We start from the raw sequence: 115,343 nt of genomic DNA, 5'->3' as shown, positions 1-115,343 counted from the left end.
GGCACGGTGCTAGAAGGTGAAGCGATGGTTCCTTATAAGGAATATGCGATAGCAGAAGGGAACGCATTTATCATTGCCGGCTGGTCCTTCACGTTCAGGAGCAGTTTGGATGGATCCGGTGGCTCTATGCACGTTTCTGCACGCTCTTTTAAATAAATTTCTTTTTTAATAAACTTTATAAGAGCCAGCACACCTTTTAAGGTGTGCTGGCTCTTTGTTAATTTTGAATCTAGCATCCGTGAATCTACACCCAAAATCCATTCTGAATGTAGACCTTCACTCACCTTCGGTAACGCTGCTAGGATTTATAATCTTTGATTTCTTCGTAATTATGGTAAAATACACCTATTCGTTTTTAAATAGGACCATCATGAGAGGAACGAGAATTTTGCACAGAAAAATTAAAACCAACCTATTCTACTTGGCTGCAGGAATATACATAGGCATTGCAATCGTATCCTTTATTCCGTGGATTGACATCGGCGTAAAAATTACTGCTTACACAAGTATCATCGCATTATTAATAACAATCTATGACTCTTCCAAGGTTGCCCTGGCGTTAGCTGCAGCAGAAGGGAATCCGCGAAAAGAAAAGGTCCGCTATGTTTTTATGTTAGCTATGAAGATCTTATTGGTCATTTCGCCATTTGCGCTGTTGTATTGGATTAATTATGAGGATGATGAGGCAGTTATAGCAAGAATAAGCAATTACGTTACATTTGCTGCCCTTGGAGTTGTATTCTTTACAAGAGGAATGGAATTAAAAAGCCAATCAAACGACAGGTCTAAGTGAAGTTAATCAAAGTCTTCAAGAAAAAGGGCCAACTTTGAATTTATTTCGGGTACACAACAATCTAAAAAGCGTGGGTGAATCGTTCGAGTATTATAAAATATTTGACATAATTGTTTCCTTCAACTCTTGAAGAATTGTGGTAGAGATTTTTGCTGAAACATCATTTTAAGCTACATTACTTTATAACGAAATAAATGACACATGTATACCGTATGGGAAACGTTTGTCGAGACCATTGAGATAACATAAATAGAACAAATGGCTATAAGAAGATTTAATTGAGAATAGAGTCTCATTTTAGCCCTAATTTAAACTTAGGGCTTCCCTTTCAACTAAAGTCTATAGCAAAAAAGTCCATGTTCCGTTGCATGCTTATCAACGAAACATGGACTTATTCACTTTTCTCAGAGCCCCTCAACCCACTAATACCATAGAGAGTGGTAGTGATGATAAACTATTATTCATTTATAGTAATCACTTTATTAAATCTATTCATATTAAACAACGCCACTATCTACCACTCCGCCGCTTCCGTTCCTATAGACTAGAACCCAAAAAACGATACTGTCCATCGATGGAGCCTACAGTTGACATGTACCCCGATGACCACATATTTGCTTGAACTGCTTGAACATAACCACCGGATGATCCTTGTCTTTGAGTTGGCCAACCAGAAAAATTAGCATAGATCGATGAAGCAATAAATAAACTAGTAGCTAAAATTGAAATCGTTAACAATAAAACAGGTTTTTCTTTTTTTCAATATTCAACTCTCCTTTCGGTGAAATTTGATAGACTGCTCAGGTTTAAGTCGACACCTAGTCAGCCCCATCATATTAGAAGCCCGTTCCGTGATATTCTGTTAGATAATCAGATTCGTCTTGCGTTCAATGATGAGTTTTGGTTAATTATAAAGGTACCTGGCAAAGAGTATTAACAATGAATCCTCAAAAATCAGATTAGTTATTTAAATTAATTTGTTTAGCGACTTCAAGTAAGTAATCTATACTTACTTCATCGAATACTGTAAGTACTGAATAGACGTAGTCATCTGATATTATGTGAATAACCTTTCTGTGTTGGCCCTCAACCAATATTGCTGGTAGTCCATTTATATTTGAGACATTTATACTTGCGTCTGAATAAATTCCCGAGTTGTAATAATCTATTGCTTCCTGTTGAGTAACATTTGATGCAGATTGAATTAAATCAACCGCAGCACCACTACTAAGATTATAGTTAGCTACTATTTCAAAGCCTATTCCATTATTTGTGGAATAGGCTCCTACCAAGTCCACAATTGGATTTTGGTTTACTTCACTGGATGATAATGTGGCTGTCTGTTTCGCTAAATTAAGAGGGATGTGAATTTCATCTTCTGGGATTGCACTAATATCCTGAAAGGTGATTTTGTTGTTAACTGTATCGTCAGGTGTTGTAGTCTCAACTATCTCACGTGCGTCTTCATTTTGAATATCATAACCAGTTTTTTCTGCAGCAAATGCAGTGTAAGTATAAGCTCCACCACCAACTAATAATACTGTAGACAGTAATATGCTTAGTTTTTTATTCATTGGAAATTTGCACTTCCTTCCATTTTTTTATTTCTAGTTACTATATACTAGACCTTCATTTACCACACCGCCTGAGCCTGATCTATAGACTAACACCTAATGACAATTTGTACCGCCTCCTCCGTTTGGAAAGAAAGAATAATTAGTTCTATAGGTTGTGCTCCCTGGATGTTGATAGTAAAAATTGGGGGAACTAGGGGATGGGTAAACAGTGTACCGCCCCATCTCATTCCAAGTGCTAGATCCAGTTACCCCATCTGATGTTAACCCTTGTCGGTGTCGTGTCTGAAATGACCTTACTGCGGAAACCGTGTTAGTTCCATAGACTCCATCAATATTACCTACTGTAGACATGTAATATATATAAACCCGAAAAAAATAAAAAAGTTACAAAAACTTGGGAAAAAATATTAAACATAACTTGCTGGATCAGACAGTAGCTAACCGTCAGCAGTTGGTTTAGATCGTAAGCCAACAATTTACTGGATTTCACGTCCCCAGTTGTAGTTCTTTTGTCTGCAAACCAGTCGCATTCGGCTGGGGAACTTCAACTCGTCTTTTATCCGCTCTCATATTTTGCAGATCCTAAAAAATAGGGCTGTTCCAAATGGTCAATATTTCATGACCTTTTGGAACAGCCCAGATTGCAGTTCTTCCAGCTTTCAGTATGATACTATCGTTAGAATTATAAGCAATCATTTATTAATGAGATGCTGATACGGTGTATAATCGATATTTTTCTTCTGGAGGAAATTCATCAAGAATTTGTAGTCGCGCTTCGGCGTGGCTACGATGTAGCCTTTAATGCAGTGGTCGCGGGTTACTTCGGTTGCCCCGGATTCGACGGCGATCTTGCCGATCTCGGCTGCAATCGAGTGCTTGGCGATATCGCGGAATGGACCGGGAACCGGTTGAACCAGCTCGTCCAAAAAAGCCTTGGATTCATCCGTCCACAGCGGGCGGCTCCGTTCCACCCAGTAATTTTGCCAATCCAGCTTGGATTTGCCGTCGGCCTTCGGCAGCACCTTCAGGAACTTGCGGAACATGAAAAATCCACCGATGCCCATCAGTCCGAGCATGACCCATCCCCAGAACGCGATGGTATTCATGAACCATGACGGCGGCGCGCTGGACGACAAATACCCCAAAACGGCCCCTGTGCTCTTCATCTTGTATATCACCTCGAACGATTTTTGTCACATGACAGTTTCATGAGAATTATAACGCATTTCTAGATTTATTTCGATATACAAGCTAAAATAGGTGTAATTGTGTGTCACAAAGGGGGAAATTTTATGTTGAAAATCGGGTCCCATGTGTCCTTTTCGGACAAGGGGTTGCTGACTGCAGCGACAGAGGCTAAATCTTACGGCTCCAGTTCGTTCATGATATATACCGGCGCTCCGCAAAATACACGGCGCAAGCCGATTGAATCGATGTTTATCGAGGAAGGCAAGCTGGCCATGCAGGAATGCGGCATTGAGGAGATTGTGGTGCATGCGCCTTATATTATCAATCTCGGTTCGTACAAGCCGAACACGTATGAGCTTGCGGTGAGCTTCCTTCAAGAGGAGATCCGGCGTACCCATGCCGTTGGCGTGAAGAACATCGTGCTTCATCCGGGAGCATACACCGATAAGGATGCGGAATACGGCATTGACCGGATCGCCGAAGGCCTGAACGAGGTTCTTGGCGGTACCGATGAGACGGAAGTGCATATCGCTTTGGAGACGATGGCCGGCAAAGGCACCGAGATGGGGCGCTCCTTCGAAGAGATTGCTTCAATTATCGATAAGGTAAAATATAACGACCGGCTGGCGATCTGCCTGGATACATGTCACATTCACGATGCAGGCTATGACATCGTCGACGATCTGGACGGTGTCCTGGAGAAGTTTGATCAAGTGATTGGCCTCGACCGGTTGACGGTGGTTCACATTAACGACAGCAAAAACCCGCGCGGCGCGGCCAAAGACCGCCACACCCCGATCGGAACAGGCTGGATCGGATACGATGCGATTCACCGGATCGTCCATCATGAGAAGCTCCAAGGACGTCCGTTCATCCTTGAAACGCCGTGGATCGGGAAGGATCCGAAGACGCAGCGTCCTATGTATGAGATCGAAATCGCGCTGCTGCGCGGTGATGTGGAGCAACGCTTTGGACAAGCATTCATTCAGCAGGTCGAACAGCTGCATGAATTTTTTGCGAAGGAAGGCATCGAATCCCGTTCGTTCGTACTGGATACATGGAATTTGTTGAAAAACGATGCTAAGGCCAAAAAAGCCGATCCTCGCGAGCCGATTGAACGCTTATACGATATGGTGATGTCCGCCGAGCTGTTCCCTGAGCTTTCGGAAGAGCAGGTCAACCAGCGGCTGATCGCATACTTGTCCGGTGTTTCCCTTACGGCTTAATCGCCTGAAATCGAATTTCAGCTAGAAGCTGTACGGCATCCAGTGCGGTCCGGGAACGCCCACACAGTGGATAACACGAATCCTCCACTGGAAGAGCTTCCTGGCCTTACGGGTGCATTAGCTATATAGAGATAATGAATGAGGAAAACATGATGCATTCCCCGTATGGCGAATGATGTGCATCTCCCAAAGTAAGAGATTGTATGAAGCGATGATGCATTCCTCGACAGATTGAGCTTGAATTAGCCGAGTGATGTTGCATTCCTCGTATAAATAAGCGAATGGGCATGGATAACCGACAGATGTGCATCCGCGGATGAATGAAGCTGTTATAACAAAAGATAATGTATTACCCTTATTTAGAATGATGTATTAGATATAGAGGAGGATCACCAAGACTTATGGAAATTCACATCAAGAAAGACCGGCCATCCCCTGCGGACCAATATCCTAACCGAGCCCGTATGCTCATCTCCTGCCCGGACGGACCAGGGATTGTAGCGGCGGTCTCCCAGTTTCTGTATCAGCATGGCGCGAACATCGTGCAGTCGGACCAGTACACCATGGATCCTGACGGCGGCATGTTCTTTATCCGCGTCGAATTTGACCTGGAGGATCTTACGTCCAAGCTGCCGCAGCTGGAGGAATCGTTCCGCTCGATTGCGGACCAATTCAGGATGGAATGGAAAATTTACCATGCCGCGCGCAAAAAGCGCCTTGCGATATTCGTTTCCAAAGAGGATCACTGTCTCGTAGAGCTTCTCTGGCAATGGCAGGCGGGAGATCTTGATGCCGATATCGCCCTGGTCGTGAGCAATCACCCGGACATGAGGGAGTACGTGGAATCCTTCGGCATTCCGTATCACCATATTCCGGTAACGCCGGAGACGAAGCAGGAGGCGGAGAAGCGGCAGCTGGAGACGATCGGCGACGATATCGACGTCATCATTTTGGCGCGCTATATGCAAATTATTTCGCCGACGTTCATCGAGCATTACCGCAACCGGATCATTAACATCCATCATTCCTTCCTGCCTGCATTTGTCGGCGGCAAGCCTTATGCACAAGCTTATAACCGGGGTGTCAAAATCATCGGTGCCACTGCTCACTACGTAACCGAAGAGCTTGACGGCGGTCCGATCATCGAACAGGACGTGCAGCGGGTGAGCCATCGCGACGACGTCAACGAGCTCAAGCGCATCGGCCGTACGATTGAACGCGTTGTGCTGGCAAGAGCCGTGAAATGGCATGTTGAGGATCGGATTTTGGTGCATAACAACAAGACGGTTGTATTTAACTAAACGTACAAAATAATCAGCTTAGCGAAGTCATCCATATAGTCTCGACACCGTACTACAATGGAGCAGCCTGACACTTTAACGCTGCAATGGATAGACTGAAGATCCCGCTCCTTTTTGGGGCGGGATTTTTTACATGCAGGGGATCATTTTATGGAATGGTTTGGATCGGAACGCGACTTTTTTGAACCGGTAACGGAAAAAAAGGTCAAACTTTTTCCAATATGGACTCGTCTTTATATTCGAACCGCGAGATCGGTTACAGATTGCTCCAGAATGCTGCTTATACGCAGATGGAAGTAAGGGGAACACCAGGGATTACATCATCAAAAAAACATTAAACATTGGGAGAGGGGAATCATCAGTTGTCGTTTTATACACGAAGAATGCGGATGATGCTGCCGCTTGCTGCGCTGCTGATCACAGCCATGCTGTCTTTGGCCCTGCCGGCGCAGCTGGTCTTTGCCGACGGGCCCGGCATTTCCATCAAGAGTGAAGTCGGTTATGAAGGTAAGGTAAAGTTTGATAAATGGAACCCGCTCAAGCTGACGCTTACGAGCGACCAGGACATCTCCGGCGATATCGTCTTACAGATACAGAGCCAGAACGGCGCAGGCTTTCATACCTCCTACGTGCAGCATGTCGAGCTGCCGAAGGATACACCGAAGGAAGTCGTCCTCGGGCTGCCGGGCACGATCCTGAATAAAGATAACAACCAGATTCTGTTCTATGAGGAATCTTATAAGAAGGGGAAGCCGATCCCGTTTGCATCCGGAAAAAATTACGTGCAGGCGAATCCGTATAACGGAGCCCTGATCGGCGTGCTGTCGGATGACCCGGACACCATGAATTTCATGAACGTGCTCAACGGCAAAGGCACGAGCGTCAACATTATACCGTTGAAGGCGGCGGGCATTCCGGTTGACGCCATGCTGCTAAGCGGGCTTGATGTGCTGGTTATCAACAATTTTGCATCCGATACGCTGTCGGAGCCGCAGCGTCAAGCGATTGTCGGCTGGGTGAACGGCGGAGGGACGCTCGTTCTCGCAGGCGGAGCAGGCTATGCCAAGACGGCGGCACCGTTTGCCGAGATTGCGCCGGTAACGGCTGACGGTACGACGGCAGTTACAGCGCTGCCGGAGCTGGAGAAGCTTGGCGGCAAGCCGCTGAAGCTGGACGGGGACTTTACCATCTCCACGGCCACTCCGGTAAAGGATGCGAAAACGGAGATTCAAGCTTCAAATGAACCGCTCGTTGCCGTCCACGACTATGGTCAGGGCAAGGTGCAGTATGCCGCATACGATCTGGCCATGGAGCCGGTCAGCTCATGGGCCGGTCATCCTGCTGTATGGACATCCGTCTTGCAAGGCAGTCTGCCGGTCGGGTCGCAAAATATGTACTACAACCCGCTGATCGACAATCTGAACTATGTGCTGGACTATTTCCCGTCCTTATCGATGCCTTCATTTACACCGCTGCTGTGGATGCTCATCATTTACGCCGTCGTCGTGGCGCCGGTGCTCTATTTTATCTTGAAAAAGTTCGACAAACGGGAATGGGCCTGGTTCCTGATCCCGATCATCGCCTTCATCGCCAGCGGCGCGGTGTATATGGCCGGTTCCGCAGACAAGACCAAGGAATTGGCGCATACGATCAATATCGTTGAGATGAACGGCCACGGCAGTGCTGTCAAAACGACGGCCACCGCGTTCTTTACCCCGCGCAGCGGCAATTATGAGCTGGAATTTCCGAGCGGCATGTATTTGAGAACGTCAGGTTCCCGTTCCTCTTTCGGCGGAGGAATGGACGAGAGCAAGAGCTTTGTCCGAAAGAACCCGGACTCGACGACGGTAGAACTGCGCGATATGTCCCAGTGGTCGCTCGCCAAGGTGTGGGCCGAATCCGGGAGCCCCGAGGAGCTCGGACGGATGGAGACGGATTTGAAGCTGGATGCCAAGGGGCAGCTGTCGGGAACGGTCATGAACGACACGACCGGCGATCTTACCGAAGTGGTGCTGGTAATCGGGGGCAAAGGCTATAAGCTTGGCGATATTCCGAAAGGAGGATCCGCTCCGATCCCTCAGGATCCGAAGCAGATTTTGAACTTCATGGGCGGGGATATCGCCGGAATGCTGTACCCGTACTCGCAGAACGATGACAAATATAGACAGCGGGACATTATATCCAACTACACCTTTTCGAAAGGAACGGTCAACACCGACAAAGCGTTTGTTCTCGGATGGAACACCGAACACTTGACGAATTATACACTCAAGAAGCAAGCGGTACGAAGCGACCAGTTGAATTTCTGGGTACAGCCGGTGGCCATGACATGGGGCACAAGCGGGAAGATTAACGTTCCTTACGGCTTCCTCGCACCGGAAATTTCACAGGTGAACGCACCGATATTCAATGCATATGGAAATGGCATCGAGCTTGGGCAAGGTTCCCTCATTGCGGAATTCCCGCTGATTTCCGACCAGGAGGTCGTCTATTCCGAATTTTCCATTAAAGGCATCAAGCCAAACAACAATGTCAAGATGGAAATCTGGAATGCGCAGAAGAATGAGTGGGAGCCGGTCAATGGATCCGGGAATGAGCTGAAGGTCACGGAGAACCCTGAACGGTATATCTTGAACAACCGCATCCGGTTCATGCTGAATGCTAACGATCAAACCAATTTCCAAATGCCGGAGCTGTCTGTAAAGGGGGAGGTTAAGCCATGATTGAGATTCGGAATCTGAGCAAACGATACGGAACATTCCATGCATTAAAGGATATCAGCCTCTACATTGAGAAGGGTACCGTATTCGGATTCGTCGGACCGAATGGGGCAGGCAAATCGACGACGATGTCGATTTTGGCTACGCTGATGCTGCCAACCTCCGGTGTCGCCAAGGTAGGCGGCTACGATGTTACCCGGCATCCGAAGGAAGTTCGCAAACGGATCGGCTATATGCCGGATTTCTTCGGCGTTTATGATCAGCTGAAAGCTACGGAGTATTTGCATTTTTATGGAGCGAGCTACGGGATTCCCCGCGCCGAGCGCGAGCAGCTCATTCCGCAGCTGCTGGAGCTGGTTAACCTGACCGATAAGGCGGATACGTATGTAGACAGCCTCTCGCGGGGGATGAAGCAGCGATTATGCCTTGCCCGCTGTCTTGTTCATGATCCGGAGGTCCTCATTCTGGATGAGCCGGCGTCGGGGCTCGATCCGCGGGCGCGGATCGAAATGCGCGAAATTCTGAAGGAATTGAAGCAGATGGGCAAGACGATTATCATCTCATCGCATATTTTGCCGGAGCTGGCGGAAATGGTGGATGAAATCGGCGTCATTGAGCACGGCGAAATGGTGGCGCAGGGCAAGGTATCCGATATCCAGAACCGTCTGCGGGTTACAAAAGTCATCCATATCCGCACGCTCGAGCGAGGTGAGGAGCTGGCCGAAAAGCTGCGGGATGAGCCGCTTGTGACGTCCGTCTTGACGGACAACACCGGGGTTCACGTTCATTACAGCGGCGACGATGTACAGCAGAGCGAGCTTCTGCGGAAGGTGATCTCCTGGGAAATTCCGATTGTCTCGTTCCAGGAAGCGCAGAGCAATCTGGAGGACGTATTTCTCGAAATTACGAAAGGAGGCCCCCGCGAATGAATTGGAGCAGAAGATTGATCAATCCGGTAATCGACAAGGAATTCCGGCTGCGGATGCGTTCGACCCGTTCGATGCTGTCGGTGTTGTTTTATATACTGGCGCTCGGCACGATTGCGATGGGTTTCATTTATTTGTTTCTGTACTTGGGCAACCGGGGACCGCAGCGATTCGATCCGCAGGTAAGCCAGATGATGTTCTATGTGCTGAGCTTTGCCCAGCTGGTGCTGATCGCCTTCATGGCCCCGGCATTGACGGCCGGCGTCATCAGCAGCGAGCGCGAGAAGCAGACGCTGAGCATGCTGCTGACGACCCAGCAAAGCTCGTCAACGATCGTGCTCAGCAAGCTGGTGTCCGCGCTCAGCTTCATGGCGCTGATCGTGCTGGCGACGCTGCCGGTGTACAGCATCGTGTTTCTGTATGGCGGCATATCGCCGAAGCAGCTGATATCGGTCTTTCTATTCTATCTGTTTGTGATGCTGCTTCTTGGAGCGCTCGGCGTCATGTTCTCGACGCTGTTCAAACGGACGATTGTGGCCATCATCGTGACATATGGCGTGGGACTTATCATTTTCTTGGTGACGGGTCTTCTCTATTTGTTTTTTATGGGCATCGAGCAGCGGAATATGTATGTGACAGGACAGCCTCCTGTCGCAGGCACCCACTCCTGGGTCGGCTATCTGCTGGGCTTGAATCCGGCCGGAGCGATGATGAGCCTGTTCGACTCTTCGTTCTCGAAGGAGGCCTTTCTGCTCTATGGCGGCAATCTGAACAGCAAAGCGCCGATTGAGCTGTGGCTCGAGTTTGTCATTGTGTACTCGGTCGTTATCGTGCTCGCGCTCTGGATTGCCATTCGGAACATCCGGCCTGTCGCTCGGCGAAGAAAGGGTGAGGAGCCTGCCGAACAGCTTCCGCAGGATCACAGTACGTCCGAAAATGGTGTGTAATGAAGGTTATGCAACGGATCTGACCTGAAAGCATTTAAAGGATCTGAAGGAGGAGAAATAAGTGGACAACATCATGCGCGCAATCGAGGCGGCACGCCGGCGGCTGCAGCGCTTCCGGGCCATCGCTTATGCGCTGTACGGACTCGCGGCAGGCTTTGCGGTTTCGCTGCTCCTGCTGATCATCGGGCGTTTCGTGCCGATATCGTGGATGAACATCGCGGCGGCTGCCATTCCGGCGGCCGGCCTCCTTGCGGGTCTTCTTTGGGGATGGCTTAGCCGGATTCCGGCGATGGACGCGGCGGCGGCAATGGATCAGGCATCCGGGGGCCCCGAGCGAAGCGATATGATGGTGACCGCCTTGTCCTTCCGGGAGGAAGATTCAGCGGCCGCCCGCTGGCAGCGGGAGCAGGCGGAAGCTTACGGCAAGCGATTCACGGAGCAATTGCCCGAGCGTCTTCCCTCCCCCCGCCGTAACCGTCAGCTGCTGATCTGCGCCGTTGGTCTGGTCGCCGTTGTGGTCCTGGCGCTGATCCCGAACCCGATGGATAAAAAGGTGGAGGCGGCAAAGGAGCAGAAGAAGTGGATTCAGGAGCAGGTCGCCAAAACGGAAAAGCTCGCCGAACAGCTGGAGAAGGAGACGCTGGACCCGGTCGATCGGCAAAAGCTGAAAGAGAAGCTGGACGAACTGAGACAAGCGCTGGCTAAAGAAAAGCAGCCCGAGCAGGCGCTGGAGAAGATTGAAAAGGCGATGGAGGAGCTGGAGAAGCTGGCGAAGCAGCAGGAGGAGAAGGCCAAGGCCTTATCCGAGATCGCCAAGCAAATGCAGCAGCAGAAGGCGCTGTCCGAAGCGGGTAAGAAGCTTGAAGAAGGAAAGTCCGAAGAGGTCAAGCAGGAGATGAAGAAGGTATCCGAGCAAGTCAAGAAAATGCCGCAGGAAGAGAAAGACCGTTTATCGGATGCCCTGAAAAAGCTTGCGGAGGAAGCGGCCAAGCAGCAGGGAAATGAAGAATTGGAAAAGGCGTTGTCCAAAGCGGCCGAGGCGCTAAAAGAAGGCAAGCTGCCGAAAGAACTCGAAGAGGAGCTGCAGAAGCTGGCTGAAGAGCTGGCCGAAACGGCGCTGGCAAAGGCTGCTTCGGAGAGCCAGTCGGAAGCGGCAGCGGCCTTGGCCTCATCCCTCGCATCACAGGGATTGGCCATGGCGGATCAGATGAAGGCAGGAGGTATGTCGGTGTCGGACGCTTGGGCAAACGGCGGAAGCGCGGAGGCGCTGGCGCAGGCTGGCCTTGGGGAAAGCTCGGGAGAGCAGAGTGAGAACGGCGGCTCCGGTTCCGGCGCGGGTTCGGACCAGCAGGGATCGGGGAGCGGCCAAGGCGCAGGCAGTGGCTCCGGTTCTGGCAGCGGCTCGGGTTCAGGGGCTGGGTCTGGCAGCGGCACCGGTTCGGGTTCCGGCAACGGGGTAGGAAGCGGCGCAGGGCTCGGCAGCGGAGGGCGCGAGCTTGTCACGATTCCTCGAAATTACAAGGGCGGCGGCAACGTCCAGAACGATTCGGGAGAGCTTAACGGCTCCGGCGGCGATATCCAGAAGGGCGGCATATCGCCGACCATTCCCGGCACGTCGCGTCCGTACGAGGAAGTGTACCGGGATTATGAGTCCAAAGCCAAAAACACGCTGGACCGCAATCAGCTGCCTGATCAAATGCAGGGGTTGGTGGAGGAATATTTCATCCAGATCAATCCGAATCCGTGAGGCTTTAGCGGCTAAATAACCGGCTGCAGCGAACGTTGAATTTATTTAGAAGACGGAGGTTTAATCCATGTCGGATATTGCAGTGAGACCCCAGGAATGGATGGAGAGCATTTCTGGACTGAGGGAACATATCGGCAAGGTCATTGTCGGACAGCAGGAGGTCGTGGAGCAAATGCTCTGGTGTATCTTTGCCGGAGGCCACGCCCTTCTGGAGGGGATACCGGGACTTGGAAAAACGATGCTCGTCCGCACCGTCTCCGATGCGCTGGACCTGTCGTTCTCCCGGATCCAATTCACGCCGGACTTAATGCCGAGCGACATTACGGGCACGAATATTTTGTCGTTCGGGCAGCATGGAAGCACGGGGATGACCTTTCAAAAGGGGCCGCTCTTCAGCAGCATCGTGCTGGCTGATGAGATTAACCGGGCTACGCCGAAAACTCAGTCGGCCCTGCTCGAGGCCATGCAGGAGAAGACGGTGACGGTAGGCGGGGAAACGCACCGTCTGCCTAACCCCTTCTTCGTATTGGCTACGCAAAACCCGCTCGAGAACGAGGGAACCTATCCCCTGCCGGAGGCGCAGCTGGACCGGTTCCTGCTGAAGATTGAAGTATCTTATCCAAGTGCCGACGAATTGAAGGAGATCGTAAAGCGGACAACGTCGTCGCATACGTTCCAGGTCGAGCGGCAAATGACGGGCGATGACCTGCTGGAGATCCAGCGGGGGGCGAAGGAAGTGCTGGTCGCGGATGAAATACTGGATTATGCGGTCCGACTGCTCATGATGACGCATCCTGAGGAGGCGTCCGCGCCGGAGGCGGTCAAAAAATACGTCCAATTCGGCTCCGGTCCCCGCGGCATTCAGTCCATCATCTCGGTCGGCAAGGTCCGGGCGTTGTGCAGCGGGCGGATGCATGTATCCACCGGGGATATCCGGGCGGTCGCGCTGCCAGCGCTGCGCCACAGGCTGTTCCTGAACTTTGAGGGGCAGGCGATCGGAATGACGACGGATCAGGTCATCCAAGAGGTGCTGCAGGCGCTGGAGGCCTCCGCGTGAGCGGCGCCGGTCATTTGCTTCCGCCGGAATGGCTTCCGCGGCTTGAGCGGCTCACGCTGTCCGCGAAGCGGCGGGTTGCGGGAACCCAGCAGGGGAAGCGGCGGTCCCGCCGCCTCGGCTCCTCGCTCGAATTCGCCGATTATCGCCTGTACACGCCCGGCGACGATGTGCGCAGGTTCGACTGGGGCGTGTATTCCCGTACCGGTAAAGCGTTTGTCCGCCAGTTCATGGACGAACAGGAGCTGACGGTCAGCATCTTCGTCGATTGCTCCGCATCGATGGGAGCGGTGATATCGTCTGCGGAAGGGGAACGTCCGGAGGGAGCGGCGGATCAGGCGGTCCACGGCAGCCCCAAATGGCGGCTTGCCCGCCAGCTGGCGGCAAGCGTCGGATACATGGCGCTCTCCTCATACGACCGGCTTCAGATTGCCTGCTACAGCCGCACCTTGTCCGCCCGCCTGCCCGTGATGCGGGGCAAAGGTTCGGCGCACCGGCTGTTCTCGTTCTTGCAGGGCGCGCAGACCGGCGGTGAAGGGAGCCTTGCCGCTGCGCTCGGACAGCCCGGCGCGCTGCCAAGGCATCCGGGCATGACCTGGGTGTTTTCGGATTTTTGGCTCGAAGGCGGCGAGGATGAGCTGCTCAGGGCGCTGTCCCTGCTGGCCGGCAGCGGGCAGGAGGTTGTGCTGGTCCATATTTTGTCCCGGGAGGAGCTCGACCCCAAGCTGACCGGCGATCTTCGCCTGATTGACAGCGAGACGCACAGCGGGAAGGAAGTAGCCTTGACGGGCAAGGTGCTGGAAGCGTACAAAGCCGAGCTGGAGCGTTACCGCCATATGCTGTCCGGCGTCTGTGCGGAGCGCGGGATGACCTACGTGCTCATTCCGGCCGACATGCCGCTGCGGGATGCCATGTTTGGCGTGCTGGCGGGTGCGGGAGTAGTCTCAAGCTAGCATCTGCTGCATCCAGCTAGGCTTCAACCCGTGGAGCCATAGCGGGCCGCTCGTTCTAAACTATGGACCGCCCGCACTTTCCCGGAAGGGCTTGCCGGGCTGCGGCAGTAGGGGCGATGGTAAGGTGGCAGCAGGCTTCGGGCAAGCCTCAAGAGCGATCCAAGTATGCCTCGAATTTATGCATCGTGCGCACAGGGAGAAACGCACAGTGTCCTAGGCAGGCTGCCACCAGGGAGCGAGTGCGAGCAGGTAAGTTCTGTGTGGACTGCCACCAGGAAGCGAGCGCGAGCAGGCAGGTTCTGTGTGGACTGCCAACAGGATGCGAGTCCGAGCAGGCAGGTTCTGTGTGGACTGCCAACAGGATGCGAGTGCGAGCAGGCAAGTTGTGCCGTGGACTGCCACAAGGGAGCGAGTGCGAGTTAGCAAGTTGTGCCCATGGCGTGCCGCCAGTGGCGAGTGCGAGCAAGGTGAGTGGTCCCGCGGGCCGCGCCGCGTGAACAAGATTGCGGTATGGGAGTAAGGAGGGAACGTGTTTGTGGGGATTCAATCATGGATGAGCCTATGGTTCGGTCTAACGCTGCCGGCCATCATGCTGATGTATATGTTCAAACGAAAATATGTGGATACAACGGTTCCCAGCCACCTGTTGTGGGAGCGAGTGCTTAAAAACCTGGAGGCCAACAGGCCGTGGCAGAAGCTGCAGAACCGGCTTCTGCTGTGGCTGCAGCTTCTGGCTGCCGCGTTGATGGTCTTCGCGCTGATGCAGCCCTTTATGCAGGTGTCCGGAGGCAGCGCCCATATCGTCATCGTTGCCGATACCTCGGGCAGCATGAGCGCGCAGATGCAGACTGAAGGCAGCGGGGAAGGAGAGGACTCCTCCCGATTGGAACAGATGAAGGAGCGCTTGAAGGCCTACGTTCGGGATCAGGGGAGACGGAGTAAGATCACGCTGTTGTCGACCGGATCCAGCCCTGTAACGCATGTATCCCATGAAAGCGACCGGGGCGCGATCGATGAAGCGATTGAAGCGCTGCATCCTTATTACGGTACGGCATCGTATCGGGAGACGCTCTCGCTTGCCGCGGCATTGACAAGGGAGGAACCCGATGCTGAGGTTGTCATATTTACGGACAGCCATTGGCGGCAGGATCCGGTCCCGATAGCCTTCCAGGTGCCGGTATCGGTGGAGACGATCCAGGGGGCGGCAAAACACAACGCATCGATCGAGCAGTTCGGCGTTTCTCCGAAGGGGGGGACAGGATCTTCGTACGAAGGCGTTGCGGTGGTCAGCTCGAACGCGGAGGGGGTTTCCTCCGTCGAGGTAAATCTGTACGGAGACAGCCAGCTGCTCGCGAGCAGAGTCGTTGAGCTCGAACCCAAGAAGAAGGCGACGGCATCCTTCTCCGATCTTCCGTTTGCGGAGGTCTACCGGCTCGAGCTGGCATCCGAAGATGGCTATGCGGCCGATAATGAATCGTTTGCCTTCGGAACCGGCCGCAGCTCCGCAAGGGTGCTGCTGTTAACCTCAGGCAATCTGTTTCTGGAGAAGGCGCTGCAGCTTAGCGGAGCGGAAGTGACCCGGATCGCCGTGAACGGATCGGCGGGCAATCAAGGCGATCAAGCTTCGGAAGGAAGCGGGGAAGGCGGTCGGAGCGAAGGAAGCAAGGATGACCGCACAGAACCGGATATTCCTCCCGTACCGGACGGCGAATTTGATCTGCTCGTCATGGACGGAAGCATTACTGCGGGCTTTACGCAGGGGAAATGGGCAGAGCTGGCCCGGCGAACGCCGCTATGGAGCATCGGCGGAGATGGACCGAAGGTCGGGAGCCAGGGCGGGCGGCCCGTGCTGGCCCAGCATCCGCTCACTTCTTATCTGACCATGTCGGGGGTTTATTTCGGCAAGCTGATCGATCAGCGCCCTGCATGGGGGGAACCGGTCATCCGGCTCGGGGACCAGCCGCTCGTATATGCCGGTGTGGCGGAAGGCCGCCCGAGATTGTCCTTCCAGTTCCTGCTGCAGGACAGCGATCTGCCTCTGTCGCCTGAATTCCCGGTATTGGTGAATAATGCACTCGATTGGATGACTTCCGGCTCAGGGACCGGGCTTGGGCGATTCCTGGCCGGGGCCCAGGCGGATATTCCTGTAGCGGCTGATGCGGTATCCGCCAAGTGGGTACCCAAGAGCGGGCTTGCTCTTGCGGACGGACCGGATACCGTCGAGGTGCAGCGGAGCGAGAGCGGCATTTCAACGGTGCAGACGGTACCGGACGTTCCGGGACTGTATGCGTTCGAACAACAGAACGAAGCGGGAGAGACGACGTCGTACTGGCTTGCGGTGACGGCTGATCCGTACGAAGCGGACCTGAGCACGACGCAAGGTCCGGCGGTGAGCCAGACCGGCTCTGGCGCAAAGTCCGGCGGAGGAGATCAAGGCAGCGGCGCTTCGGCTGCAGAGCAGCGCAGAGCGGCCAGCCAGGCCGGTTCGCTTATGCCTTGGCTTGCTGCACTGGCGCTGGCCGTGATCGCTGCAGAATGGGGGGTGTACCAGCGTGGGCGTTCAATTTAGTCATCCATGGTTGCTGCTGCTGCTGATCCCGGCAGGGATCTTTCTGTATTATGCATACCGGTCGGATTTCCGGTTAAGCGGCTTTCGGCGGAAGCTGGCGCTGGGTCTCAGAACCTTGGTCATTTTGCTGCTCATCTTCATGCTGTCGGGCCTGCATGGGTTCACCGTGCTGCGGGATAAACAGGTCGTCTTTTTGGCGGACCGATCGGACAGCATGGGAGACCCGTCACGGATCACAAGCTGGATCGGCGAGTCCATTGCAGCCAAAGGGGAAGAGGATACAACCGCCATCGTCTCAACGGGTCTTGAGGGCGCAGTGGAGCGGCGACTCTCGGCGGACGAGTCGGCCGGCGCGTCGCTGAATGCGCTGCTTGAAGGGCGGTTCACGGGACTGGAATCGGGTTTGCAGCTTGCCGGAAGCCTTCTGGACGGAAACGGCGATTCCCGAATCGTGCTGATCTCCGATGGGGAAGAGAATGTCGGAAGCATGACGGCCGCCGGAAGGCTGCTGAAGGATCGAGGCATCGCGGTGGATGTCCTCCCGGCTTCGAAGCAAGAGATCCGGGATGTCGCCGTCGAGGAGCTGAAGGTGCCGGAGAAGCTCTACCAAGCGGAATCCTTCTATGTGGAGGCGCTCATTCGCAGCACCTTCAAAACCGCCGGCGAGCTCCGCATTTATGAGGACAACCGGGAAATCGGACGGGAACGCGTGGAGGTATCGCCGGGGGAGAACCGTTTTGCGATCAAGGGACTTGCCAAGAACCCGGGTCTTCACAGGTACCGGGCTGAAATATTCATGGACGGGGATGAATCTGCGGCCAACAATGCCGCATTTGATTTTACCCGGGTCGACGGACCGCCGAGGGTGCTGATCGTTGAAGGCACCCCGGGGACCTCCGGCAACATTACGGCGGCTCTTGAGTCCGGCATGATCGGTACCGAGGTCATTCCGCCGGAGCTGCTGCCGCTCGATGCCGCGAAGTACGCCGCTTATGACAGCATCATATTCAACGATGTTTCGGGCAGCCGTGTCGGAGGCAAACAAATGGAGCTGATCGAACAGGCGGTCCGCAGCTTCGGCATCGGGTTCATGATGGCCGGCGGCGAAGACAGCTTCGGGATGGGCGGCTATTTCAAGACGCCGATCGAGAAGGCGCTGCCAGTGTCCATGGAACTGGAGGGCAAGCGGGAAATCCCATCGCTCGGGCTGATTCTGGTCATTGACCGCTCGGGAAGCATGAGCGGGGAAAAGATCGAGCTTGCGAAAGAATCCGCGATGCGCACGGTGGAGCTCCTCAGGCCGAAGGATACGGTCGGGGTGGTCGCTTTCGACGACGCGCCTTGGTGGGTGGTGCCCCCGCAGACGCTGGAAAATAAGGAAGAGATCATCAGCAGCATCCAGTCGATCCCGAGCAACGGCGGCACGAATATTTATCCGGCGGTTTCATCCGCCTTGGATGAGATGCTGAAGATTAAATCCCAGCGCAGGCATATCATTCTGATGACGGACGGCCAGTCGGCCTTCAATTCGGGATATCAGGATTTGACCGATACGATGGTAAAGAATAAAATCACGATGTCCTCGGTAGCGGTCGGCATGGATGCAGACGTCAACCTGCTGCAAACCTTGGCGGAAGCCGCCAAGGGACGCTTCTACTTCGTGGAGGACGAAACGACGCTGCCGGCGATTTTCAGCCGGGAGGCCGTCATGATGGCCAAGTCTTATATTGTCGATAAGCCGTTCGTCCCCGCGCTTCAGCAGGCGGGAGACTGGGCAAGCCTGTTTCAAGAGGGCGTCCCGGGGCTGTACGGTTATGTGGCGACAACGCCGAAGTCGACGGCTCAGACGGTGCTGGCCAGCCCGGAGCCGGATCCGGTGCTCGCCCGCTGGCAGTACGGCTCGGGCCGAAGCGTGGCATGGACGAGCGATTTAAGCGGGAAATGGTCGAAGGAATGGGTGTCCTGGAACGCCTTTGCGGATACGCTGACGGAGATCGTGAAATGGACGTTCCCGCAGTTTACCTCCTCACCCTATGAGGTTACGACGGAAACGGCCGGGAACCAGGTGAGGCTGCAGGTAACGACCAACGGGGAGAAGCCGCCCGAGAAGCTGAATGCGGTCATTGGAGATGACGAAGCCGGCGAGCAGAAGGTGGAGCTGGTTCAGGAGGCGCCGGGCCGTTATACAGGGCTTGTGAATGTGACGAAGCCGGGCGCTTTCCTCCTTTCGCTCGAGGATGCGAGTGGAGATGGATCGAGAGCGGCAGCGCCGGGAACGGGCTTTGTCGTCCCTTATTCGCCGGAATATCGGATCTCCTCCGGAGACGGCGAGGAAGGGCTGACCCGTCTTGCTGAGCTTACGGGCGGACGCGTGCTGTCCTGGGATAACCCCAAGGAGGTATTTGACGGGAAGGCGGCTTCCCGAACGCAGCTGCATGACTGGAGCTATCCGCTGTTAGTTGCGGCCCTTCTGCTGTGGGTCGCCGACATCGCCGTGCGGCGCCTGGCGCTGCCATGGGCCGCCCTCGGCGCCCGCCTGGCCGCCCTGCTCCGCAGGCGGCCGGCTCCCGCCGGCGAGGCCGGGCAGCGCACCGGCCTCGAGCGGCTGGCGGCGCGCAAAGCCCGCGCCGCCACCTTTTACGGCGGCGGCCAGACATCGCCGCCGGCCAAGGCGCCGCCCGCGCAGGAGCGCAGCGGCGCGGGCGCACTCGCCGGGGGCGGGAACCCCGCCCCGGCGCCCGGCGCGGCTCCGGCTGGGGGCCGCAAGGCCCAGCCGGAGGCACGCGCACCGCAGCGGGGGGCTGCCCCGCTGCGGGAAGAGCGGCCGGCGAAGGCGAAGCCGGCCGCAGGGGAGGGCGCGCGCCGCGGAAGCGCGCCGCCTCCGCCGCCCCCGCCGTCGAAGGCACCGGGGGGCGGAGAGCGCCGGCCCGAGGGAACCGGGCCGGCAGCGGGAGGAGGCTCCTCCATGGATCGCCTCCTCCAGGCCAAGAAGCGGGGAACCCGCCGATGAGCTTGAATGCCAATCCGAAGGCTCCGGCCAGACCATTTGTGTCTGGACCGGGGCTTTTTTTCGTACAAGGAAGCCAGCTTGGGAGAAGCCGGGGATGGACGGAGCCTAAAACGGCAGGCGTATTCCGGGAGTCTGGAACGTCCTGATGTTTTCCTGGGGAGTCGATTCCCGGGCCTTATTTCCAGCGGCTCGTTTAAGATTCGCTTCTCACGGTTATAACCCGTCTAATAAAGGAAATAATGCAGGAGGGACATTCGCGGCTTTTGTGTCAATTTGGAAAACAACGAAAATTACGTTATGGAAATGAATCACGTCTGGTGATACAATAAGAGTCAAAATGATATTCTCAACATTCCTAACTGCCCTCATTGCTACATAACAGGGCCGAAGGGGCGTAAGATGACTTCATATTCGAAGCTTACGACGGAGAAGATTTGAGGAGGACGAATCATGACAACTGAACATAATCAAACGATCGACAACCTGTCCATCGCGACGATTCGGACGCTGGCGATCGATGCGATCGAGAAGGCCAAATCCGGTCACCCGGGCATGCCGATGGGCTCTGCGCCAATGGGCTATCAATTGTTCGCGAAGACCATGGTCCATAACCCGGATCAGCCGAGCTGGATTAACCGCGACCGCTTTGTGCTGTCGGCAGGCCACGGTTCCATGCTGCTGTACAGCTTGCTTCACCTGAGCGGCTATGATCTCTCGCTGGAGGATCTGAAGCAGTTCCGTCAATGGGGCAGCAAGACGCCGGGCCATCCGGAATACGGTCATACGGCAGGCGTAGACGCCACGACAGGACCGCTTGGACAAGGCGTTGCGATGGCAGTCGGCATGGCGATGGCGGAAGCGCATCTGGGCGCGACTTACAACAAGGACGATTTCAAAGTTGTCGACCACTATACGTACGCGATCTGCGGCGACGGCGACCTGATGGAGGGCGTTGCTTCCGAAGCGGCTTCCCTGGCTGGCCATCTAAAGCTTGGCAAGCTGATCATGCTGTATGATTCCAACGATATCTCCCTGGACGGCGAGCTGAGCCTGGCCTTCTCCGAAAATGTAGCGAAGCGTTTTGAAGCTTACGGCTGGCAGGTGCTGCGCGTCGAAGACGGCAACGATCTGCCTGCCATTGAGAAAGCGATCGAGGAAGCGAAAGCCGAAACCGGTCGTCCGACGCTGATCGAAGTGAAGACGATCATCGGCTACGGAAGCCCGAACAAGCAAGGCAAGGGCGGACATGGCGGTACGCACGGCTCCCCGCTCGGAACCGAGGAAGCGAAGCTGACCAAGGAATTCTACAAGTGGGTATACGAAGAGGATTTCTATGTGCCTGAAGAAGTGCGCGAGCATTTCGGCAAAGTGAAGGAGCGCGGAATCGCCGCATACCAAGCTTGGGTCGATCAATTCGCGAAATATAAAGAAGCTTACCCTGAACTCGCAGCGCAGTTCGAGCGCGGCGAATCCGGCAAGCTTGCTGAGGGCTGGGATAAGGATCTTCCGAAATACAGCGCCGAGGACAAAGCCGTTTCCACCCGCGTTGCATCCGGTAAAGCGCTGAACGGCCTGACATCCGGCGTGCCTCATCTGCTTGGCGGCTCTGCGGATCTGGAGAGCTCCACAATGACGCATCTTAACGATCTGCCGTCCTTTACGCCTGAAAGCTATGAAGGCCGCAACGTCTACTACGGCGTTCGTGAATTTGCGATGGCCGGCGCGATGAACGGGATTGCGCTTCATGGCGGATTGAAAATCTTCGGCGGCACATTCTTCGTGTTTACGGATTATCTGCGTCCGGCTATTCGTCTGGCTGCGCTGATGAAGCTGCCGGTAACTTACGTGCTGACGCATGACAGCATCGCGGTTGGCGAAGACGGCCCAACCCACGAGCCGATTGAACAGCTCGCGTCCCTGCGCATTATCCCAGGCCTGACCGTGATCCGTCCGGCGGATGCCAACGAAACGTCGGCTGCATGGGCTTATGCGGTTGAAAATACGGACCGTCCGGTTGCTCTCGTGCTGACACGTCAGAACCTGCCGATTCTTGCAGGCACGGTAGACAACGCCCGCGAAGGCATCAAACGCGGCGCTTATGTCGTATCCGATGCCAAAGGCGGCAAGGTGCAGGCGCAAATCATCGCGACAGGCTCCGAGGTGCAGCTTGCGGTGAAAGCCCAAGAGGCGCTCGCTGAAGAGGGCATCCATGTCCGCGTCATCAGCATGCCAAGCTGGGATCTGTTCGACAGCCAGGATCAGGCTTACAAAGATTCCGTCCTGCTTCCGGACGTGAAAGCCCGCCTTGCCGTTGAAATGGCCCATCCGTTCGGCTGGGAGCGTTACGTCGGCGAAAAAGGCGACATTCTCGGCATCTCCATCTTCGGTGCTTCCGCACCTGGCGACCGTGTCATTGCGGAGTATGGCTTCACCGTTGAAAATGTCGTCAGCCGCGTCAAAGCGCTGCTGTAATTCATTTAGAACGAACTCCATAGGATCAACCGGCACCCGCTTCATGCGGGTGTCGTCATATATCTTGCTTTACATATTTTGGAGGGGAGCAGAACGATGTCGCAATTCAAGAATGCTACGATTACTAAGGCAGCCAACATTTATTATGAGGGGAACGTGACGAGCCGCACGGTGGTCTTGGAGGATGGCCAAAAGGTAACGCTGGGCATCATGCTGCCGGGCAGCTACGAATTTGGCACGGACGGCCCGGAAATTATGGAGATCTTGTCGGGCGATCTGCGGGTTCTTCTTCCGGGTGAGCAGGAATGGCGGGAGATTCAGGGGAGCGCCACCTTCGACGTGCCGGGCAACTCGAGCTTTAAGCTGGAGATCCGCACCGTTACCGATTACTGTTGCTCTTATCCGGCGTCCTGATCCAAGGCGCGAAGCTTCGACTGCCGCGCTCGGTAAATCAGCAGGGGATCACTGATTCTTGCTAGTGGGTCGATCACACAAAAAAAGACCCGTTCCCCGGTCCGCGTGTCATTGACGGATACTTAGGAAAACGAGCCGTTACGATGTGGATGCCAGCTATTACGTTTTATGTGAGCTTGCATCAATCTGACTTTGAGCTTGACTTAGCTTACTTAGAGCTTGTCTTAAAGCTTACTTAGAGCTTAGAGCTTAGAGCTTAGAGCTTGCTGATTGCATGACTTGAGGACTTAGAGCCCGGCTTTGATTTCGGCTTTGAGCTTATTGCAGCTCCTTGCCTCCGATTTTCTGGCCGATCCATGCCTCGTAGCATTTCACGACAGCGGACAGGTCCTCCTCGCCGTAGCCTTCGCTGGCTCCGGCCTGGAACAGGCTCTTCGCCAGATTCAGCATCGGGGACGGCATGCCGGCACTGTCGGTGAGCGAGGATGCCAGCTTCAAGTCCTTAAGCATAAGCGCCAAGGAGAATTGATTGCTGAAGTCGCCGTCGATAATTTTGCGGCCTTTCAGCTCCGCCGCTTTGCTGCCCGCCGAGCCGAGCTGAACCAGCTCGAGGAAGTTATCTGCCGGAATGCCGGATTTGGCGGCAATGGCGAACCCTTCGGCAAGCGCCAGATTATTGATGCCGACGATGGTATTATGCGCGAGCTTGGCCACCGCGCCGCTTCCGTTCGCGCCCATGTGGATAACCTTTTTGCCAAGCGTCTCGAATATGTCCGACTGAGCCGCTATGACCTCGGCATCGCCGCCGACCATGAAGACCAGCGTTCCGTCAATCGCGGCAGGCTTGCTGCCGGTTACGGGCGCGTCAAGGAAGGAAGCGCCAAGTCCGGAAACGGCGGACGCAATTTCTTTGACGAGGCTTGGGGAGATCGTGCTGCAGTCGATGACGGTCATGCCCTCCCTTAGCGAGCCCAGCAGACCGTTCTCGCCATAGAAGACGTCCCGGATGGAATCATCATTGCTAACCATCGTGATAACGATGTCTTGTCCTTCTGCGGCTTCGCGCGGGGTATCCGCAACGGAAGCGCCCTGTTCGGCGAGCGGACGGCATTTTTCACTGGTCCGGTTGAACACGGTAACGTCATAATTCTGTTTAAGCAGGTTGGCTGCCATGGGTGCGCCCATGGTGCCGAGCCCGATAAAGCCGATTTTCTTCATAGCTATCACCTTCGCTTATGGATTCCTGATCCATTCTATCTTAGCACGTGTTTCCGAACCGAAGCCAGTCTTCACCGGAGGAAGCGCCGGATTGCCGGATTCGAAGGAACGATGAAGAATGCATGACGGTTCGCCTGCGGACCTTGCGGTCCCTATCAAATTACAGTATCCTATTCCTAAATTCACAGGAGGTTTAGAGGCATGTCTAAAAAAATCAAATTTGATTATAGTAAAGCACTAACTTTCGTCAATCAACACGAGGTGGATTATTTCGCGGAGCCGATCCGCACCGCTCATGAGCAGCTACATAAAGGCACAGGCGCCGGCTCCGATTATTTGGGCTGGATCGACCTTCCAACGAATTATGATAAAGAAGAATTTGCGCGAATCCAGAAAGCGGCGGCTAAAATCCAGAGCGATTCCGACGTGCTGATCGTCATTGGCATCGGCGGCTCCTATCTCGGCGCCCGCGCTGCGATCGAGATGCTGTCCCATTCGTTCTATAATGAACTGCCGAAGGACAAGCGCAAGACGCCTGAAATATATTTTGCAGGCAACAACATCAGCTCCACTTATGTGAAGCATCTGCTTGATCTGATTGAGGGCAAGGACTTCTCCGTCAACGTAATCTCCAAATCGGGCACAACGACGGAGCCGGCCATCGCATTCCGGATCTTCCGTGCCGAGCTCGAGAAGAAATACGGCAAGGAGGAAGCGCGCAAGCGGATCTACGCGACAACGGACCAAGCGAAGGGCGCACTCAAGAAGCTTGCCAATGAGGAAGGCTACGAGTCCTTCGTGATCCCTGACGACGTAGGCGGACGCTACTCGGTACTGACGGCCGTGGGACTTCTTCCGATCGCAACCGCCGGCATCAACATCGAAGAGATGATGCAAGGCGCGGCTGATGCTGCGAAGGAATACAGCAGCCCGAACGTTGCCGAGAACGAAGCGTACCAGTATGCCGCTGTTCGGAACGCGTTGTATCGCAAAGGCAAGGCTATCGAGATTCTGGTTAACTACGAGCCTTCCCTGCACTTCGTATCCGAATGGTGGAAGCAGCTGTACGGCGAGAGCGAAGGCAAGGACTTCAAGGGCATTTATCCGGCATCGGTGGATTTCTCGACCGATCTGCACTCCATGGGCCAATTCATTCAGGAAGGCAGCCGCAATATCTTCGAAACCGTCATTCAGGTGGAGAACGTTTCCGAGCACATTACGATCGAATCGGATCCGGAAGATCTGGACGGCCTTAACTTCTTGACCGGAAAAACGCTGGATTTCGTCAACAAAAAAGCATTCCAGGGCACGATGCTGGCCCATACGGACGGACAAGTTCCGAACTTGATTGTGACAATTCCAGATTTCACTCCCTATTCGTTCGGATATCTGGTATACTTTTTCGAAAAGGCATGCGGTATCAGCGGCTACTTGTTGGGTGTGAACCCGTTTGACCAACCGGGCGTAGAGGCTTACAAGAAGAATATGTTCGCTCTGCTTGGCAAACCGGGATATGAGAAGGAAAAAGCCGAATTGGAAGCGAGACTTTCCGAATAAACCTGACACATCATGGAATTTTAACGCAAGACGCTGAAGAAAGCAGTTCGCCGGCATATTTTTTTGTGCCGGGAACTGCTTTCTTGGTAATTTGTTCGTTCTCGGGTTCACCCGCGGAAGCTTGCATCCATATGCGGGCATTGCTTGTTATGCCGCTTCGGGGTAGAGAGCCCGATAGTAAGGGGTGGTTATTCATTCATGTTGGATCGTTACAAGACGGTGCGTCAGGCAGGCTCCAAGGAAATCGTCATCAAGAAATCCCGATTCATCGGTCATGTGATGCCGGTTGCGACCGAGGAGGAAGCCATCGCATTTATTGAAGACATCAAGAAGAAGCATTGGAACGCGACGCATAACTGCTCCGCCTACATGATCGGCGAGCGGGACGAAATCCAGAAGCAGTCCGATGACGGGGAACCGAGCGGTACGGCCGGCAAGCCGATTCTGGAAGTGATCCGCAGCCAGGGGCGGAAAAATATAGCGATCGTCGTCACCCGGTATTTCGGCGGCATCATGCTGGGTGCGGGCGGACTTATTCGGGCTTATACGGACGGAGCGGTTGCCGCCATTGAGTCGGGGGATCCGATTACGAGAGTACTCCACCGGGAGGTTTTCGTGGAACTGGATTATACTTGGCTCGGAAAGGTAGAGAACGAGCTCCGCAACCGCGGTGTCCGCATGGGAGAGACGGGCTTTGCCGATACAGTGACATTGACCTGCTTGCCGCTGGACGGCGAGGCCGAGAGCTTTATCGCCTGGATGGTTGATTTGACGCAGGGGCAGTCCTTGATCACGGAGGGAGAGCGGCTTTATTTTATTGAAGGGGAATAAAATAATATGGCAAGAAGAGCAGTTGAACGCGAGTTGTCCAGGGAGCGGATATTGGAAGCAGCCAGGCATTTGTTTATAACAAAAGGCTACAGGGCCATTTCGATGCGCAGCATCGGGCAGCATCTGGGTTATAGCCACGGCTCCTTGTACTATCATTTTAAGGAAAAGGCGGAGCTATTCTACGCCATTGTCGTGAAGGATTTCAATGATCTGAATGATTTGCTGTTGGAAGTGTCGGGAAAGCCTCCCTGTGACGGAGTTTCGAAGCTGGAGCAGCTGATGCTGGAGTTCGTCCGTTTTGGTCTGGACAATCCGTACCAATACGAGATCATGTTCATGATCCGGGACGAGGAGCTGCTGTCCTACTGTCGCTCTGAGCAGGGGCGTTGTTTTGAAATGTTCGCTACGCTTGTCCGTCAATATTTGCTTGAGGAGAACTATAGCGAGGAGGAGCGGCGCACCGTTCCGCTGACTTTATTTTTGTCGCTGCATGGCTTTATATCGTATTACATTCAGGACCGGATCGGTTTTGAAGAGATCAAACCCGCCGCACTCACCCATATCAAGGTACTATGCCGAAGCTTGTACAGCCGGGTCTAGTCCCCGTTTTTGCCGTACCGTTTTCGCTTGATGCTTCAATGGATTACAACGATGTTGCGTTGAAACGTCAATCACCTGATGTAACATCAAGACAGACATCACGCTCTAGCATGATGCCTGTCTTTTTTCTGATGGCATACTCCGAAAGCTTAATTATCCCTCCATGATCTTCACATGGTACTGCCGCTGCCGCGGTCCGTCAAATTCGCAGAAATAAATGCCCTGCCAGCGTCCGAGCAGCAGATGTCCGTTATGAATAATGACGGTCTGGGAAGGGCCGCATGTGATGGATTTCAGATGGGAAGCCGTATTCCCTTCGGCATGACGGTATTTGGGGTGCTCCCACGGATACACCTCATCCAGCGACATCAGCACATCCCGTCTCACGTCCGGATCGGCATTCTCATTAATGGCAATGCCTGCCGTCGTATGAGGGCAGTAGATCAGCGCTGTCCCTTGCTGAACCCCGCTTTGCTTCACGAAGGAAGCAACCTCCCGGGTAATATCCCTCAACTCGTCCCGTCCCTGTGTACGTAATTCCCCTGTAAACAGCAAAATAAAAACCTCCTCAACTTTTTCCATATTTATTATTATTTTACCCTATAAACTGCAAAAGATGGATTGACGATCGGATTCCGCATTTGGTAAAGTATGTTTAAGCAAAAAAACCAAGTATACAAATAGGAAATATAAAGATGAATTCTGCGTACGAGTCGACCGGAAGTAAGTTCCGGAGGCGGGAGGGGTGCATTGTGACAACATGGATACGCCATAAGGGATGGACATGGGGATTTCGGAGCACGGTACTGCTTTATTTTTTTGCCCTGATCGTGCTGCCGATTTTTGGCGTATATGTACAGTCTTTTTCTGCCGGTTGGAGCCATTTCGCCGAGAGCATCGTGGAGCCGATCGCCTGGAAGGCCGTGCTTCTAACGATCAAGCTTGGCTTGATCTCTACCTTGATCAACGTGCTTATCGGAACGATGATCGCCTGGGTGCTGACAAAATACCGCTTTCCGGGAAGAACGCTGCTCAATAGTCTGGTGGATTTGCCCTTTGCCCTTCCTACCGCGGTCGGAGGGCTTATGATATTGCTCTTACTGGGACCTGGAAGTCTGATCGGCGAGGCAGCGGAGAAGCTGGGTTTCGAGATCGTGTTTCATCAGCCGGCCATCGTCATTGCCATGCTGTTCGTCACGTTTCCGTTCGTCATTCGGGCGGTTCAGCCGCTGCTGGAGGAGCTGGATCCGCTTGAGGAAGAGGCGGCCTATACGCTGGGAGCATCCAAGACAACAACCTTTTTCAAGGTCATTCTGCCTTCTATGCTGCCCGGCATCATCAGCGGAGGGATGCTGGCATTTTCCAGAGCGCTTGCCGAGTTCGGCGCAGTCGTATTGGTAGCCGGAAATATCCCTGGACGAACGTTGATTGCCTCCGTATTCATTTTCGGAGAAATCGAGAGTGACAACCCGGCAGGGGCCGCAGCCGTATCCGTTATGCTCCTTACGCTGTCGTTCCTCATCTTATGGATCATCAATACGGTTCAGCAGAGGGGGAGACGGATGTGAGAAGGCTGTGGATCGGATTAACCTATGCCGTATTTATATTTCTCCTCATCATTCCATTGTCCCGCATCGCCATTGGGGCATTTGAGAACGGGCTTGATGGATTTGCCGAGGGGCTCTTTCGCCCGGAGGCGCTGCATGCCTTGATGATGACAGGACTTATCGTAATCGTTGTTACTATACTTAATGCTTTGTTCGGCATTATGATGGCGCTCTATTTGGTCAGGGCGAATTGGCTGAGCCATAAAATCAAAAGCATCCTGAACAGCATCGTCGATCTTCCCTACGCCGTTTCCCCGGTCATCGGCGGCCTTATGATTGTATTGCTGCTGGGTCCCGACAGTATCATCGGCGGATTTTTTGAAGGAATCGGCTTTAAGGTAGTTTATGCCTTCCCGGGCATGGTCATTGCCACCCTTTTTGTGACGTTCCCGCTGATGGTGCGCGAGGTAATGCCGGTGCTGCAGGAGATCGGACATGATCAGGAGCAGGCTGCCGCTACGCTGGGAGCTTATAGCTGGACCACGTTCCGCAAGGTGACCTGGCCCTCCATTCGCTGGGCTGTCGTATACGGCCTCGTGCTTACGGTCGCCCGTTCCCTCGGGGAATTCGGTGCTGTGCTGGTGGTGTCGGGCAATATCATGAACAAGACGCAAACGGCGACAACGCTTGTTTATCAGGATGTCGAGAATTTTAACGTGGCTGCCGCCAACGGAGTGGCTCTCGTGCTCGCGGCTTTTTCCGTGGCGCTGCTGCTGATGATGGAGTGGGCCAAGAAAAGAAAGGAAGTGCATTGACATGCATGTTGAAGTTCGCGATCTGAATAAGCATTTCGGTACGTTTCACGCGGTAAAGGATGTCAGCTTCGAAATCGAGAAGGGGCATCTGATCGGGCTTCTCGGTCCGAGCGGCGGCGGCAAAACCTCGATTCTGCGCATGCTGGCAGGGCTTGAGACCCCGGACTCGGGCCAGATTTCCTTTCACGGCCAGGTGGTCAACGACCTGCCGCCTCAGGAGCGGGGGATTGGATTCGTTTTTCAAAATTATGCATTGTTCAAGCATATGACCGTATATGACAACATCGCATTCGGCTTGAAGATTAAGAAAGAGCCGAAAGCCAGAATCAAAGACAAGGTGACGGAACTGGTGGAGCTCACCGGGCTCAAAGGATTCGAGCACAGATACCCGCATCAATTGTCAGGCGGCCAGCGCCAGCGCGTCGCCTTCGCAAGGGCACTAGCTCCGGAGCCGCAGCTGCTGCTCCTGGATGAGCCGTTCGCGGCGATCGATGCGAAGATTCGCCAGGAGCTCCGCTCCTGGCTGCGGGAGCTGATCGAGCGGGTGGGCATTACGTCCATTTTCGTTACCCATGACCAGGATGAGGCGATCGAGGTTGCGGATGAAATCATGATCATTAATCAGGGGCGGGTCGAGCAGAAGGGAACGCCTTGGGATATTTATAAGGAGCCGAAGACGCCGTTTGTTGCGTCCTTTATCGGCGAGTCCACCGTCATTGCCAGCGCCGGCGAGCTGAAGGGCTTCGAAGCGGCCGTGAACAAGCACGCTACGCGCGCGCTCATTCGGCCGGAATATATCGAGCTCGGCAGCGAGCATGATTTCCCGGTGCTGTCCGCAACGGAGACCGGGATCGTTCGCCATCTGCATTTCCGCGGAAGCGAATGGCTCGTTGAGGTCGAGGTTAAGGGCCATAAATTAATCACGTATCGTTCCTTGGAGAAGGAGACGCTGCATCCGGGGCAGCAAGTCCGGGTGCTCGTACATCGGGCTTATCTGTTCAATGAGGAGCACAGCTGGATTGAAGAGAATCGACTAAAGGTCGATCCGATGCCGATCATGATCTGACCGTTCTAACTATACGGAGGGAAGTGGTATCATGCGAATCTTGAGAAATCACCCTGCCTCATTCCTGCTGATCGGCATGGCGCTTCTCTTCGGCTTCCTGATCGCCGGATGCGCTGAGAAGGAGCCATCCCAAGAGGTAACCGTCCGGCCTGGCGAAAGGACGCTTGTCCTTGGCGCATACAGTGTCGCCCGGGACGCCATGCACGAGATTATTCCGGCCTTCCAGGAGAAGTGGAAGGAGCAGACGGGTGAGACGATCCGTTTTCAGGAATCGTACGAGGCATCCGGAACCCAGGCACGCGCGATTACAGGCGGTTTCGAAGCGGATGTGACACTGCTCGCCATGGAGGGGGACGTCGACAAGCTGGTCAGGTCGGGCCTGGTGTCGAAGGAGTGGAAGAATCAAGCTTATGGCGGCATGGTGACGCGCTCGATCGTCGTGCTGGGCACAAGGGAAGGAAACCCGAAAGGGATTCGGGATTTTGACGACCTCACGAAACCGGGCGTGAAAGTTCTGTATCCGAACCCGAAGACGTCGGGAGGCGCCCAGTGGGATATCAACGCCATTTACGGCGCAGGGCTGAAGCAGTCGGAAGCGAAGGGACAACGGGATCCTGCGGCAGCGAAGGCGTTTCTTGAAGCGGTGCATCGGAACGTGGAGTCGCTCGACAAGAGCGGCAGGGCGTCCATGGCTGCCTTTGAGTACGGGGTCGGCGATGTCATTGTCACGTATGAGAACGAACTGCTGGCACGCATCGCGCAAGGGGTGCCTTATGATATCGTGGTGCCGGAACACACGATGCTGATCGAGAATCCAGCCGTTGTGGTCGAGAAGTATGCCGAGGAGCACGGGACATCCGATGTGGCTGAAGCCTTCGTTCAATACTTGTATTCACCGGATGCGCAGCGCATCTTCGTCAAGCATGGCTTCCGCCCGGTAGAGGAAACGGTTTACGCCGAGACGAAGGACCGCTTCCCGAACCCGCCGGGGCTGTTCGATATCGAATATTTGGGGGGCTGGGATACCGTCCGCGAGACGCTGTATTCCAAGCGCGGCGTCTGGTATCAGGTGCTGGCCGGCTTGTAACCTCTTATAACCAGGATGCCGCATACGGAACGAGCCGGCGGGGGAGATCCCCGACCGGCTCGTTTTCGGTGTGTCCGCGCTTTGAATGCACGCAGCATGTTATTTGACAGAGTGGCCGATGCAGCTCGGGTTGCTTGAAGCTTTGCGTTCCTCCCACTCTTCCCTCAGTACGCCCATGCGAATGGAATCATAGTAAACCCCATTATAATATCTGCATTTTCTCATGCGTCCTTCCAGGCGCATCCCGATCTTCTCTGCACAGCGCATCATCCGTGGATTTCCGGACCAGGTCGTAATGCCGACCCGGGCGATATCGAGATGACGAAACAGGCAATCCACCCACAGGGACAGCGCCTCGGTTCCATAGCCTCCGCTCCAATGCTGCGGGTCATAAATGGTAATGCCCGCTTCCAGCCACTTCGAGGGCTCATGCTCCCAGTAGAAGGTCACGAGCCCAATCGTTTGACCTTGGACTTCAATGAGCAGATCACTGGGAAAACGACCGGATTCGAAATCGGAGCTCCACTGTGTTTCAAATACCTCATAGGAGACATGCTTTAAGGGAAAGTAGGGGGCGTCGTATTGTTTCCACATCGGGTTGTCAGTACCGTATATAAGCTCGTAGAGAACAGGCGTATCCTCCGGACGACGGGTTCGAAGCGTTACTAGCTTGCCTTGAATCACGATATTTTGCATATGTAGATCATTCCTCCGCTTTTTTGAAAAGACCGCAAACCGGTGCTTGATTGCACATCCATTGTACCTCCGCCTGGGGGGAATTACCAATGCAAATGGATAATGGCGCCATTGTATGCAACATTAGGATACATTAAAGCGTCTCTATAGGTTAGTAGCGAACTATCCATAAAAAGGGGCGTTTACCATGCGGAAATGGACGGTTATTGCCTGTGCTTGCTTGCTCATATGGCTTACTGCCTGCGGTCAGGGGGACAAGATTCAAACCGCTGGCGGGAAAAAGGAGGAGCAGCAGAAAAAAATCAAGGTGTTGTCGGAAGCGGAACGGAAAAACGTATTGGCCAAGGTCGATCAAGACATGACGCAAGCCGGGCGTGATTTTGCGCTGCGGCTGCATCAATCGCTCGCAACGGAGCTGGAACAAGAGAACTTGATTCTATCGCCTTACAGCATTACCCAAGCGCTTGCGCTGGCATACAACGGCGCTGCAGGGGATACGGCGGCCGAGATGTCCGCCATGCTCGGCTGGAAGGACCAGCCCCTGGCAGACGTCAATGAAGGGAACCACCAGCTATCAACGCTTCTGGAGCGCGGAAACGGCGTAGTCCTGAATGTGGCCAATTCCGTCTGGTATCAGCAGGGAGTGGCTATGAAGAAGGACTATCTGAACACGCTTCAAGACAGCTATGGGGCAGTAGTCAAAGGGACCCATTTAGGGGAAGACAAGGCTATGAACCAGATCAACGACTGGGTGAACAAGAAGACGGAAGGGATGATCCCCTCCATCTTTAGCGAGCCTCCAGGCGGCGTTGCTGTATTGATCAATGCGATCTATTTCAACGGGGGCTGGAAGGATGAATTCGATCCGGCGAATACCGTGGACGAGTCGTTTACCTTGGCCAACGGCAACAGTAAGCAAATTCCGATGATGAAGCGGGAAGGTAAATACGAATATAAGGAAGGGGAGGATTGGCAGGCCATTCGCATCCCGTATGCGGAAGGGCAGATGCATATGCTGGTCATCCTGCCGAAGGCGTCCTCTTCGCTTGCCACACTGCATCAGGAGCTGTGGGAGGATGCGTCAGCCTGGGAGGAAGGCTTCTCCTACGAAACGGTTAAGCTGAGCCTGCCGCGATTTAAGGCGGAACAGTCCTTTGAGCTGCCGAAAACGCTGCAAGGGCTCGGCATGGTCAAGGCATTCGATCCGCTTGAAGCGGATTTTACCGCCATGGCCGAAGGAGGAGACGGCTTCTACATCGACGAAGTGAAGCATAAAGCGGTCGTTGACGTCAGCGAAACCGGGACGAAAGCCGCTGCCGTTACCTCGGTTGGGGTTGTAGCGAGCGCGGAGCCTCCTTCCGAGCCAATCGAGATGGACGTCAACCGCCCGTTTTTCTTTGCGATCGAAGATCGGGACACGGGTTCATGGGTATTCATTGGGTCTGTATTTGATCCCCGGGCATAATATACAATAACGATTCAGACCCTCCCATTATTTTTACCCAAAAATAGGCAACTTTGTTATAATGATCGAATAAGACTAAAATGTATAACAAAGGGAGACTCGGATTGCCTATGTCCATGCCGAAACCGAAATTATTCATCGGCTCCTCCAGAGAGTCCATCAAGTATGCCCGAGCGATCCACGAACAGCTCAAACGGACGGCACAGGTGACACCCTGGTATGGCGGTACGTTCGGGGCGAACATGTATACGATGGAGGCTTTGGAGAAGCAGCTTGCGTCCAGTGACTTTGGTGTGTTCGTATTTGCTCCAGACGATGTGGCGTTGATTCGAGGCAAGCATGTCTTTGTAACCCGCGACAATACACTGTTTGAAATGGGCCTGTTCTGGGGAAGGCTCGGAAGGCGAAGGGTGTTCTGCATCATTCCCGATCACGTGGAGCCGGATGAGGAGTCCGTGCAGGACGTGACGGTTAAGGAATATCATCTGCTCTCCGATCTGCAGGGCATTACGCTGCTGGAATACGAGCTGCGAAGCGACAACGATTATAAATCGGCGGTGGATGTCGCATGCGGGCATATTATGCATGCAATCGAAGCGGAAGGAGCTTATATCAGCCCGAACGACGTGATTGAGCAGAAGGAATTGGAGCTTAGGCGCAAGCAGAGCGTGCTGCATTTTTTCTGGGAATATAACCGGAATGTGCATGTAACGGATGAAGCCGAGAAGTATCATGCGCTGAGTGAAGCCGTACGCAATTCCCTGCTGCCGCCCGGCAAAGGCGATTACCGGGTAACGGGGGCAGCCTTCTGGGCACGAAAAGGAGATGAGGGAATCGGGCATATTGGGGGTAATGTAGGAAGAGGGAGATTTTTCCCGTTTGGCGAGAATCGTTCCCCGAGCAACCAGTCGATTTATGTGATGGATGTCTATAATAGTGGAAAATGGGCATTTTATCACGAAGAGGAAGTTGCGCAGGTGTATGTGTTCTGCTATCCTTTAGGGGAGAATCATGTGCTGTCGGTGCATTTTACAGGACATGACGTTCTTTCGGAGGACGAACTCGCGGAGATTGTGGAACAGAACCGTGAGCTGCTTCGTACCATCAGGCATTTAGTTGGAGGGGATTCGCCATGAGCAGGAATGAGAGGAAAAAAACAACTTCATCAAGTCAGCCGCAAGAGTCCGCCAATGGGAGCTGGGTGGTTCGGGGACCGGTGCCGATGCTGAGTACGCTGAAATCGCGTAATCGAAAGGTAAGGCGCCAGAGCAAGAATAGCGTATATGTCGGCCCTTCGGTTGAAGGTGTAGATAAGAAATATGTCAAGGTTATCAGCGGAGCCGTTGATGATAATAAGCCCTCATTTGCTTAGATCATAAGGTTGCTAAATGGATTGCTAAGGCTTGATAAGAATAAAAGACAGGAGACCGCTTGGCATGGGCCGGGGCGGTTTTTTGTTCATTTGAAGGGCTGCTTTCGCTTGCTTTTGGGCAAGGGAGGTTTGGAGCGACGCGATCCGTACCCGGGAACGAGATCCGCGGGACAAGCGTTCACCAAGAAACCAGGAACTCCTAGTTAGATAGATGCGGTTAGAACGGAGGAGATGCAGATGGAGGATCGGCTTACTTTTTTAGGCACGGGGGATGCGATGGGAGTCCCTCGGGTGTATTGTGATTGCCAGGTCTGTAGGGAGGCACGAGAGACGGGGATGAATCGCCGGCTTCGTTCCTCGGTGCTGGTGGAGGGCGGCGGAGAGGAATTCATCATCGATTGCGGACCGGATTGGCGCTTCATGATGGAGCGCCTCGGCAAGCGAAAGGTGAGGGACATGCTGATTACCCATGCCCATTTCGACCATATCGGCGGACTTCCGGAATGGAGCGATGCGTGCCGGTGGCTTGGGGAGAAAGGGCGGCTATACGCGCCGGCCGAGGTGGTGGAGCAGATTGTCCGGCAATACCCGTGGCTGCCGCGGCAGATGGAGATGACCGCTGTGGATGATGGAGTGACGCTATGCGGCTGGGCCATAACCTGCTGGAAAGTAAACCATGGCAAGAACGGCTTCAGTTACGCGTACCGATTCCGCAAGGGCGATTATCATTGGGTATACAACTCCGATTCCATTAACCTGAGCGCCGGGGAAAAGGAACCCCTGCACGGCCTCGATCTGCTTGTGCTGGGGACCAGCTTCGTGCATGAAACGGCACCTTTTGAGACGCGCTCCGTCTATGACATGAGGGAAGCCGCGGAGCTGCTGTCCGAGGTAAAGCCGCGCCAGACGATCTATACCCATATGTCCCATGATGTGGACCTGCGGAAGGCCCTCCCGCTGCCCGAAGGGGTTCGCGTGGCGAAGGCGGGCATGACGGTGGGCTTGCACAAGTAAAGGGTAGGAGCGCAGCAAATCCGTTGGGCTTCACCCCTATACAGATCGAAACCAGATGGCCGTGCCCGGATGTTGTCCGTGCGCGGCTATTTCTTGTTTAGGTGATTCGAAGGGAGCGGGGCAGGATCGGGCATCGAAGCAGCGGAGGGAACGAATCGATACACGGTATACCAACCACTATACAACATTGATGCAAGTGAGAAGATGGGTAGCTTGTGCCCCTTTCGATTCCGTGCTTTTATATTTTGGAACCTTATCAAAGAGCTTTAAGGTTGAATTTTAAGGTTTGCAAGAGCCTCGTGTTTCTGGTACAGTAGGTTCTCAATCGGAAGAGGGAGGGAAGCCGCATGCCTTTTTACAAGCCGAAGGAAATTGCCGATGAACTCGGGATCAGCACAAGCGCGTTAAGACATTATGAATCCTGGGGCGTCGTGCCTGCACCGGAACGGAGCGCGAACGGGTACCGTTTATATACGCAAGTGCATCTCGCTTATTTCCGCTGCCTTCGGGCCATGTTTCCCGGATTCGGATACGCAGTTACCTACGAGGTGCTTCGTCATGTACAAAATGGAGAGCTGGACGCAGCGTTATGGCTCGTGAATGCGGAGCAAGTCAAGCTTATGCAGGAGAAGAAAACCGCCGACGAAACGCTGGCCATGCTGGAAAATCCGGAGCTGCCCATTGAGAATCAGAAGAAGCTGAAGCCGGTCATGACCATCGGTGAGGTGGCCGAAGCAACGCATGTGGAACCCTCAGCCATCCGTCATTGGGAGAAGGAGGGGGTGCTGACACCCGATCGGAATCCCGAGAACGGATACCGGCTGTATACGCCGAAGCATGTTCGTCAAGTTCTGCTGATCCGATCGCTGCGAACGACCGTATTTTTTCTCGATAAAATCAAAGAGATTGTCCAGGTGGTGGAGAACCAGAGCATCGACCATGCCAGAAAGCTGCTGAAGCAAGCGCTGGCCGGCATTCATCAGCGGAATCGTCGGCAGTATATCGGGATTCAGAAATTGATGGAGTTGTGCATTGAGGTGGGGCTCATGGGGGCGGACGAGTCCGCGGAGCACAAGCCGATTCATACATTTGATCCGGAGCGGGACCGTTAGCTGAAGTCGGAGGGGTAGAGGAATTCGCTTGATACAGGTTCGTGAACATAGAACAAGCCCCCGTCAGAGACGGAGGCTTGTTGCAGCATTATATACATTAGCTCGGGTTGAGGATAAAGGTATCAATGACGTGCTTGACGCCGTCCTCGTTATTGCTCTTCGTCACAAAATCGGCGATTACTTTCAGCGGCTCAATGGCATTGCCCATCGCAACGCCAAGTCCTGCCGCTTCGAGCATTTCATGGTCATTCCAGGAGTCCCCGATCGCGATGGTTTCTTTCAGGTCGCAGCCGAAATGATTGGCCAGGAACGTAAGCGCATGGCCTTTCGTCCCCTCTTTATGCATGAACTCCAGAAAATGCGGCTTCGATTTCGTAATATGCACGTCTTCGCCCAGCAGCTCGCGGAAGATAGGGATGAGCTCGTCCAACACGTCCGGATCATCGATAATAAGCATTTTCGGGGTTGGCTGCTTCACCATCTTCATAAAGTCCGGCTCTATATAATAAGGGGTCCGGTTCAGTGCGCAGTAGTCGATCAGCTTTTGGTTTTCCTCACGGGCATAGAGCTTGTCGTCGATATAGGTCTGCAGATGAAGATTGTGCTCCACGCAGTATTCATAGAGCTTAACGGCGGCATCGATCGGGAAATAGCGCTCGTACAGCACCTTTTCGTCCAGCAGGTTTTTGATGAGGGCACCTTGATAGGTAATGATCGGAACGTTAAGTCCGGTTTGTCTGGCTATCGCTTGGGCTGATGCATAGGCACGCCCCGTAGCGAGCGTGACAACGACGCCCTTCGAAACGGCCTCTTCCAGTGCTTGCTGGACCCCGGGCGTAACCTCCTTGTCATCATTGATCAGCGTGTCGTCGATATCGATGGCCATCAGTTTGTAGGTTGTCATGGTCTTCTCTCCTTTGGTCGGTCTCTGGTCTCTATCTGTATCTGCCTTCTATTGTACCTCTAAACGGCCTCCGATTGTACCTTTGGCGGCACGGATTTCAATTCCGCAACCACCATCCCGGCCAAAATGCATACACAGCCGATACCGCCGATGAATGTAAGCCGCTCGCCCGCGAACAAAATGCCGGTCAGCGCGGCAAAAACAGGCTCTGTCGCGAAAATGATCGCGACCCTGGACGGCGTCGTATACTTCTGGCATACCGTCTGGATCCAGAAGGCAAAAGCGCTTGTGGGCCCGATCGATACGGCCAGTGCCCACAGCACATGGGGCCGGGTCAGCTGCTCAAAGAGGGCAGCGGGATCCGAAACAGGCTCCGTCAAGGCAGAAGCGGCGAGGCTAAGCAGTCCGACGACCGCCATTTGCAGCGCCGCGAGCGGCAGGGCAGGGTAGCGTCCGGCATAGATCCCCGTATAACCGATATGCAGCGCAAAACCGATTGCGCATACAAAGATGAGGAGGTCACCGCGGTTCAGGCTCATGCCCGATCCGGAGAAGGTCAACAAGTACAGCCCTGCCGCTGCAAGCAGCGCGCTGAACCAGGTATACTTGGAAATCGAATGCCGAAGCAGAGCAAAGGACAGGAAGGGCACCAGCACAACGGATAGTCCGGTGATGAACCCCGCGTTCGAGGTCGTTGTGTACAGCAATCCCGCGGTTTGAAAGGCATAGCCTATGAATAAAAAAAGGCCCAGCACGCACGAGTGCAGGAGCATTTTAAGGGTCATTTCCTTCCATTGGCTCCGATAGAAGACGGTAATGATGATGGCCAGCAGCAAGGCGGCGCCGAGAAAACGGACGCTGTTGAAAGCCATGGGCGGAAGCACGCGTACCGCATGCTGAACGATGAGAAACGTACATCCCCACATCATGGCGACCAGAAGGAGGCTGAGATCGGCAGCGCGAGATCGGTTCACGATGGTGTCATCCTTTCAAATTCGTATGTAAATGTTATCTAGCATAATGAAAAGCCCGGATGCGACCGGAGCGGGCTAGTCGTTAAAGCTGCTGCACCCCAAGCGCTCGGGATCAGACGTCATTTCTTGGCTGGGTCTGGCATCGCAGTGCAGGCAAGTGATCAAATTGTATCCCAAAATGAAGAATCGGACAACCGTTTCAAGGGGTCCTCAGATGGAAGGTCTGGACAAAAAGAGGATGATTTTGCTATACTATTAAACCGAACGTATATTCGCTTTCGGGTGATTGTGAAGCGGGTATACAGCGCTATTATAGGACTCCAAGACACATGGAAGAGCTGAGAAAGGAAGAATTGCATCATGATGGGAAGAGCACATTTAATTATCAGCACAGGGGTCACGTTATCGGTTATGGGCATGAGCGGGGTTCAGGTGACGCTGCCCGCCGCCGCGGTGGCCTTAGTCAGCTCGCTGCTTCCCGATATTGACGAGCCGAATTCCCTGCTGGTTCGCAAGGCCATTCCTGCCGAAATACTGCGCCTGCTGCAGCTGGCCATGATCGGGGCGGCTCTATTCGTATTGTTCTATGGCCGCGACTATGCGCCCTGGAATTTCGCCTTGGCCGGACTAATCGGGGTTGTATCCTTTCTGCCAAGCAGGACGCTTCGGCATGTCGTCATGTTTCTGATCGGGCTTGGCCTTATCGCCTTCGGACAAGGCTTCAGTCCATGGAACCTGATTGCAGGCAGCGTACTGATCGTGGCCTCGCTTGTCACCCATCGCGGGTTCACGCACACGATTTACGCCGCTTGCGGCTGGTGCGCGCTCCTGTATTTTGCCTCACAGGGCAAGGAGGGAGCGGAAAGCCTGTGGTTTGCCGGGGGCTTGTCGTATTCCATCCATTTGCTCTCCGATGCCTTGACGAATCGAGGCATTCGGCCGCTGCCGCCGCTGAAATGGCGAATCAAGCTGAAGATCATGAGCACGGGGAGCCGCTGGGGCCGCACGGTGGAGAATATTTGCATTCTGCTGACGCTGGTGCTGTTGTGGTACGTGTTCATGGCATCGGGCTAATCCCGTTCGGAGGAAGCCTTAAGGAACAACCTCGGTCCGTTAGATGTATGCGGATAAAACGGACAAAGAGAAGACCCGCCCACAGCAGCGAGCGATTGCGCTTTCGCTGAAGGGCGGGTCTGTTTGTGCCGCTTGGGGAGGATGCTATTCCTCGAGGAAGATGAGTCCTACCAGATCGTCCATTTCGAGGTTGCCGAAATAGTGCTTGACGTCAACGCCGGACAAGGCGGCGCGAACGGTTTGCTCCTCGTATTTTTTGCCGCGGAGGAGGTTTTCGATATCGGCGACATCGCCTACACCGAAGAAATCCCCGTAAATTTTAATTTCTCCGATATGCCCCTCACGGATATCCATCCGGATATCAATAATGCCGACCGGAAATTTCTTGGCATGCTTTACGTTGCTCTCCGGCGACAGGCCGTAGTTCCAATCCCAATTCTGATAACGCTCTTTGGAGATTTGATTGATGATCTCCCAATCCTTGTCCTGCAGCACATACTGCGGCACCTGATCCGGCTCCATGCCAAAAATGGAACGCAGCAGCTCTGCGCGGAACTCCTCGATCGTCATGTCGGTGCCGAGCAGCTCTTTGATGTTGGCTACGCGGCTGCGCACCGATTTCGTGCTCTTGGATTTGAATTTTTCCGGATTAGCGTTCAAGGAAGCTTGTACATCATCCAGGTTCAAATCGAACATGAGCGTTCCGTGGCTGAACATGCGCCCGCGGGTGGAGAATTGGGCATTGCCCGATATCTTCTTCTCGCCGACCTGAAGGTCATTGCGGCCGCTTAATTCTGCAGGCACGCCCATTTTTCGCAAAAAGTCGATGACAGGCTGCGTGAACTTCAGGAAATTGTGGAAGGATTGGCCGTCATCCTTCGTAATAAAGCTGAAATTGAGGTTGCCGAGGTCATGATACACCGCGCCTCCGCCGGACAGCCGGCGAACGACCTGGATGTTGTTGTTGCGGACGTACTCCTGATTGATTTCCTCAATCGTATTCTGATGCTTCCCGATAATGATGGAAGGCTTATTAATGTAAAAGAGAAGGTAGCTCTCGTCCATGGACAAGTGCTTCAAGGCGTATTCTTCAATCGCCAGATTGATGGCGGGATCGTGGATTCCCTGATTATCGATAAACAGCATAACATCCTCCGTCGTTACATGTATTTAGATTGGAATTGCTTCTTATTCACTTATTGTAAACCAATTGCAGTGCGAAAGACAAAGCATTCCGTATTGACGTTTGGGTGAAGGTACCCACATAATGATGGCATTGCGAGCAGCAAGTACAGGAGGCGTGAGAAATGACGGAAACCAAGCAGTCTTGGATCGAAGTATACGGTCACGGAGGCGATATCGAGACGGCCGCGGCGAGGTTTGGACAAAGGGCGGAGGCTATTCTCGACTACAGTGCCAACATTAATCCATTAGGCCCTCCGGTGGAAGTTATCGCAGCATTGCGGGATGGTCTGAGAGCGGTCATTCGTTACCCCGACCCGGGGCATCGCCGGTTCAAGGCGATGCTTGCCGAGCACGTGGGAGCCGGGACCGAAAATATTCTGGTCGGAAACGGTGCCGCCGAATGCATGGCCCTGCTCTTGCTGGCACTAAGGCCTGAGATTGTCGGCGTCGTGGATCCCTGTTTCTCGGAATACCGCGAATTGGCTCTTAAGTTCGGAGCGGATATACGCTCCGTAAGCGGCGAGATGGAAGGGGCATGGCGCGCGTCCAGCCGGCGGATCATGGAGCTGTTGTCCGGCTGTGACCTGGTGTTCCTGGGACAGCCGAACAACCCGAACGGCGTACAGTACAGCCTGGAAGACATCCGGGCAATCGCAGGGGAGGCGCAGCGGCTGGGTACGTGGCTCGTGCTGGATGAAGCGTTCATGGATTTCATTCCGCATGGAGAGAGGCAGACGCTGCTGCCGGAGCTGTCCTCTTATTCAAGGACCGTCATTATAAGATCGATGACCAAGTTCTATGCGATACCGGGACTGCGCCTCGGTTATGCGGTCGGCCATCCGGACGTCATCCAGTCCATGTCAGCCATGCAAGTGACATGGAGCGTCAACGGACTGGCCCTGCTGGCAGGGGAAGCCTGTCTAAGAAGCGGCAGCGAGTATGAGCGGCGAACCCTGGAGCTGATCCATGGCGAGCGTTTGAGGCTCACCGACGGGCTGCAGGCGCTCGGTGTGGACGTGACGCCAGGGGAAGTCAACTATTTGCTGGGAGAGCTGCCGACCGGTTGGACGGCAGCGGCATTTCAAACGGCAATGGGCATGCGCGGTGTCCTGATTCGCAGCTGCGCCATGTATCCCGGACTGGGAGAACGCCATTTCCGCCTGGCTGTAAAGGATGGGGAATCCAACAGCAGGCTGCTGCAAACCGCTGCGGAAGTGCTCCAGGGCTCGGCTCGGCCGGAGGCGTGAAGGGCGGCGACCTACGTTCCACAGTGTCGAGGCAGCAAGCCTAAGCTAGCGTTACCTGAGGGACAATCGGGTTCGAAGAACAGATATGCATCTCGAATTCACCAGTCTCCCTTGAATACTGCAGTGATGGCGAGGAACGAGCCAAGCGGGTGGGGAATATGGACAACCAGCCCTCCAAGCATGCCCCACCAAGCATCGTGCATACAGGGAGAAGTATGCACGATCTTTAAACTCCCCCGTCACTTCGCAGTGACTTTAACCGGGGAGCCATTTCAAATGTTTAGAGCAGGGAGAGATAGACGTGGCAGTACCTTTTTTGCACATGACGGAGCCGTGCAGATATTCGTCCGCCGTATGGCCCGGCCTGATCGTTTCATCCGAGGGCTACCCGGAGCACCCGCATATCCGCATATCGCTCCCGCAGCCGGCGGATGCCTTGGGCAGCGCGGTGTATGGCGGAGGCTATGCAAGACTGAATCATATCGTTAACCGGTATGTGGACCGGCGCTACGATTGCAGTGATCCCGTGAAGGACATGCACAGCTTCATTCGCGGCTGCGGATACCCGGAGGATGCGACGGCCGGGTTATTAACCGCCGTCCGGCTGAAATATACGTCAATCTGGGAGGAGGGCGGCTCCCAGGCTTCCATTCTGTGCTGCACAACGGCCGGAACAGGCAATGCTGCGCGGGCAGGCATCAACCGGACCACCTTCGCCGCCTATCAGCCTGGCACGATCAATATCATGCTGATGATCGACGGGAGGATGACGCCTGCCTGCATGGTGAACGCGATCCTGACCGCTACGGAAGCGAAAGCGGCAGCGCTCGGTGATTTGGGGATTGCGGATCACGAAACCGGGGCTGCTGCTACCGGGACGACGACCGATGCGATCGTGCTCGCCGTCAGCGGGAATGAAGCCTACGGGGTGGAGCACCGCTATGCCGGCACCGCAACCGATCTTGGCGGTATGATTGGACGCCTCGTGTATAACAGCGTTACCGAAAGCCTTCGGACAGAAAGAGATGAGCGGTCATGACCGCGGTCTGGATCCTATGGGCGGCCGTTGTAATCGACCTGCTGATCGGTGACCCCAGATGGCTTCCGCACCCGGTTATCGGCATGGGTAAAGCGATCCGCGCAGTGGAGAAGCTGATTCGCTCCCGTACCCAATCGCCGGCAGGCTTGAAGCGAGCCGGCATTCTGCTCCCGCTGATCGTTGCAGGCGGTTCATATGCAATCACGCTGCTGCTCCTGATGCTGTGTGCCTTTATTCATCCTTGGCTGGCCGCAGGTGCAGAGGCGGTGCTCATTGCGACAACCATCGCGGTAAAAGGGCTGCGCGATGCCGGCCTTGAGGTTTACGGCCACCTTCGTGCCGGCGATCTACCGGCTGCCCGCCGCTCGCTGGGCATGATCGTAGGAAGGGACACGGCCCATTTGGATGAGCCGGAAATCGTGCGGGGAACGGTGGAGACGGTGGCGGAAAATATCGTCGATGCGGTCATCTCCCCGCTGCTGTATGCCCTCATCGGCGGGGCGCCCTTGGCGATGGCTTACCGGGCGGTGAACACGCTTGATTCGATGGTCGGGTATAAGAATGAGAAATACGAGCATATTGGCTGGGCATCGGCCCGGCTGGATGATGTCGCGAACTGGATTCCCGCCCGGCTGACGGCGGGGCTGGTGGCCATCTCGGCCGCGATGTTCTCCTTGCCATGGCGCAAGTCCATCGCAATGGTCCGAAGAGATGCGAGGAAACACCCGAGCCCAAACAGCGGATTTCCGGAATCGGCGGTGGCCGGTGCGCTCGGCATTCGCCTTGGCGGGGAAAATTCTTATCAAGGGATCGTTTCGTTCCGGGCATATATGGGAGATCCGGAGCGGGCGCTGAATGCGGAGGACATCCGCATCACGACCCGGCTGCTCCTCGCGGCTTCGGTGATTTTTACCGTGATCGGCACCGCCGTATTGGCGATCGTTATCGCCGCAGGCGGGGGAGCATGGGTATGAGGGAGCCGAAGGATATCGTGAATGCAAACGATGAGGACGTAGGACTGGATGCAATACAAAGCAATAAGGCAATTGACGCAAACGCCGCATTGGAAGCGATCGATGGGGATCAGGCAAAAGCCTTGAACGAAGCGAACGACGTGAATGAGGCGATAGACGCGATTGATGCAAAAGACGCAAAAGACGCAAAAGACGCAAAAGACGCAAAGGACGCAAAGGATGCAAAGGACGTGAAAAATGCACATCCTGCACACTTTGCATACCATACGGAGGATAAGAGGGATATTCAACTACTTGAAAAAGATACGAGTCCGCTGCAGGTTGTCCTGCACCTGGTCCGGCACGGCGTTACGCGGTGGAATCAGGAGCGGCGATACCTTGGCCATGAGGATCAGGGCGTGATCTCCGCGGAGCTGGAACAGCTGGCCCCGCTGGCGCGGCGGCTCCAAGGCCTGCAATGGGCACGCGTATACTGCAGCGACCTGCTCAGATGCAAGCAGACCCTTCGCTATTTGCTGACTGGTGACGAGGTCCATAGCCCGGGTCTAATCGGGAATACGGAAGTTTTGCCAATTCCGGGAGCGGTGTATGACCGCAGGCTGCGCGAGCTTCATTTCGGGGAGTGGGAGGGGAAAACCTACGAGGATTTGAAGAATAACCCGTTATATCGCCGCTGGATTGAGAACCCTGCAGCTGTTACTCCGCCGGGCGGAGAGAGCTGGGAAGCCTTCGCGTCCCGGATTCAGCATTTTTTGGCGGGATTGCACCAAGATCTATGCCGCAGCTTTGAGAATGACGAGAACGGTGAAGCCAGGGGCCGGGATTCCAAAAGAATTCCCGACTTGCTGGTCGTCACGCATGGCGGCGTGATTCGCCAGATCGCGGCGGCTACGGTTCCGGATACCCCTTTTTGGAGCCTGCGCATCCTGCCGGGTGAGGAGCTGAGGCTGAAGCTGGCATGGAACGGACAGAGCTGGCAGGGTAAGATAATGGGCTGACAGCCCTGCCATACCAATGGGCAAGCAGCGTAGGCAATCCATAAGAGGACACATCAATGGAGCGCCAGATCGAGATGCAGTATATGCTGGATGCCTTGCACGCCCATAACCCGGTATCCCCGGTCCCGGTAGCCGGCTCGGATATAGACGTGACGGGCATGCTCGTTACGGGCATTCACCGCCAGGGCAACCTCGTTCACTCCCGGCAGGCGCGAGCGAATGAATTCGGGCAGCAGGCGCATGGCAGCTTGCCCATAGCCCCGCCCCTGCTCCTTGTGATCAACGGACAGGGCGCGAAGGAGCACGGCGCTTTGGTTCGGCGTATAACGCGCGATACGTTCCCCGCGATCCAGGATGAAGAAGGCGACGGGCTTATCCGCCGCGAGCAGAACGACCGGCAGCTTGTCTTCTGTAGGGGGATTGCCGAGCTTCTTCAACGCTTCGTCCGGAAGCGAAGTGAATCTTCGCTGGTGCTCCGGGAGGGAGAATTGGCCCAGCACCGGAAGATGCTCGGGTTCGAGGACGGTCAGACGGAGCCTCTCCGGCTTATGGTTTGAAGGAATATTCATCACGGATTCACTTCCCTTTTTCAAAAAGATGTGATTTCAGGCGAATAATGAACGATAACAAGAACTTTCAGTACCATTATACTCGAAGAATGGGTGAATCCTTTAGTTGTAAGGGCAGGGGTTATCCCCTATAATCTTGTTCAGAGAAATCCAGCTTGGCTATATAAGCATGATTCATATGATTTGCGAGGGTCCTGGACAGGCAGCCGGTATTGACGGCCTGCCTTTCGGGTTAATAGGGAAGCCGGTGCAAATCCGGCACGGTCCCGCCACTGTGAAGCAGGAGACTTCCCCTTATGCCACTGAGCGCTAATGCGCTTGGGAAGGCGGAGAAGTCGTTAGGCCTGTAAGTCAGGAGACCTGCCCTCGGCAATGAATGACGGTCCTTCGAGGAGAGGATTACGTTCACTTGGACCCGTTTTGATCGCGGGAGCGGCAGGAGCTGTCGAGGTACGGTTTTCCGGCAATAAGCTGCTTTGTTGATGATCAATGCTATATGTTTGCAGGTGTCCTGAAGCTGAAACGTAATCCCCGATTCCTTATTCGTCAAGGAGTCGGGGATTTTTGCTGGAGAACGAAGAGGCGATGCCGGCCACCTGATCCCGCTGCCGGGGCACACCGGTATTTTCGTCCTATCGGATGGCAGGGGTACCCGGAGGATTAGGTGCGGTGGAACCCGGCGAGTTCTCCTTATACATGCGAGGACAGTCGTTTTCATACCCGGTAAGGATCGGAATTGAAGTTGTGAAATATGCAGGCTAGGGTTCTCAATGATGACGTAGGGGGAAACAAGAAAATGAAAGCAATGTTGAAATCATGGTCCGTATTGATCGTGGCGATGCTGATGGCGCTGTCGCTGATCGCCTGCGGTAGCGCCGAGGATGCCGCGCCGAACAGTGCGCCTTCGGAAACGCCTGCCCAGCAGGAGAAGCCGGCTGAACAGCCTGCGGAGGAGCAGGGGGCGCTGAAGACGCAGTATCCGCTCACCGTCAAAGATGCGACCGGAACAGAGGTCACCTTCGAGAAGGCGCCGACCCGTATCGTATCCCTGGCCCCGTCCGAGACGGAAAAGCTGTTTGCCCTCGGACTGGATGAGGAGATCGTAGGCGTATCCGATTTGGATGATTATCCGGAAGCCGCGAAATCCAAGCCGAAAATGGGAGGCTTCCAGGTGAATGAAGAGGCTGTAATCGCAGCTGAGGCCGATGTCGTCTTCAGTGCGTCGATGAATGCGGAAAACGCGGAGAAGCTCCGCGGGATGGGCGTGAAATTGTTCGTTAACGATCCGTCCACGATTGAAGAAGTGATGTCTTCCATTACGCTGGTCGGACAAATTACCGACCGTCAGGAGGAAGCGCAGACTGTGGTCGAGCAAATGCGGCAGGAGCTGGCAAGTGTTACGGAAGCGGTGAAATCCGTGAAGGAAGAGGACAAGAAGAAAGTGTATGTCGAGTTCTCGCCGGGCTGGACCGTCGGCAAAGGCGAGTTCATGGATGAGATGATCACGCTGGCTGGCGGCGTCAACGCAGCCGGGGATACGGAGGGCTGGTTCGAGATCAGTGAGGAGAACATTATTGCGGCGAATCCGGATGTCATCCTGTATTCAAGCAATGTTGTCGACGAAGCCACCAAGAAAACGCTGGATCAGATGATTAAAGAGCGGGACGGTTGGGATCAGATCGAAGCGATCAAGAACGACCGGGTCATTGCGATGGACGATAATCTGCTCAGCCGTCCGGGACCGCGCGTTACGCAAGGCCTGATTGAAGTGGCCAAAGCCATTTATCCGGAATTGATGACACCATGAGACAAAAACTGGCGGGTTACGGATCGGCCGGCATTGTCCTGCTGCTGTTGACTTTGATCGTCAGCCTCGGAATCGGCTCGGTCCACCTGCCTGTTAGCGAGATCGGAGCGATGCTGCTGCATCGGCTGCCGTGGCTCGGCGATGCGATCGTCCCGGGCTGGGAGGTATCCTCCGAGCAGATTTTGATGAAGGTGAGGCTCCCGCGCATTCTGCTAGGAATGCTGGTCGGCGCCTCGCTTGCGGTGGCAGGAGCGGCGTTTCAAGGCGTGCTGCGCAATCCGCTGGCTGATCCGTTTACGCTGGGCGTGTCGTCCGGGGCCGCGCTCGGGGCGGCGTCCCTCATTTTTTTCGGAATGGAGTATTCCTTTGCCGGAGGTTATACATTGCCGCTGGTTGCGTTTCTGACCGGTGCGGGCACGCTGTGGGTCGTTCTGCTGCTGGCACGGGATCAGGGGAAGCTGCCGGTGCACGGACTTATCTTGTCCGGGGTCGTGATGCAATCCTTTCTCGGCGCTGTCGTATCCTTCCTGACGGTGATGTCCAAAGACACGGTGAACCAGATCCTGTTCTGGACGATGGGAAGCTTGAGCATGCGCGGATGGTCCTACGTGGCCATCCTTTTCCCGTATTTTGGGGTAGGGCTTATTTATTTGTGGAGCCGCTCGCGGGCTTTGAATCTGCTGTCGCTCGGCGAAAGGCAGGCTGCCCATATGGGGCTGAACGTGGACCGGCTGAAGACCAGCGTCTTGGTCGTAGCTACGCTTCTTGCAGCCGCGGCCGTTTCGGTCTCGGGCGTGATCGGTTTCGTTGGACTGGTGGTGCCGCATATGATCCGGCTCATGACGGGCTCGGATTACCGTGTCATTATTCCGATATCCGCGCTGGGAGGCGCTATTTTCATGGTGTGGTGCGATACGGCGGCGCGATCGGTGCTCGCTCCGACTGAAATTCCGCTCGGAGTGGTCACTGCGTTTATCGGCGCTCCCTTCTTCGCGTATTTGCTCTACCGGAACAAGAAGCGGCGCAGGGAGGGATTCTCATGATGCTCGTTGCCCAAGGGCTGTCGAAGGCCTATGGCCGCACGCAGGTATTGTCGGAGGTCGAGCTTCGGGTCGGAAAAGGCGAATGGTGGGGCATCATCGGGCCGAACGGCAGCGGCAAGTCTACGCTAATGCAGCTGCTGTCCGGAGTGGAGCGTCCTTCCAAGGGCAGTGTGCGCCTTTTGGACCGAGAAATCGGAAGCTACAGCCGCAAGGCGCTCGCCCGAATCGTAGCCGTGCTCCAGCAGGAGGGGCTGGACCCGACTGATTTTACGGTGCGGGAAGTGCTCGAGATGGGGCGCTATCCATTCCTGAACTGGCTTGGCCGGGAGGAGCAGGATGCGGCACCCCTGATTGACAGCATCATGGAGAAGCTGGAGCTTCGCGATATTCAGGAGCGGCGTCTTACGGAGCTGAGCGGCGGCCAGCGGCAGCGCGTTGCGCTCGGCAAGGTGATGGTGCAGGAACCGTCGCTCCTGATGCTGGATGAACCGACGACCTACCTCGATATTCATTATCAGCTTCAATTCATGGAGATGGTAGACGCTTGGAGACAGGCATCGGAAATTACCGTAATCAGTGTCCTGCACGATTTGAACCTGGCCGCTCAGTTTTGCGATAAGCTGCTCGTGCTTCATGAGGGGCGCGTTGCAGGAATGGGGTCACCGGAGGAAGTGCTGACCGAGGCGTATATCAGCCGGATTTTCCGGGTCATGCCTTCCGTCGTCAAGCACCCCGAGAACGGCGCGCCGCAGGTGCTGCTCACCGCGAACCGGACGAGAAAATAAGGAAAGGCAAGCCTTGTCCTTGCCCGGGACACGCGGATTCAGATAAAGTAAATGCAAGCGAGATAAGTAAAAAGGAGGCTTCGTGCATGAAGGAGCTCATGGACCGATTGACGCGATCGGTTGGAACAATCACCGCGCCCGATGCCCGGGCGCAGGCGGAAGCCGCCGCCTATTTGGACAAGCTGACGAAACCTCCCGGGAGCCTCGGCAAGCTGGAATCGCTGGCGATTCAGCTCGCGGGAATTACGGGGACGATCAAGCCCTCATTCAAGAAAAAGGCCGTTGTGGTCATGGCCGGCGACCATGGGGTGTGCGAGGAGGGCGTCAGCGCCTTCCCGTCGGAGGTAACGCCCCAGATGGTCATGAATTTCCTGAACGGCGGCGCTGCCGTCAACGTATTGGCCCGCCAAGCGGGCGCGGACGTGCTGTGCGTGGATATCGGCGTTGCGGCGGACCTGTCCCATGAACGTCTCCTTTCCCGTAAAATTAATAAGGGAACGAAAAATATTGCAAAAGGGCCTGCGATGACAAGGGCGGAGGCGGAACAGGCGATTATGACCGGCGCCGAGGTAGCCGCCGAGCTCTACTCCCATGGAACCCGGTTGTTCGTGACCGGGGAAATGGGCATCGGCAATACGACGCCGAGCGCCGCGGTCTTCGCGGTTCTGTCCGGCAAGCCCCCGGCTGAGGTCGTTGGACGGGGAACCGGCGTTAGCGACGAGCGGCTGATGCATAAGATCCGCGTTGTCGAGCAGGCGATCACGGTCAATCGTCCCATGGCGGAAGATCCGGTGGATGTGCTGGCCAAGGTCGGCGGGTATGAGATCGGCGGTCTGGCCGGACTCATTCTCGGCGCGGCGGCCAAGGGCTGCCCTGTCGTTATCGACGGCTTCATATCCAGTGCCGCCGCTCTGATTGCTGCGGCGATTTGTCCCGAATCGCGTTCCTATATGATTGCTTCCCATCATTCGAAGGAGCGTGGACATGCCTTGCTGCTGCAAGCGCTGGAACTGTCTCCGATGCTGCATATGGACATGCGCCTTGGCGAAGGAACCGGGGGCGTGTTATGCCTTCATATGATAGAAGCCGCCTGCCGGATTATGAGCGAGATGGCAACCTTCGAAAGCGCGGGAATAAGCGGAGGGGAAATATGAACCCATTAAGCTCGCTCGTAACGGGAGGCGCCCGGAGCGGCAAGAGCTCGTTCGCCGAGAAGCTCTGCATGAAACGGTCGCCCTCGGGCATTTATATAGCGACGGCTCAGGCGTATGACGATGAAATGAAGGAACGGATTCGGATTCATCAGGACCGCCGCGGCGATGCGGATTATCGGTGGGAGACGGTCGAAGAGCCCGTGGCCTTGCCCGAACTGCTCGAAACGCTCGGCCAATCGGCATCGGATGCCTCGGCGGTCGTCGTGGATTGCCTGACGCTGTGGCTTACGAATGTGCTGCTCCAGGTCGAGCCGGAAGGAACCGCGGCCATGGAGGAACGGCTGCAGTTGGATATCGGCAGGCTTGTCCGAGCCGTTCAGGCGTATCCGGGAACGGTAATTCTCGTAACGAATGAAGTGGGCTCGGGGATCGTTCCCGAGTATCCGCTCGGCCGAATATTCCGCGATTGGGCTGGGATGATGAACCAGCGGCTGGCCCAGGTCTGTCATGAGGTATTTCTCGTAACAGCAGGGATTCCGATTGAAATCAAGAGCAGGGAGTATCGAATATGAACAGGTTGATGGAAGCGGCTGCGGCCGCTTTTCAATTTTTATCAAGGTTTCCGATCCGGCGGGAGATTCCCTTTACCCCGGAGGTTCAGCAGCGGAGCGTTGTCTTTTATCCGCTGGTAGGGGGCGCGATCGGCCTGACGGTGGCGCTGCTGGGATGGGGATTAAGCTTTGCTCTCCCGGTCTTTCCGGCCTCGGTGATCACATTGACCGCGTGGGTGGGGCTGACCGGCGGTCTTCATTTGGACGGATGGATGGACAGCACGGACGCCCTCCTCAGCCATCGGTCGCGGGAGCGGATGCTCGAGATTATGAAAGATAGCCGGGTAGGCGCGATGGGGGTTATCGCTTGTACGCTGCTTCTGCTGCTGAAGGTTTCGCTGATTCAATCGATTTTTGAGCTGTCGGGCGGTGTCTGGAAGCAGGAAGCTCTTCTGCTTGTGCTCGCACCCGTCTGGAGCCGTTGGTTTATGGTGCACGCAATGTACCGCTGGCCTGTAGCAAGAGGCAGTGAAGGGCTGGCTGCATTATTCAGCGGATTATCCAACCTGCGGAGGCTGCAGGCCGGCTTGATGGCGGTTCTGGTCACGCTCGTGGTCATCGTCACCCTGGGGCTGGTCACGGATTCAACTCAACTTTGGATCAGCGGATTATCGGCACTCGTGCTTGCGCCGTTCCTGACCTGGCTGATCGGAGCGGCCGTGGCAGGACGTATGAGCCGGCGCCTTGGCGGCCTGACGGGAGACACCTACGGCGCACTGAATGAACTGCTTGAAGCAGCCATTCTGTTATTTGTGGTTCTGCTCCTCCAGCGTTGGGGATAAGATAGAAGTAAATGAATTTGTCTTGGTAATCCGATCTGTATAATCGAATTGATCCGATGCCGGAAAGAACCAAATTCCGATAAGAATCGGGAAGAACGGGTAATGTAATGTTTAGAGTGGGCGGTGAGTTGGAAATGAATACATACTAGCGCACTTATCCCCACAAGGATGGTACAACTTAATCCGAGATGAGAATGGAGGAAGCAAAGGATGGAAACGCTTTGGGTCGTTATCAATGTCCTTGTTTTGATTCTGCTGGTCGGTATTTTGTACTGGATGCAGAAAAAGCATTACTCGTTTACCAAGCGTGTCTTCGCGGGCTTGGGTCTGGGCGTTCTGTTCGGCGTCGTTCTGCAGCTCGTTTACACTTCGAACTCCGATGTCGTAGCCGATTCGGCGGATTGGTTCAATTTAGTCGGATATGGCTACGTCCGTCTGCTGCAGATGATGGTCATTCCGCTAATCATGGTATCGATCATCTCGGCCATTACCAAGCTGAAGGGCGGCCGTAATCTCGGCAAAATGAGCGGGCTCATCATCGCCGTGCTTATGCTGACGACCGCGGTGGCTGCGACCGTCGGGATCACGACCGCGCTGTCCTTCGACCTGTCTGCAGTCAACATTCAGGGCGGAGCAGCAGAGGAAGAGCAGGGCGCGCTGCTGCAGGAGCGGCTTGGAGACATCGAGGATCGTACGCTGCCGCAGCAGATCCTTGATTTCATACCGAGCAATCCGTTTGAGGATATGACGGGCGCGAGAAGAACGTCCACGATCGCGGTCGTTATTTTCTCGGCCTTCATCGGGATTGCCGTACTCGGCCTGGATCGGAAAAATAAAGAGCAGGCCGATACATTCCGGGGCATGATCTCCGCGGTCTACGGGGTTGTCATGCGCATCGTGACGCTTGTGCTTCGCCTGACGCCATACGGCATTCTTGCGTTGATGGCCAAGACGATCGCAACGACGAATCTGCAGGTTATTTTGAACCTGATTGATTTTGTATTAGCTTCCTACGTGGCATTGATTGTCATGTTCATTGTCCATCTTGTGCTGCTCGCCTTGTTCGGCTTCAATCCGTTTACGTATGTGAAAAAGGTCTTTCCGACGCTGACCTTTGCGTTCACCTCGCGTTCCAGCGCGGCGACCATCCCGCTTAATGTCCAGACGCAGAGCAAGAAGCTCGGCGTATCGGAGGGGATAGCGAATCTGTCCGCATCGCTCGGCGCTACGATCGGGCAGAACGGCTGCGCCGGCATTTATCCTGCCATGCTGGCCGTTATGATCGCGCCGACCGCCGGCGTTGATCCGACCTCGTGGTCCTTCATCCTGACCTTGATCGTCGTCGTCATGATCAGCTCATTCGGTGTCGCCGGCGTCGGCGGCGGGGCTACGTTCGCATCGCTTATCGTTCTGTCCACGATGAACCTGCCGGTAGCGCTGGCTGGACTGCTCATTTCTGTTGAGCCGCTCATCGATATGGGTCGGACGGCGCTGAACGTCAATGATTCCATGACGGCAGGCGTTATTACGGGGAAAGTGATGAATGAAGTGGATAAGGATGTATATAACGACAAGAACATTCAGCTTGATATGGTCCAGGAGTAAACGCTCGGGGATTCAACAACCATCCTGGGGCGCCCCGGCCCCTGCATCGTGTATAGTGGGGAGTTGTGTGCACACTGCACCCAATGTAACCGTGAATCGGTGCATCCCAAAGTAGCTGTGAGTTCGGTGCACCTAAATGTGGCCGTGAATTCGGTTCATCCCAATATAGCCGTGTGTTCGGTGCACCTAATGTAGCATGGCCCAATGGAAGCCATGAAAGAATGCCAGTTAGTTGTACCCAATGGAAGCTAGAGCGGTATCCAAAGTTAAAGAAGGCCACCCGGCAAGGCGAACATAACGCCTTGCCGGGTGGCCCTTTTGTCGTATGAACGGCTATTCGTTCAATTGCTTGGCTAAGGAGCGGACCTGGATTAACCGATGACGGTCAGCTCCTTCGGAAATGATGTCAGCACCTCGATGCCGGTCTCGGTAACGAGCACATCGTCCTCGATGCGTACGCCGCCAACATCTTGTACATATACGCCGGGCTCGATGGTAAACACAGCGCCGGCCTGCAGCACATCCTCATTCAGCCCATGCACGGACGGGTATTCATGGACGTCCATCCCGAGGCCGTGACCAAGGCGATGAACGAAGGCGGGTCCGTAACCCGCATGCTCAATGACGGCTCTTGCCGCCCGGTCGATCGATCCGTATGTAACACCGGGCTTCACCGCCTGAATAGCGGCTTGATTCGCGGCCAGAACGGTATCGTAGATGCGAACGGCATCCGGCTTCAAGTCGCCGACAGCAAAGGTGCGGGTAATATCCGATGCATAGCCGCCAGCATATACGCCCAGGTCGAACATAAGCAGATCTCCCGCTTCGATCCGTCTGCCCCCCGGCACGCCGTGAGGAAGGGCCGTATTTGGCCCGGACAGCACCATCGTCGCGAACGAAGGGGCATCGGCTCCGAGCTTCTTCATCAAATATTCCAGCTCAGCCACAAGCTCCAGTTCGCTAACGCCGATGCTTGCCTTTTTCAAGCCTTGCCGCAGCACATCTTCCACCAGCTTGACGGCATGCTTGATCAGCGATACCTCTTCCGGCGATTTCCGCACCCGCAGCTCGCGAAGAACGGGACCGGCATCCTTGAAGGCTGAGGCGTCCACATGCTGCTGCAGCTGCTCGAAGCGGGAGACGGTCAATTGCTCCTTCTCCACAGCCACCGTGCCGGCAGAGCCGCGAAGGGAGCGCTGTAGCACAGCATACGGATTATCGGTATCCTGATGCGTCACGATGTTCTTGACGGACGATGCAGCTTCGGCAGCGGCGGCATCCAGGGCGGGAACGATCAGAACCGGCTCGCTCCCGGATGAGAGGAGCAGGCCGAGAAAACGCTCATGGGGATCGCTGGCAAATCCGGTCAAGTAATAGACATGCTTGGGATCCGTGATCAGCGCATGATCCCAGCCGTGCGAATTCATGGATTGGAGCAGCGTGTTTAAACGTTCATTCATCAGGGTTCATTCCTTTCATGGTAACAACGGTCGTATAGCTACTAATGTAAGGGTATATCGTTCGGCTGCCGAAGTAAAGTTTCCCTTTATGAGAGCTAGTCCTTTCTATATAATGATCCATAGTTAGAAATTACATAATGCTGGAAGGAGTACTTATTCATGGATCCGAATCCGTTTCAAGAGAACGGGCAGATGCCGCCGCATGAGCCGGGGAAGCAGAAGAGCTATTCGCTGAAACCACCGGTTGAAGGGCTTGGGGGCTGGCTGGTCCTCGTTCAGATCTCCATTTATTTTTCATTGATTACGATTACCGCCCTGCTCATTACGAATGTGCTGCCGCTTTATGAGTCCGAAGTATGGGATGTGCTCACAGATCCGTCATCTCCTTATTATGACGCCATGCTGGCCCCGCTAATTCTGTTCGAGACGGTAATGAATGTTTTATTTGTGATTGGCCTCATTATTGCATTGTTCCTGATGTACGGCAAGAAAAGGGCATTCCCGAAATTGATGATCGGCTATATTATCGCCAGCCTTTTGTTCGGCATTGCAGACTTCGCCGTTGCCAGTCAAATCGAACTGCTGGCCGAGACCGACGACGGGCAATCTGCAACCCAAATTGTCCGCTCCATGATTTATGCCTGCATCTGGATTCCGTATTTCATCCGGTCCGAGCGGGTGCGCAACACATTTGTAAATTAATCCCTGATCAGAAAAATAAGGCGTAATCCCGCTTCCTCCTGTACAATAGACCTCATAGCAGTCATCGTCATCACAATCTGACATTCAACATTCATCGACTCGGAGGTAGCACATGACAGCGCATCAATATCAGATCGATTATGCCGTAATGGAGGATTTGCCGGCTATTGTCGACATCTACAATTCTACGATCGAAAGCCGAAAGGTTACCGCCGATCTGGAGCCGGTGACGGTGGAGAGCCGCATTCGCTGGTTCGAAGAGCACAGCGAGGACCACCGTCCGCTGTGGGTTATGCGTTTTGGAAGCGAAATCGTCGCCTGGATGAGCTTTCAATCCTTTTACGGGCGTCCTGCTTATAACGGAACAGCCGAAATCAGCATCTACGTGAATGAGAAGTTTCGGGGGATCGGCGCGGGCAGCATCCTGATCGCCAAGGCGCTGGAGGAATGTCCGCGGCTTCGCGTCAGCAATCTGGTCGGATTCGTATTTGGCCACAATGAGCCCTCCCTTAAGCTGCTCCGGAAATTCGGCTTCGAACAGTGGGGGCTTCTCCCGGGCGTTGCCGAGCTGGACGGGGTTAAGCGGGATCTTGTCATCGTGGGCCGTTCGGTTTAAGCCGGCATCCGGAGGATTGGCGTATTGAAAGCCTTCTTGCATGCAGTGAGGCTCCTGCCTGGCAGGCGATCCTGGCTGCATCATCGATCCAACCCTTTATCCGGCAGGACTGTTCCATGCGAGTCATGGGCAGTCCTTTTTGTTGTTTTTTTATGTAGATGAAATTCGTCACGTTGACAGCCAGCAGGATGCAAGCCGCTTCATTCCTTCGTCGATCTCTTCCTCCAGAAGACCGCCGAACCCGACGATGAATGATCTGCGATCCGTTGCCGTGCAGCTACGGGTGTCAGGGAGCCACGTATAATCCGCAGCGCTTACGCGGATTCCCGCGTGTTCGGCCAGGGTCTCGAGCTCATGGGCGGACAGCGGATGCGTGATGGACAGCATGAGATGAAATCCCGCTCCATTCCCGCTAATGACGGCCCGTTCTCCGAAGTATCGCTGGATCGAAGCAATCAGGCGATCATGCTTCTTTCTGAGCAGCATCCTCATTTTGCGGAGATGCCGGTCTACATAGCCTTCTTTCATAAAGCGTTCGAGGGCCAGCTGCTGCAGTCTGGAGGCGGTGCATTCCAGGAACAAGTGGAATTTCAAATGATGGTATGCCGGCAGCAGGACTGCGGGCAGTATCATATAATGGACCCCGATCGCGGGGGACAGAACCTGTGAGAACCCGCTCATATAGATGACCCGGCCGTCGGACCGGAGGCCCTGCAGGCAAGGAATGGGCCTGCCGTAATACCGGAATTCTCCGTCGTAGTCATCCTCGATAATAAACCCTTCGGTCTCGTGAGCCCATTGAAGCAGAGCCAGCCGCCGCGAGATCGGCATGGTGACGCCGGTCGGGAACTGATGCGATGGCGACACCGTTACTAGCTTGACCCCGCTCCCTTGAAGGTCTTCATGGCGGATGCCGTCCTCGTGCACGGCCAGCGGCATGACCTGAAAGCCGTTTTGCCTGAACGCTTCGGGATACTGGGGATAGCCCGGATTTTCAACGCCGACCCGGTCCCCGTATGGGCGTAGCAGGCGGCAGATGATATCCAGCAGAGGATAGGGATCCGAACCGATAATGACCTGCTCGGGCGTGCATTGAACCCCGCGCACGCTTTTTGCGTAGGCTGCAATTTCACGGCGAAGGCCCTCTTCTCCCTGTGGATCGCCGTAAAACAGCATCTCCGCTGCGCACTCCTCCTGCAGGCATCGGCTGTATGCTTTCCTCCAGGCTGCGACGGGAAAATGACGATACTCATTTTTGGACATATGAAAATCAAACGGAAAATGATGATGTCGCTTGAGCTTCGGGCCGTTCGTCGGGGGCGGTGCTGCCGGGAGCGGAAAGATATCGTCCGGCGTCTGCACAAAATACCCGCTTCGCGGTCTGCTGACGATAAACCCTTCGGCGAGCAGCTGCTGGTAAGCCATTTCGACGGGCGTCGTGCTGATTCCAAGAAGCTCAGCCAGCTTGCGAACGGAGGGCAGACGGGCTTGATTGAGCCATCGGCTGGCGATAATCTCCCGCTTCATGTACTGATACGCCTGGACGTACAGTGGCGCGGAGGAGCCCGCGAGAGCGGACATCATCTCTGTTTGGTGGATCGGAACCTGAATCTGTTTCATGCAAAATCTGTCCCTTTTATAGATTCAAAACTGTATATTCAGCTATGGTCAATTCATTGATATAGTATAAGGGATTTAAGCTGGAAACAAAACAGGAGGGCACATTTAATATGAGCATACCATCCACGTTATGGAACCCTCGGCCGGTACGTTTGCTGGAGGGAGAACGGGTGTATCTAAGACCCGTATCGGCTGAGGATGCCGAAGGATATTTTCAAATGCTGTTCAACCCGGAGATCAGGCGGCTGACAGGGACCCGGCGGGCATTCACGCTTGAGGAGGTCCGCCGGTATATCGAGGCCAAATCAGGGGACAATGCAGCCGTGCTGCTTCTGATTGCGCTTCGGGATGACGATGCGGTAATCGGCGATATTGCGCTGCAGGACATCGATCAAGTTAACCGGAATGCCAACTTGCGGATTGCGATTGATTCGGAGCAGCATCTCGGTAAGGGATACGGACCGGAATCGATCAAGCTGCTGCTGGAATATGGCTTCGGCATTCTGAATCTTCACCGGATTGAGCTCCAGGTGTTCGATTACAACGGGCGGGCGATCAAAGCCTATGAGAAGGTGGGCTTTAAGAGAGAAGGCGTGCAGCGGGATGCGCTGTATTTCAATCACCGCTACCATGATTCAATCTGGATGAGCATGCTGGAGGATGAATATCGAGAGCGTTACTGCTCGCAATGACCAGCGTGGGAGAGAACGTTAGGGAACAGCAAAAGGAGGCAGGAGATGCGCAGAGGGCAAGGATTGTTCCGAAATGCAAATCTTCGCCGGATCTCTCCATACCCATAAGACTGAAGCTTTCGCTAAACTAGGGATTATCACGTCATGCGAAAGAAAGGAATGAAAGTTTCATGGGATCGAAGCTTCGGATCCATCAGGCTGACGGCTGTGATTTGAACGCTGTCGCAGCTTTGTTTAATCAATATCGCATGTTTTACGGTAAGCCGGATGATGCGGCCGGAGCGGCCCGGTTTATCGGGGAGCGGCTAGAGCTGCGGGACTCCGTCATCTTCGTTGCGGCTGCATTTCAGGAGCCCGCAGACGCCGCGTGGGAAGCTGCAGGCTTTGTGCAGCTGTATCCGTCCTTCTCTTCCCTTTCGATGTCCCGGTTATGGATCTTGAACGATCTTTATGTCGCGAAGGAATTCCGGGGGCATGGGATCGGACGGATGCTGCTTAATCAAGCCAAGGAGCACGCTGTGCGGTCAGGGGCCGCCGGGCTTACATTGTCAACCCATCCCGGGAACCTCGCTGCGCGACGGCTCTATGAATCGGCCGGATACGTGGAGGACAGCGAGTTCATATGCTACAACCTCTCGCTGCAGAATACAGCCAGATAATGCATTCCTCTCGAGCAAACGACGGCGGCGTCCTGAATTAGGACACCGCCGTTTTTAGGTAACGTTACAGTTATTGATAAATCGATTTTAGTTTCCGAAATACCTCGATTCGCGCGATTTTCAGCTCCCACATCTGGTCGAGCAATTTACGCTGCATGCTCTCATCTTGGGTTGCCTTCAATTCGGCGTACAGCTGGTGCATCCGGTTGTTGATTTGATCGATGCATTGCCACAGCTCTTGCTCGGAATATTCCTCTTTGTCTGAGCACATCTCCGGCGGTTCCTGCATCTGCTTCAGCGTACTGATAATTTCGGCTTGCCAATGCTCATCACCCAAACGAATTGCCAATTTCAAGCGGCAATTGGGATGCCCCCGGGTAAAATGTATAACGCTCGCCTATTAGAGCTATAGTCATTGCGTCTTGGACGTGAGCTTCAGGATGGAGTAGGATGGAGGGAACAGCGACAGTTTTTGGATAAGGGTGAGCTTTGTGATTTCTTCTTTCTTAACTACGATGGTCGGCGTGTTCCTGCCAATCTCTTTGCCCGTGATCGGCGGTGCGCTTCTGAAACGGTTCAAGGGTCTTGAGACGAAGGCGCTCTCGGCCCTGTCTCTCTATGTCATGAGTCCGGCACTCATCTTCGAAACCTTGGCGAATGCTTCCATAACCTCTGGCGAAGTGAACGTCACGATCATTTTCTGTCTTTTGAATGTTGTTGTGCTGTGGCTTCTCAGTTCGTTAGCCGGAAAAATGCTCGGTCTGTCCCAGGCGGAACGGTCCGGTCTTGCACTGACCACGATCTTTACCAACAGCGTGAATTACGGTCTGCCGCTCGTTCTACTCGCTTTCGGACAGGCAGGTCTTGATAAAGCCTCCGTCTATGTGATCGTACAGATTATCATTATGAATACGCTAGGCGTTTATTTGGCGGCGAGATCCCATTTCTCGGCAGCCAAAGCCGTAAAATCCGTCTTTACGCTTCCTTCGGTATATGCCGCTATGCTGGCTGTGCTCATTCGCGTGACCGGATTCGAGCCTCCTCAAGGACTGGATACGGGAATATCGATGCTGTCAGCCGCTTATGCCCCGCTGGCGCTGGTGATCCTGGGGGCACAGATGGTTGGCGTTCGTGACAGCGATGCAGCCCGTTCGGTATCGAAGATCGGATTCTGGTCCGGCATGAGCATGCGGATGCTCGTCGCCCCGCTTGTGGCGTGGGGACTGCTGGCCGCATTGTCGATCAAGGGAACGCTGTTCGCCGTCATCCTCATCCTGTCGGCCATGCCGGCAGCGGTTAATGCCGTCATTCTGGCGGAGGAATATGATGCTGCGCCAAAGCTCGTATCGCGCTGCATCCTATGGACAACTCTGGCGTCCTTCATCTTGCTGCCTCTTTTGATCGGTATTCTATAGACGCATAAGGGTGGCCTTGCCGCCTGGTTCAAGCCGTGCACGCGCGTGTAATGAGTAGTAAGCTTCGAGAGCATTCCAGCATCTTACGCATGCGTAGAACGGATGGAGGTGGAGATGATGAGCAGGCGCGTTGATCGCGATGTAGAAATCGAAACCCGTAACGTGGAGGAGAGGAATGACTCCAGCAGGGTGGCATCTACGTTAATCAAGTATGTGGCATATCTGATTATCTTTTTCGGATTTTTGTATTTCCTGATTAAATATGTTTTCCCGATGTTCTAAGCGCCCGGATTCCCGAAAAGGAGCCTTCTCTTAGCGTTGTTGCCAAGGAGGCTCCTTTTTGTCATGGAGAGAGTTTTATAAATGCGTTCATTTTGGGTGAATCATGCTCTTTCATGCACGGGGAGCATACATACGGTATCATCGATCCGAAGCTTGACTGCAAGCTGTGGCAATAAGGGGTAGGCGTTCGGGGAAACGGATGATTTGACTTTATAAAATTTAGTAACTATAATAATTATATAAAAATAGTTCTTCATAAACATCGATCTTCGTTATTATTTCGCAAAAAGGGCACGCTGTAACCGATGAGGTTCCATTCTGCCCGCAGCTTTCGTTTGAAAGTTTTGGTAAGAGCTTGTTTTATCACGGGGCACGTTTTCGTTTTTTAAATAAAGGAAGAGTCAGGAGTGAGGGAATGTCGGCTGTTTTGCATCCAGCGACGAAGCTGGGCGCCGTCTCGCTGCGCATTAGCGATTTGGCGCAATCGGTTCGTTTTTATACGGAAGTGGTAGGTTTAAGAATGCTGCGACAGCACGGCAGAGTTGCCGAGCTTACGGCAGACGGCAGAGAAACCCTGTTAACGCTTGAGGAGATTGAGGGGTTCGAGGAGTCCAAGACACGTACAGCCGGGTTGTACCATTTCGCCATTCTGGTACCGGACCGGGTTAGTCTGGGGCTTGCGCTGCGGAATTTGCTCGCCCATCATATTTCAGTCGGTCAAGGGGACCATCTGGTCAGCGAAGCGCTCTACATTAATGATCCGGATGGCAACGGCATCGAGATCTACGCCGACCGGCCTCGCGAAACCTGGAAGCGGGATGCTCAAGGGGAATACATCATGACAACCGATCCGGTTGATATCGATGGATTGCTTGCTCTGTCCGCGGATAAGGAATGGAACGGACTTCCCGAGAACACCGTCATCGGACATGTGCATTTCCATGTATCGGATCTTCACCAGGCCCGTGCGTTCTACTGCGATACGCTTGGGTTTGAGCTGACCGCCCATTACGGCGGAGCCGCCCTGTTTATCTCCGCAGGCGGATATCATCATCATATCGGGTTAAACACATGGGCCGGTATCGGCATTCCGAATACGCCGCGCCGTGCAGCCGGTATCGAAAGCTTCACCATCTTGCTTCCAAGCGACGAGGAGCTTCAAGCAGTAACCGGGAGAATCCGCGAGGCAGGCTTTACTCCTGTACAACGGGAGGGCGCTTGGTTCGTTCAGGATCCGTCGGAGATTTGGATCCGGCTGCTGGTCGCATAAAGATAAATCCTGGCGGATACCATCCGTCAGGATTTTTTTGCTTGGGAGACAAGGAAGAAGAACCCTCGCCCCCATCTCAATCTAACAGCACTTAGATCCGATTCAACTGTTCCAGCGTCTGGAGCATATGATCCGCCAAATTCGGGATGTCCTCCATCTGCTCCTCGTTAATGGTGCGCGAGAACCGTACCTCGGTCATGCTGCGATATCCATCTGCTTCTTCTCCAACGATGTAGGTTACGGTCTGCACCGGGGGAATCTCGGGTTCCCATATGGCGGCAACGATCCGGGAAATTGCCGCGCATTCATCTTCAATCCTCTTCACGTTTTTATAAAAGCGGACTTTCAGCTCGCAGCCCGGCTGCTTCCCCGGTGTTTCCAATATCTCGGCCGCAAGCTCCTGAAGTCCGGCATCAAGCCGAATTTCCGCAGCTGCCTCCTTCAGACCCCTCAATTCAAACGTCAGGCTGAAGCTTCTCGACATGACGGCCATGTCCAGCAGATCCTCCCGACCGGTAATGAGGACGAGCTCATCCAGATTGTCCAAGTCGTATATTACGTTCTCAATGCCTACTTTTAAATTTTCAAATACCGTCGGGTCAAACATCGTGCACATCCTTTTTACGATTCATTGAACATCCTTCCATTCGTGGTTAATATACCATACTTCATTCTGTATTCGAAAATTTGCGAGCGATAGATCAAGGCGGACGACAGCGGTTTTGAAGAACGTCCCGTTCGGCCGGCAGCCCCATCTAAAGGTTCCCGTTCGGCGGCAATTCCAGGAGATTGGAGGGTTCGAGAGGATGAACATGACTTGTAAGAGTGAAGATAACCCAAAATGAAAGAGACTGGAAGTATTGACCAATGGGAGGAAACCGGATATGATCATCCATAACAGTAAAATTAATTTTACCGGTAAAAAATACGGAGGTGGATAAATGGATTTTACTGCAGTCTACAAAATTTCAACGCATGAGCAGCTTAAAGCGATTGCCGATCCCTTGCGGACGAAAATGCTGATGAATCTTGTGAAAAATGAATATACCGGCCAGCAGCTGGCAGAAATGCTTGGGATTACCCGCAATAATATCTATTTTCATCTCAGGGAGCTGGAGAAGCACGGCGTTATCCGGGTTGTCCGGAAAGAGGAGAAGAACGGCATCGTTCAGAAATATTACCGGGCTGCTGCAAGCCGGTTTATTCCCGAGGAGCATCTGCTGCCCAGCCTGGATTTGGTCGAAACCTCAAGGCAGGTATTTCTTGAGACGCTCGATACTACGCGATCCCAAGTCGAGCATGCGCCAGCAGCATCCTTTGCCTTGGATCCCACCCATGAGAGCAAGAGAAAGAACATTGCCTCCACTTACAGCTTCTATGCAACGGAGGAGAGCTTCCACGCGTTTATTGAAGAATTCAAGCAGCTGATGGACAAGCATTTCACCATGCGGAATACGGAAGCAAGCGAGGCTTCGCGATCCGAAGATGAGAAAAGCTACCGGATGTCCTTGATCGCGTTTCCCGATGGAGACGAAGGGACGGACAGTCAAGAACGACAGCAGGATGGAGGATAGAATACATATGGAAAACAAGCGGCATAACATCGTCATCGATGATGCCTGGTTTACGGTATCCGAGCTGGACGAGGCGACCTATGCAATCAGTGAATTCGGCCATTGGGAAAAGGTCCACTCCTATTTGCTGCTCGGCAGTGAACGGGCAGCGCTTATCGATACGGGGCTCGGCATCGATAATATCAGGCGGATGACCGATCAGCTAACCGACCTTCCCATTATGGTGCTGACGACTCACGTTCACGCCGACCACATCGGAAGCCACGGCCAGTACGATGAAATCTACGTGCATGAGGCCGAGGAGGACTGGCTTGTCAGCGGAATCAAGAAGCTGTCGATCGAACAGATCCGGAAGGATATTTCGCGTGACATTACGAGACCGGTGCCGGCTTCATTCAATCCCGTTACGTATACACCGTACCAAGGACGCCCTACAGGTCTGCTGCGGGACGGGGACGAGATTGAATTGGGGAATCGAAGGCTGGTGATCTATCATACCCCGGGCCATTCTCCCGGACATATCGCTGTTCTCGATACGAGCAGAGGCTATCTGTTCACCGGGGATTTGCTGTATGACGAAACTCCCGTATACGCGTTCTATCCGACGACGAGTCCGGAGGATCTCGTCCGCTCATTGGAACGGATTGCGGCTATCGAAGGCGTAACGCAAATTTACGGGGGGCATAACCGGCTCGGGCTTCCTCCGGAGCTGCTGGAGGTTGTCCGGGAGGCCGCCAGGGAGCTTAAGGAGAAGGATCTGGTCCGCTTCGGGACAGGCATCCACCGCTTTGATGGATTTTCAGTACAATTCTAACGGACAAGGTTTGCGGCCAGATCAGCATGTCTCGCCGGGGCAATTGCCTTGGCAATGCAGCACAAATAGCCTCCGGCAGATATGCTGTTCATCTGCCGGAGGCTTTTTTAGGTGAAGAGAAGGGCTCAATCCATATTTTTGCCGTAGTAAATTTCGTTCATTTCGAGCGTCAATCGCTCGGTAATTTCCTTCTGCTCTTGAGGGGACAGCTTGTCTTTCGTGTATCCGAACAAGTAGTTATCCAGGTCGAATTGCTTCAGCTTGCATTTGGTGTGGAACAGATTCTCCTGGTACACGTTGACGTCGATCATATCGAACATCTCTTTGACCTCGTCCGGGATATAGTTCTGGATCGAGCTGATCTCATGGTCGATAAACAGCTTATGGCCGTGAATATCGCGAGTGAAGCCGCGGATTTTGTAGTCGATGGTCATGATATCCGTATCGAAGGAGTGGATCAAATAATTCAGCGCTTTCAGCGGCGATATTTCGCCGCAGGTGGACACGTCGATATCGGCGCGGAAGGTGCTGATGCCTTCATCCGGATGGAATTCGGGGTACGTATGCACGGTAATATGGCTCTTGTCGAGCTGAAGCATCACGTTGTCCGGCAGCGGACCCGGTGATTCATCATATGATTCCTCGGGGACCTCGACGACCGGGCCTTCGGATACCAGGACCGTTACGCTGGCCCCCTGCGGAACGTAATCCTGCTTGGCGATGTTCAGCACATGCGCGCCGATGATATCGGCGACATGGCTTAGAATTTTCGTCAGCCGGTCGGCATTATACTGCTCGTCAATGTATTCGAGATAAGCCTCCCGCTCCTCCCTCGTTTTCGTATAGCATACATCGTACATATTGAAGCTGAGAGATTTGGTCAGGTTGTTGAAGCCATGTAAGGTGACACGCTGTTCCGGTGTAATATCCATATGAATTTCCCCTTGTGATTGATATATCAGGTTCGTGTTATTCTTTCCCATCATGACGATTCCTAGTCGATGCTTCGGGATGTCGCCAGATATCATGATGTTCTTACCCGAATTAAGGCGGGGAGTAACAAAAGGATTGGATGAGGGGATTAAATTTGGGCCCCTTGTGGAGCGGAATTTCCATAACGCGAAAAGAAGGATACCTTGCGGTCGCAAAGTATCCTTCTATGGTAGGGGATGTTTTGAAGATACGCTTGCAAGATGAACCTTTGGTTTGCTGCCAAAGCTATCTTGATTTCCCCAAAATTATCCCCCAATTATTCGCTCCTGAAGCTATTGGCAGCAGAGAAGGCCCTGTCCCGATTCCATGCGGGATTTCAGGCTTGCGAGCATATCCTCCCACGCTTTAACATGCCACGACCTCGCTGCTTGCCAGTCGGCAGAGTCCTTCCAGCCATGATGCTTAAGCGTTACCCGTGTCTCTTCCGTCTCTTGGGCGAGAATGACTTCAACCCAAGTAAGCTCATCGCTGCGGTTCATGATGTCCGCAAACGGATCGGGCCCTTTCCATTCAAAAGCTAACGTGTGCGGCTCCTGATACTTCAGGATAGTGCATCCGGTTGTGCTCATGCTGCTTTTATCCCCGGGGTTGAAGTAAAGCTCGAATTTTCCTCCCTCCCGGGCTTCAATATCGGCTGCCGGCGCAAACCATTCCGTAATGCGTGCAGATTCCGTCCACGCGCGCCATACGAGCGTTATGTCAGCCTGGATCTGTGCTTCCTGCGTGATGATCATATCCACTTCTCCTCCATTCAACCGGTAACCCTGACAACGGATTTATCCTAATACATTCCTCTTCGTCCCATTATAACGGGGAAAATCGGAGGGGAATTCTTCTACTTTGCTGAGTTGCTCCGGTCCTTTTCGAACAGCAGCAGCGGCAAATTCACGACGATGGGCGGATCATACGGCTGGGGCTCCCTAAGCGTGATGGCCACGCTAATATCCGTCGTTTCATTGATATGAACAGGCGTGTCCAGCTTGCCTCGCAGCGAATGGTTCAGCAAATAGTAGTCCTTCGGATTCAGGCTCCACGGAATACCGGCTGCCAGTACGTAATATGTGCCTGGAGGAATCCCGGTAATGACGCAGGTTCTCCGCTTCAGGTTAACGGCGGTGCCGGCGGCGGGTTTCTGATCAGGTACAGGTCTTGGGAAGAGCCCCACGTAGATGATGCCGTGAAAAGCAGAAGGGGCCTCGATCCGGCAATGAACCCGCGGCAGTCTCCCCGATTTTTCGTCTTTGAAGCTGAGCGGCTTATGTCTATATTGATTGACATATTGATGAAGGGACTCGGAGACGGAACGGAATTTGCTCGGAGAGAGACCGACAAATTGCTTGAAACGCGTATTGAAGGTGCCCGGGCTTGTAAGTCCGACATGCATCCCGATCTTGACCAGCAGGGAGGGGGCTTTCAGCAGCTCCGATTTGCCGGATTCAACCCGGAGGGCGGATAGATATTGCCTTACCGATATGCCCGTGGCTTTTTTGAATATTCTTGAAAAATGAAACGGACTATACCCCGCCTGATCCGCCAGCTGCCGGGTAGTTAAAGGCTCGTCCAGATGCTCCTTCATATATTGGATGGCTTGGGCAATGATTTCGCCATGCTCTTCGTTCATTTTGTAGAATCACCAACTTTTGATGATAAGATTTGCGAGACCCGTCATGACAGACCGATGCCTAGTTTTCTGATGATCTACTATCTTCTTTAACCCCCATGCTTTTTCCTGCCTGATCCGGTTGCCCATTCATTGAAACACCGTTAAACTTAAAGGATGGTATGTTTGTTAACGGTCGGCAGCCGCTCGAACCCCTGCCCGGTAAGAAGGACGCGATCATGCGGCTTCAGCTTACACGGTGCGATCTCTTCCCTGTGGGAACGGTTCGTGGTCCGGGGCATGCCAAAGATGGCAATCGATCCAGCTCGATCGGGCGACAGGACGAATAAATTAGTTGCAAAGTAGTGATATAAGGAGTTTTTATCCATGAATGTGGAAACGAATGATAGAGAATCCATGAATATGGACGCCGCTCGGGAGTACCTACAGCGGTATTATGGTTATCCGGATTTTCGGGAAGGGCAGAAGAAGATCGTGGACAGCCTGCTGCACGGAAGGGATACGCTCGGCATTATGCCGACCGGCGGCGGAAAATCCATCTGCTACCAAATTCCTGCCCTGATGCATCCGGGGCTGACGCTTGTCATCTCGCCTCTGATATCCTTGATGAAGGACCAGGTGGATGCATTGACGACGGCGGGCATCAACGCCGCTTACATCAACAGTACGCTGAGCGGCAAAGAAGTGAACGAGCGCATTCGCGCGGCCAAGCGGGGGGATTTGAAGCTGCTGTACGTCGCGCCGGAACGGCTTGAGCTGGACTGGTTCCGGGAGGAAATGGCCAGCCTGGATATCTCCATCGTCGCCGTAGACGAGGCGCACTGTGTGTCTCAGTGGGGGCATGACTTCCGGACAAGCTATCTTTCAGTTGCGCCATTTGTCGCGGAGCTGCCCGGAAGGCCGATTGTTGCGGCATTCACGGCAACGGCCACACCGGAGGTCATGGAGGATATGCAGCGTCTTCTCCGCCTAGATGACCCGCAGGTATTCGTTACAGGGCTTGGCCGCGACAATCTTGAAATGTCGGTGCTGCGCGGGGAGAATAAGCGGGAGTTCGTACTGAATTACGCGGCTTCGCACACCCACCAGCCGGGCATCATCTACGCGGCCACCCGCAAAGAGGTCGATGATCTGTGTCAACGGCTGCAGGCCCATGGATTGCTCGCAGGCCGGTACCATGCCGGGATGAGCGATGCCGAGCGGGCCGAGAGCCAGGAAGCGTTCCTGTATGACGATATTCGGGTGATCGTCGCCACGAATGCGTTCGGCATGGGGATCGACAAATCGAATGTGCGTTACGTTATCCATTACAATATGCCGAAAAATATGGAGTCCTACGTGCAGGAGGCGGGCCGTGCGGGAAGGGACGGCGAGCCGAGCCAGTGCATCCTGCTGTTCAGCGCGCAGGACATCATGACCCAGAAGTTTCTGATCGAACAGAACCCGCAGGATTCGGAGCGCAAGCATAATGAATACCGCAAGTTACAGCAAATGATCGATTACTGCTATACAACGCGCTGCCTGCGCAGTGCCATGCTGGATTATTTTGGGGAGGAGCACGACGATAAGCCGTGCGGCACATGCAGCTCCTGCACGGACGATCGGGAGCTGATCGATATTACCGTGGATGCGCAGAAGATCTTCTCCTGCATTCATCGGATGCGCGAGCGGTTTGGCGTGTCTATGGTGGCAGCGGTTTTAAAGGGCTCACGTGCCAAAAAGGTTCTGGAATACGGCTTTGACCGCCTGCCCACCTATGGCGTCATGTCGAATCGAACCGAGAAGGAAATATCCGAGACGATCAATGTGCTCATCTCGGAGGGCTATTTGGCGCTGACAGAGGGACAATATCCGGTCGTGAAGCTGCAGAGCGGGGCTGCTGAAGTGCTCAAGGGCCAGCGCGAGGTCATGCAGCGCGTGCCGAGACCTGCACGCACCGCCGGCAGCACGCGCAGCGCCAGCCGCCGCGATTCATCGCCATCGGCGGTCAACGAGACGGTGTTCGAGCAGCTTCGCCTCATCCGGCGGGAGTTGGCGAGCAAGGAGCATGTACCTTCCTACATCATTTTCAATGATGCAACGCTGCGCGAAATGAGCGTGGTCTGCCCGCAGACCGAGGACGAAATGCTGCAGGTCAAAGGTGTAGGGGAAGTGAAATTCCGCAAGTACGGTCGGCCGTTTCTGGAGTTTTTTCAAAATGGCCCGGGGGTTACGGCGGAAAGTGATGACTTGTATGATTATGAGTGAGAGGCAGTCGCAATCCCTGCGATGAAGAGGCGTTAGACCTGCGGATCGCTCGCTGCCTGTACGGAATTTGAAGAGAAGGATCGTGAATCATGAAAGTCATTTTATCTACCTTGAACGCAAAATATATACACACATCTCTTGCCATACGCTGCTTGAAGGCTTACAGCGAGAAGGATTTTGATATCGAACTGGCGGAATACACCATTAAGGACCCGGTTATGAACATCGTCTCCGACCTGTTTCAGCGCCAACCGGATGTGATCGGATTTTCCTGTTATATTTGGAACATCGAAGAGACCATTAAAGTGATTGATATCGTCAAGAAGATTATGCCCGAGGTTACGATCGTTCTCGGCGGACCGGAAGTTTCCTACGATACGGATTATTGGATGAAGCGGCTCGTTAACGTCGATTTTATCGTCATGGGCGAAGGGGAGGAGACGTTCCACCATTTGCTTCAGACGATCGAAGGGGACCGCAAATTCCATTTTGTGTACGGCATCGCTTATCGCAAGCAGGATGAGGTCATCATCAATCCCGGCAGGCCGAAAAGCATACTGGCCGAGCTGCCCTCGCCGCACCGCTTTCCGGAGGACATTCCGCATCTCGGCAAACGGGTGGTGTATTTTGAGACGAGCCGGGGTTGTCCTTTCAGCTGCCAGTTCTGTCTTTCGAGCATCGAGGTCGGCGTGCGTTATTATGATATTGAGCGGACGAAGGCCGACATTTTGTATCTGATCGAGAATGGCGCGAAGCTCATCAAGTTCGTGGACCGGACCTTTAACATTAAACGGGATTATGCGCTGGAAATGTTCGAGTTCCTCATCAAGAACCACGGCGGCTGCGTGTTCCAGTTCGAGATTACGGCCGATATTATGAGGCCGGAGGTGCTCGACTACTTGTCGAAGAATGCGCCGCCAGGCATATTCCGCTTCGAGATCGGCGTTCAATCCACGAACGATCCGACGAACGAGCTGGTGAAGCGGCGGCAGAACTTTGCGAAGCTGTCCCGGACGGTAACGATGATCAAGGAAAGCGGCAAGATTGACCAGCATCTGGATCTGATTGCAGGCCTGCCGCTGGAGGACTATGATACCTTCCGTAAAACCTTTAATGATGTGTTCGCCTTGGGGCCAGAGGAGCTGCAGCTGGGCTTTTTGAAGATGCTTCGAGGAACGGGGCTCCGCATTGATGCCGAGAAATATAACTATACGTACATGGATCATGCGCCATACGAAATTTTGAGCAGCGATGTGCTGCCCTTCTCGGATATCGTACGATTAAAGCGGCTGGAGGATGTGCTGGAGAAGTATTGGAACGCGCACCGGATGGACCACACGGTCAACTACTTAATCCGGCACGAATTTGCTTCTCCATTCGATTTCTTCCAGGAGTTTGGAGATTATTGGGAGGGCCAGGGCTGGCAAAAAATCGGCCATCAGCTCGAGGACCTGTTCACCCGCTTGACGGCTTTTTTGGAAGATCGCCAAACGCCGAACATGGACATCATTACCGGGCTGATGAAATTCGATTATTTCCTGGGCCATAAGTATAAGCCGCGTAAAATATGGTGGGAGCACACGCAAAATAAAGCGGAGTGGTCGGCCAACGTACGGCGGATCCTGGAGCAGCCAACCGAGCTGTCTGACGGCTTCGCCGAGCTTGGCATTACGGAGAGAGAGCTGCAGAAGCATGCAATGATCGAGCTGCTGCCCTTCGACCTACAGGATGTTATCCGCGGCGGCGGGACCGGTATCCCGCTCGACCGGGAGCAAGGGCGTGCAGCCACGCTGCTGCTCGTGCTGTACCAGCAGGATGATCGCGGCCAGCCGCGGTATTTCACGATGCCGCTGGCGGGGGCGGCTGCAGGCGGGGAGCTCCTTGGTTAAAGGAGCTCCGGGAAAAGAGAATAAGGCGCCTGGAGCGCGAACAAGTCCCTGTTCGGGACGTGTGTGGAGAAAAGCGGCGAACGAGTCCCCATTAGGGTCTTATATGAGCTCCAAGGTAACCTGCAGAAACCTCAAGTGGTTAAAATCAAATAGTTTTCAGGTAACTGTATCTCCTCATAGACTAGGTAACGATCAGTGACTGTAAATTCTCATTAATAGGTAACTGTCACTCCTCAAACAGGTTAACGGTGTGCCCCTTTCTAGAGAGTTGATGCTGCTACAGTATAATTCGATCCGATAATCGGTACGCTAGTGGCATAATACGATGAAAAAGGAGGGGGACTCGGGATGAACGAAAAGCAAGAGCGCCGTCCTGATCAAAGCACCCAAGAGGAGCCGACCATCGCCCCAGGCATGGAAACGAATGATGATTTGCGCGAGGAGGCCACCGACGAGGAGATCCAACGGGGCGATTATACGGAAGTCACCCAGTTCGTCATTGACCGAACTCCGGATGACGAGTAAATATAGTCTAAATTGCATTTGCGAGGTTACTGGATAGACGCTCAAGTTGCACTTCGCGTTATAGCAAAAGGGATGCCCCTGGTCCATGGACCAATAGGCATCCCTTTTTTACATTCGCTTTCAACTACCCATGACGACCATCGATTCCACTGCCGAGTTCAATCAAGCGTCTTTGGGGGGCGCGTCTGCTGAACTCTTGTCTTCGGCACTCGCGTCTTTCGCAAGCGCGTTTTCGCTGCGCGCGTCTTTGGGGCTCACGTTTTCGGTACGCGTGTCTTCAGCACTCGTGTCTGATGCATTCGCGTCTTCAGCACTCGCATCACTCGCGTCCCTCACATTGGCGTCTTCGATACTTGCAGCATCCCCAAGGGTGTCTGCAGGCGTATGCCGCTCCAACCAGTCCAGCAGATTCGCGGCGACTTCATCCCGGTTGATCTCATGCAGCATTTCGTGACGGCCGCCGGGATACAGCCGGTATTCCAGGTCCGCAATGCCGTATTCCCGATACAGCTCGATAAGCTGCCGGACGCCCTTGCCGCGCTGACCGACCGGGTCCTCCTCGCCGGAGAAGACATAGACCGGCTTATCCTTGCGGAGCCCTTTCATCAGCTGTGGCTTGTGGAGCTGCAGCAGCAGCCGGAAGAAATCCCGGAAGAAACGGGCGCTGCATACTTGCCCGCAATAGGGGTCGTCAATGTATTTGTCGACCTCGGTCTCGTCCCGGGACAGCCAGTCAAATGGGGTGCGGATAACGCCAAAGCCCTTGTTGTAGGGCCCGAACACGATGGCATTCAGCATTAAGCTGCGGTGGGTGCTGCCCTGAAGGCGCATCTGCGCCGATGCAAGCTGAATCCCGAGCCGCAGCATCTTCTGGGGCCCGTTCGTGCCGGAGAGGATGAAGCCGTCGAAACGATCGCCGTGAATGCACATGATTTTCTGGGTGAGGAAGGAGCCCATGCTGTGCCCCATTAAGAACAGAGGCAGGCCCGGGTATTCCTTCCGAAGCTCGGAAGCGAGCAGCAGCTGATCCTCAATCATGCCTTCGAACCCATTCTCTCCGGCGTCGCCGAGATGCTCGAGGTTCCCGGCCGTCAGCCCGTGCCCCCGGTGGTCGTTCGCGTATACCGCAAATCCGTGGCCGGTAAGCAAGGCAGCGAGCTCCTCATAGCGCTTGCCGGTTTCACACATGCCGTGGGCGATCTGGACGACTGCCCGAATCCGGGTCTCGCTGTCCGGAAGCCATTTATATACATGGATCGGCATGGCTTCAGCATTCAACATGGTAAACGATTCGCTTTGCATCTAGGACTTGCACCTCCATACAGACAATAATTTACCTTCCATTGCCTCGTATGTCTTTGATGAATGGAGCCGTGCTGCTTAAGGAAGATAGGAACGAAGAACCGTGGATTCCCCGTCCAGGGTGTAAGTCCCCAGGTTAGCAGGGAGCAGGAAGCATTGGCCGGACGTATAGTCGATCGAGCCCCCGTCCCAACGCAGGATTCCCTTTCCGTCACAGACGACGATAATGGTAAAGCTGTCCTCGGATGTCGAGAGCTCCCATGCTCCGTTAACGACGCCTTTCTCCACGATGAAGTATGGCGATTGCGCGAGCTGGAGCCATTCCCCCGGAACAGCGCCTTCCGTGCTCATTTTCGTGGCCCCTGATCCTTCATAGGCTGTGACATTGAGGGAATCCTCAATGTGAAGCTCGCGCGGCTTGCCGTCGAGCCCTGGACGGTTGTAGTCGTAAATCCGATAGGTGGTATCCGAATTTTGTTGGATCTCCGCGACCACAACCCCTGCGCACAGGGCATGAACGGTGCCTGCCGGTATGTAGAACGTATCGCCGGCTTTCACGGGCACCTCTTGAAGCTGCTCCATGACGGTGCCGTTTTCCATCGCTTCCTTCAGAACGTCGCGGGTAACGCCTTCCTTCAGACCGTAAATGATCTTGGCGTCCGGCTTTGCATCAAGCACATACCACATTTCCGTCTTGCCGAGTTCTCCCTTCGGAAGACCTTCGTAATCATCGGTCGGATGTACCTGTACGGACAGATTGTCGTTGCAGTCAAGGAGCTTGATCAAGAGCGGGAAACGTCCGTTCACTTCGGAAAAGCCTTTCGCGCCGAACCATTCGCGTCCGAGCTGTTCGCGGATCTGGTCGAGGCCGCGGCCAGCCAGCTCACCGTTTACGATCGTAGTCGTGCCGTTCGGATGGTCCGCGATCATCCAGCCTTCGCCGATATGCCCTTCGGGAAGCTCCAGGCCGAACTGCTCCAGCGCGCGGCCGCCCCATACACGCTCTTTAAATTCGGGTTGAAACAATAGTGGATAAGGTTTCGTCATTGTTAATCAACTGCCTTTCATCATGATGGTATTGATGGTTGATAAAATGGTTGTGCCTCATTGAACTCTTATCATAACGGCTTTTTTCGTTCCAGCGCAATAAGATATGGCGCATCCGGCCGCTGCAGTCCCCGGTACACGATCGTCTGAGCCGTGCTCCATGGCAGGCTTGCGGCCCAGTCCTCAACAGCGGCGGCCTCCGTGTCGCCGCCCCGGTGGCCGGGATACAGCACGATGGTGATGATGCCGCCGGGCCGCAGCAGCTGCAAGGAAGACTCAAGAGCGGCAATGGTGCTTTCAGGCACAGTCATAATCTGCTTATCTGCCGTGTCTGCCGGGAGATAGCCTAGATTAAACATGACGGCTCCGATCCGGCCATGAAGCTGCTCGGGAACGCAGCTATTCATGCGGGCATGGCTTTCAAGGCGCAGTGATACCTCTCCAATGGATGCTTGAGGCTCCTTGGCAAGCCTGCTGCGCGTCAGCTCCAGTGCTTCCTCTTGAATATCGAAGGCGTATACTTTGCCTTTCGAGCCGACGCAGCGTGCCAGAAACAGGGTGTCGGCGCCCGTACCGGCTGTGGCATCCAGCGCAGCCTCCCCCGCCCGAAGCCGCTCCGACACGAGCTTATGCGCAAAGCTCAACACGGAAAGGAAACCCATTACGCATCCCTCCACAGCTTGCCCTGCCATGTATCCCGGCGTTTCAGCTCGGCATCGATGCCGTTGAGAACCGGCCATTTGTCGAGGCTCCACATCGGCCCGATGAGCAGCTCCCGCGGCGCGTCCCCGGTCAGGCGGTGGATGATCATCTCAGGCGGCAGGAATTCCAGCGTGTCGACGATCAAATTCACGTACTCGTCACGTTCAAGGAATCGCAGCAATCCAGCTTCATACTGCTTCACCATCGGGGTTTTGCGCATCAGGTGCAGCAGATGGATTTTGATGCCCTGGACATCCATCTTTGAGACCGCCTTGCCGGTAGCAAGCATCATTTCATGGTCCTCCTGCGGAAGACCGTAGATGATATGGGTGCACACACGGATGTTATGCTTACGCAGCTTCTCAACGGCCCTGAGGTAGCATTCGGTGTCATGGGCGCGGTTGATCAGCTCGGAAGTTGAGTCGTGAATGGTCTGCAGCCCCATCTCCACCCATAGATAAGTTCGTTCGTTCAGCTCGGCCAAATATTCGATGACATCGTCAGGCAGGCAGTCCGGGCGCGTTGCGATCGACAATCCAACCACGCCGGGCTGCTTAAGGATCACTTCATAATATTCGCGAAGCACTTCGACCGGAGCATAGGTGTTGGTGTAGGCCTGAAAGTACCCGATGTACTTCGCGTTCGGCCATTTCAGATGCTGTCTGTCCCGGATCGTATTGAACTGGGTGACCAGGTCATCCCGACGGCTCCCGGCAAAATCGCCGGATCCGCGTGCGCTGCAGAAGGTGCAGCCGCCCTTGGCAATCGTTCCGTCGCGGTTGGGACAAGTAAAGCCGGCATCCAGCATGACCTTGAACACTTTGTCCTGGAATTGGCTGCGCATCTCGTAATTCCATGTATGAAATCGTTTATCCCCCCATAATCTTGGGGTCTGAATCACTGTTGTACTCATCGCTTCTCCTTTACAGCACATCGATGGGCTGAATACGTTGTAAGCAGCTAAGGCCAGGCCCCGGGATTTCTCCAAAAGGATACGGGCTTTTTCGGCTGCTTTTTCTTTGATTTGCGGCTTACGTCTATTGTAGCAAAAAACAGCCTTTATCGTCATATGGGGGTCTTACAGCCTAATTCTTCATTGTTACTTGAATGGGCCTCCCTTAGTTGGTATATTTAAATTAGAAAAATAAATATCTGTTTCAGGCTGTTTTGGTACGGGTATATATACGGAGAGGATTCATATTTGTAAGACGTCATGGATACAATAATACCGTGAGGTGATTGCGAATGAATTCATCGACAGTGAAGTCTGACAGAGATAAAATCGCTGTGGAACTTACCCCGAATGAAGCTTTGGCTCTGACCGGCGTGGAATTTAACGCCGACCATGATGTGAAGGCTTCGGCACAACGTAAAATTCGGGCCGCCTTTGAGAAGACATTTGATTTTCAAGCACAGGAAAGGTAAATATTTCACAGTTTAACTACCGCGGAACCCCAATTCCAATATAAGAAAGAGGAACCTGTTTCTTTTCCGAGAGGGAAAGATAGGGTTCCTTTTTCTATTGGCTCTTTACTTTTGGCTGTAACTTCGTCACAATAATGCAGTATCGGGATATGACGTCCCAATTCATTGGACAAGCTTGTGGAGGTATGTGATGCGTTTGCGCGGGAGAAAAGGTATTCGGGAAAATCTGGAGCAGCAGGAAGACCTGGTCGTTTTGGACCCCGGTCAATATAGAGGAAAGTGGGCCGAGCTGTTCGGCAACGATCTTCCGATCCATGTCGAATTTGGCATGGGCAAAGGCCAGTTCATCAGTCAGATGAGCTATAAGCACCGGAATGTCAATTTTATCGGCGTCGATATGTACGACGAGCTGATCCGTCGTGCAAGCGAGAAGGGCCGGGGCGTATGGGCTTCGGAGGGAGTGGATACCCCGCCGAACTTGAAGCTGGCGCTGTTAAATATCGAGAACGTCGAGCAGGCTTTCGCTCCGGGAGAGATCGAACGGATTTATTTGAATTTCAGCGATCCGTGGCCTAAATCGAGACATGCGCGCCGCCGTTTGACGCATCCTCGGTTCCTGGATAAATATAAGGTGATTTTGAACGACAGAGGCCAGATTCACTTTAAGACGGACTCGGTCACGCTGTTCGAATTTTCGTTGAATGCTTTCGCGGATTACGGTTTGCAGATGACTAATATTTCCTTGGATTTACACCGCGACGGGTTGAACGAAGAGCATGTGATGACCGAATACGAGACGAAGTTTGTCGGGCAGGGGATGAAGATTCATCGCTGCGAGGTCCTTATGGGGGAAGCAGCGCTTGAAAGCTATCGACCGAACCGGCTGGAGAAATACGGAAAATAGTAGAAGGCGCAATGCCAGCTCCGTGTACTTCCTATGATAACGGTTACACGACTAATTATAATAGTAGAAAAAGATCGAACTTGCACCGATTCACATCCGGATCCTCGGGAAAATGGTCGATTATGCAGCTTCGTGCGGCATGGGATGGAAACGCGGTTTGTCAAAAAAAGGTGTACTCCAATTTCTAGGAGTACACCTTTTCATTTTCAAGCATGTCGATGATGCTTTTCGCGCTTTGCATGGGATGAAACCGCTCGATGTCCTTCAAATTTCGCTCCCGCTGTTCCTGGATGCGGTCGTATTGGTGGAGCAGCATGTTCATCCATTTGCCGATGACCTCAAGCGAGGTAATCGGCTCCCCAAGGCCTTGAGCCGTAAAATATTGGCAATTCTCTTCCTCCTGTCCGGGAAGCGGCTGATGAAACAGCATCGGAATGCCTTTGGCCAGCCCTTCCGTACAGGTCATTCCGCCAGGCTTCGTGACGAGCAGATCGGACACTTCCATCAGCTTGTCAATTTCGCGGGTAAAGCCCAGCAGCCGGATATTCGGGTGCTGGAAGCGCGGGTTGGCTTCCATCTCCTCCCGGGCCTTGTCATTGTTTCCAAGGCAGAAGATAATCTGGACTTGCCTGCTCCACCGGGTCAAATATTCGTTAACGACCTCGTCGTTCATAATGCCCCAGCCGCCGCCCATAACGAGAACGGTCGGCATATCGGACAGATTGAAGCGCTCGCGGATTTCATCCTTGCTTGGATGCGTCCAGAAGTCGGGGTGGATCGGAATGCCGGTCACCTGGATTTTCGCCTGGGAGACGCCGCGGTTCAGCAGCTTTCTCTTCACTTCCGGCGTCGAGACGAAGTAGCGGTCGACTTCCGGACTGATCCACGTATCATGGGCATCGTAATCGGTAATAACGGTACACAGAGGCACATCGGTGCCCAGCCGCTTCAAACGGGATATCACCGCGCTTGGAATGAAGTGCGTGCACACGATGATGTCGGGCCGAAGCGCCCTTACCACGTTCTTGGTGCTTGTATAGAAAATCCGGTGCAGCGCTAAAGCGGTAAACCGGTTAAAGGACTTCTGATGGCGGTACATGTACCCTACGAGTCTCGGGCGTGTCGTGATCGTCTTCCTGTAAGCCGAAATGATCAACGGAGCGATCTTGGGGTTTAGGAAGCTTCCGAGCTCTAGTACCTTCGTTTGTACGCTAGGGGACAATTGGCGCAGGCTGCTGGAGAGTGCGTGGGCGGCCTGCGTATGACCGGCACCAAACCCTTCAGATAACAGCAAGACTCTTTTTTTAGCCACTACTTTTCACCCGTTCTGCAGCGTTATTCTTTAACTTTAACATATCGGCTTTAGGAAGAGAATGCAACTATTTCCGGCTGCTATGAGGAGGGACTATGGTCCCGGATCAAGAAATCAATGCTGCCATGCGCTGCCGCATCCTGCTTGCTACTTAAGCCACTTGACGGCGATGCGGATTTTGTAGAAAAGAAGGGTCTGCGGACTTTTGACTTCGGTAAAAGGAGCCGCTACAATGATTCAAACGGACAGCAAAAAGTTTATTTAAAGAAAAGAGCGTGATGAATCAAAACTTTTTGGTTGTCTGTTACGTTTATTCATTGGCGGACAAGTTTGCGGTAAAAAAATTAGGCGGCCAAAAGAAATAAAAAGCAAGAAAACAGATGAAAATAAGAACTAAAGCCGTTTGAAACGAAGTTTGCTGCCACGCTGGACCGCAAGCTGAGCTCTTTTACGAAGTTTTTCGGTAAATTAGAGCATTCCACGCTTTTGACAAAAGATACGAAAGTGTGGAAAATCGTGTATGACGTGCGAAAAGCAGCCCCGCGGCACCGAGGCTAAGATCTAGAAAAGACACAAGACAAAAGTCAACAGGGTCATAAGAGCAAGAAAAAACATGTAGAGAGAAAAAAACACAACACATTCTCGGGTTATAAAAAAGGGGGTAACGGAGAATCATGACAGACGCCATCTTTATCGCGCTCCAATTATTTTTGGCCGCGGTGGGTGTGTACCAGTTCGTATTCTCTTTGTTTGGTCTGATCAAGAGAAAGAAGAAAAAGCACTTTGCACCGAATAAATCCTTTGCAGTCCTTGTGGCTGCACACAACGAAGAGCAGGTTGTCGGGGCTCTTATGGAGAACCTGAAGCAGCTCAATTATCCGAAGGAACTGTACGATGTATTCGTCATCTGCGACAACTGTACAGACCGCACAGCCGACATCGTCCGTTCGCATGGGATGAATGCGTGCGTGCGCACGAATCAAAATCTTCGCGGGAAAGGGTATGCCATCGAGTGGATGCTCAAAGAGCTCTGGGCGATGCCTCGTCAGTACGATGCGGTCGTCATGTTTGACGCCGACAATCTGGCGGATCCGAATTTCCTGATTGAAATGAATAACGACCTTTGCTCGGGAGCGAAGGTCATCCAGGGATATATCGACACCAAGAACCCTGAGGATTCCTGGATCACGGCCGCTTACGGCGTATCCTACTGGTATATCAACCGTCTGTGGCAGCTGTCCCGCCACAATTTGAATATGGCCAATTTCCTTGGCGGCACCGGCATGTGCTTCGAGACCAATCTCCTGAAGGAGATGGGCTGGGGAGCTACGAGCTTGGTGGAGGACTTGGAGTTTACGATGCGCAGCGTGATGCGCGGCGTATATCCGAAGTTCAACTATGACGCCAAAGTGTTCGACGAAAAGCCGCTGACGTTCAAGGCTTCGGCCAGGCAGCGTCTGCGCTGGATGCAGGGTCACTTTACGGTTGCCCGTCGTTATTTCTTCCCGCTGCTGTGGCGTGCCATTAAGGAGCGCAGCCTCGTGAAGCTCGACTTGGCGCTGTATGGGGTCAACGTGTATATCGTCCTGCTGACGTTCGTGCTGACCGCCATCATTTGGGTCGATAATTCGTTCTTTGACGGTCCGAATATCGCGAACCTGTACGGGCATTTGCCGATCTGGCTGAGCTTTACGGCGATTGCGGCGAACGTGTTCACCTTCATGATCGCAATGATCCTGGAGAAGGTGAAGTTCAAGAAGGTATACCTGTACCTCGTCCTGTTCCCGATCTATCTGCTGTCTTGGTATCCGATTACCGTCTATGCCTTCTTCACGCAGAACAACAAAACATGGAGTCATACCGAGCATACACGTGTCGTTCGGCTTGAGGAAGTACAGAGCAAGCAAGGTTAATTAAATTTTGCGAGCAGTGTTGACATAGTCCAGTGTACTTGTTATACTGTTCTAGTCTTTGTAACAGAATATTCTGATTGCAAGTAGAAGCACCGCTTCTCACCTGACCGACATAGGTTGGCTGGTTTGATCACGAAATCAATGAATGGATTAAGTTTCATTTTTGAATGAGTTATCAAATAGGGATGTCGGTGGTTGAACCGTCATCCCTTTATTTTTTTGCAAGCAGGAATCACAAGTTATCTGGAGGTGGAGGACTATCAGTAAGGAACATATGATCAATGACGAGATTCGGGCCAAGGAAGTACGTTTGGTCGGCCCGGAGGGTGAACAGATCGGGATCAAGCCGATTCGTGAAGCACTGCAGATGGCAATTGATCTCAATCTGGATCTGGTGAACGTGGCCCCTCAGGCGAAACCGCCGGTATGCCGCATCATGGACTACGGTAAATTCCGCTATGAGCAGCAGAAGAAAGAGAAGGAAGCGCGCAAGAACCAGAAGATCGTGGATATCAAGGAAGTATGGTTCCGGGCCAACATTGAGGAGCATGATTTCCAGACCAAGCTCCGCAATGTCGTTAAGTTTTTGAAGGACGGCGATAAAGTGAAATGCTCCGTGCGTTTCCGCGGTCGTGAAATCACCCATGCGAACATCGGCCAGAAGATTCTGGAGCGCGTGAAGACGGAAGTGGCGGACCTCTGCGTCGTCGAACGTCAGCCGAAGCTGGAAGGCCGCAGCATGATTATGATTTTGGCTCCTAAAGCCTAAGAGAAATTAGAGGAGGAAGTACAACAATGCCTAAAATGAAAACACACAGCAGCCTGAAAGGCCGCTTCAAGATTACTGGTACGGGTAAAGTTAAACGTTACAAAGCTTACAAAAACCACTTGCTGTCCCACAAATCCAAGCGTGCGAAGCGCGTATTGTCCAATAGCCCAGTAATGGCGCCTGGAGATGTTAAACGTTTGAAGCAAGGTCTGGCTAACTTGAAATAGTAAACAACATTTATTGGGAGGTCTTTTGATATGGCACGAGTTAAAGGCGGATTTGTCGTTCGTCGTCGACATAAAAAAGTATTGAAGCTTGCTAAAGGTTATTTTGGTTCCAAACACCGTATTTTTAAAACTGCAAACGAGCAGGTTATGAAATCCCTCGTTTATGCATACCGGGATCGCCGTCAAACGAAGCGCAATTTCCGTAAATTGTGGATCGTTCGTATTAACGCGGCTGCTCGCCAAAACGGTCTGTCCTACAGCAAAATGATGCATGGCCTGAAGCTTGCTGGCGTGGATATCAACCGCAAAATGCTGGCTGATTTGGCTGTGAACGATCTGAACGCATTCAACTCTTTGGCAACCGTTGCTAAAGAAAAAGTGAACGCTTAATACTACATGTATGAAGACCGCCGAATTATTCGGCGGTTTCTTTGCGTATATCAGGATATCTTAAGGATTCGGCAATGCTGGTTAATTCGGTATCTTTATACATGAAATCGCCGTCTATATTTGCTGTTTAGGGCCATGAAACAGGCAAGCCTCCCCCTTCCGGAATAGATTGAAATGTATATTACCTCAAGGAGGGATTTTCATGGAAAAGCCTGTCAACAAGGCGAAACTGAAGTCGTATGTGGGCAAGCGGATTGTTGCGTATAAGAAAGACGGAACTATGGTGACAGGCAAATTGGTTAAGGTATCCGGGAGCCGTCTGTTCGTTGAACCGGGCGGCAAGCAGGTAAAGACCAAAGCCATCGTTCCTCTCGTGCTGTTCGACTTGCTTGCGATCGGCACCGCGCCTTACGCTTACGGCGGGTATCCCGGATATGGGGGATATCCCGGATATGGCGGATTCTACGGCCCTGGTTACGGCGGGTTTGGCGGACCGTTCGGCGGATTCTTCTGGTAAAGACTAGGGATACCACACTTTTTCCATTTCGTAGCATTGGCTGGTTGAGATGATTCGGGTTACCGTATAACCGAGCTTTCTGTAAAAGGCGAGCCCGCCCCGGTTCCCGACGTCTACCATCACCTTCGCTCGCTTGCAACCGCGGGATACAGCGAAACGTTCGGCATGCTCCATCAGGCGGATGCCCCATTGCTTTCGCTGTACGGCGGGTGCGACGGCCAGCATATCGATATACAGCAGCTCGCCATGCACCAGGAAGTGGATGAAGGCGAGGACTCGATCCTCCTGTCCGGCTGCAACCAGGGTTACGCCGCGCCGTAATCGGGCAGGGATATCTTTGCGAATCGCATGGATCTCCTTCGGGCTCATATGGGAAAGAGGGACGAGCTCGGATTCGATCAGCTGCAGAATCATGACGTCATCCTGCCCGGGTTTCCAGTAGCGGATCATCGTTATTTCTCTCCCTTCTCTCGCCGAGGTTTGCTGCTCAATTTATCATATGTACCAGGCTCTGGGAGCGTGTTTTGCGGCAATGGCCGGAAGCTTCGAATTGCGTAGTGAATGAAAACCTCTCATGCGAAGTAAAATAAATGTGTTGACTTCTGGATTGGAACGATCATATAATGTTTCTAAACATTTTAACGAATATATCCAATCGGCAATGATGAGGACGAAGTTTAAAGGGCTCTTTTGCTCAGAGAGTGGATGGATCTGCTGAAACCACCACCAAAATCCCTTTTATACGAGCTCACCTCGGAGCTGTTTTCCTGAAAGATGCTAGGCTATGACTTTACCGCATTAAGTCGTAACAGCATTTATTAGGGAAAATCGTGTAAGTCCACGTTACGGACTGCAGATATTGAAGAGCTGGTGTTATGCGAGAGCCTTCATACCTGCTGAGGCTTTACACTGCGAGGTGTAGAGCAAACATGGGTGGTACCACGGAAGCCAGAACCTTTCGTCCCTCACACGGAGATAATCCGGGTGTGGAGACGGAAGGTTTTTTTGTTGCTTGGATCATGGTGGAAATTAGAGCATGCCAATATTTGAGAGGAGGATGACTGATGAGCGCGCAAACTCCAGAAGTGCGGTCTACAGAACAATTACGTGAGAAATGGATGAAGCCTGAAGTGATTACCGGATCGGAAATCTTGCTTCGGAGTCTTCTGCTCGAAGGTGTCGAGTGCGTTTTCGGATATCCGGGCGGAGCCGTCCTGTATATCTACGATGCAATGTATGGTTTTGAGGATTTCAACCATGTCTTGACTCGTCACGAGCAAGGCGCCATCCATGCAGCCGACGGATATGCCCGGGCAAGCGGTAAAGTAGGTGTATGTATCGCGACCTCGGGACCGGGGGCAACGAACCTCGTAACCGGGATTGCAACAGCCTATATGGATTCTGTTCCGCTCGTTGTCATTACCGGTAACGTAGCAACGACGCTGATCGGAACGGATGCCTTCCAGGAAGCGGATATTACAGGCATCACGATGCCGATCACCAAACACAGCTATCTGGTGCGGAATGTCGAAGATCTGCCGCGGATCATCCACGAGGCCTTCCACATCGCGTCCACGGGACGTAAAGGGCCGGTGCTGATCGATATTCCGAAGGACGTATCGGCGGCAACGACGCTGTTCAAGCCGGAAGATACCGTCCACCTGCGGGGCTATAACCCGCGAACGGTACCGAATCGTCTGCAGCTCGACAAGCTGGCCCGCGCGATCGAGGATGCCGAGCGTCCAATGATTCTTGCCGGCGGCGGCGTCATATACTCCGGCGCACACGAAGGGCTGCTGGAATTCGTCAACAAGACGGGCATTCCGATCACGACGACGCTGCTCGGGCTGGGCGGATTCCCGACGGGACACGAGCTCTGGACGGGCATGCCGGGCATGCATGGCACGTACACGTCGAACCAGGCCATTCAACAATCCGACCTGCTGATCAGTATCGGAGCGAGATTCGATGATCGCGTTACCGGCAAACTGAACGGATTTGCACCGAATGCCAAAATTGCTCATATTGACATCGATCCGGCGGAGATCGGCAAGAACGTGCCAACCGATATCCCGATTGTCGGGGATGTCAAAACCGTGCTTGAAATGCTGAATCCGCTCGTCGGATACGCAGGCAAGGCGGATGCTTGGAGAGACCAGATCGGCAAGTGGAAGGCGGAATATCCGTACCGCTACGTGGATTCGGATACCGTACTCAAGCCGCAGTGGGTTATCGAAATGCTGAACGAGACGACCAAGGGCGAAGCGATCGTAACGACGGACGTCGGACAGCACCAGATGTGGGCGGCCCAGTATTACAAATTCAACCAGCCGCGTTCATGGATCACCTCCGGCGGCCTCGGCACGATGGGCTTCGGATTCCCTTCCGCCATCGGCGCCCAAATGGCCCATCCCGACCGGCTCGTCATCTCGATCAACGGGGACGGCGGCATGCAGATGTGCTCCCAGGAGCTTGCGATCTGCGCCATCAACAACATTCCGGTCAAAATCGTGGTCATCAACAACCAGGTGCTTGGCATGGTTCGCCAATGGCAGGAGCTGATCTACGACAACCGTTACAGCCACATCGATCTGGCGGGCAGCCCGGATTTCGTCAAGCTTGCTGAAGCTTACGGTGTGAAAGGTCTTCGCGCCACGACGAAAGACGAAGCGCACCGCGCTTGGGCCGAAGCGATGGAAACGCCGGGACCGGTGCTCGTCGAGTTCGTGGTCGAGAAAGGCGAGAACGTGTATCCGATGGTACCGCAAGGGTCGACGATCGATCAAATGCTGATGGGGGATGCGTAAGATGAGTACAAAACATACCATTGCCGTACTAGTAAACGACCAGCCGGGTGTCCTGCAGCGGGTTTCGGGACTGTTTGGCCGCAGAGGCTTCAACATCGAGAGCATTACCGTGGGGCAATCGGAGGAGCAGGGGCTGTCGCGGATGGTTATCGTGACGACAGGAGATGACACGACGCTGGAGCAGATCGAGAAGCAGCTATACAAGCTGATCGATGTCATCAAAGTCATCAACCTGAGCTCCAAGCCGATGGTTGCAAGGGAGCTTGCCCTGATCAAGGTCAAGGCGGAGCCTTCCGCCAGACCTGAAATCATGGGCGTTGTCGAGACCTTCCGGGCTTCGGTCGTTGACATCGGTACCACCAATCTGATGGTTCAGGTTGTTGGCGATACCGTGAAGATCGATGCGATGATCGAGCTGCTGAAGCCTTACGGGATCCAGGAGCTGTCCCGGACCGGGGTTACCGCGATGATTCGCGGTAATGCGTAATCATCCGTTCGCTTTTTGATGCTTTTCGCTTCTGAGCTTCAAACCATCAATATCAGCAGACACCTGCATGGCATGAGCGGGTGTTTCAGCAGACCGGGCCACTAAGCCGGGTCGATTGAAATACCCGCTCATCATGAAGGGTCTTTAAAATTAAAGGAGGACTTATCCAAATGGCAGTTACTACTTATTATGAACAAGATGCAGAGCTTAGCGTACTTAAGGACAAAACGATCGCGGTAATCGGCTACGGCAGCCAAGGGCATGCCCAAGCGCAGAACCTGCGTGACAGCGGTCTCCAAGTGGTGATCGGTCTTCGTGAAGGAAAATCCTTCGACAAGGCGAAAAACGACGGGTTCGAGGTGCTTTCTGTAGCGGAGGCTGTAAGCCGTGCGGATGTCGTTCAAATCCTCATGCCGGACGAAACGCAAGCGTCGGTGTACAAGAATGACATCGAGCCGAACCTGAAAAAGGGTGCAGCTCTGATGTTCTCCCATGGCTTCAACGTTCATTTCGGCCAAATCGTGGCTCCTAAAGACAACGACGTCCTGCTCGTAGCTCCTAAATCCCCGGGCCACATGGTTCGCCGCACGTATGTTGAGGGCTTCGGCGTACCTGGATTGATCGCGATCGAGAAGGACGCGACCGGACAAGCTAAGGCAATCGGCCTTGCTTATGCTAAAGGTATCGGCTGTACCCGTGCAGGCGTTATCGAAACATCCTTCCGCGAAGAAACCGAAACCGATCTGTTCGGTGAGCAGGCTGTACTGTGCGGCGGCGTATCCGCGCTGATCAAAGCGGGTTTCGAAACGCTTACAGAAGCCGGTTATGCTCCGGAAATGGCTTACTTCGAGTGTCTGCATGAACTGAAGCTGATCGTCGACATGATCTATGAAGGCGGACTTGCGAACATGCGCGACTCCATCAGTAACACTGCGGAATACGGCGACTACGTAACAGGCCCACGTATCGTTACCGACGAAACGAAGAAAGCGATGAAGGAAGTATTGTCCGATATTCAACAGGGTAAATTCGCACGCGACTTTATTCTCGAGAACCAATCCGGCCGTGCATTCCTGACGGCTACTCGCCGCAACGAGTCCGAGCACCAGCTTGAAGTCGTTGGCGCTCAGCTTCGTGAAATGATGCATTGGATCAAGAAATAAGAAGATTCAATGTCATTAGAAGATTCTATGGCTTCCAGCCTTTTCTACGGGACGGGTGAACAGCCTGGAAATGACAGATTTAAAAAAAGGAGGAACCGCTAGTAAGGCGGCTCCTCCTTTTATTTGTATTGGCCGAGGACGGTTATGGCCCCACCGGAGAAAGCTAGCGTGTAAGCAGATGTGTTCCGGTACTTTCGCTCCGACTGAAATCGTTTAACGCTGCGAGGGGCTCATATTGTGAACAACTTGTCCAAAGTGGCGTTATTTTTACAGGATGTTCCGGGATTTGCGTCTTACCAGGCGTAAGCTTGCGGCGCAGGGCCACCCGGACCAGGGAAAATTTCATCCAGCCGCTTCATAGCCGATTCGTCGAGCTCCACCTCGAGGCATCTCAAGGAGCTTTCGAATTGTTCCAAAGTACGCGGACCGATGATTGGCCCAGTGACGGCCGGATTTTTAAGAAGCCAGGCCAGTGCCACGTTGTCCTGCGGCTCTCCGAGCTCCTGGCAAAGTGCGGCGAATTGCTCCAGCTGGGCACGGTGCTTCTCGATCCGCTCCGCATTGCCGCCGCTTCTCGAACCCTCAATCTTCTTCAGCGCGTTGCGCCCCAGCAATCCGCCGTCGAGCGGACTCCAAGGAATTACGCCGAGACCGAGGCTCTGCGCTGCTGGCAGCACTTCAAGCTCAGGGAGCCGGCAGGTCAGGCTGTACTTATGCTGCTCGGATACCAGACCAAGGAAGTTCCGGTTTTTGGCAGCGGCTTGAGCAACGGCGATGTGCCAACCGGCGAAATTGCTGGAGCCGACATAGCCGATTTTTCCCTGATGCACCGCGACCTCAAATGCTCCCCAGAGCTCGTCCCATGTTACGGATGAATCCACGTGATGCATTTGATACAGCTCGATATGATCGGTCTGCAGCCGCTTCAGCGACCCTTCAAGATGGCGCCGGAGCTTGTAGGCGGACAAGCCGGCTGCATCATTGGGACCGTCGAGTGGATCGCTCATCGACCCGTAAAATTTCGTGGCCAAAATGACCTTTTCCCGACGGCCGCCGCCCTGCTTGAACCACCGCCCGATTATCGTTTCGGTCAGCCCGGCGTTCTCGCCCCAGCCGTAAACATTAGCGGTGTCGAAAAAATTCACGCCGGCATCCACCGCCGCATCCATGATGCGAAAAGCTTCCTTCTCATCCGTGGCAGGTCCGAAATTCATCGTACCGAGACACAGACGGCTGACTTTCATGCCGGATTTACCTAGAGAGGTGTACTGCATGAGGGGATCATCTCCTTGGTGGGTATTGGTAATAAAAACGATTACATTTCTATTGTAGCGCATGAACAGAGAAATGTAACCAAAGCGGTGCGGGTAACGTTAATAAAGGAAACGGAGGATTTTTATAAGGAGGGACGAGCATGAGTTCTCGTTGCCGAAACGCAATCCGCTTGCGAAAGCTCTCGTTATTTGGATTGGTGGCGGTATTACTTGCGATTAGCGCTTGTGACAATTCCCCTGCAGCCCAAACGGACGAGAACGCCCATAGAGCATTGCCGGAGTTGTCGGATGAGATACCCGCAATTCAAAATGCAGCATATACAGAAGGCACCAGGCGGTTGGTCCAGGATACTTTTGATTCGATCCAAACGATCCAGAATAAGATCCGGAATGAAGGGCTGCCTCCTTGGATGATGGAGACGGAGGAAGTGCGTATTTCGCTTGCGGAATATGTCTTCACCCTGAAAACTAAAGAGCTGATCTATGCCCTAAATCAGTTGACCGAGAAACCTTCGGGCGAGGAGGTGCTGCGGCATATGATTACCGAGGCGCTGACCGTGCACCATGCAAAACAAATTGGAATCACCGTAACGCCGGAGGAAGTCAAGGGTATGATCGACATGCAGAGGCGTGCGATGAAGGACACCGGCCCGAAAACATCCGCGGAGCAGCTGACCTTATACATTATGGAGCAGCGGATCCGAATCACGGGACTGAGCGAGGAGGAGTTTTGGAACAGCGAGGAGTTATACAGCGCGTACGAGGCGGCGATTTACATGAATAAGCTTATGGGACATATCCTTGCGGATGAAGACCTGAAAGGGACGGAAAGCTATGAGGCGCTTCAGGCGGAGCTTTATAAGGATTTCCGGAAAAAACATCGCATTAAAGTGCCCGATCTAAGCGAGTTGGAGACGCTATAACGGGCGGACAAGCAAGCTGGCGGCTCCTCCAGCTCGCTTGTTTTCCATGCTCACTTCTGGACCGGGTTATGGCTGCCAAAGCACGGCCAGCAGCCATAACACCTCGAATCGGCATCCGAAGTCCCCTGGTGTGCTGGTGAAGGACAGACAGGCAGCAGGCCCCATCGGAGCGACACCCGAATTCTCAGGGCGGCAGCTGAACCGAAGGTTAGAAGACGCTCCATCGCCGCAACACCGAAGGTCCCCAAGGTGGCTGCTGGGTGCAGCTCAGGCAGTCGGCCTCATCGAAGCAACACCTGAAAGTACCCAGGGTGGCTGCCTAAGCGGAGCCAGGCAGCCACCCCATTCCCACCCCAAGTGAGCCGAAGGGAACGCGGGCCCCCAAGAGCTTCGAAGCAGCGGAGAGGACGAATCGATTCCGGAAAAGCGGAGCGTTCGCCTTTGGAGCCGAATATCCACCGCTAAATATATAATCATGAAATTCGGCGACAACAGCGATTGGAGGAAGGATACGTACTCGGAGCAACCCCAGCAGCAGTCAAGATACATCATCCGAGCTTCCCCAGCAGCAAGCAGTGAGATACGCCATCGGGGGAACCCAATCAGGCAGCAGAGCTACGCATTGCCGCAAAACCCGAAGGTCCCCAAGGTGGCTGCTGGGTGCAGCTCAGGCAGTCGGCCTCATCGAAGCAACACCTGAAAGTACCCAGGGTGGCTGCCTAAGCGGAGCCAGGCAGCCATCCCCTTCCCACCCCAAGTGAGCCGAAGGGAACGCGGGCCCCCAAGAGCTTCGAAGCAGCGGAGAGGACGAATCGATTCCGGAAAAGCGGAGCGTTCGCCTTTGGAGCCGAAATTCCACCGCTAAATATATAATCATGAAATTCGGTGACAACAGCGATTGAAGGAACGATACGTACTCCGAGCCCCCCCAGCAGTAAGCAGTGAGATTCTAACCGGAGCAACCCTAACAGCAGTGGAGGAATCCCACCAGCAGCCAAGAAACATACTCAACTACGTCCAGTAAGTGGTCCACACATCCAAGCGACACCTAAAGTTTCAGGGCTGCCGAAGTGCAGCCAGGCAGTCGGCCCCATCGCCGTAACCCCCAATATTCCCCAGGGTGGCAGCCCAAGCGGAGCCAGGCAGCCATCCCCTTTCCCACCCCAAGTGAGCCGAAGGGAACGCGGGCCCCCAAGAGCTACGAAGCAGCGGAGAGGACGAATCGATTCCGGAAAAGCGGAGCGTTCGCCTTTGGAGCCGAAATTCCACCGCTAAATATATAATCATGAAATTCGGCGACAACAGCGATTGGAGGAACGATACGTACTCGGAGCAACCCACGAAACTCCCCACGAAACTCCCCACGAAACTCCCCACGAAACATCCCACGGAACTACCTCGGAACACCCCTCGAAGCACCCTCCCCAGCAGTAATACCTCCGGTCACATCGCCAACGCGTTCCCTACGGATCACTCCCCCACTTATAGGCAAAACAAATTAAGTTCATAGTTTCTATATCTTGGTCACCGTGAGGGAAGTATGTTACAACAGTAACTAGATGACTTTACGAGAAGCGTATTATAAATAAGGAGTGACTAACCGATGGCAGAAACGAAGAAAATTGCCGTAATCGCCGGGGACGGAATCGGTCCTGAGGTCGTGGCGGAAGCGGAGAAAATTATAAAGCGGACCGAAGAGGTCTTCGGATATTCCTTCACGACGGAGCACGCGCTGTTTGGCGGCATCGCCATTGACGAGAAAGGCACGCCGCTTCCGGAGGAAACGCTGAGCGTGTGCAAAAGCGCCGATGCCGTGCTGCTTGGAGCGGTAGGCGGTCCGAAATGGGACAACAATCCGAAGGAGCTGCGCCCGGAAACCGGATTGCTCGGCATTCGCAAAGAGCTCGGTTTATTTTCGAACCTGCGTCCGGCTGTCATTTTTGACTGCTTGAAGGATGCCTCGACGCTGAAGCCGGAAGTGCTTGAAGGCACGGACCTGATGGTCGTGCGAGAGCTGACAGGCGGCATCTACTTCGGAGAGAAGTTCAGACGCGAAGGTGCCGGCGGCGAAGAAGCGGTCGATACCTGTGTTTACAATACGGCCGAGGTGGAGCGGATCGTGCGCCAAGCGTTCGAGATCGCCCAGAAGCGCCGCAAGAAGCTGGCGTCCGTCGATAAAGCGAACGTGCTGGAAACCTCCCGCCTCTGGCGTGAAACGGTCAACCGCATCGCGCCGGAATATCCGGATGTGGAGCTGGAGCATGTGCTGGTGGACAACTGTGCGATGCAGCTTCTGCGCCGCCCGTCCAGCTTTGACGTCATCGTGACCGAGAACATGTTCGGAGACATTCTGAGCGATGAGGCGGCAATGCTGACCGGATCCATCGGCATGCTGGCATCGGCATCCATGGGCGAAGGAGCATTCGGCCTGTACGAGCCGGTTCACGGTTCGGCGCCGGATATTGCGGGACAAGGGCTGGCCAACCCGATCGCGACCATTCTGTCGGTTGCGCTCATGTACCGCCTGACCTTCGGCTATGCCGATGCGGCGGACGCGATCGAACGCGCGGTAGCTGAAGTATTGGATGCTGGACACCGGACAGCAGACATTGCCGTCGATAAGAGCAAAGCGCTCAGCACTACGGAGATGGGCGACCTGATCGCGGCGGCCATCCGATAATCTGCTCACTGTTCAAGGAAAATTCTTATTTATAATAATTATAAAAAAGTAACCTCTATAATCTTGACTTTGCCAAGCCTCGATGATAACATTTCTAGTGAATGTTCGTGGGAACATAGATTTGTTACACATTTTAATATGTTCTACATATGTTAAGGAGGAATTCAATCATGGCAGAACGTTTGGTTGGTAAAGCAGCTCCAGATTTCACGATGGAAACCGTATCGGGAGACGGTAAAGATTTTGGAAAAGTCAGCCTGTCCGACTACCGCGGTAAATGGCTCGTATTCTTCTTCTATCCGCTCGATTTCACTTTCGTGTGCCCGACTGAAATCACGGCACTGAGCGATGCTTACGATCAATTCAAAGCATTGGATACCGAAATTCTTGGTGTAAGTGTTGACTCTATCCACAGCCACAAAGCTTGGATCAACACATCCAGAGACGCTAACGGTCTGGGAGCATTGAACTTCCCGCTCGCTTCGGACATCACGAAGAACGTAGCAAGAGACTACGGCGTTCTGATCGAAGAAGAAGGTGTTGCACTTCGCGGCCTGTTCATCATCGATCCAGAAGGCGAACTGAAATACCAAGTGGTTAACCACAACGACGTGGGCCGCAGCGTAGAAGAAACACTGCGCGTGCTTCAAGCGCTTCAATCCGGCGGATTGTGCCCAATGAACTGGAAACCAGGCGACAAGAACCTGTAAGCCTTTGTTGACATCCGAAAACCCTCATCATCTGACAATTTGTTCAGAAGATGGGGGTTTTTTTGACAGAGTGTTCGGGCCGGAAACAGGGAACACTGGTGTTTAGACAACCGATATTTCGTTGATATATAATAGGAAAAACTAGTCTTCTCGTAACCAATTAGGCTTAAAGGCCCAAATTTTGTGAAGCCACCGACGGTTGAAGGAATTAGAGGGCATGAAAGCGAATACAATATGGGAAACGGTGGAGAATTGATGGAGGAGGGTGAACGGTATGAGTTTTTGCTGTGGGGCTAGTATGATGGGTACAAAGGGTACACTTAAGCATTATCGCACTCAAGTACATAATGTTCCCCTGCTGCTGTGTCCGGTCTGCCATCGCGTTGAAGTACATCATCGCGTTGAGAACGAATATGAGATCCTTGCCGAATATGCTCATGGGGACGGTGCCTCCCAAGTAGATTTTCAGGATTATGTGATGGAAGATGAAGATGCGATTTTTGAAAATGTGGTCAACCGGGAATCGGAGGATCCTCTTACCGTTGTTCAAAGCCAGATCGATATGTCGCTGGATCTCCTCGCCGTTGCAAAATGGATGCAGGACGAAAAGTGGCAGGGTGAACTGAAACGGCGACTGGCTGTCATGAGCCAGCGAAGACTCCGCCTACAGAAGCAGCCGTAATCAGTGACCTGTATAAGCCTCGTTCTTCGGGGCTTTTTATTTTTGGTATATTTTAGGGTGTTTCAAATGTGAGGAAAATGGGTATAAACTTCTTATTGTTGTTTGAAGCAGAGTTAAACATACATAAGAGGCATGTCTTTAGTCGGAATATTGGTATTTTTATGAAGATATCCATTTTTCGACAGGATTTCTGATTGACGTTTCTTTCCCATGATGACTATCATGAAAGGAAGCAGATTCAGACTGCTAATGATTCAAAGACGGACAAACTGTTTTTTGCAACAATTGATTGTCGGTTTGGTGAGTTCAACTTTTCATGAAAAGGGGGAGCCATCTTGTTGAGTCAAATCCGTGAATCTGAGCTGCAGGCGATTCGGTCATTTCATTCGAGCCAGCTAATTAGGAACAAGTATGAGAACATACTGGAGAATCTCGACAGCGGGATCATCCTCTTTGATAGTGAGGGTGTACTTGCTTTTGTCAATGTTCAAATGGCAAAATTGCTTGGCGTACCCCGCAAATCGCTAACCGGTTGCACATTAACCCAGCTGCTGCGTCATAAACAGCTGTCCCGATTTAAGAAGAAGAAAATCCTCCGCATTTTCAGGGAGACCGTGTTCCATCGCAAGCGCTACCACGAACTCGTGGACGAGTATGGTCGGTCGTGGCTCATCACGATGACCTATGGGGACCAGATGGAAGGGGATTTTTTAATCAGCGTCAAGGATGTTTCGGATTTCAAGCGAATTGAGCAGACAGCCTACCAGAACGACAAGCTTGCCATGCTCGGTAAAATCTCCGCCTCCATCGCCCACGAAATACGAAATCCGCTGACTTCGATCCGGGGCTTCATCCAACTGCTTCGCCCCCATCTGGTGAGTCTCGGCAAGGAAGAATATGCCCGGATTATACTGACGGAGATCGATCGGGCAAATGATATTATATACGAATTTCTGAATTCCTCCAAGCCATCCGCTCCGGAAACCAAGGTTGTAGCCGTATCCTCGCTGCTCAAGGAAGTCGTGCTTCTTACCGAGAGCGAGGCGCTGATGAAGGGCTGCCAAATTAACCTACATACAGAAGAGATGCCACCGGCGTTTATATCTGTCGATGTGAAGCAGATCAAACAGGTGATTCTCAACATTATCAAAAACGCCCTTGATGCAATCAATGAACAAAAGGTCGAGAATTTTACCGGCATGATTGATATTTCAGCCCGCGACAACGGTAAAAACATTAGCATCTGCATATCGGATAACGGGGCCGGCATGGATCAGAATACGCTGAACCATCTGTTCAATCCGTTTTTTACGACGAAGGAGAGCGGTACGGGACTGGGTCTGTCCGTCAGTTACAGCATTATTCGCAATCACGGCGGCTCGATTGCCGTGGACAGCCAGATCGGTGAAGGGACCGAGTTCGTGATCACATTTCCGAAGCTGGAGGCAACTGAGGGCCCAAAAGCACCAAATGTAAGGATATAACCCAATCGGAGCCAAGCTCCATAAGCAGAAAGCGGCTGTTCCGATGGAATGGTCTTTTTCTTTTTTCGGAAAAAAAGCTTTCTTATAATAGGGGGACTTTCTTCTTTACATTTCTCATCGGATTCAAGTATGATGAAGAGAAACTTGCCGAGAGGAGTTTAGCTTAGAATGATCAAGAGTAGTCAGACAAAGATTGTGGACTGCACCATTCGTGACGGCGGATTGGTGAATAACTGGGATTTTAGCGTTGAATTTGTACAGCAATTGTATGCGGGCCTGAATGAGGCTGGCGTGGACTATATGGAAATCGGTTATAAAAATTCGCCAAAGCTGCTGAAGGGCGCAGATCAAGCCGGTCCATGGCGCTTCTTGGATGATGATTTTCTGAAGGAAGTCATCCCGCATAAAGGCAAAACCAAGCTCTCCGCTCTCGTCGATATCGGTCGTGTGGACGAGGATGATATTTTGCCGCGCGAGGAAAGCCTGCTGGATCTGATCCGGGTCGCCTGCTATATCAAGGATGTGGATAAGGCGCTTGCGCTTGTACAGACCTTCCATGATCGGGGCTACGAGACTACCCTTAACATTATGGCGCTCTCCAACGTAATGGAGAATGAACTGCTGGAGGCTTTTGAGCTGATCAAGGAAAGCGTCGTCGATGTCGTTTACATCGTGGACTCCTATGGAAGTCTGGATCATAAGGATATCGAATACCTCGTCAATAAATTTAAAACGCATCTGCCGAATAAGCGCCTTGGTGTGCATACGCATAACAACATGCAGCTTGCGTTTTCGAATACACTCGTTGCAGCTGACCTGGGTGTGGAGCTGCTGGATGCGTCCGTGTACGGAATGGGACGGGCTGCTGGCAATTGTCCTACGGAGCTGCTCGTCACCCATTTGAAGGGAACCAAGTACGAGCTTCGCCCGGTTCTGGATATCATTGAGCGCTTCATGATCCCGCTGCGGGAGAAGGAGGAGTGGGGTTACATCATTCCTTACATGATTACCGGTACGCTGGACGAACATCCGCGGTCGGCCATGGCGCTTCGGGCATCGGAGGACAAGGATAAAGTTGTAGATTTTTACGATAAGCTGACGACACCGGAAGTAACCTTCGACAAAAAGAAATAACAATCGCCCTAACATTCGGTGGCTATTGAGATGGATAGGCAGCAGCGAAACTCTTGAGGAGGGAAGCTGCTGCTTTATTTTCCGAGATGATAATTTCCATAAAATACATGTTGAAATTATGAATACAGCATGGTATATTTATTTTTGTCTTCACGACAGTTACTGGATTATCGGGACGTAGCTCAGCTTGGTAGAGCACCTGGTTTGGGACCAGGGGGTCGCATGTTCAAATCGTGTCGTCCCGATTGGCTTACGAAATAGGCCCCGCAAAAGTAATCGAATATGCTCTGAAGCATAGCGCCGCTTTTGTGGGTTGATATGCGGGTGTAGTTCAATGGTAGAACTCCAGCCTTCCAAGCTGGTAGCGTGGGTTCGATTCCCATCACCCGCTCCATACTTTAGTAGACTAGAACCCTTGAGAATCAAGGGATTTTTTGTGTCGTTTAAACGTGATGGTCCGCTTGCTGATTTCATGCTTGCCATTGACAACCAGATTTGTTACAATGTCGGTGAATTCAATTCCAAGAATGCGAGGTAACCATAGTCCGATGAAGTAAGATACCCTTTTCTCTGACAACTGCAATGATGTTGCAGGCGTTTCTCTACGGTGCTGGAGAAGAGATTTGGTGTGTCTGAAAAATGGGATTCGGGGTGCCTTTTTTTATTTCCTGATTTAAAGGACTTCATTCCGGGTTGAACAGCAATTCCCACCCACGGTCAGCGGGTTTCTATTCGGATGTTCGGAATCCGAACACAACAGCCTGTATTTTGACTAGACAGCGCGTGTGCTGAATGCGGAGGGGGTGTCGAATCAATCCGTCCATTTCATAAACACATCCGCATCTCTTTCTCGATGATCCGCCGTAGGCCATGGCCTGCGGTTTTTTTAATGGATTTTTCAGGGAGGATGAGGTTATATGACGATGATCTTAAAGGCTAAGGATATAGGAATGGAGCTGCAGGGAAAGCCGCTGTTCGAGGGGATACACCTGGAGGTGGCAGAGGGGGAGCGCATCGCCCTGTATGGACGAAACGGAATGGGGAAATCCACGTTGCTGTCGATCCTGGCAGGAGAGCGCCAGCCGACGAACGGGACGGTCGAGGCTGTACTGCCAAGGGAACGATGGGGCTGGATGCGGCAGCAGGATGAGCCTGACGAATCCGAGATGACGGCGCTCGAAATGGTTCGCAGCCGCAGCGAATCGTCCCTTTGGGAGCTTAAGCAGCAGCTTGCAGCTATAGAGAAGCAGATGCAGGCAACTGACGCTGATGCTATGGATCGGCTGGTTGAGCAGTACGGGAATCTGTTAGAGCGCTATGAGTCCGGTGGAGGCTTCCAGTGGGAGACTGAAGTCGAGAAGGCCATGACGATGCTCGGCATCGGGCCGGACGTATGGCCTGTCCCCTATAAAGAGCTCAGCGGTGGACAAAAGACCAAGGTGATGCTGGGCGCTCTGCTCGTACGAAACCCCAAATTTTTGCTTCTGGATGAGCCGACCAATCATCTCGACAGCGAGAGTCTGGTCTGGCTGGAGCAGTGGCTTGTTTCCTCATATAAAGGGACCGTGCTGTTCGTATCCCATGACAGGGAATTCATCGACCGCGTCGCCACCACGGTGTGCGAGCTGTCCGCCACCGAGCTGCGGAGGTATCGGGGGGGATACACGGATTACCGTAGGGAGAAAGAGCGTGAGCTGCGTGAGCAGGAAACCCTCTACCGCAAACAGGAGCTGGCCCGCAAAGCGCTGGAGGAATCGATTCGCAGATATGAGGAATGGTTCCATAAAGCGCACAATTCGGCAGGGGATGGAGATGTCCGGATTACGGCTAGCTACTATAAAGCTAAAGCGAAGAAGAACATTTCGCGATACCATGCCAAGGAGAAGGCGCTCGAGCGGCTGGAAGCGGAGCGTGTAGATAAGCCGCGGAGCGATCCGAAGCTGAAAATGGAGCTGGAAGCGGAGAATATCGGTGCCAGAACCCTGCTGCGCGTGAAGGAGATGAGCTTCGGATTCGGAGACCGCCTGCTGTTTGACCGTTTCAGCTTTCAGTTGAACCGCGGGGATCGTCTCGCAGTCCGGGGGCCGAACGGAAGCGGGAAAACGACGCTGCTTAAGCTTCTGCTAGGCGAAATAACGCCGACGGAAGGAACCGTCGCCTGGCATCCTGCCGTCAAAATCGGGTACTTCTCCCAGCAGCTCGAAGGGCTGGAGGATGACATGACCTTGCTGGACAGTCTGCTTGCCATTCCTGGAATGACGCAGAGCCATGCCCGAACGCTGCTCGGATGCTTCCTGTTCCGCCGGGACGACGTCTTCAAGCAGATCGGTCAGCTCAGCATGGGGGAGAAATGCCGGACCGCCTTCCTGAAGCTGTATTTTAGCGGGGCCCATCTTCTGGTGCTTGATGAACCGTCCAACTATTTGGATGTGGATACACGCGAGGTGATAGAAGAGGTCCTCGTCCGCTTTCCGGGAGCGATTGCGCTCGTATCGCATGACAGATACCTGGTTCGCAAAGTCGCCAACCGGCTTCTGACTCTGCAGCCAGGCGGAGCTCCAGTCTGGTTCGAGGGGAGCGTGGCAGAAGAAGAGGAGCATATGGCCCGTGTCGGGGTGATCAGGGGAGATACCGACAAGGAGAATCGCAGGATGGAGCTGGAGTACCGGATTCAAGAGCTGCTTGGACTCTCGGCCGGAGAGGGTGGAGCCGAGCAGGCGGAGGATTGGCTCGCCGAAATCCGGACGCTCCGGAATGAGCTGGCCCGGCTGCAAGGTGAATAAGCGCGTGCCAATACGGGTAAACCTTCTTGTATAAGGCATTTCGGGTAAATGCAACTTGCCATATGTCGAAAGGTTGCATATAATATACCCTATAAATTCGATTTGCCATAGTGTTTAAATGCATGGATGGAGAAGAGTAGTCAGTGCTTCCGTACAGGGAAGAGATGCCGCAGATTGAGAGCGTCTCGATGGAATCAGGCTGGTGAAGTTCGCTCCGGAGCAGTTCCCTGAACACGGCAGAACGCCGTACAGTAGGGGATAACGGGTCCGATTCGTTACGTCGGTCAAGTGAGCATGTGTCCGCTTATATTAGGGAATGCCGGTGTGTTCAAGCCGCATTCTTAAGAAGCTGGTATGCTAACAAGGGTGGTACCACGGTCTTTTCGTCCCTTTCTGGGAGAAAAGGCCTTTTTTATTTGCAAGGAAAAAGGCAAGTACGAGTTCATGAAGGGGTGTGCGAACAGCAATGAAAGAGAAATTGGAAGCATTAAAGCAAGAAGCATTAGCACAGTTGCAGGACGTAAGCGATCCGCAACGCTTGAATGATCTGCGGGTGAAGTACCTCGGTAAAAAAGGAGCGCTGACGGAAATTTTGCGCGGCATGGGCCAGTTAAGTGCCGAAGAGCGCCCGGTGATCGGACAGGTGGCGAACGATGTCCGCGGAGCGATTGAGGAGGTCATCGCCAGCAAGCAGGAGGCGTTCCTCCAGCAGGAGACGGAGGAGCGGCTGCGCGCGGAGAAGGTGGATGTTACGCTGCCGGGAAGGAAGCTTGCGCAAGGCGCGATTCATCCGCTCAGCAAAGTCATCCAGGATATCGAGGACATTTTCATTGGAATGGGTTACCGCGTCGCCGAGGGGCCGGAGGTGGAGACCGATTATTTCAATTTCGAGGCGTTGAATTTGCCGAAAAACCACCCGGCGCGCGACATGCAGGACTCCTTCTATTTGACGGAGGATTTGCTGATGCGTACCCAGACTTCTCCAGTGCAAGCGCGGACGATGCTGGCGATGGAAGGGGAAGTTCCGGTTAAAATCATCTGCCCGGGCCGGGTATTCCGCCGGGACGACGATGACGCGACCCACTCGTTCCAGTTCCACCAGATCGAAGGTCTGGTCATCGGGGAGAATATCCGGATGAGCGACCTTAAGGGAACGCTGCTGCAATTCGTACAGGAAATGTTCGGGGAGAATACGCAGATTCGCCTGCGTCCAAGCTTCTTCCCGTTCACCGAGCCGAGCGCCGAAGTGGATGTGTCCTGCGTGAAGTGCGGCGGCAGCGGATGCCGCGTGTGCAAGCATACCGGCTGGCTCGAAATTTTGGGCTGCGGCATGGTTCATCCAAAAGTCCTGGAGATGGGCGGCTACGATCCGGAAAAATACAGCGGCTTTGCATTCGGCATGGGAGTCGAGCGGATCGCCATGCTGAAATACGGCGTAGATGACATCCGGCATTTCTTCAACAACGATACGGCATTTTTGAAGCAGTTCACGCGGATCTAACTTAAACAAGATAAGGGAAGTGAATACACAATGAGAGTTTCAACGGATTGGTTGTCCGATTATATATCGCTCGAGGGCGTTAGCGCCGAGGAGCTTGCCGGGCGGATTACGTCAGCCGGCATCGAGATCGACGTCATCGAGAAGCGGAATCAGGGCATCAGCAAGGTCGTCGTCGGCTACGTGAAGAGCAAGGAAAAACACCCGGACGCGGATAAGCTTAACGTCTGTGTAGTGGATGCGGGGCAGGAGGAAGACCTGCAAATCGTGTGCGGGGCAAAGAACGTTGACGCCGGACAGAAAGTGCCCGTCGCTCTTGTCGGCGCGAAGCTTCCGGGCGGCCTGGACATTAAGAAAGCGAAGCTGCGGGGCGTGCTGTCCCAAGGGATGATCTGCTCGGCCAAGGAGCTGGGCATGAACGATAAGCTGCTGCCGAAGGAGCTGCAGGAGGGAATTTTGGTGCTGCCTGCCGATACCGAGATCGGCAAGCCGATCGTCGATGTGCTCGGCTTGAACGATGAGGTGATGGAGCTGGATCTTACGCCGAACCGTTCCGATTGCTTGAGTATGCTCGGGGCAGCCTACGAGGTAAGCGCGATCCTTGGACGGGAGCTGAGCCTGCCAGAGCCGGAGAAAGACATCGTAGAGGTGCATGAGCGCGCAGCGGATCATATCGCAGTGACCATCGGCGCGAAGGAGCAGTGCACGCATTATGCAGCACGCTATATTAGCGGAGTTACGATCGCTCCATCCCCGTTGTGGATGCAGAACCGGCTGATGGCGGCAGGGATTCGCCCGATCAATAATATCGTCGACATTACCAACTACGTCATGCTGGAGTACGGACAGCCGCTGCATGCCTTTGATGCGGATCGCCTGGAGAACGGCGCCGTGCACGTTCGGATGGCCGAAGACGGCGAGAAGATGGTGACGCTTGACGGCCAGGAGCGTACGCTTGCTCCTCATATGCTGGTCATCGCGTCCGGCGGCAAACCGGTGGCCCTTGCCGGCGTTATGGGTGGCTTGGATTCCGAGGTTACGGACAATACCGTGAACATTTTCCTCGAATCGGCCAAATTTGACGGCGGCACCGTCCGCAAAACATCCCGACAACTGGGGCTTCGCTCCGAAGCCAGCTCGCGCTTCGAGAAGGAAGTGGATCCTGCGGCAGTTATCCCGGCATTGAACCGGGCGGCCTCCCTGATGGCGAAATATGCCGGGGGCAAGGTGCATCAAGGAATTGCCGAAGCGGGATCAGCGGCGTCCGAGCCGAAGGTGATCACGCTCTCGCTCGAGAAGCTGAACCGCTATCTCGGTACCGATCTGTCGCTGCTGGAGGTGAAGACGATCTTCTCCCGGCTGCATTTTGCAAGCGGTGATGCCGCTCAAGGGCTGGTGGACGTTCAAGTCCCTACCCGCCGCGGAGACATTACGCTGGATGTGGATCTGATCGAAGAGGTTGCACGCTTGTACGGCTATGACAACATTCCGACCACGCCGATCGAAGGGCCGACCACGCCGGGCTCCCTTACGAAAGCACAGGCGATCCGCCGCTCGCTCCGCAAGCTGCTGACGCATGGCGGCTTCCAGGAGGTGCTTGGGTACTCCTTCATTCATCCGAAACAGGCCGAACGATTTACCGCGTTGGAGCAAGAGGGCAAAGCGGTCAAGCTGGCGATGCCGATGAGCGAGGACCGCAGCGTGCTTCGGACCAGCCTGCTGCCGCAGTTGCTCGATATTGCCGCTTACAACCTCAATCGCAAGCAGCCGGATCTTGCGTTGTTCGAAATCGGCAACCTCTTCCACACGCATGAGGAGGTTCTGACGAAGCAGCCGCAGGAGCGTCCGGTGCTGGGTCTGCTGCTGTCGGGCCGGACAGGAGCGAAGCAGTGGAATGTGCAGCCGGCGAAGGTGGACTTCTTCGATCTGAAGGGTGCGATCGAAACCGTGCTGGATTATCTCGGCATCGCCGCAGATCAGATCAGCTATGAGGCGAACCAGCCGGCCGGCTTCCATCCTGGCCGCTCGGCATCGGTATTCGTCCAGCATGGAGGCAACAAGCAGCTTCTTGGCGTGCTGGGACAAATCCATCCGAAGCTTCAGCAGGAGCTGGATTTGGAGGATACCTACGCTGCGGAAATATTGCTTGCCCCATTGTATGAGCTGACCAATGACCGGGTGGCTTACCGTGACTTGCCGAGATTCCCGGGTATGGAGCGGGATCTGGCCATCGTGGTGAATGAAGAGGTTGAGGCAGGCTCCTTGATTCAGGTCATTCGTGAGAATGCCGGTGAACTGCTTCAGCAGGTTCAAGTATTCGACGTCTTCACCGGAAGCAAGCTTGGCGAAGGCAAGAAGAGCGTTGCGATTTCCCTGATGTACCGTCATCAGGATCGGACATTGACCGATGAAGAGGTTGCTCAGGTAACCGAAAAAGCCGTAACGGCGCTTCAGCAAACTTTTGGCGCAGAATTGAGAAAATAGCAGGAATTGTGAAAGCCCGCATCGAATCCTTTACACATCAGAGATTCGATGCGGGCTTTTTGTGGTCGAGCCTAAGATCGCTTGGAAGCGATTGTTTCGATCCTCGGTCCCGGAAGGTGCAGCATGAGCGTTTCTTCGCAGCATTTTTGCGCAAGAGTTGCATCCGGACGCCCGTTCGGTAGATAATGATAACCACAAGCGGCTATTGTCATAAATCAAGCTTCGGTCTGTGTCTCTACCATTCGTCTGCACTTGAGATCTCATATATAATGAAGGAAGAGGGATAGGCCAATACATCATAGATTGCACACATAATAGAAGGAGGGCACAACCGTGACAACACCGGATCGTAAAAGCGTCACCGTAGACATCTACGGGACTTCCTATAAACTTGTCGGCAGCAGCAGCGATTATACGAAACAGGTCGCAAGCTATGTGGACGAACGGATGCGCACCATATCCAAGGCGCACACCCGGCTGGATACTCCGCGAATTGCCGTCCTTGCTGCGGTACATATGGCTGAAGAAGCGCTGCAGATGCAGCATTATCAGAATGAGGCTAAGCAGCTTAATGCGGAGCGTAACGAGCTGCGTTCCGAGCTGGCGCGTGTTCAGGGGCTGCAGATTGAGCAGCAGGAAAGGCATCGCCAGCAGAGCGAGCTGATGGAACGCAAGCTTGCGGAGCAGACCGCTCTGGCTGAGGAATATCGGAGCGCGAAAGAGACGCTGACGGCTGAATCCGAGCGGACCAAGGAGCTGCTGCAGAAGGAATCTGCGCGTGTGTCTGAGCTGCAGCAGGATAAGCAGCAGCTGGAAGGGCAGCTGAAGAAGCAGCGCGAAGAGCTTGAGCGGCGGCACCAGCAGGCGCTGGAGGAAATGAAGCGGCGACATGAAAGCCAGCTGCAGCAATTGAACGGAACCCATAAGCAGGCGCTGGAGAAGCTGGAGCAGCAGTATCAGGCTTCCGCCAAGGAGGAAGCCGAGAAGCATGCCCAGCATGCCAAGAAGCTGGAGGAGTCCTTCAAGCAGGAGGCGCTTCAGAAAGACCGGCAGCATACAGCCGCCGTACAAGAGCTGGAGAAGCAGCTGTCGGATCAGCGAAGCCGGGGAGGTCAGCTGCAGTCGCGCCTGGCAGCGGCCGAGAAGGAGCTGGGCGTAGTCAAGAGCGAGTCCCAGAAGCTGAAGGAGGATTTGCTTCAGGCAAGGCAGCAGGTCAAGAGCGCCGAGCAGGAGCTGCAGAAGCTTCGGAGTCAAGTGCAGCAGCTGAGCGAGGAGCGGGACAGCCTGAAAGCCGAATCCGCCAAGTCGGAAGAGGAGCGGCGCCGCCTTCAGAAGCTCGTTGTGGATGCGAATCAGACTTCGAGGAAGCAGCAGGAGGAGCTGCAGCGGTTGAGCCAGGAGCTTCAGTCTTGGCGTACGCTGGCCGATCAGCGTAAAGTGGAGACCGGCGAGCTCGAGATGCGGATTGTGGAGCTGATGGAAGGCAACGAAAGCCTGGAGGAAGGCATGAGAGGCCTCCAGGATGAAATCGGCGTTCTGAAGGACGAAGCCGAACGCGCGAATGCCGATCGCAATGCGGCCCGGCAGGAATTGCTCGAGCTTCAGCACCGGTATGACGAGCTGGAGAAGCTGGGCAAGGAAGCGGAGAGCCGCGAGGAAGAAACGCATAAGCTCTATGCGATGCTCGAGGAGGAATACGATACGCTTTCAAGTCAGCTGGACGAGCTTCGCCGCAAGGCAAATGCAAGCGAGGAGCACAGTCAGGAGCTTGCGAAGCGATTAAGAGAGGCAGAGGAACGGGCGGCTCACTGGCAGGAGCAATGCGAGCAGTGGATGGCGGAGCGGGACCAGCTCGCGGAAGAGACGGAGCGGCTTCAGGCCGAACGCGAGGAATGGAAGACATCCCGGGACGCGCTGGAAGAGGAGCTGACTTCCTGGCAGCGAGAAATCGCTTCAGCTAAGGAAGCCTGCGAGCGAATGGAGAGCGAGAAGAAGGATGCCGAGGCGCAGTACGCCGAGCTGGGCGAGCAGTATGAGCTCGTTATGCATCAATACCGGCTGCTGCAGGCCGAACAGGAGCTGAAGGCGGAGCAAACCGCCCACCTTGAAGAAGAACATAAGAAGCTGAAGGAAGAGTACGCCAAGCTTCAAGTCGAATATAATGAATGGATTGAACTGATCGAGCAGGACCAGCGATAATCCGAGGGTCTGCTTCCGTATTCTGATCAGTACGGTTGTGGAATCATCCCATTCTTACCAGCGGCAAAAACCTCCGGTTGCACAGAGAGGAAGTTCTCTCTGGCAATCCGGAGGTTTTGTTTGCGTCTTGCTGCTGGTGCTATTCTTCAACAATAAGCTTGGAGATCATCGCGCCATGGCCGCTTCCGCACATAATGGAGCAAGAAATTTCGAATTCGCCCGCTTCGTCCGGGGTAACGACCGTGGAGTTGTTTTTGCGGTCAAGCTGCAGGCCCAGAGCCGGGATCATGACCCCATGATTGCCTTCCTCGTTCTCATACGTAATTTTGACGGGAACCCCTTTTTTCAGACGGTATTCCTCTTGGTCGAACTTGAAGTTCGTTCCCTTGATGACGAGTTCAGCTTCCGGCGCTACGCCTGTATCGGTAATGCCCGAATCTCCTGCGGATTCATTCTGATTTCCGCCGCCGCATGCAGCCAGCACAAGCAGAAGCATAGAAGATATAAGCAGTGCAATCGCTTTTTTCACTATGATCTCTCCCGACTATGAAATATTGGTGAACTTTACCTATCTGTTTTTTATCATAGCGCAGAAAGAGCGGGCATGCACATCGCTGTTATGAAAAATTGGTGAACTCAGCGCTTAAAAATATGTCTGAACAGGACAACACCCCCCTGTTAGTGGCAACAGGGGGGTGCTGAGAAATATCCGCCGTACTTTCGAAGAAGGGCGGTTAGCCGCAGGTGTGTGCTACGAATTCTTGCGGCGGCTCTTGCCGGCTTCAAACGGTGTGGCGACCGGGATGAACAAATCGATGATCCCGATAACGAGCGCGGCAATTAGAGCGCCCAATACGGAGACGCTGACGCCTCCAACGATAAATTGGGCAAGGTAAATGACAAGGGCGCTCACGAGAAAGCCTACGATCCCGCGTCCAAACGGGGTGACCCTCTTGCCGAAGATCCCCTCAATCGCCCAGCCAAACAGAGCGATAACCAGCGCAAGCAAGAGCGCACTTCCGAATCCGCCGACGGTGAATTGAGGAACAATCCATCCCACGACCATAAGTACAAGCGCGGCAACGATAAATCGAACGACGTGCCCGAGGAATTGCATGGTACTTGCCTCCTTAGAAATAGGACTAAGAATGTTACGCAGAAATTATTTTGTTCAATTGAGCCTGCGGTTATGTGTGGAAGGATTTTGGTTTCCATGGCGAATTTCCATGGCTTTCGTTATAATATATGCATTGATTGAGAGGAGTTGTGAGCTTCTTGAACGACAAGATTTTGCAAACGTTGGAATATCGAAAAATTTTAAATACATTGTCGCAGTATACCCAGACCTCGATGGGAGCCGAGAGAACGGAGCAGCTTCGGCCCGTTGCGGAGCTTGAGGACGTGAAGCATCTGCTCGCGGCGACCGACCAGGCGTACACCGTCGATCGGCTGAAGGGAACGCCTTCCTTCAGCGGCGTTACGGATATTAATGACGCATTAAAGCGGGCGCGGATCGGAGGGACGCTGAATCCGCATGAGCTGTTAGCCACGGCGAACACCATCTTAGGCTCGCGGCGCATTAAGCGTTTCATCGCAGGCATCCATGAGGATGAACCCATCGACATCCTGTTTCATTTGAGCGATTTGATCTCGGAGCAGAAGCCGCTGGAGGATGCGATCCGGGCATGCATCGACGATTCGGCCGAGGTGCTGGATACGGCAAGCGCGGAGCTGGCCCAGATTCGGCGCGAGCTGCGAAACGGCGAGGTGCGGATCCGGGAGAAGCTGGAATCGATGATCCGCTCCCAATCGGTGGCGAAGATGCTGCAGGATCAGCTGATTACGATCCGCGGCGACCGTTTTGTCATTCCGGTCAAGGCGGAGTACCGTTCATACTTTGGCGGCATCGTCCATGACCAATCCGGATCCGGCGCTACCCTGTTTATCGAGCCGGAATCCATTGTGGCCATGAACAACAAGCTTCGGGAGACCCGGATTCGGGAAGAACGGGAAATTGAAGTCATCCTGCAAAAATTGACCGCACAGGTCGGCGAGCAGGCCGACGTGCTGGCGATTGACGTCGATCTGGTCGGCCAGCTGGACTTTATTTTTGCCAAAGCCCGCTTGGCGCATGTCATGAAGGCTTCGCTGCCGCGAATGAACGACCGGGGATATATCAAGCTCCGCAAAGGCCGCCATCCGCTAATTCCGATGGATCAGGTCGTGCCGCTTGATGTCGAGCTGGGCAATTCGTATACTTCGATCATCGTGACCGGCCCCAACACCGGAGGAAAGACCGTTACGCTGAAAACGATCGGGCTGCTCAATCTGATGGCGATGTCCGGTTTGTTCATTCCGGCCGAGGAAGGCAGCCAGATGTGCGTATTCGATGCGATTTATGCCGATATCGGGGATGAGCAGAGCATCGAGCAGAGCCTGAGTACTTTTTCCAGCCATATGACCAATATCATTCGCATTTTGACCCAAATGACCCCGAAAAGCCTAGTATTGCTGGACGAGGTAGGGGCAGGTACAGATCCGGCGGAGGGCTCCGCCCTCGCGATCGCGATCCTCGAGCATATCCATTCCATGGGTTGCCGCATGATTGCCACAACGCACTATTCCGAGCTGAAAGCCTACGCTTACGAGCGGAAGGGCATTATTAACGCCAGCATGGAATTCGACATCAACACGCTGAGCCCAACCTATAGGCTCCTCGTCGGCGTGCCGGGACGAAGCAACGCTTTTGCGATTGCGGAACGGCTCGGTCTGCCGGGCTCCATTCTGGAATTTGCCCGGGGTGAAGTGAAGGAAGAGGATCAGCGGGTCGAGCATATGATTGCCTCTCTTGAGGAAAACCGGCATACTGCCGAGGTTGAACGCGAGAAGGCGGAGCAGGTCCGGAAGGAAATGGAGGAGCTGCGCGCCCGTCATCGTGAGGAGCTTCAGCGGCTGGAGGACCAGCGCGATAAGCTGGTTGATAAAGCGCGCGTCGAAGCGAAGCAGATTGTCGATAAAGCTCGTTCCGAGGCGGAACAGATCATATCGGATCTGCGCAAGCTGGCCCAGGAGGAAGGGGCATCGGTTAAGGAGCATAAGCTGATCGCGGCCAGAAAGCGGCTGGAGGAAGCCGAGCCCGAGCAGGGCAAAAGGCCGGGGGCCCAGCGCCAGAGCAAGCAGCAGCGCAGTATCGAAGCCGGTGACGAGGTCCGCGTGTACAGCCTGAACCAGAAAGGCCATGTGGTGGAGCTCGCAGGATCGAAGGAAGCGATCGTGCAGCTTGGCATCATGAAGATGAAGGTCGGGCTCGACGATTTGGAGCTGCTGTCCAATCCGGCTGCAAACGCCAAACAGGCGCAGAAGCAGCATGCCACGGTGCTCAAGCGAACGCGTGATGCAAATATCCGCAATGAGCTTGATCTTCGCGGCGCCAATTTGGAGGAAGCGTTAATCGAGGTGGACCGCTTTATCGACGAGGCGTTCCTCGGCAACCTGGGCCAGATTTACATCATTCATGGCAAAGGTACGGGGATATTGCGAACAGGCATTCAGGAATATTTGCGCAAGCATAAGCATGTCAAAAGCTACCGCCTCGGCAACTACGGTGAAGGCGGAACCGGCGTTACGATTGCCGAGCTGAAATAAGGAAGAGCAAAAATCAGGAACCGTTTTCTCCTTCATACGTATACAATACACCATAGGGATTAGTCCGGCGGGATTCTTGACCTCACCAGGTCTTCAGAGTCCCGCCGAGGTTCGGGGAGGAACTATTGGGAATGATGGAAGCGATTGATCATTTGCTGACCCACCCATTGGGCGTGCTTGTCGGGTATTTTTCGGTGGCCATATTAGCGCTGATCGTGTACCTGTATTGCTTTGAGCTGGTCACCAAGTACAACTGCTGGGATGAAATACGCAAGGGTAATGTGGCCGCAGCCATGGCAACGGGAGGCAAGGTATTCGGTATTTGCAATGTTATGCGCTACAGCATTACGGCCAACACCTCCATTTACGGTATGATTAAATGGTCGTTCTTAGGGTTTATACTGCTGTTGGCGGCATATTTGCTGTTGGAATTCCTTACTCCGGTATTCTCCGTTGATGAGGAAATCGGCAAGGATAACCGTGCCGTCGGCTTAATTGTGCTGCTGATCACCGTATCTTTATCTTACATTATCGGCGCCAGTATTACGTAGGGCTGCTAGTACGGGAGGAAAAGTACGATGAAATATTTGCCGCGGGTGCTGTTTGCGGCCGCCTTGATCTTCTTTGTGGGGGGCATCGTTTATTTGATGTCCCAGTAAAATATATGAACCGACCTATCATGGGCCGCTTTAATTAGGAAAGGAATGAATGTAACGATGGAGCCAACGGTATGTCCATGGTGTCAAAATGAAATTGTGTGGGACGAAGAGATCGGTCCCGAGGATACATGTCCCCACTGCTCCAACGAGCTGAAGGGGTACCGGACCCTCAGCATTTCCATTGACCGGGAGGATGAGGAAGCCGATCCGGCGGATCTGGATGAAGTGGACGAAGAATCCTTTGATATCTCCGAAGATGAGAAGCGTGAGCTTCACCGCATATGGGGATCCGATACAGAGAACCTCTCTTCGCTGCGAACGGTGGATAAGTACGGAGAGGATCATGATTTGTTTGCATTCGAGGAGGCCGTGGAAGCGGTTCTGGACGAGCAGGACGAGGTGCCGGAGTGCTTCCATTGCCGGGAGTATATGCTCCATGCGGGCACGCAGCGCGTGACGGAAGAGGGATTCCAGCCGGCTGTCGCCTCCTTGCTGCAAGGACCGGTGCTGAAGCCGCCTTTCGACATGAACGTCTACGTGTGTCCAGGTTGCTTCCAGGTACAGTACAATCTGGCCGAGGACGACCGTTTGCGTTTGATTCGAAGCTTCATCCAGAAAAAGGAATAGCCGTAAGGATAGGCGAAATGGCCCGTCTTAGGGCTTGTTACAGGGAACCGCTAAGGAGCGGTTCCCTTTTTTCGTTATGAAGCGGGCACGGAAAGGGTAAAATATCCGAGGACTTTCAGTGTAACTGGCAAGGGAGGAACTGCAGATGAAATGGACAAAGGACCCCCAGGCTATCCTTCTACTTTCCGTTCATGGCCTCTTCATTCTATCGAGCGCGCTGTCGGGCACATTCCTGAACGTGTACCTGTGGAAGAGCCGGCAGGATTATTTGATGCTTGGCTGGTTTACGATTGCCCAGCAAGTCGCTTTGGGGCTTACCTTCTGGGCTGCGGGGAAATGGGTGAAGGAGCACAATAAGATGAATGCCCTCCGCCTCGGAATTGCCGTTTCCGGCATATTCTATATGTGCGTGCTGTGGGCAGGAGGTCAAGCCGTTGATTACATTTGGCCCCTCGGCTTGCTGTTCGGCGTATCGCTGGGATTGTTCTGGCTGGCCTTTAATGTCGTCTATTTCGAAGTGTCCAGCGCGGAGAACCGGGACTGGTTCAATGGCTGGATCGGGCTGCTGGGCTCCATCACCGGCATTATCGGGCCGTGGTTGGCCGGCTGGATCATCACGATTATGCACGGAGAGTCCGGCTACAGGTTTATTTTCACGGTCTCGATGATCATTTACGGCGTAACGGTCGTTCTTAGTTTTTTTCTGCACAAGCGTCCGGTCCAGGACAGCTACCATTGGCTCGAAGCCTATCACCGGTTAAAGGAAGGCGGAGTGTGGAAATATGCCGTATGGGGGCTTGCCGTGCAGGGGATGCGGGAAGGGGTATTTTCCTTTCTCATCACCCTGCTCGTATTTGTCGCTACCGACCGTGAGGCCAAGCTCGGCCAATTCGCGCTAATCACCTCTGCCGTCTCGCTAGTCAGCTACTGGATATGCGGGAAATGGTTCAAGCCGAAGTACCGCAAAACCGGTATGCTCATCGGCGCAGCGTGTATGCTGCTTGTCATTATGCCTTTGCTTCTGGATGTCAATTATACGACCCTGCTGGTGCTTGGTATCGGTACCTCGCTGTTTATCCCGCTGTACATGCTGCCGTCCGTATCGGTAAGCTTCGATCTGATGGGACTTAACCGGGAAAACGTGGAGAAGCGGGTGGAGCTTGTCGTGCTTCGGGAGCTGAGCCTCACTTTGGGGAGAATCGCAGGACTTTTGGTCTTTATCATGGTGTTGTCCATACGGCAGGATACGTTAACGATTACCTTGCTGCTTTTGTTTTTGGGCGCTTCGCCGATCGGCTCATGGATCTTTATGCGGAAGCTGTTTACCGGGGACAAACAAGCGACCTATACTGGGAAAGCCGACTAGGAAACACGGGGAATCAGTCATTCAAAAAAAAGGGTATCCGCGGGTTCGTGCCCGGGATACCCTTTGCTGCATTGGCCAGCATGTCTATTCGTTCTTGATCTCGACCGGACGGGTCAAGGACAGCCACGCCAGCGCTTCGGGCTCACGGCCTGCAATGGCTTCAGCCAGGAGCTCTGCCGCAATCATGCTGAATACCGTACCGTTGCCGCCGTATACCTCCATGAAATAGCTGTTCGGGTATTCGGGATGACGTCCGATGAGGGGCATGCCATCCTTCGTAGACGCGAAGATCCCCGCCCAGGCGCAAGCCATTCTTACGCCTTCCAACTCGGGGAACATACGGCCGATTTCCTTCAGCAGCCTGTCGCTTCGTTCCTTCATGAACTGATACGGCCTGCCGGAAGGAGGGGGAGGCTCGTCCAGTCCGCCGGCCATAATCCGGTGATCCGGCGTTGTTCTGAAATAGAGATAGGGATTGCCGGACTCCCACAGTAACGCCTGATCGTGCCAAGAAGATAGATCGGATACCGGCTCGGTCATGATCGCATACGTGTTGGTCAGCACCACCTGACGGTCCGGCTTCCAATCCTGCATGGCATAACCTCCAGCCCATACGGCCTGCTTAGCCGCCACCGCCCCCCGCTGCGTATGGGCCACTACGCTGCTGTCGGTATATAGGCAATCCAGGACTTCACTCTCCTCATAAATCCGGAGCCCCTGAAGGCTAGCGTCTTTCAGCATGCCGTGTCCGAGAAGGTAAGGATTAACCTCGGCGTCTCCACGGGTATATAGCGCCGCTTCCTTTGCGAAAGGAAAGGCGGCCTTGATTCGCTGGCGGTCCCAATACTCCACATCGAAGCCGCAGCGCTTCAGAATATCATACTCATGCCGAAGCTTGCCGGCATCCTCAGGCGTGCTCGCATAATAGAGACTGTTTCTTTCCGTGAAGGATGAATCGATGGATAGCTCTCCGGCTATATCAGATAGTCGTTTCACCGCATCTTTGCACATCCGGTAAAAGGCCTTGCCCTGCTGTTCGTTAAACTGCTGAATCAGCTCGGAAAGCATCCGGTCGTTGGCGAACTGCAGAAGTCCCGCATTGGCCGAGGTGCTGCCGCCGCAAACGCGCCCTTTTTCCAACAACACGGTGTCCACACCCTGTTTCGTCAGTACGTAGGCCATGGCCGCTCCGCTGATGCCCCCGCCGATCACAAGAACATCGCAATGGATCTTATCTTCTAAACGGGGGTATTTCGCTATGGGCTTGTTGTGTAAAAATGTCCAGGGGGTGGTGCCGCCGGTCAATATCATGTCCTTCGTGCTTCCTCCTTCAAAACGTATGGGGCGATCCATATTAGTTTTGGATTCCTGTCGGGGATTTATGAGGCCCGGAACATAGTTTTTATTGCCCGAGGCATACTAGGGTTGCGATACTTTATGGCAAAGGAGAATGACAACGACATGACATCCAATCATCAAATGGAGCCGCTGACCTTCAAAGAGCTGGACTATATCGCGGATTGCCTATCGAATGAAGCGATGCTGGCCAAGCATTGCGCGGCAACTGCGGCGGCAAGCAAGAATCCTGCGATCCAGCAGGCACTGATGGGGTTTGCAAGCCGTCACGAGCAGCATATGGATACCCTGGTGAATTCGCTCCAGGCACACAGCGGAATCGCGCCTGCACAGCCCCAGTAACCTCAACCTTAAATACTTCGAGCACATGAACATAAGGAGGATTATTAATGGCATCCATGGGCAATGCTTCATTTTTACCGGAACAGGATATGCTCAGCACGATTTTGGGTGAGCTGAAGCGAACGGTTCGCGAATATACGACGGCCACAACGGAGTCATCCTGCCCCGCCGTCCGGCAAATGTTCGAGAGCCTGACTGCGGACACGTTGAAGCTGCAGGGGGAGTTATACAGCCTGATGAAACAGCAAAACATGTATTCCGCCGGATCATATGCGCTGAAGGTCGATGTGGACAAGCAGTATAAGCAGGCACAGCAGTCCGTCCAAAAAGCGCGGGATCTAATCAGCCAAAAAAACGCAGCGATGGGTCCGTTCGCACACCAGCCGAATGTTGCTTCCCATGCGGCAAACGTTCCGCCGCTATCCTAAATGCAGCCATGCTTTTCCCCGCATAAAAACCGATGGTTCTTGCTGCAGCTTTCGCGGGAGCAGCCGTCGGTTTTTTTGTTTTGCACATCCCATGTGAGTTATTGTAATATAGGTATTAATCTCTGCTTCCGAACCCTGCAGCTGATGAAGGGATCGAAAGCAAGTGCTGGAGGATACGTATATGGAAGAGCTAAGCGAATTGAAACTGAAGGTGCTTGACCTGCTGAAAGAGGACGCGAGAAGATCGCCGGCTTTGCTCTCAACCCTTCTTGGTGTCGATGAGGAAGAAGTAAAGACCTCCATTGCAGAGCTTGAGCGGGATCATGTGATCGTGAAATATGCGACAGTTGTCAATTGGGGCAAGGTTGAGGATGAGAAGGTAACGGCGCTGATCGAAGTACAGATTACGCCTGAACGCGGAAGAGGCTTCGAAGGCATTGCGGAGCGGATTTATCTGTTCCCTCAAGTGAAGTCGGTCTACCTCATGTCCGGCGCGTATGATCTGCTGGTTGAAGTGGAAGGCGCCAATTTGCGCGAAGTGGCCAATTTTGTGTCCGAGAAGCTGTCACCGATTGATTCGGTACTGTCGACCAAAACCAATTTTATTTTGAAAAAATATAAACAAGACGGGATTATTTTTGAAGAGCGTGAAGAAGACAACCGTCTCCTGATCTCGCCGTAAAGGAAGCGTGTGCTATGATTGTGAACGAACAGCAGCTTGCAGAACAAAACAGGAAATCGATGAGCTCCTATCTGGCGCCGAGTGTTAGAAATATTCAGCCTTCGGGAATCCGGAAGTTTTTCGATCTGGTCAGCGGCAACAAGGATATCATCACGCTCGGAGTCGGCGAGCCGGATTTCGTAACTCCGTGGCATGTCCGCGAAGCCTGCGTTTATTCCCTTGAGCGCGGGTTTACCGGCTATACGTCCAATGCGGGCATGCCGGAGCTGCGCGAAGCGATTGCGGAATATTTGAACGACAGCTTCCATGTCGCTTACGACCCTGCGAATGAAATGATTGTGACCGTCGGCGGAAGCGAAGCGATCGATCTGGCGCTTAGGGCCTTGATCGTTCCCGGCGACGAAATTTTGATACCTGAACCGTGTTATATTTCTTATTCTCCGATTACCTCGCTGGGCGGCGGGGTGCCGGTTGGCATCGAGACGAAGGCCGAGAATCAGTTCAAGCTGACGGCCGAGGCCCTCGAGGCGAAGATTACGCCGAAGTCGAAAATACTGATTCTGTGTTATCCAAGCAATCCGACAGGGGCTATTATGACCTATGAGGATTGGCTCCCGATTGCGGAAGTGGTGGAGAAGCATGATCTGATCGTCATCTCCGATGAGATCTATGCCGAGTTAACGTACGAAGGCAAGCATGTCAGCTTTGCCCAGGTTCCGGGCATGAAAGACCGCACGATTCTGGTCAGCGGCTTTTCCAAGGCATTTGCAATGACGGGCTGGCGTATGGGATATGTGTGCGCGCATTCCGATCTGATTGCCGCCATGCTGAAGATCCATCAGTACACCGTCATGTGCGCGCCTGCGATGGGACAGGTGGCCGCGCTGGAGGCGCTCCGCAACGGTATGGGCGAGAAGGATCGCATGGTGGAGTCGTATAATCAGCGGCGCAGGCTCATTGTCAAGGGATTGTGTGAGGTCGGGCTGGATTGCCATGAACCGCAAGGGGCCTTCTA

General features: G+C 53.9%; 104 protein-coding genes, 2 tRNA genes, 1 pseudogene and 1 riboswitch (2 of these 108 only partly in view). Of the genes and pseudogenes, 80 read left to right on the top strand and 27 right to left on the bottom strand.

What is annotated here, in order from left to right; translation table 11 throughout:
• Positions 1–156: the 3' portion of a DUF6382 domain-containing protein gene (locus tag J2Z18_RS07215; RefSeq protein WP_276825177.1), read on the top strand. The gene continues 1,875 nt to the left of window position 1, outside the view; the window shows 156 of its 2,031 coding nt (coding positions 1,876–2,031); the start codon falls outside the window, past its left edge; the stop codon is at positions 154–156.
• 58 nt (positions 157–214) lie between these two features.
• The gene (locus tag J2Z18_RS07210; RefSeq protein ID WP_210094461.1) at positions 215–793 is read left to right on the top strand and encodes a hypothetical protein; all 579 of its coding nucleotides are present in this window, start codon (positions 215–217) and stop codon (positions 791–793) included.
• A gap of 959 nt (positions 794–1,752) precedes the next feature.
• Here the strand turns inward: J2Z18_RS07210 and J2Z18_RS07205 are convergent.
• The 3 genes from J2Z18_RS07205 to J2Z18_RS07195 all read right to left on the bottom strand — a co-directional run bounded on the left by J2Z18_RS07205 (position 1,753) and on the right by J2Z18_RS07195 (position 3,536).
• Positions 1,753–2,367 carry a hypothetical protein gene (locus J2Z18_RS07205; protein WP_210094460.1) on the bottom strand — a complete coding sequence of 205 codons (615 nt, stop codon included), beginning with the start codon at positions 2,365–2,367 and terminating at the stop codon, positions 1,753–1,755.
• 96 nt (positions 2,368–2,463) lie between these two features.
• Complete coding sequence (locus tag J2Z18_RS07200; RefSeq protein WP_084046851.1) at positions 2,464–2,721, bottom strand: peptidoglycan-binding domain-containing protein; 258 nt, start codon at positions 2,719–2,721, stop codon at positions 2,464–2,466.
• A gap of 341 nt (positions 2,722–3,062) precedes the next feature.
• Positions 3,063–3,536 (bottom strand): DUF2621 domain-containing protein, encoded by a 474-nt coding sequence (locus J2Z18_RS07195; protein WP_007132414.1) that lies wholly within the window; start codon positions 3,534–3,536, stop codon positions 3,063–3,065.
• A 126-nt stretch (positions 3,537–3,662) separates the two neighbouring features.
• Here J2Z18_RS07195 and J2Z18_RS07190 point away from each other — a divergent pair, with 126 nt between their 5' ends.
• The 12 genes from J2Z18_RS07190 (at position 3,663) to ppnP (ending at position 22,897) form a co-directional block, all read left to right on the top strand.
• The gene (locus J2Z18_RS07190) at positions 3,663–4,784 is read left to right on the top strand and encodes a deoxyribonuclease IV (RefSeq protein WP_210094459.1); all 1,122 of its coding nucleotides are present in this window, start codon (positions 3,663–3,665) and stop codon (positions 4,782–4,784) included.
• A 401-nt stretch (positions 4,785–5,185) separates the two neighbouring features.
• Positions 5,186–6,085, top strand: a complete 900-nt coding sequence (gene purU, locus J2Z18_RS07185) for a formyltetrahydrofolate deformylase (protein ID WP_210094458.1) — start codon at positions 5,186–5,188, stop codon at positions 6,083–6,085.
• Positions 6,086–6,447: 362 nt separating this feature from the next.
• The gene (locus J2Z18_RS07180; RefSeq protein WP_210094457.1) at positions 6,448–8,808 is read left to right on the top strand and encodes a DUF8725 domain-containing protein; all 2,361 of its coding nucleotides are present in this window, start codon (positions 6,448–6,450) and stop codon (positions 8,806–8,808) included.
• On the top strand, positions 8,805–9,734 hold the full coding sequence (locus J2Z18_RS07175) for an ABC transporter ATP-binding protein (protein WP_007132418.1): 930 nt from the start codon (positions 8,805–8,807) through the stop codon (positions 9,732–9,734). Before J2Z18_RS07180 ends, J2Z18_RS07175 begins: the two co-directional genes overlap by 4 nt.
• A complete protein-coding gene (locus J2Z18_RS07170) occupies positions 9,731–10,678 on the top strand; it encodes an ABC transporter permease (protein ID WP_007132419.1) in 948 nt (315 codons plus the stop codon). Before J2Z18_RS07175 ends, J2Z18_RS07170 begins: the two co-directional genes overlap by 4 nt.
• Positions 10,679–10,739: 61 nt before the next feature.
• Positions 10,740–12,425, top strand: a complete 1,686-nt coding sequence (locus tag J2Z18_RS07165) for a DUF8809 domain-containing protein (protein ID WP_210094456.1) — start codon at positions 10,740–10,742, stop codon at positions 12,423–12,425.
• A 67-nt stretch (positions 12,426–12,492) separates the two neighbouring features.
• Complete coding sequence (locus J2Z18_RS07160) at positions 12,493–13,482, top strand: AAA family ATPase (RefSeq protein WP_007132421.1); 990 nt, start codon at positions 12,493–12,495, stop codon at positions 13,480–13,482.
• Entirely contained in the window at positions 13,479–14,432 is a 954-nt protein-coding gene (locus J2Z18_RS07155) for a DUF58 domain-containing protein (RefSeq protein WP_007132422.1), read from the top strand. Before J2Z18_RS07160 ends, J2Z18_RS07155 begins: the two co-directional genes overlap by 4 nt.
• Positions 14,433–14,967: 535 nt before the next feature.
• Positions 14,968–17,001, top strand: coding sequence for a vWA domain-containing protein (locus J2Z18_RS07150; protein ID WP_210094455.1), 2,034 nt, complete (start codon positions 14,968–14,970; stop codon positions 16,999–17,001).
• On the top strand, positions 16,985–20,011 hold the full coding sequence (locus tag J2Z18_RS07145) for a VWA domain-containing protein (RefSeq protein WP_210094454.1): 3,027 nt from the start codon (positions 16,985–16,987) through the stop codon (positions 20,009–20,011). Before J2Z18_RS07150 ends, J2Z18_RS07145 begins: the two co-directional genes overlap by 17 nt.
• 450 nt (positions 20,012–20,461) lie before the next feature.
• On the top strand, positions 20,462–22,483 hold the full coding sequence (gene tkt, locus J2Z18_RS07140; RefSeq protein WP_007127178.1) for a transketolase: 2,022 nt from the start codon (positions 20,462–20,464) through the stop codon (positions 22,481–22,483).
• Between the two features lie 96 nt (positions 22,484–22,579).
• Positions 22,580–22,897: a pyrimidine/purine nucleoside phosphorylase gene (gene ppnP, locus J2Z18_RS07135; protein WP_007127179.1), complete on the top strand. Its 318-nt coding sequence runs from the start codon at positions 22,580–22,582 to the stop codon at positions 22,895–22,897.
• Between the two features lie 318 nt (positions 22,898–23,215).
• Here the strand turns inward: ppnP and J2Z18_RS07130 are convergent, their stop codons facing one another.
• On the bottom strand, positions 23,216–24,115 hold the full coding sequence (locus J2Z18_RS07130) for an NAD(P)-dependent oxidoreductase (protein WP_210094453.1): 900 nt from the start codon (positions 24,113–24,115) through the stop codon (positions 23,216–23,218).
• A gap of 201 nt (positions 24,116–24,316) precedes the next feature.
• Between J2Z18_RS07130 and J2Z18_RS07125 the strand changes: the two genes are divergently transcribed.
• From J2Z18_RS07125 to J2Z18_RS07115, 3 genes are all read left to right on the top strand, one after another.
• Positions 24,317–25,672, top strand: a complete 1,356-nt coding sequence (locus tag J2Z18_RS07125; protein WP_077567930.1) for a glucose-6-phosphate isomerase — start codon at positions 24,317–24,319, stop codon at positions 25,670–25,672.
• Positions 25,673–25,870: 198 nt separating this feature from the next.
• A complete protein-coding gene (locus J2Z18_RS07120) occupies positions 25,871–26,503 on the top strand; it encodes a YigZ family protein (RefSeq protein ID WP_007127182.1) in 633 nt (210 codons plus the stop codon).
• 6 nt (positions 26,504–26,509) lie between these two features.
• The gene (locus J2Z18_RS07115) at positions 26,510–27,103 is read left to right on the top strand and encodes a TetR/AcrR family transcriptional regulator (RefSeq protein ID WP_007127183.1); all 594 of its coding nucleotides are present in this window, start codon (positions 26,510–26,512) and stop codon (positions 27,101–27,103) included.
• Between the two features lie 153 nt (positions 27,104–27,256).
• Here J2Z18_RS07115 and J2Z18_RS07110 read toward each other — a convergent pair whose 3' ends face one another.
• Positions 27,257–27,658, bottom strand: a complete 402-nt coding sequence (locus J2Z18_RS07110; protein WP_028403717.1) for a secondary thiamine-phosphate synthase enzyme YjbQ — start codon at positions 27,656–27,658, stop codon at positions 27,257–27,259.
• A gap of 197 nt (positions 27,659–27,855) precedes the next feature.
• Between J2Z18_RS07110 and cysT the strand changes: the two genes are divergently transcribed.
• The 4 genes from cysT to J2Z18_RS07090 are packed head-to-tail and all read left to right on the top strand — an operon-like array spanning position 27,856 to position 31,618.
• Positions 27,856–28,671, top strand: a complete 816-nt coding sequence (gene cysT, locus J2Z18_RS07105) for a sulfate ABC transporter permease subunit CysT (RefSeq protein WP_040737777.1) — start codon at positions 27,856–27,858, stop codon at positions 28,669–28,671.
• Complete coding sequence (locus tag J2Z18_RS07100; RefSeq protein ID WP_007127186.1) at positions 28,668–29,465, top strand: sulfate ABC transporter permease subunit; 798 nt, start codon at positions 28,668–28,670, stop codon at positions 29,463–29,465. Before cysT ends, J2Z18_RS07100 begins: the two co-directional genes overlap by 4 nt.
• A gap of 1 nt (position 29,466) precedes the next feature.
• Positions 29,467–30,531 carry a sulfate/molybdate ABC transporter ATP-binding protein gene (locus J2Z18_RS07095; RefSeq protein WP_028403719.1) on the top strand — a complete coding sequence of 355 codons (1,065 nt, stop codon included), beginning with the start codon at positions 29,467–29,469 and terminating at the stop codon, positions 30,529–30,531.
• A 31-nt stretch (positions 30,532–30,562) separates the two neighbouring features.
• The gene (locus tag J2Z18_RS07090; RefSeq protein WP_210094452.1) at positions 30,563–31,618 is read left to right on the top strand and encodes a sulfate ABC transporter substrate-binding protein; all 1,056 of its coding nucleotides are present in this window, start codon (positions 30,563–30,565) and stop codon (positions 31,616–31,618) included.
• Positions 31,619–31,717: 99 nt separating this feature from the next.
• Here J2Z18_RS07090 and J2Z18_RS07085 read toward each other — a convergent pair whose 3' ends face one another.
• Positions 31,718–32,314 (bottom strand): GNAT family N-acetyltransferase, encoded by a 597-nt coding sequence (locus tag J2Z18_RS07085; RefSeq protein WP_007127189.1) that lies wholly within the window; start codon positions 32,312–32,314, stop codon positions 31,718–31,720.
• Positions 32,315–32,501: 187 nt separating this feature from the next.
• On the opposite strand from J2Z18_RS07085, the gene J2Z18_RS07080 reads away from it, so the two are divergent.
• The 5 genes from J2Z18_RS07080 to J2Z18_RS07060 all read left to right on the top strand — a co-directional run bounded on the left by J2Z18_RS07080 (position 32,502) and on the right by J2Z18_RS07060 (position 37,277).
• A complete protein-coding gene (locus J2Z18_RS07080) occupies positions 32,502–33,779 on the top strand; it encodes a serpin family protein (RefSeq protein WP_210094451.1) in 1,278 nt (425 codons plus the stop codon).
• Positions 33,780–33,889: 110 nt separating this feature from the next.
• Positions 33,890–34,915, top strand: a complete 1,026-nt coding sequence (locus J2Z18_RS07075; RefSeq protein WP_028403723.1) for a TIR domain-containing protein — start codon at positions 33,890–33,892, stop codon at positions 34,913–34,915.
• On the top strand, positions 34,912–35,151 hold the full coding sequence (locus J2Z18_RS07070) for a hypothetical protein (RefSeq protein WP_007127192.1): 240 nt from the start codon (positions 34,912–34,914) through the stop codon (positions 35,149–35,151). Before J2Z18_RS07075 ends, J2Z18_RS07070 begins: the two co-directional genes overlap by 4 nt.
• Before the next feature lie 237 nt (positions 35,152–35,388).
• Positions 35,389–36,165: an MBL fold metallo-hydrolase gene (locus tag J2Z18_RS07065; protein ID WP_007127193.1), complete on the top strand. Its 777-nt coding sequence runs from the start codon at positions 35,389–35,391 to the stop codon at positions 36,163–36,165.
• Between the two features lie 347 nt (positions 36,166–36,512).
• A complete protein-coding gene (locus tag J2Z18_RS07060; RefSeq protein WP_007127194.1) occupies positions 36,513–37,277 on the top strand; it encodes a MerR family transcriptional regulator in 765 nt (254 codons plus the stop codon).
• Between the two features lie 97 nt (positions 37,278–37,374).
• Here J2Z18_RS07060 and J2Z18_RS07055 read toward each other — a convergent pair whose 3' ends face one another.
• Both J2Z18_RS07055 and J2Z18_RS07050 read right to left on the bottom strand, forming a co-directional pair.
• Complete coding sequence (locus J2Z18_RS07055; RefSeq protein WP_210094450.1) at positions 37,375–38,181, bottom strand: Cof-type HAD-IIB family hydrolase; 807 nt, start codon at positions 38,179–38,181, stop codon at positions 37,375–37,377.
• 59 nt (positions 38,182–38,240) lie between these two features.
• A complete protein-coding gene (locus J2Z18_RS07050; protein WP_028403724.1) occupies positions 38,241–39,155 on the bottom strand; it encodes a DMT family transporter in 915 nt (304 codons plus the stop codon).
• A gap of 360 nt (positions 39,156–39,515) precedes the next feature.
• On the opposite strand from J2Z18_RS07050, the gene J2Z18_RS07045 reads away from it, so the two are divergent.
• Positions 39,516–40,229 carry a metal-dependent hydrolase gene (locus J2Z18_RS07045; RefSeq protein WP_007127197.1) on the top strand — a complete coding sequence of 238 codons (714 nt, stop codon included), beginning with the start codon at positions 39,516–39,518 and terminating at the stop codon, positions 40,227–40,229.
• A gap of 144 nt (positions 40,230–40,373) precedes the next feature.
• Here the strand turns inward: J2Z18_RS07045 and lplA are convergent, their stop codons facing one another.
• Positions 40,374–41,375 carry a lipoate--protein ligase gene (gene lplA / locus J2Z18_RS07040; protein ID WP_144870359.1) on the bottom strand — a complete coding sequence of 334 codons (1,002 nt, stop codon included), beginning with the start codon at positions 41,373–41,375 and terminating at the stop codon, positions 40,374–40,376.
• Between the two features lie 161 nt (positions 41,376–41,536).
• On the opposite strand from lplA, the gene cobD reads away from it, so the two are divergent.
• From cobD to J2Z18_RS07020, 4 genes are all read left to right on the top strand, one after another.
• Positions 41,537–42,661, top strand: a complete 1,125-nt coding sequence (cobD, locus tag J2Z18_RS07035; protein ID WP_210094449.1) for a threonine-phosphate decarboxylase CobD — start codon at positions 41,537–41,539, stop codon at positions 42,659–42,661.
• A gap of 301 nt (positions 42,662–42,962) precedes the next feature.
• Positions 42,963–43,700: an adenosylcobinamide amidohydrolase gene (locus tag J2Z18_RS07030; RefSeq protein WP_210094448.1), complete on the top strand. Its 738-nt coding sequence runs from the start codon at positions 42,963–42,965 to the stop codon at positions 43,698–43,700.
• On the top strand, positions 43,697–44,674 hold the full coding sequence (gene cbiB / locus J2Z18_RS07025; protein WP_210094447.1) for an adenosylcobinamide-phosphate synthase CbiB: 978 nt from the start codon (positions 43,697–43,699) through the stop codon (positions 44,672–44,674). The genes J2Z18_RS07030 and cbiB overlap by 4 nt, the downstream gene beginning before the upstream one ends.
• Positions 44,671–45,672 (top strand): histidine phosphatase family protein, encoded by a 1,002-nt coding sequence (locus J2Z18_RS07020; protein ID WP_210094446.1) that lies wholly within the window; start codon positions 44,671–44,673, stop codon positions 45,670–45,672. Before cbiB ends, J2Z18_RS07020 begins: the two co-directional genes overlap by 4 nt.
• A 53-nt stretch (positions 45,673–45,725) precedes the next feature.
• Here the strand turns inward: J2Z18_RS07020 and J2Z18_RS07015 are convergent, their stop codons facing one another.
• Positions 45,726–46,241, bottom strand: a complete 516-nt coding sequence (locus J2Z18_RS07015) for a GNAT family N-acetyltransferase (protein ID WP_210094445.1) — start codon at positions 46,239–46,241, stop codon at positions 45,726–45,728.
• 172 nt (positions 46,242–46,413) lie between these two features.
• A riboswitch (cobalamin riboswitch) is annotated at positions 46,414–46,623 on the top strand.
• Positions 46,624–47,037: 414 nt separating this feature from the next.
• Between J2Z18_RS07015 and J2Z18_RS07010 the strand changes: the two genes are divergently transcribed.
• From J2Z18_RS07010 to J2Z18_RS06980, 7 genes are all read left to right on the top strand, one after another.
• The gene (locus J2Z18_RS07010) at positions 47,038–48,048 is read left to right on the top strand and encodes an ABC transporter substrate-binding protein (protein WP_144877814.1); all 1,011 of its coding nucleotides are present in this window, start codon (positions 47,038–47,040) and stop codon (positions 48,046–48,048) included.
• Positions 48,045–49,091 carry a FecCD family ABC transporter permease gene (locus J2Z18_RS07005; RefSeq protein WP_028403733.1) on the top strand — a complete coding sequence of 349 codons (1,047 nt, stop codon included), beginning with the start codon at positions 48,045–48,047 and terminating at the stop codon, positions 49,089–49,091. Before J2Z18_RS07010 ends, J2Z18_RS07005 begins: the two co-directional genes overlap by 4 nt.
• Positions 49,091–49,876 (top strand): ABC transporter ATP-binding protein, encoded by a 786-nt coding sequence (locus tag J2Z18_RS07000; protein ID WP_034272264.1) that lies wholly within the window; start codon positions 49,091–49,093, stop codon positions 49,874–49,876. Before J2Z18_RS07005 ends, J2Z18_RS07000 begins: the two co-directional genes overlap by 1 nt.
• Positions 49,877–49,962: 86 nt before the next feature.
• The gene (gene cobT / locus J2Z18_RS06995; protein WP_210094444.1) at positions 49,963–51,030 is read left to right on the top strand and encodes a nicotinate-nucleotide--dimethylbenzimidazole phosphoribosyltransferase; all 1,068 of its coding nucleotides are present in this window, start codon (positions 49,963–49,965) and stop codon (positions 51,028–51,030) included.
• Positions 51,027–51,602 (top strand): bifunctional adenosylcobinamide kinase/adenosylcobinamide-phosphate guanylyltransferase, encoded by a 576-nt coding sequence (gene cobU / locus J2Z18_RS06990; protein WP_210094443.1) that lies wholly within the window; start codon positions 51,027–51,029, stop codon positions 51,600–51,602. The genes cobT and cobU overlap by 4 nt, the downstream gene beginning before the upstream one ends.
• Positions 51,599–52,423, top strand: coding sequence for an adenosylcobinamide-GDP ribazoletransferase (gene cobS, locus J2Z18_RS06985; protein ID WP_210094442.1), 825 nt, complete (start codon positions 51,599–51,601; stop codon positions 52,421–52,423). Before cobU ends, cobS begins: the two co-directional genes overlap by 4 nt.
• Positions 52,424–52,633: 210 nt before the next feature.
• Positions 52,634–54,028: an L-cystine transporter gene (locus J2Z18_RS06980; protein WP_028403738.1), complete on the top strand. Its 1,395-nt coding sequence runs from the start codon at positions 52,634–52,636 to the stop codon at positions 54,026–54,028.
• A gap of 371 nt (positions 54,029–54,399) precedes the next feature.
• Here J2Z18_RS06980 and J2Z18_RS06975 read toward each other — a convergent pair whose 3' ends face one another.
• Positions 54,400–55,488 (bottom strand): M24 family metallopeptidase, encoded by a 1,089-nt coding sequence (locus tag J2Z18_RS06975; RefSeq protein WP_210094441.1) that lies wholly within the window; start codon positions 55,486–55,488, stop codon positions 54,400–54,402.
• A gap of 159 nt (positions 55,489–55,647) precedes the next feature.
• On the opposite strand from J2Z18_RS06975, the gene J2Z18_RS06970 reads away from it, so the two are divergent.
• Both J2Z18_RS06970 and J2Z18_RS06965 read left to right on the top strand, forming a co-directional pair.
• Complete coding sequence (locus tag J2Z18_RS06970; RefSeq protein ID WP_007127212.1) at positions 55,648–56,190, top strand: DUF2569 domain-containing protein; 543 nt, start codon at positions 55,648–55,650, stop codon at positions 56,188–56,190.
• A gap of 112 nt (positions 56,191–56,302) precedes the next feature.
• Complete coding sequence (locus J2Z18_RS06965) at positions 56,303–56,806, top strand: GNAT family N-acetyltransferase (protein ID WP_007127213.1); 504 nt, start codon at positions 56,303–56,305, stop codon at positions 56,804–56,806.
• A gap of 168 nt (positions 56,807–56,974) precedes the next feature.
• Here J2Z18_RS06965 and pdxR read toward each other — a convergent pair whose 3' ends face one another.
• Entirely contained in the window at positions 56,975–58,426 is a 1,452-nt protein-coding gene (gene pdxR / locus J2Z18_RS06960) for a MocR-like pyridoxine biosynthesis transcription factor PdxR (RefSeq protein WP_144867450.1), read from the bottom strand.
• Between the two features lie 110 nt (positions 58,427–58,536).
• On the opposite strand from pdxR, the gene J2Z18_RS06955 reads away from it, so the two are divergent.
• Positions 58,537–59,118 carry a GNAT family N-acetyltransferase gene (locus tag J2Z18_RS06955; protein ID WP_144867448.1) on the top strand — a complete coding sequence of 194 codons (582 nt, stop codon included), beginning with the start codon at positions 58,537–58,539 and terminating at the stop codon, positions 59,116–59,118.
• A 170-nt stretch (positions 59,119–59,288) separates the two neighbouring features.
• Positions 59,289–59,777 (top strand): GNAT family N-acetyltransferase, encoded by a 489-nt coding sequence (locus J2Z18_RS06950; RefSeq protein ID WP_144867446.1) that lies wholly within the window; start codon positions 59,289–59,291, stop codon positions 59,775–59,777.
• A gap of 70 nt (positions 59,778–59,847) precedes the next feature.
• Here the strand turns inward: J2Z18_RS06950 and J2Z18_RS06945 are convergent, their stop codons facing one another.
• Positions 59,848–60,132 carry a hypothetical protein gene (locus J2Z18_RS06945; protein WP_245255879.1) on the bottom strand — a complete coding sequence of 95 codons (285 nt, stop codon included), beginning with the start codon at positions 60,130–60,132 and terminating at the stop codon, positions 59,848–59,850.
• Between the two features lie 136 nt (positions 60,133–60,268).
• Here J2Z18_RS06945 and J2Z18_RS06940 point away from each other — a divergent pair, with 136 nt between their 5' ends.
• Both J2Z18_RS06940 and J2Z18_RS06935 read left to right on the top strand, forming a co-directional pair.
• Complete coding sequence (locus J2Z18_RS06940; RefSeq protein WP_210094440.1) at positions 60,269–61,192, top strand: AEC family transporter; 924 nt, start codon at positions 60,269–60,271, stop codon at positions 61,190–61,192.
• 697 nt (positions 61,193–61,889) lie between these two features.
• Positions 61,890–62,744, top strand: coding sequence for a VOC family protein (locus J2Z18_RS06935; RefSeq protein ID WP_144867439.1), 855 nt, complete (start codon positions 61,890–61,892; stop codon positions 62,742–62,744).
• A gap of 91 nt (positions 62,745–62,835) precedes the next feature.
• Here the strand turns inward: J2Z18_RS06935 and J2Z18_RS06930 are convergent, their stop codons facing one another.
• Entirely contained in the window at positions 62,836–63,351 is a 516-nt protein-coding gene (locus J2Z18_RS06930) for a hypothetical protein (RefSeq protein WP_144867437.1), read from the bottom strand.
• A 334-nt stretch (positions 63,352–63,685) separates the two neighbouring features.
• On the opposite strand from J2Z18_RS06930, the gene J2Z18_RS06925 reads away from it, so the two are divergent.
• Positions 63,686–64,318 carry a winged helix-turn-helix domain-containing protein gene (locus J2Z18_RS06925; protein ID WP_210094439.1) on the top strand — a complete coding sequence of 211 codons (633 nt, stop codon included), beginning with the start codon at positions 63,686–63,688 and terminating at the stop codon, positions 64,316–64,318.
• Positions 64,319–64,325: 7 nt separating this feature from the next.
• Positions 64,326–65,132 (top strand): MBL fold metallo-hydrolase, encoded by an 807-nt coding sequence (locus tag J2Z18_RS06920; protein ID WP_007127223.1) that lies wholly within the window; start codon positions 64,326–64,328, stop codon positions 65,130–65,132.
• A 125-nt stretch (positions 65,133–65,257) separates the two neighbouring features.
• Here the strand turns inward: J2Z18_RS06920 and speD are convergent, their stop codons facing one another.
• The 3 genes from speD to J2Z18_RS06905 all read right to left on the bottom strand — a co-directional run bounded on the left by speD (position 65,258) and on the right by J2Z18_RS06905 (position 67,746).
• Positions 65,258–66,064, bottom strand: coding sequence for an adenosylmethionine decarboxylase (gene speD / locus J2Z18_RS06915; RefSeq protein ID WP_028403751.1), 807 nt, complete (start codon positions 66,062–66,064; stop codon positions 65,258–65,260).
• Positions 66,065–66,397: 333 nt separating this feature from the next.
• Positions 66,398–66,859 carry an SRPBCC family protein gene (locus J2Z18_RS06910; protein WP_144867433.1) on the bottom strand — a complete coding sequence of 154 codons (462 nt, stop codon included), beginning with the start codon at positions 66,857–66,859 and terminating at the stop codon, positions 66,398–66,400.
• 101 nt (positions 66,860–66,960) lie between these two features.
• Entirely contained in the window at positions 66,961–67,746 is a 786-nt protein-coding gene (locus tag J2Z18_RS06905) for an AraC family transcriptional regulator (protein WP_210094438.1), read from the bottom strand.
• A gap of 366 nt (positions 67,747–68,112) precedes the next feature.
• Between J2Z18_RS06905 and recQ the strand changes: the two genes are divergently transcribed.
• The 4 genes from recQ (at position 68,113) to J2Z18_RS31000 (ending at position 72,841) form a co-directional block, all read left to right on the top strand.
• Positions 68,113–69,993 carry a DNA helicase RecQ gene (gene recQ / locus J2Z18_RS06900; protein ID WP_210094437.1) on the top strand — a complete coding sequence of 627 codons (1,881 nt, stop codon included), beginning with the start codon at positions 68,113–68,115 and terminating at the stop codon, positions 69,991–69,993.
• 89 nt (positions 69,994–70,082) lie between these two features.
• The gene (locus J2Z18_RS06895; RefSeq protein ID WP_210094436.1) at positions 70,083–71,882 is read left to right on the top strand and encodes a B12-binding domain-containing radical SAM protein; all 1,800 of its coding nucleotides are present in this window, start codon (positions 70,083–70,085) and stop codon (positions 71,880–71,882) included.
• A gap of 348 nt (positions 71,883–72,230) precedes the next feature.
• The gene (locus J2Z18_RS06890) at positions 72,231–72,407 is read left to right on the top strand and encodes a hypothetical protein (RefSeq protein ID WP_210094435.1); all 177 of its coding nucleotides are present in this window, start codon (positions 72,231–72,233) and stop codon (positions 72,405–72,407) included.
• 143 nt (positions 72,408–72,550) lie between these two features.
• The gene (locus J2Z18_RS31000; protein ID WP_210094579.1) at positions 72,551–72,841 is read left to right on the top strand and encodes a pentapeptide repeat-containing protein; all 291 of its coding nucleotides are present in this window, start codon (positions 72,551–72,553) and stop codon (positions 72,839–72,841) included.
• On the opposite strand, the pseudogene J2Z18_RS06880 reads toward J2Z18_RS31000, so the two are convergent.
• The 4 genes and pseudogenes from J2Z18_RS06880 to mnmL form a co-directional block, all read right to left on the bottom strand.
• A pseudogene (locus tag J2Z18_RS06880) lies at positions 72,789–73,709 on the bottom strand (alpha/beta hydrolase); the annotation flags it as partial. The gene J2Z18_RS31000 and the pseudogene J2Z18_RS06880 overlap by 53 nt on opposite strands.
• 78 nt (positions 73,710–73,787) lie before the next feature.
• Positions 73,788–74,756, bottom strand: coding sequence for a type I phosphomannose isomerase catalytic subunit (locus tag J2Z18_RS06875; RefSeq protein ID WP_210094434.1), 969 nt, complete (start codon positions 74,754–74,756; stop codon positions 73,788–73,790).
• Between the two features lie 71 nt (positions 74,757–74,827).
• Positions 74,828–75,418: a tRNA 5-(aminomethyl)-2-thiouridylate-methyltransferase MnmM gene (gene mnmM, locus J2Z18_RS06870; protein ID WP_210094433.1), complete on the bottom strand. Its 591-nt coding sequence runs from the start codon at positions 75,416–75,418 to the stop codon at positions 74,828–74,830.
• On the bottom strand, positions 75,418–76,371 hold the full coding sequence (gene mnmL, locus J2Z18_RS06865; RefSeq protein ID WP_144867422.1) for a tRNA modification radical SAM protein MnmL/YtqA: 954 nt from the start codon (positions 76,369–76,371) through the stop codon (positions 75,418–75,420). The genes mnmM and mnmL overlap by 1 nt, the downstream gene beginning before the upstream one ends.
• Positions 76,372–76,703: 332 nt before the next feature.
• Here mnmL and J2Z18_RS06860 point away from each other — a divergent pair, with 332 nt between their 5' ends.
• Positions 76,704–76,883, top strand: a complete 180-nt coding sequence (locus tag J2Z18_RS06860; RefSeq protein WP_007127234.1) for a hypothetical protein — start codon at positions 76,704–76,706, stop codon at positions 76,881–76,883.
• A gap of 190 nt (positions 76,884–77,073) precedes the next feature.
• Positions 77,074–77,787: a tRNA (guanosine(46)-N7)-methyltransferase TrmB gene (gene trmB, locus J2Z18_RS06855; RefSeq protein ID WP_210094432.1), complete on the top strand. Its 714-nt coding sequence runs from the start codon at positions 77,074–77,076 to the stop codon at positions 77,785–77,787.
• A 184-nt stretch (positions 77,788–77,971) separates the two neighbouring features.
• Here the strand turns inward: trmB and J2Z18_RS06850 are convergent, their stop codons facing one another.
• A complete protein-coding gene (locus J2Z18_RS06850) occupies positions 77,972–79,099 on the bottom strand; it encodes an MGDG synthase family glycosyltransferase (RefSeq protein ID WP_210094431.1) in 1,128 nt (375 codons plus the stop codon).
• 674 nt (positions 79,100–79,773) lie between these two features.
• Between J2Z18_RS06850 and J2Z18_RS06845 the strand changes: the two genes are divergently transcribed.
• The 5 genes from J2Z18_RS06845 (at position 79,774) to J2Z18_RS06825 (ending at position 82,915) form a co-directional block, all read left to right on the top strand.
• Positions 79,774–81,012 (top strand): glycosyltransferase family 2 protein, encoded by a 1,239-nt coding sequence (locus tag J2Z18_RS06845; RefSeq protein ID WP_007127237.1) that lies wholly within the window; start codon positions 79,774–79,776, stop codon positions 81,010–81,012.
• A 274-nt stretch (positions 81,013–81,286) separates the two neighbouring features.
• Positions 81,287–81,781, top strand: a complete 495-nt coding sequence (gene infC, locus J2Z18_RS06840) for a translation initiation factor IF-3 (protein ID WP_007127238.1) — start codon at positions 81,287–81,289, stop codon at positions 81,779–81,781.
• Positions 81,782–81,807: 26 nt separating this feature from the next.
• Entirely contained in the window at positions 81,808–82,008 is a 201-nt protein-coding gene (gene rpmI / locus J2Z18_RS06835; protein ID WP_007127239.1) for a 50S ribosomal protein L35, read from the top strand.
• A 30-nt stretch (positions 82,009–82,038) separates the two neighbouring features.
• Positions 82,039–82,398, top strand: a complete 360-nt coding sequence (rplT, locus tag J2Z18_RS06830) for a 50S ribosomal protein L20 (RefSeq protein ID WP_007127240.1) — start codon at positions 82,039–82,041, stop codon at positions 82,396–82,398.
• A 202-nt stretch (positions 82,399–82,600) separates the two neighbouring features.
• Positions 82,601–82,915, top strand: a complete 315-nt coding sequence (locus J2Z18_RS06825) for a hypothetical protein (RefSeq protein ID WP_007127241.1) — start codon at positions 82,601–82,603, stop codon at positions 82,913–82,915.
• A gap of 3 nt (positions 82,916–82,918) precedes the next feature.
• Here J2Z18_RS06825 and J2Z18_RS06820 read toward each other — a convergent pair whose 3' ends face one another.
• The gene (locus J2Z18_RS06820) at positions 82,919–83,365 is read right to left on the bottom strand and encodes a GNAT family N-acetyltransferase (RefSeq protein WP_007127242.1); all 447 of its coding nucleotides are present in this window, start codon (positions 83,363–83,365) and stop codon (positions 82,919–82,921) included.
• Between the two features lie 614 nt (positions 83,366–83,979).
• On the opposite strand from J2Z18_RS06820, the gene ilvB reads away from it, so the two are divergent.
• From ilvB to ilvC, 3 genes are all read left to right on the top strand, one after another.
• Positions 83,980–85,722, top strand: coding sequence for a biosynthetic-type acetolactate synthase large subunit (gene ilvB / locus J2Z18_RS06815; RefSeq protein WP_007127243.1), 1,743 nt, complete (start codon positions 83,980–83,982; stop codon positions 85,720–85,722).
• 1 nt (position 85,723) lies between these two features.
• Complete coding sequence (gene ilvN, locus J2Z18_RS06810; protein ID WP_007127244.1) at positions 85,724–86,209, top strand: acetolactate synthase small subunit; 486 nt, start codon at positions 85,724–85,726, stop codon at positions 86,207–86,209.
• Positions 86,210–86,379: 170 nt separating this feature from the next.
• Positions 86,380–87,372, top strand: coding sequence for a ketol-acid reductoisomerase (gene ilvC, locus J2Z18_RS06805; RefSeq protein ID WP_007127245.1), 993 nt, complete (start codon positions 86,380–86,382; stop codon positions 87,370–87,372).
• Between the two features lie 293 nt (positions 87,373–87,665).
• On the opposite strand, the gene J2Z18_RS06800 is transcribed toward ilvC, so the two are convergent.
• On the bottom strand, positions 87,666–88,646 hold the full coding sequence (locus J2Z18_RS06800) for an aldo/keto reductase (RefSeq protein WP_210094430.1): 981 nt from the start codon (positions 88,644–88,646) through the stop codon (positions 87,666–87,668).
• A 140-nt stretch (positions 88,647–88,786) separates the two neighbouring features.
• On the opposite strand from J2Z18_RS06800, the gene J2Z18_RS06795 reads away from it, so the two are divergent.
• From J2Z18_RS06795 to J2Z18_RS06740, 12 genes are all read left to right on the top strand, one after another.
• Complete coding sequence (locus J2Z18_RS06795) at positions 88,787–89,569, top strand: SurA N-terminal domain-containing protein (protein ID WP_210094429.1); 783 nt, start codon at positions 88,787–88,789, stop codon at positions 89,567–89,569.
• A 1,603-nt stretch (positions 89,570–91,172) separates the two neighbouring features.
• Positions 91,173–92,249 carry a 3-isopropylmalate dehydrogenase gene (leuB, locus tag J2Z18_RS06790; RefSeq protein ID WP_007127248.1) on the top strand — a complete coding sequence of 359 codons (1,077 nt, stop codon included), beginning with the start codon at positions 91,173–91,175 and terminating at the stop codon, positions 92,247–92,249.
• A gap of 170 nt (positions 92,250–92,419) precedes the next feature.
• Entirely contained in the window at positions 92,420–92,959 is a 540-nt protein-coding gene (locus J2Z18_RS06785; protein ID WP_007127249.1) for a peroxiredoxin, read from the top strand.
• Positions 92,960–93,233: 274 nt separating this feature from the next.
• The gene (locus J2Z18_RS06780) at positions 93,234–93,641 is read left to right on the top strand and encodes a hypothetical protein (RefSeq protein ID WP_007127250.1); all 408 of its coding nucleotides are present in this window, start codon (positions 93,234–93,236) and stop codon (positions 93,639–93,641) included.
• Between the two features lie 335 nt (positions 93,642–93,976).
• Positions 93,977–95,125 (top strand): ATP-binding protein, encoded by a 1,149-nt coding sequence (locus tag J2Z18_RS06775; RefSeq protein ID WP_210094428.1) that lies wholly within the window; start codon positions 93,977–93,979, stop codon positions 95,123–95,125.
• Between the two features lie 168 nt (positions 95,126–95,293).
• On the top strand, positions 95,294–96,259 hold the full coding sequence (locus tag J2Z18_RS06770) for an aldolase catalytic domain-containing protein (protein WP_007127252.1): 966 nt from the start codon (positions 95,294–95,296) through the stop codon (positions 96,257–96,259).
• Between the two features lie 171 nt (positions 96,260–96,430).
• A tRNA-Pro gene (locus tag J2Z18_RS06765) sits at positions 96,431–96,504 on the top strand.
• A 75-nt stretch (positions 96,505–96,579) separates the two neighbouring features.
• A tRNA-Gly gene (locus tag J2Z18_RS06760) sits at positions 96,580–96,653 on the top strand.
• Positions 96,654–97,176: 523 nt separating this feature from the next.
• Entirely contained in the window at positions 97,177–99,042 is a 1,866-nt protein-coding gene (abc-f, locus tag J2Z18_RS06755) for a ribosomal protection-like ABC-F family protein (protein WP_210094427.1), read from the top strand.
• A gap of 466 nt (positions 99,043–99,508) precedes the next feature.
• Positions 99,509–100,543, top strand: a complete 1,035-nt coding sequence (gene pheS / locus J2Z18_RS06750; RefSeq protein ID WP_007127254.1) for a phenylalanine--tRNA ligase subunit alpha — start codon at positions 99,509–99,511, stop codon at positions 100,541–100,543.
• Between the two features lie 30 nt (positions 100,544–100,573).
• Complete coding sequence (gene pheT / locus J2Z18_RS06745) at positions 100,574–103,024, top strand: phenylalanine--tRNA ligase subunit beta (RefSeq protein WP_210094426.1); 2,451 nt, start codon at positions 100,574–100,576, stop codon at positions 103,022–103,024.
• A gap of 333 nt (positions 103,025–103,357) precedes the next feature.
• Positions 103,358–105,223 (top strand): hypothetical protein, encoded by a 1,866-nt coding sequence (locus J2Z18_RS06740; protein ID WP_210094425.1) that lies wholly within the window; start codon positions 103,358–103,360, stop codon positions 105,221–105,223.
• 139 nt (positions 105,224–105,362) lie between these two features.
• Here J2Z18_RS06740 and J2Z18_RS06735 read toward each other — a convergent pair whose 3' ends face one another.
• Entirely contained in the window at positions 105,363–105,752 is a 390-nt protein-coding gene (locus tag J2Z18_RS06735; RefSeq protein ID WP_210094424.1) for a cupredoxin domain-containing protein, read from the bottom strand.
• Between the two features lie 222 nt (positions 105,753–105,974).
• Positions 105,975–106,340 carry a phage holin family protein gene (locus J2Z18_RS06730; protein WP_007127258.1) on the bottom strand — a complete coding sequence of 122 codons (366 nt, stop codon included), beginning with the start codon at positions 106,338–106,340 and terminating at the stop codon, positions 105,975–105,977.
• Positions 106,341–106,498: 158 nt separating this feature from the next.
• Here J2Z18_RS06730 and J2Z18_RS06725 point away from each other — a divergent pair, with 158 nt between their 5' ends.
• The 4 genes from J2Z18_RS06725 (at position 106,499) to J2Z18_RS06710 (ending at position 111,520) form a co-directional block, all read left to right on the top strand.
• Entirely contained in the window at positions 106,499–108,868 is a 2,370-nt protein-coding gene (locus tag J2Z18_RS06725) for an endonuclease MutS2 (protein WP_007127259.1), read from the top strand.
• 131 nt (positions 108,869–108,999) lie between these two features.
• A complete protein-coding gene (locus J2Z18_RS06720) occupies positions 109,000–109,419 on the top strand; it encodes a DUF350 domain-containing protein (protein WP_007127260.1) in 420 nt (139 codons plus the stop codon).
• A gap of 165 nt (positions 109,420–109,584) precedes the next feature.
• Positions 109,585–110,154 carry a hypothetical protein gene (locus J2Z18_RS06715; RefSeq protein ID WP_040737785.1) on the top strand — a complete coding sequence of 190 codons (570 nt, stop codon included), beginning with the start codon at positions 109,585–109,587 and terminating at the stop codon, positions 110,152–110,154.
• A gap of 145 nt (positions 110,155–110,299) precedes the next feature.
• On the top strand, positions 110,300–111,520 hold the full coding sequence (locus J2Z18_RS06710) for an MFS transporter (RefSeq protein ID WP_210094423.1): 1,221 nt from the start codon (positions 110,300–110,302) through the stop codon (positions 111,518–111,520).
• A gap of 84 nt (positions 111,521–111,604) precedes the next feature.
• On the opposite strand, the gene J2Z18_RS06705 is transcribed toward J2Z18_RS06710, so the two are convergent.
• Complete coding sequence (locus J2Z18_RS06705) at positions 111,605–112,873, bottom strand: NAD(P)/FAD-dependent oxidoreductase (RefSeq protein ID WP_245255878.1); 1,269 nt, start codon at positions 112,871–112,873, stop codon at positions 111,605–111,607.
• Positions 112,874–112,981: 108 nt separating this feature from the next.
• On the opposite strand from J2Z18_RS06705, the gene J2Z18_RS06700 reads away from it, so the two are divergent.
• The 4 genes from J2Z18_RS06700 to J2Z18_RS06685 all read left to right on the top strand — a co-directional run.
• The gene (locus J2Z18_RS06700) at positions 112,982–113,218 is read left to right on the top strand and encodes a hypothetical protein (protein ID WP_007127264.1); all 237 of its coding nucleotides are present in this window, start codon (positions 112,982–112,984) and stop codon (positions 113,216–113,218) included.
• Positions 113,219–113,265: 47 nt separating this feature from the next.
• Positions 113,266–113,646: a spore coat protein gene (locus J2Z18_RS06695; protein WP_210094422.1), complete on the top strand. Its 381-nt coding sequence runs from the start codon at positions 113,266–113,268 to the stop codon at positions 113,644–113,646.
• Between the two features lie 181 nt (positions 113,647–113,827).
• Positions 113,828–114,328 carry an Lrp/AsnC family transcriptional regulator gene (locus J2Z18_RS06690; RefSeq protein WP_007127266.1) on the top strand — a complete coding sequence of 167 codons (501 nt, stop codon included), beginning with the start codon at positions 113,828–113,830 and terminating at the stop codon, positions 114,326–114,328.
• 14 nt (positions 114,329–114,342) lie between these two features.
• Positions 114,343–115,343, top strand: partial view of an aminotransferase class I/II-fold pyridoxal phosphate-dependent enzyme gene (locus J2Z18_RS06685; RefSeq protein WP_028403780.1) — the 5' portion only. The gene runs 205 nt beyond the window's last position; 1,001 of the gene's 1,206 nt are visible here — the first part of the coding sequence; its start codon is at positions 114,343–114,345; its stop codon lies off the right edge, out of view.

Origin of the sequence: Paenibacillus lactis (assembly GCF_017873605.1) — a bacterium.
GTDB classification, from domain to species: Bacteria; Bacillota; Bacilli; order Paenibacillales; family Paenibacillaceae; genus Paenibacillus_AQ; species Paenibacillus_AQ lactis.
This window is presented reverse-complemented; position numbering and strand designations above follow the sequence as displayed.

What these genes read in the sequence shown, in the direction of transcription:
- J2Z18_RS07195 (WP_007132414.1), bottom strand. Translation starts at nt 3,536, where the DNA reads ATGAAGAGCACAGGGGCCGTTTTGGGGTATTTGTCGTCCAGCGCGCCG.
- J2Z18_RS07020 (WP_210094446.1), top strand. Translation starts at nt 44,671, where the DNA reads ATGAGGGAGCCGAAGGATATCGTGAATGCAAACGATGAGGACGTAGGA.
- J2Z18_RS06910 (WP_144867433.1), bottom strand. Translation starts at nt 66,859, where the DNA reads ATGATCATCACGCAGGAAGCACAGATCCAGGCTGACATAACGCTCGTA.
- J2Z18_RS07070 (WP_007127192.1), top strand. Translation starts at nt 34,912, where the DNA reads ATGAGCAGGAATGAGAGGAAAAAAACAACTTCATCAAGTCAGCCGCAA.
- recQ (WP_210094437.1), top strand. Translation starts at nt 68,113, where the DNA reads ATGAATGTGGAAACGAATGATAGAGAATCCATGAATATGGACGCCGCT.
- cbiB (WP_210094447.1), top strand. Translation starts at nt 43,697, where the DNA reads ATGACCGCGGTCTGGATCCTATGGGCGGCCGTTGTAATCGACCTGCTG.
- J2Z18_RS07045 (WP_007127197.1), top strand. Translation starts at nt 39,516, where the DNA reads ATGATGGGAAGAGCACATTTAATTATCAGCACAGGGGTCACGTTATCG.
- cobT (WP_210094444.1), top strand. Translation starts at nt 49,963, where the DNA reads ATGAAGGAGCTCATGGACCGATTGACGCGATCGGTTGGAACAATCACC.
- J2Z18_RS06935 (WP_144867439.1), top strand. Translation starts at nt 61,890, where the DNA reads ATGTCGGCTGTTTTGCATCCAGCGACGAAGCTGGGCGCCGTCTCGCTG.
- infC (WP_007127238.1), top strand. Translation starts at nt 81,287, where the DNA reads ATGATCAATGACGAGATTCGGGCCAAGGAAGTACGTTTGGTCGGCCCG.
- J2Z18_RS06920 (WP_007127223.1), top strand. Translation starts at nt 64,326, where the DNA reads ATGGAAAACAAGCGGCATAACATCGTCATCGATGATGCCTGGTTTACG.
- J2Z18_RS06780 (WP_007127250.1), top strand. Translation starts at nt 93,234, where the DNA reads ATGAGTTTTTGCTGTGGGGCTAGTATGATGGGTACAAAGGGTACACTT.
- J2Z18_RS06845 (WP_007127237.1), top strand. Translation starts at nt 79,774, where the DNA reads ATGACAGACGCCATCTTTATCGCGCTCCAATTATTTTTGGCCGCGGTG.
- J2Z18_RS07000 (WP_034272264.1), top strand. Translation starts at nt 49,091, where the DNA reads ATGCTCGTTGCCCAAGGGCTGTCGAAGGCCTATGGCCGCACGCAGGTA.
- J2Z18_RS06710 (WP_210094423.1), top strand. Translation starts at nt 110,300, where the DNA reads ATGAAATGGACAAAGGACCCCCAGGCTATCCTTCTACTTTCCGTTCAT.
- ilvC (WP_007127245.1), top strand. Translation starts at nt 86,380, where the DNA reads ATGGCAGTTACTACTTATTATGAACAAGATGCAGAGCTTAGCGTACTT.
- mnmM (WP_210094433.1), bottom strand. Translation starts at nt 75,418, where the DNA reads ATGGGTTTCCTTTCCGTGTTGAGCTTTGCGCATAAGCTCGTGTCGGAG.
- ilvN (WP_007127244.1), top strand. Translation starts at nt 85,724, where the DNA reads ATGAGTACAAAACATACCATTGCCGTACTAGTAAACGACCAGCCGGGT.
- J2Z18_RS06695 (WP_210094422.1), top strand. Translation starts at nt 113,266, where the DNA reads ATGGCATCCATGGGCAATGCTTCATTTTTACCGGAACAGGATATGCTC.
- J2Z18_RS06950 (WP_144867446.1), top strand. Translation starts at nt 59,289, where the DNA reads ATGGGATCGAAGCTTCGGATCCATCAGGCTGACGGCTGTGATTTGAAC.
- J2Z18_RS06890 (WP_210094435.1), top strand. Translation starts at nt 72,231, where the DNA reads ATGAACGAAAAGCAAGAGCGCCGTCCTGATCAAAGCACCCAAGAGGAG.
- J2Z18_RS06875 (WP_210094434.1), bottom strand. Translation starts at nt 74,756, where the DNA reads ATGACGAAACCTTATCCACTATTGTTTCAACCCGAATTTAAAGAGCGT.
- J2Z18_RS06770 (WP_007127252.1), top strand. Translation starts at nt 95,294, where the DNA reads ATGATCAAGAGTAGTCAGACAAAGATTGTGGACTGCACCATTCGTGAC.
- J2Z18_RS07010 (WP_144877814.1), top strand. Translation starts at nt 47,038, where the DNA reads ATGAAAGCAATGTTGAAATCATGGTCCGTATTGATCGTGGCGATGCTG.
- J2Z18_RS07005 (WP_028403733.1), top strand. Translation starts at nt 48,045, where the DNA reads ATGAGACAAAAACTGGCGGGTTACGGATCGGCCGGCATTGTCCTGCTG.
- J2Z18_RS06925 (WP_210094439.1), top strand. Translation starts at nt 63,686, where the DNA reads ATGGATTTTACTGCAGTCTACAAAATTTCAACGCATGAGCAGCTTAAA.
- J2Z18_RS07015 (WP_210094445.1), bottom strand. Translation starts at nt 46,241, where the DNA reads ATGAATATTCCTTCAAACCATAAGCCGGAGAGGCTCCGTCTGACCGTC.
- J2Z18_RS06895 (WP_210094436.1), top strand. Translation starts at nt 70,083, where the DNA reads ATGAAAGTCATTTTATCTACCTTGAACGCAAAATATATACACACATCT.
- J2Z18_RS07160 (WP_007132421.1), top strand. Translation starts at nt 12,493, where the DNA reads ATGTCGGATATTGCAGTGAGACCCCAGGAATGGATGGAGAGCATTTCT.
- J2Z18_RS07125 (WP_077567930.1), top strand. Translation starts at nt 24,317, where the DNA reads ATGTCTAAAAAAATCAAATTTGATTATAGTAAAGCACTAACTTTCGTC.
- cobS (WP_210094442.1), top strand. Translation starts at nt 51,599, where the DNA reads ATGAACAGGTTGATGGAAGCGGCTGCGGCCGCTTTTCAATTTTTATCA.
- speD (WP_028403751.1), bottom strand. Translation starts at nt 66,064, where the DNA reads ATGGATATTACACCGGAACAGCGTGTCACCTTACATGGCTTCAACAAC.
- mnmL (WP_144867422.1), bottom strand. Translation starts at nt 76,371, where the DNA reads ATGAGTACAACAGTGATTCAGACCCCAAGATTATGGGGGGATAAACGA.
- J2Z18_RS07075 (WP_028403723.1), top strand. Translation starts at nt 33,890, where the DNA reads ATGTCCATGCCGAAACCGAAATTATTCATCGGCTCCTCCAGAGAGTCC.
- J2Z18_RS06785 (WP_007127249.1), top strand. Translation starts at nt 92,420, where the DNA reads ATGGCAGAACGTTTGGTTGGTAAAGCAGCTCCAGATTTCACGATGGAA.
- J2Z18_RS07090 (WP_210094452.1), top strand. Translation starts at nt 30,563, where the DNA reads ATGCGAATCTTGAGAAATCACCCTGCCTCATTCCTGCTGATCGGCATG.
- cobU (WP_210094443.1), top strand. Translation starts at nt 51,027, where the DNA reads ATGAACCCATTAAGCTCGCTCGTAACGGGAGGCGCCCGGAGCGGCAAG.
- J2Z18_RS06690 (WP_007127266.1), top strand. Translation starts at nt 113,828, where the DNA reads ATGGAAGAGCTAAGCGAATTGAAACTGAAGGTGCTTGACCTGCTGAAA.
- J2Z18_RS07055 (WP_210094450.1), bottom strand. Translation starts at nt 38,181, where the DNA reads ATGACAACCTACAAACTGATGGCCATCGATATCGACGACACGCTGATC.
- J2Z18_RS06930 (WP_144867437.1), bottom strand. Translation starts at nt 63,351, where the DNA reads ATGTTTGACCCGACGGTATTTGAAAATTTAAAAGTAGGCATTGAGAAC.
- J2Z18_RS07170 (WP_007132419.1), top strand. Translation starts at nt 9,731, where the DNA reads ATGAATTGGAGCAGAAGATTGATCAATCCGGTAATCGACAAGGAATTC.
- tkt (WP_007127178.1), top strand. Translation starts at nt 20,462, where the DNA reads ATGACAACTGAACATAATCAAACGATCGACAACCTGTCCATCGCGACG.
- J2Z18_RS06820 (WP_007127242.1), bottom strand. Translation starts at nt 83,365, where the DNA reads ATGATCCGCTACTGGAAACCCGGGCAGGATGACGTCATGATTCTGCAG.
- J2Z18_RS06700 (WP_007127264.1), top strand. Translation starts at nt 112,982, where the DNA reads ATGACATCCAATCATCAAATGGAGCCGCTGACCTTCAAAGAGCTGGAC.
- abc-f (WP_210094427.1), top strand. Translation starts at nt 97,177, where the DNA reads ATGACGATGATCTTAAAGGCTAAGGATATAGGAATGGAGCTGCAGGGA.
- J2Z18_RS06720 (WP_007127260.1), top strand. Translation starts at nt 109,000, where the DNA reads ATGATGGAAGCGATTGATCATTTGCTGACCCACCCATTGGGCGTGCTT.
- J2Z18_RS07115 (WP_007127183.1), top strand. Translation starts at nt 26,510, where the DNA reads ATGGCAAGAAGAGCAGTTGAACGCGAGTTGTCCAGGGAGCGGATATTG.
- ppnP (WP_007127179.1), top strand. Translation starts at nt 22,580, where the DNA reads ATGTCGCAATTCAAGAATGCTACGATTACTAAGGCAGCCAACATTTAT.
- J2Z18_RS07175 (WP_007132418.1), top strand. Translation starts at nt 8,805, where the DNA reads ATGATTGAGATTCGGAATCTGAGCAAACGATACGGAACATTCCATGCA.
- J2Z18_RS07200 (WP_084046851.1), bottom strand. Translation starts at nt 2,721, where the DNA reads ATGTCTACAGTAGGTAATATTGATGGAGTCTATGGAACTAACACGGTT.
- J2Z18_RS06825 (WP_007127241.1), top strand. Translation starts at nt 82,601, where the DNA reads ATGGAAAAGCCTGTCAACAAGGCGAAACTGAAGTCGTATGTGGGCAAG.
- J2Z18_RS07205 (WP_210094460.1), bottom strand. Translation starts at nt 2,367, where the DNA reads ATGAATAAAAAACTAAGCATATTACTGTCTACAGTATTATTAGTTGGT.
- rpmI (WP_007127239.1), top strand. Translation starts at nt 81,808, where the DNA reads ATGCCTAAAATGAAAACACACAGCAGCCTGAAAGGCCGCTTCAAGATT.
- J2Z18_RS07190 (WP_210094459.1), top strand. Translation starts at nt 3,663, where the DNA reads ATGTTGAAAATCGGGTCCCATGTGTCCTTTTCGGACAAGGGGTTGCTG.
- pdxR (WP_144867450.1), bottom strand. Translation starts at nt 58,426, where the DNA reads ATGAAACAGATTCAGGTTCCGATCCACCAAACAGAGATGATGTCCGCT.
- J2Z18_RS06800 (WP_210094430.1), bottom strand. Translation starts at nt 88,646, where the DNA reads ATGCAGTACACCTCTCTAGGTAAATCCGGCATGAAAGTCAGCCGTCTG.
- J2Z18_RS07120 (WP_007127182.1), top strand. Translation starts at nt 25,871, where the DNA reads ATGTTGGATCGTTACAAGACGGTGCGTCAGGCAGGCTCCAAGGAAATC.
- J2Z18_RS06980 (WP_028403738.1), top strand. Translation starts at nt 52,634, where the DNA reads ATGGAAACGCTTTGGGTCGTTATCAATGTCCTTGTTTTGATTCTGCTG.
- J2Z18_RS06705 (WP_245255878.1), bottom strand. Translation starts at nt 112,873, where the DNA reads ATGGATCGCCCCATACGTTTTGAAGGAGGAAGCACGAAGGACATGATA.
- J2Z18_RS07085 (WP_007127189.1), bottom strand. Translation starts at nt 32,314, where the DNA reads ATGCAAAATATCGTGATTCAAGGCAAGCTAGTAACGCTTCGAACCCGT.
- J2Z18_RS06795 (WP_210094429.1), top strand. Translation starts at nt 88,787, where the DNA reads ATGAGTTCTCGTTGCCGAAACGCAATCCGCTTGCGAAAGCTCTCGTTA.
- J2Z18_RS06730 (WP_007127258.1), bottom strand. Translation starts at nt 106,340, where the DNA reads ATGCAATTCCTCGGGCACGTCGTTCGATTTATCGTTGCCGCGCTTGTA.
- J2Z18_RS07060 (WP_007127194.1), top strand. Translation starts at nt 36,513, where the DNA reads ATGCCTTTTTACAAGCCGAAGGAAATTGCCGATGAACTCGGGATCAGC.
- J2Z18_RS06955 (WP_144867448.1), top strand. Translation starts at nt 58,537, where the DNA reads ATGAGCATACCATCCACGTTATGGAACCCTCGGCCGGTACGTTTGCTG.
- J2Z18_RS07080 (WP_210094451.1), top strand. Translation starts at nt 32,502, where the DNA reads ATGCGGAAATGGACGGTTATTGCCTGTGCTTGCTTGCTCATATGGCTT.
- lplA (WP_144870359.1), bottom strand. Translation starts at nt 41,375, where the DNA reads ATGCTGTTTATCGATAATCAGGGAATCCACGATCCCGCCATCAATCTG.
- J2Z18_RS06860 (WP_007127234.1), top strand. Translation starts at nt 76,704, where the DNA reads ATGAATTCATCGACAGTGAAGTCTGACAGAGATAAAATCGCTGTGGAA.
- J2Z18_RS06965 (WP_007127213.1), top strand. Translation starts at nt 56,303, where the DNA reads ATGACAGCGCATCAATATCAGATCGATTATGCCGTAATGGAGGATTTG.
- J2Z18_RS07130 (WP_210094453.1), bottom strand. Translation starts at nt 24,115, where the DNA reads ATGAAGAAAATCGGCTTTATCGGGCTCGGCACCATGGGCGCACCCATG.
- J2Z18_RS06975 (WP_210094441.1), bottom strand. Translation starts at nt 55,488, where the DNA reads ATGAATGAACGTTTAAACACGCTGCTCCAATCCATGAATTCGCACGGC.
- J2Z18_RS06715 (WP_040737785.1), top strand. Translation starts at nt 109,585, where the DNA reads ATGGAGCCAACGGTATGTCCATGGTGTCAAAATGAAATTGTGTGGGAC.
- leuB (WP_007127248.1), top strand. Translation starts at nt 91,173, where the DNA reads ATGGCAGAAACGAAGAAAATTGCCGTAATCGCCGGGGACGGAATCGGT.
- J2Z18_RS07065 (WP_007127193.1), top strand. Translation starts at nt 35,389, where the DNA reads ATGGAGGATCGGCTTACTTTTTTAGGCACGGGGGATGCGATGGGAGTC.
- rplT (WP_007127240.1), top strand. Translation starts at nt 82,039, where the DNA reads ATGGCACGAGTTAAAGGCGGATTTGTCGTTCGTCGTCGACATAAAAAA.
- pheS (WP_007127254.1), top strand. Translation starts at nt 99,509, where the DNA reads ATGAAAGAGAAATTGGAAGCATTAAAGCAAGAAGCATTAGCACAGTTG.
- ilvB (WP_007127243.1), top strand. Translation starts at nt 83,980, where the DNA reads ATGAGCGCGCAAACTCCAGAAGTGCGGTCTACAGAACAATTACGTGAG.
- pheT (WP_210094426.1), top strand. Translation starts at nt 100,574, where the DNA reads ATGAGAGTTTCAACGGATTGGTTGTCCGATTATATATCGCTCGAGGGC.
- purU (WP_210094458.1), top strand. Translation starts at nt 5,186, where the DNA reads ATGGAAATTCACATCAAGAAAGACCGGCCATCCCCTGCGGACCAATAT.
- trmB (WP_210094432.1), top strand. Translation starts at nt 77,074, where the DNA reads ATGCGTTTGCGCGGGAGAAAAGGTATTCGGGAAAATCTGGAGCAGCAG.
- J2Z18_RS07095 (WP_028403719.1), top strand. Translation starts at nt 29,467, where the DNA reads ATGCATGTTGAAGTTCGCGATCTGAATAAGCATTTCGGTACGTTTCAC.
- J2Z18_RS06970 (WP_007127212.1), top strand. Translation starts at nt 55,648, where the DNA reads ATGGATCCGAATCCGTTTCAAGAGAACGGGCAGATGCCGCCGCATGAG.
- J2Z18_RS06905 (WP_210094438.1), bottom strand. Translation starts at nt 67,746, where the DNA reads ATGAACGAAGAGCATGGCGAAATCATTGCCCAAGCCATCCAATATATG.
- cobD (WP_210094449.1), top strand. Translation starts at nt 41,537, where the DNA reads ATGACGGAAACCAAGCAGTCTTGGATCGAAGTATACGGTCACGGAGGC.